Genomic DNA, 87,830 nt, shown 5'->3' with positions numbered 1-87,830 from the left:
CTCTATGATTCGTAGTAATTTTTTGATATCATTAGACATGAGCATATCGCCTCCCGTTTGGTTTTTTGTCGTAAATTAATCATATAGGAGAACGGTATGCTTTTTAATACCTAAAATTAAGAAAATTGAAAAAGGGCTGATGAATCAATTTTTTGATTCATCAGTCCTTTAAATTATAGAGCCTTAAAAAGAGGATAGCACTGACTAAACCGTAATTTAGTCGCTGCTATCCTCTTTTAAAGGTTAATTTAAGTTTTTCGGAATTAAACGCGCTCAACTTTACCTGATTTCAAAGCACGAGTTGAAACCCATACCTTCTTTGGTTTGCCATCTACTAAAATTCTTACTTTTTGTAGGTTAGCTTTCCAAGTACGTTTAGATGCGTTCATTGCGTGAGAACGTGTGTTACCAGTTCTTGCTTTACGCCCAGTGATATAACATTCTTTAGCCATGTTTCTTCCTCCTTTGCTTTGCGATTGGAGCGGTTTAAGGCGCTCATACTAGAATAATTTATCATAATACACAGGGGAATGCAAGCAATATTTTATCTTTGAAAGGAAAAAACAACGGAAAAAGTAGAAGCATTTTTTCAAAAAAAGAATAAAAAAGGATATACCTTTAAAAAACGTGATTGCTATGATAAAATATAGGGAAGAATATGGGCTATTTTGGTCTAAGGAGGATCGATTTAAATGGCAGTAAAAATTAAAACAGCTTCAGGAACAATTGAAATAAGTAATGATGTCATCGCTACGGTCGTAGGTGGCGCTACTACAGATATTTATGGCATAGTTGGGATGGCAAGTAAAAATCAAATAAAAGATAATTTAAATGAAATTTTGAAAAAAGAAAATTATGCACGAGGAGTCGTTGTGCGTCAAGAAGAGAATGGCGTAGCCGTCGATGTCTATACGATTATTAGTTACGGTACAAAAATCTCAGAAGTGTGTCGCAACGTTCAAGAAAAAGTGCGTTATAATTTAGAAACGATGTTAGGTGTTACGGCAAATTCTGTCAATGTCTTCGTACAAGATGTACGCGTTCTGCCAGACTAAAAAAGATCGTTGAATGAGAGAATACTAAGGAGGATTAAGTTTCGTGGATATAAAAAAAATCAATAGTCGGCAGTTTCAAGCAATGGTACAAGCTGGTGCGACACGTCTAGATCAAAATGCAGAGTATGTGAACTCACTCAATGTGTTTCCAGTGCCAGATGGAGATACGGGTACAAATATGAACTTATCAATGACAAGCGGTGCTAAAGCTGTGACGTCATCTACATCAGAACACGTAGGAGAGCTAGCTCAAGCATTATCTAAAGGGTTACTTATGGGAGCACGTGGAAACTCGGGCGTTATTTTATCACAATTATTCCGCGGTTTTGGAAAAGAGATTCAAGAGCAAGAAGAACTTGATGCCAAACATCTAGCGAAGGCTTTTGCTAATGGTGTTGAAACAGCTTATAAAGCAGTGATGAAGCCTGTAGAAGGAACTATTTTAACAGTGGCCCGTGAAAGTGCTCGTGCTGGAATGAAAAAAGCCGACACGACTGATAATTGTGTGGAAGTAATGGATGCTGTTGTGACAGGTGCTAAAAAATCATTAGCCAAAACACCAGATTTACTACCGGTTTTAAAAGAAGTCGGTGTCGTTGATAGTGGTGGCCAAGGTTTACTCTTCATTTACGAAGGCTTTTTAGAAGTGTTATCAGGAAAAGTATCAGAAACGCCAGTTTATCAACCGAGCTTAGCGGAGATGACTGAAATGGTCAATGCTGAGCATCATCGTAGCGTGGCGAGCCATGTGGCATCAGAAGATATTAAGTACGGTTACTGTACTGAAATCATGGTGAAAATCGGTGAAGGTGAAACTGTTGATAGTGAGTTTGACTATGATACGTTTAGAAACTATTTAAATGAATTAGGAGATTCATTGTTAGTTGTAGCTGATGATGAAGTCATTAAAGTTCATGTTCATACGGAGCATCCGGGTGAAGTCATGAATTATGGTCAAAAATTTGGCTCATTGATAAAAATTAAAGTCGATAACATGCGCTTGCAACATGATACACTCTTAGAAGCAGAAAAAGAAACACCTGTGAAAAAAGAACGTCGTCCGTACGGTGTGATTGCTATTGCGGCAGGTGAAGGCTTGCAAGAATTATTTAAGAGTTTAGGTGCTCATTATGTAATCAGTGGTGGACAAACAATGAATCCAAGTACGGAAGACATTGTAAAAGCGATTGAAGAAGTTCATGCTGAAAAAGTGATTATTTTACCAAACAATAAGAATATTTTCATGGCAGCTGATCAAGCAGCAGAAGTAAGCGAAGTTCCAGCAGTAGTTATACCTGCCAAAACGATTTCACAAGGAATGACTGCAATGCTTGGCTTTAATGATCAAGTTTCTTTAGAAGAAAATAAAGAAACGATGACAGACATGCTAGATGAAGTGAAAAGCGGTCAGTTAACTAATGCTGTTCGTGATACAACGATTGATGGCTTGGCGATTAAAAAAGATGACTTTATCGGTATGGTAGAAAATAAGATTGTCGTTTCTTTACCAGACCGTTTTGAAGCCGCTTTTGAAACAATTAAACAAATGCTAGATGACGAATCTGAGATTGTGACCATCATGATTGGCGAAGATGGCTCAAATGAAGAAGCAGAGCGTCTAGAAGAAGCTTTAACAGAATTAAATGACGATATTGAAGTGGAAATCCATGAAGGTGGACAACCCGTATATCCATATTTATTTTCAGTTGAATAAAAATTGATTACGATAAACAGGTCAGGACAGGGTCCTGGCCTATTTATTATTAGAAGTAAAAAGGAGGGAGTCGCTAATGGAATTACTTGATTCGGTATCAGTGTTAGATGGCGTAGGGCCTAAAATGAAGGAAAATCTTGAAACATTAGGCATCCAGACGATTGAAGATTTATTAACGTACTATCCCTTCCGTTATCAAGATTTTAATGTAAAAAGTATACGAGAGATACAAGACCAAGAACAAGTCGTGATAGAAGGGTTGGTCTTATCTGAGCCGGTCGTTTCTTATTATGGGTATCGTAAAAATCGTTTGAATTTTCGTATGATGCAAGAAAATGCGGCGATTTCAGTTACTTTTTTTAATCAGCCATACTTAGCTAAACAAGTGACGCAAGGAGAAGATTTAGCTGTTTTTGGGAAATGGGATGCCAAGCGTCAAGCATTGACAGGGATTAAAATAATTAAAAGAAGTAGTGAAGACGATTATGCCCCTGTTTATCATGTGAATAAACAAGTCAAACAGTCAGCATTAGTTAAATTTATCGAACAAGCCTTAGAGAAGTATGAAGGATTATTAGTCGAAACGTTGCCGGATAGTTTGCTAACACGTCATCAATTAATACCGCGTGCAGAAGCAATTAGACAAATTCATTTTCCGGAGAGCTTGGAATCTAATGATGCAGCGAGAAAACGTTTAGTCTACGAAGAGTTTTTTAGCTTTCAGTTTAAATTGGAAGGGTGGCGATTTAAAGAGAAGGCAGGCGATAAAAGCTTGCCTATCGAATACGATGTATCTCGATTGAAAGAATATATTGCTACGTTACCATTTGAATTAACGACAGCCCAAAAAAGAGTGACCAATGAGATTTGTCGTGATCTATTACTACCATTTAAAATGAACCGTCTGTTACAAGGGGATGTTGGAAGTGGGAAAACGGTCGTGGCAGCTATTGCGCTTTTTGCGACGTATACGGCAGGCTTTCAGGGAGCGCTCATGGTACCGACTGAAATACTAGCTGAACAGCATTTCCAAAGCTTAAATGAACTTTTCAGCCAGACAGACGTGCGACTCGGATTACTGACGGGTTCGACTAAGACTAAAAGGAAACAAGAAATTTTGGATGAGTTGGCTAATGGAGAACTTGACGTTATTATTGGAACTCATGCACTCATTCAAGAGAATGTGTTGTTTCAACGATTAGGTCTTGGGATTATTGACGAACAGCATCGTTTTGGGGTTAATCAACGTCAAGCGTTACTGAATAAAGGAGAGCATACGAACCAGCTCGTCATGACGGCGACACCTATTCCACGTACTTTGGCGATTACAGCTTTTGGTGAGCTGGATGTTTCGATTATAGATGAGTTACCCGCAGGACGTAAACCGATTACGACGAGATGGTTGAAGCCCGCACAATTACCAACAGCGTATGAGTGGCTGAGAACAGAGTTAGGGAAGAACCGTCAAGCCTATGTTATTTGTCCATTGATTGAAGAATCTGAGGCAATGGATCTTAAGAATGCGACGGAAATTTATGAAACGATAAAAAGGTATTATCAAAATGAGTATGAGGTCGGGTTGCTACATGGAAAGATGACGCCCGATGAAAAAGAACTAGTGATGAATGCGTTTAATGAGAATCAAGTCCAAGTGCTAGTTTCGACGACGGTCGTAGAAGTTGGCGTAAACGTCCCTAATGCAACAGTCATGATGATTATGGATGCGGAGCGTTTTGGTTTAGCACAGCTTCATCAATTGCGTGGCCGTGTTGGACGTGGCGATGCAGCGTCGTATTGTCTATTAGTCTCAAACCCTAAAAATGAAACAGGACAGGCACGTATGCAAATTATGACGGAAACAAATGACGGTTTTGTTTTAAGTCAAAAAGATTTAGAGATGAGAGGTCCGGGCGACTTTTTCGGTGTCAAGCAATCAGGTATGCCTATTTTTAAAATTGGAGACATTGTCAGTGACAGTGTTATAATGGAAGAAGCACGTTCTGATGCGCGTATGATTTGGCAAGAACCAGATTGGCAAGAAAAATCAGAATGGCAACGTTTATTGTCGTTACAAACGCAATTGACAGTCCAAAGTTAAAATTGAAATAAGGTCAGGAGTGAAGAGTCTATGAAAATAGCCGTTGATGCAATGGGAGGCGACCATGCCCCAAAAGCTATTGTTGAAGGCGTCATGCAAGCGCGTGATGAGTTTGAAGATGTAACCTTTCTTTTATATGGTGATGAAAAAGCCATACGCGAGCATTTAAAAGATGAGAGTCGTATTCAAATTGTCCATACATTAGAGAAAATAAAGAGTGAAGATGAACCGGTAAGAGCGATTAGACGAAAAAAAGAAGCGTCAATGGTGCTTGCAGCTAAAGCTGTAAAAGAAAAGGAAGCCGATGCAATGTTTTCGGCTGGGAATACTGGGGCATTACTAGCAGCAGGACTATTCATAGTAGGACGAATGCCATTTATCGAACGTCCTGGATTAATGGCGACGTTGCCAACATTTGATGAAGAGGCACTGGGCTTTGATTTTATTGATTTAGGAGCCAATGCGGATAATAAACCGGAACATTTAAATGACTTTGCAACGCTAGCGTCTCAATACGCTAAATCCGTTCGTCAAATTGAGTCCCCACGTGTGGGATTACTTAATAATGGGACTGAAGAAACGAAAGGAAATGAACTGACAAAAGCAGCTTTTGAATTGCTGAAAGAAAATCCATATATTCACTTTATCGGTAACGTGGAAGCGCGCGACTTGTTGCAAGGAGTTGCTGATGTTGTAGTCGCAGATGGCTACACCGGCAATGCCGTTTTGAAATCTATCGAAGGAACGGGTGTGGCTTTTACGAATGTGTTGAAATCTTCAATCATGGAGTCTGGATTAATGGGAAAATTAGGTGCTGTATTATTGAAAGACACGCTTAAAGGCTTGAAGACTAAAATGGATTACTCTACTTATGGTGGTGCCGTTTTAGCAGGCTTAAAAGCGCCCGTTGTTAAAACGCATGGTTCAACTGGCCCGGATGCTGTCTTTTATACTATCAGACAAATTCGTAAGATGTTGCAATCACATGTCATTGATGAATTAATGGCGGTTTCACAGACCACATCAGAAGAGTAGTTAAAAAGTATAGACAAATGAGAAAATAATAAGTAAAATAGTAGTGATCACGTAAAAACGAGCACTGGAGGTGACAAAACTTGTCAAGAGAAGAAGTTTTAGCAAAAGTAAAAGCGATTATTTTAAAGCATTTTGATATTGAAGAAGATCAGATTACAGAAAGTTTAAGTATCAAAGATGATTTAGAAGCTGATTCTATTAAAATTATGGAATTTGTTTTAGAGCTTGAAGATGAGTTTGGTACAGAAATATCTGATGAAGATGCCGAAAAAATAGAAACAGTTGGTGCGGCTGTTGATTATATTACGACACATTTATAAAAAATAACAGGTGATTGTGAGAATATGATAACAATTACCTGTGATTTTTTTTAATATTTAGCCCTATTTTACTGTTTTTTAAGAATTATCTGAGTGAATCCTATGAAAAGATTGAAAAAAGTGTGAGTTTTGAGTATAATCATTAAATATTAGGAAGATTATTAAAAGAAAAAAAGAATATTAGTTTCTCTTGAGTGGCGATTGGTACCAAACTATTCAACACAGAAAGAGTCAAAGAAGAAAGGGGTATCCAATTTGAGTACTGGGGACGTATTATTAGAGATACAAAATTTACATACAGCTTTCCGGATTAAAGACACCTTTTACGATGCCGTAGATGATGTATCTTTAACATTGGATGAAAATGAAATTTTAGCGATAGTTGGAGAGTCTGGTTGTGGCAAGAGTACACTAGCAACGACCATTATGGGACTCCATAATCCGATCAATACTAAAATCACAGGAGATGTCATTTATAAGAATTTGAATATATTAGAGTTTAACGAAACTTTATATAACCAAATTCGTGGAAATGATATTGGGATGGTTTTCCAAGATCCACTATCTGCTTTAAACCCATTAATGCGTATTGGGGACCAAATCGCAGAAGCACTTTATTATCATACTGATTTAACAAAAGAACAGCGACAAGCACGTGCGATTGAATTGCTTGGGCAAGTTGGGATTGTCAATCCTGAACGTGTTGCACAGCAATATCCACATGAACTATCCGGGGGGATGAGACAGCGTGTCGTTATCGCTATTGCGATATCTTGTAAGCCGCCAATTATTATTGCAGATGAGCCTACAACCGCTTTAGATGTAACGATTCAAGCACAAATCCTTGATTTATTAAAAGATTTACAAGAAGAAACCAAAGCAGGTATCATTTTAATCACGCATGACTTAGCTGTTGTTGCCGAAATGGCTGACCGCGTTGCCGTCATGTATGGTGGTCAAATTGTCGAACAAGCACCGGTTAAAGCACTTTTTGAAAATCCACGTCATCCTTACACCCGTTCATTATTGAATTCTATTCCTCAAGAAGATAATCCAGATGAAGAATTACACGTTATTGAAGGAATTGTTCCTTCATTAGCTAACATGCCTCGTACAGGGTGTCGTTTTGCTGCGCGTATTCCATGGATTCCTGAAGAAGCACATGAAGAAAATCCTGTCTTGCATGAAGTAGAACCAGAGCATTTTGTGCGTTGTACGTGTCATGAGCATTTTTACTTTAGAGACGAGGGAGGAGAAGCGTAATGAGTGAATTATTGACAATTAAAGATTTAAAAGTGCATTATCCAATTAGAAGCGGCTTCTTCAACCGCGTAACAGATTATGTATATGCTGTTGACGGTGTCGACTTTGTTATTGAACCGGGACAAACTTATGGTTTAATCGGTGAGTCAGGTTCAGGTAAATCAACGATTGGTAAATCGATTATTGGTTTAGAAAAAGTAACAAGCGGACAAATTATCTATAACGGCACAGACGTGACAACTAAACGAGCGCGTAAACAGTCTGGTTATAATAAAGACGTACAGATGATTTTCCAAGATTCTATGTCGAGTTTAAACCCGAAAAAACGCGTATTAGACATTATTGCAGAACCTATTCGTAACTTCGAACGTCTATCAGATGAAGAAGAAAAGAAAAAAGTTCGTAACTTGTTGGATATTGTTGGGATGCCAGCCGATGCGTTATATAAATATCCGCATGAGTTCTCAGGTGGACAGCGTCAACGTATTGGGGTCGCTCGTGCTGTTGCAACAAACCCAAAACTAATTATTGCCGATGAGCCGGTTTCAGCGTTAGACTTATCTGTTCAAGCGCAAGTATTAAACTTTATGAAACGTGTTCAAGAAGAGTTTGGTTTAAGCTATCTATTTATTGCTCATGACTTAGGGGTCGTGAAATATATGTGTGATAACTTAGCCATTATGAATAAAGGACGCTTTGTTGAAATTGGCACACGTGAAGATATTTATAACAACCCTCAACATATTTATACTCGTCGCTTGCTGTCTGCGATTCCTAAAATTGACGTCGACAATCGTGAACAACATAAGATTCAACGTCAAGCAGTTGAAGCAGAGTACAGCCAAGTACATTCAGAGTATTATGATGAAAATGGCCGTGTATATGATTTGAAGAAATTATCAGATACACACCATGTGGCCTTAAAAAGTCATGAAAGTGAGGGGAAATAAACGATGTGGAAAACAATATTAAGAAGGATTATTTTGATGATTCCACAAGTCATCATCTTGAGTGTGTTTATTTTCTTACTAGCTCAAGCGATGCCGGGAGATCCATTTACAGGATTAATTAACCCAAATATGGAAGCATCACAAATTGAAGCATTACGTGAAGCAGCAGGTTTAAATGATCCATGGTACGAACAGTACTTTAGATGGGTTGGAAACGCCGTTCAGGGTGATTTTGGTTCAAGTTATTTATATAAATTACCTGTCGCTGACTTAATCGGTGAACGAGCAATGAATACTATTTGGTTATCATTATTAACAGTTATTTTAACTTATATCATTGCTTTACCTTTAGGATTATTCTCAGGTCGTTATAAAGATTCTTGGTTTGATAAAATCGTCGTTGTATATAACTATGTTAGTTTCGCGGTACCATTGTTTATCTTTGCGTTAATCACGTTATTTATCTTTGGTTACCGTTTAGCGTGGTTCCCAACAACAGGTTCGGTATCACCAGGATTAGACCCGGGAACATTTAAGTACGGGTTAGATAAGTTTTATCATATTATCTTACCTGCGATTACCCAAGCGTTACTTGGAACAGCAGTGACGATTCAGTACTTACGAAGTGAAGTCATTGACTCACAGACGTTGGACTATGTTCGAACAGCCCGCTCAAAAGGGGTACCAACGAATAAAGTCTATACGCGTCATATTTTCCGTAACGCGTCATTACCGATTGCTTCTCAATTAGGTTATCAAATTACAGGACTAATCGGTGGATCATTAACAATTGAAATTATCTTTGCATATCCAGGTATGGGTAAATTGTTTATCGATGCTTTGACACAGCGTGACTATACTGTCATTACTGCCTTAATTTTGATTTTAGGAATTGCGACATTAGTGGGAACATTACTTTCAGACATTATTATGAGTATCGTTGATCCACGAATTAGAATTCAATAATTTCAAAATGAAAAGAAAGGAAGGTAGATAGAAATGGCAGAAGTAGCTAAAAAAGATGTGGCAATTCAAGAAAGTACGCCACCTATGGGATTAAAAATGATCGCACGCGAATTCACAAAAGATCGTTTGGCGATGTTTTCATTAGGTTTATTAATTGTAATTTTATTATCAGTATTTATTGGGTCAATGGTGATTGACCAAGATAAAGTGATGTTTGTTAGTATTTTTGATAAATATGCTGAGCCAGGTACTTATAGTGACACTAAAGATATGACGTTTTACTTAGGAGCTGACGAAGGAGGACGTGATGTTCTCGGACAACTCTTCATTGGTGCAAGAAACTCTATTTTAATCGGATTTTCGATTACAATTATTACGTCAATTATTGGGGTTGGTCTAGGGATTCTTTCAGGTTACTATGGTGGTATGGTTGATAACGTGCTAATGCGTATTGTTGACTTTATTATGATTTTACCGACTATGATGATTATTATTGTAGTGGTGACCATCATTCCACGCTATAATGTTTGGTCATTTATTGCGATTATGAGTGCCTTTTACTGGACTGGAAAAGCGCGACTTTTCCGTAGTAAAACACTTTCTGAAGGTCGTTTAGATTACGTTAGCGCATCTAAGACACTTGGAACAAGTGACTTCTTAGTCATGTTCCGTGAATTAATGCCTAACTTGAGTTCGTTGATTATCACTAACTTAACGATGAACTTCGCAGCTAATATTGGGATTGAAACAACGCTAACTTTCTTAGGATTTGGTCTACCAGCGAATGTCCCAAGTTTAGGAACATTGATTGGTTATGCGAAGAATGGTGATGTCTTATCGAACAAACTTTGGATTTGGTTGCCTGCATCTATCCTAATTTTAGTGATGATGTTAAGCATAAATTATGTTGGACAAGCATTTAAGCGTGCAGCTGATGCAAGACAACGTTTAGGTTAGAAAAACAAGGGGGAAACACACGCTATGAAAAAACGTAATATTATTGCAGTTGTAACGATGGCAACTGCAGCAACACTGACACTAGCAGCATGTGGTAATGGTGGCAAAAAAGATGACAATAAACAAGCATCAAACGACACAACGGCTATCGAATTTCCAATAGAAGCTTCCAATACTGCTGAAGCCATTGATGGTCAAACTTTAGAAGTAGCTGTTGTAACAGATACACAGTTTAAAGGCGTCTTTTTATGGGAATTATACGAAGACAATTTTGATGCCCAATTCATGAGCCCTTCTCACGGTAGCTTATTTGCAACTGACGAAGACTTTGTGATTAATGATGACGGTATTGCAAAACTAGACTTAGACGTCGATAACAAAAAAGCAACAATTACATTGCAAGAAGATGTAAAATGGTCAGATGGCGAACCAGTTAAAGCTGAAGATATGATTTATTCATATGAAATCATCGGTCATAAAGACTATACAGGTGTTCGTTATGATAGTAACTTCCGTAACATTGTTGGAATGGATGAATATCATGAAGGGACAGCAGATACTATCTCTGGTATCAAAGCAATTGATGATAAAACAATCGAAATCAATTACAAAGAGATGAACCCAGGTATGCAACAAGCTGGTGGTGGTATTTGGTCATACGCAGCACCAAAACATGTCCTAAAAGACATTGCTATCAAGGATTTAGAATCTTCTGATGCTGTTCGTAAAAATCCAGTAACATTTGGTCCATATGTAATGAATAAAATTACACCAGGTGAATCTGTTGAGTATGTGGCAAATGAGCATTACTACAAAGGTAAACCAAAAATGGACAAGTTAGTGTTACGTTCAACACCAACTGCGTCAATTGTGGAAGCTTTAAAAGCGAAACAATTTGATATGGTTCTATCAATGCCAACAGATATCTATGATACATATCAAGATGTCGAAGGTTATGAAATGCTAGGACGTCCTCAATTATCTTATACTTATGTAGGATTTAAATTAGGTAAATGGGATGCGGATAAAGATGAAGTAGTAACTGATCCAGAAGCTAAGATGGCGGACAAAAACTTACGTCAAGCGATGGGTTATGCAGTAAACAACGACCAAGTAGGACAAAAATTCTATCATGGTTTACGTTCTAACGCGACTTCTCTAATTCCACCTGTCTTTAAATCATTCCATAATGATAAAGTAGAAGGTTATACACAAGATAAAGAAAAAGCGAAAAAACTTTTAGCAGATGCTGGTTATAAAGATACTGATGGTGACGGTTTTGTAGAAGATAAAAACGGTGAGCCATTAGTTATCAAGTTTGCGTCTATGGCTGGTGGCGAAACAGCCCAACCATTAGCTGACTACTATGTGCAAGAGTGGAAAGATATCGGTTTAAATGTTGAATTATCAACAGGACGTTTAATTGACTTCCAAGCATTCTATGACAAGTTGAAAAATGATGATCCTGAAATTGACGTTTTCCAAGGCGCTTGGGGAACAGGTATGGATCCATCACCAACTGGCTTATACGGTCGTAATTCAGCCTTTAACTACTCTCGTTTCTCAGATGAGAAAAATGATGAGCTATTAGCGAAAATCGATTCAAATGAATCATTTGATGCTGACTACCGTAAGAAAGCATTTGATGAGTGGCAAGAATATGCTGCTGATCAAGCATTCGTTATTCCAACATTGTACCGTAATGAAGTGTTACCAGTTAGCACTCGTGTAACAGGATTAAATTGGGCAAGTAACAATTATAATCTATGGGACGAAATCGGTGTGACATCTGAAACAAGATAAGATTAAAAGAAGTTTCTCATTTAATGAGAAACTTCTTTTTTTGTTACAAACGCTTATAAATTAACTTTAAAGCCATTTAAATATAACAAAATAAAATATTTATTGAAAAAAGATTGCAATAAAATGAAATGTGTTATATCATATTGTTATCGAACTTTAATAATCTCATTATTTTTTAATTTAAGGGGGAAGCAATATGAAGAAGAAAAATGTTATCGGTCTATTAACGTTAACAACAGTCGCAGCATTGACGTTAGCGGCATGTGGTAATGGTGGTGGCGACAAAAAAGCAGATAGTAAAGATGCTAAGCAAACAGCTAAAAAAGATTCTAAAGCCACATTAGAGTTTCCTATCAAAGTCTCAAACACGAAAGAGGCTAAAGAGGGTGGCGAATTAGATGTCGCTGTTGTAACAGATACTCAATTTAAAGGTGTTTTCCTATGGGAGCTATATGAAGATGCCTATGATGCACGTTTTATGGGACCTTCACATGGTAGCTTGTTTACTACCGATGAAGACTTTGTTATTACAAACGATGGTATTGCAGCCTTAGACTTAGATGTTGATAATAAAAAAGCAACAATCACTATTCAAGAAGATGTGAAATGGTCAGACGGAGAACCATTAGTTGCAGATGATATCATGTATTCTTATGAAATTATCGGCCATAAAGACTATACAGGTGTTCGTTATGACAGTAACTTCCGTAACATTGTCGGAATGGAAGAATATCACGATGGTAGTGCTGATTCAATCTCTGGTATTAAAAAAGTGGACGATAAAACATTAACAATCGAATATAAAGAGATGAACCCAGGTATGCAACAAGCTGGTGGCGGTATTTGGTCATACGCAGCACCAAAACATGTTTTAAAAGATATTCCAGTGAAAGACTTAGAATCATCAGATGCTGTTCGTAAAAAACCAGTAACATTTGGTCCATACGTTATGAATAAGATTGTACCTGGTGAATCTGTTGAGTACGTACCAAATGAGCATTACTATAAAGGTAAACCAAAACTAAGCAAAATTACCTTTAAATCAACACCGACTTCATCTATTGTTGAAGCACTAAAAGCAAAACAATTTGATATCGCGATTTCAATGCCAACCGATATTTATCCAACTTATGAAAATGTTGATGGTTATGAAATGTTAGGTCGTCAAGAATTAGCTTATACTTATATCGGATTTAAGTTAGGTAAATGGGATGGAGACGCTGAAGAAGTTAAATACGATCCAGAATCAAAAATGGCAGATAAAAACCTTCGTCAAGCAATGGGATACGCAGTTAACAATGACCAAGTAGGTGAGAAATTCTACAATGGTTTACGTTCAAATGCGACAACATTAATTCCACCAGTCTTTGGTACTTTCCATAACGATAAACAAGAAGGATACACACAAGACAAAGAAAAAGCGAAAAAATTACTTGCAGATGCGGGTTATAAAGACACTGACGGTGACGGTTTCGTAGAAGATAAAAACGGTGAGCCATTAGTTATCAAGTTTGCCTCAATGTCGGGCGGTGAAACAGCTCAACCATTAGCTGACTACTACGTACAAGAGTGGAAAGATATTGGTTTGAATGTAGAATTAACAACTGGACGTCTAATCGATTTCCAAGCGTTCTATGATAAATTGAAGAACGATGACCCAGAAGTAGATGTTTACCAAGGCGCTTGGGGAACAGGTTCTGACCCTTCACCAACAGGATTATATGGACGTCATTCAGCATTTAACTACACTCGTTTTGCTGATGATGAAAATGACAAATTGCTAGATGCTATTGATTCAAATGACTCATTTGATGCGGACTTCCGTAAGAAAGCATTTGATGATTGGCAAGCATATGCGAAAGAGCAAGCCTTTGTTATTCCATCATTATACAGAAATGAGGTCTTACCAGTACACGAACGTGTAACAGGTCTGGACTGGTCTCATAATGCGAAAGAGTTCTGGTATGATATCGGAGTTTCTGAAGACAAACGCTAATTTTAAAAAAACTGAAAGTCTTTGACTTTCAGTTTTTTTGTTTTATATAGAATGTTGTTAATTTGTTGTAAAAAGAAGTATAATAAGGAAGATAGACATTATCATAGAGGAGAGATAGACATGTTGTCATCATTGAGTCAACAGATTGAAAAGAGGTATCAGATTGAATTTAAAAAGCCAGATTTATTAGAACAGGCGTTTACTCATTCATCTTACGTAAATGAGCATCGTCATTTAGGCTTACAAGATAATGAACGCCTAGAATTTTTGGGAGATGCAGCCTTAGATTTAGTGATTTCAGAATATTTATATCAACTATACCCTCAAATGCCGGAAGGAAAATTAACGAAAATGCGAGCGGCAATTGTTTGCGAAGATAGCTTAGCTAAGTTTGCTAAAGAATGTCAGTTTGATCAATTTATTAAGCTGGGTAAGGGCGAAGAAAATTCAAATGGTAGACAGCGTGCCTCGTTACTTTGTGATTTGTTTGAGGCCTTTCTAGGAGCTTTATACTTAGATCAAGGATTACCAGCATTAGAAAAATTTATTGGACAAGTTATTTTTCCAAAAATACAAGCAGGTATGTTCTTAGATGAAGTAGATCATAAGACGGCCTTACAAGAGATTTTACAAAAAAACGGAGACGTAAAAATCGAGTATCAATTAACAAAAGAAGAAGGTCCTGCTCATGCGCGTGAATTTTTTGTTAATGTTGTAGTGCGTGGGGAAGTCATCGGGACGGGTAGTGGTAAGTCCAAAAAGATTGCTGAGCAACAGGCGGCAGCACAAGCCATTCGTAAATTGACCCCTTCTAAATAAACGATGAGCATGTTTTGAGAAAGGAGTCTTTGACTCATGTATTTGAAGAAAATGGAAATAGCGGGATTTAAGTCCTTTGCAGAAAGAACCACCATCGAATTTGACCAAGGATTAACTGCCGTTGTCGGCCCTAATGGTAGTGGTAAAAGTAATATCACCGACGCGATTAGATGGGTATTAGGCGAACAGTCTGCCAAAAATCTTCGAGGGGGGAAAATGCCAGATGTGATATTTTCAGGTACGCAAAAACGTTCTCCTTTAAATATTGCGGAAGTCACATTAGTGCTAGATAACGAAAGTGGGTATTTACCCGTTGCTTATAGCGAAATTAGTGTCACGAGAAGACTAAGCCGTTCTGGTGAGAGTGATTTCTTTTTAAACAAGCAACGCTGTCGTTTGAAAGATATTGTAGAATTGTTTATGGATTCGGGATTAGGAAAAGAATCTTTTTCAATTATTTCGCAAGGAAAAGTTGAAAGTATATTTAATAGCAAACCTGAGGAACGACGAGGTATTTTTGAAGAAGCAGCTGGTGTACTTAAGTATAAACAGCGAAAACAACAAGCGGAAAAGAAACTATTAGCGACAGATGAAAATTTGAGTCGTGTGCGTGATATTATTTATGAATTAGAGGTTCAGTTAGAGCCTTTAAAAGCTGAACGTGAAAAAGCGAAACAATATCAGGAATGGCAAACAACGTTTAAACAGATGGATGTCGGCTTAATGGCATGGGATATCTCGGAAAATAAAGAACGGTGGGCATGTCTTTCTCGTGATAAAGAAAAAATCGACCGTGAACTTGAAGCGTTGAGACGAAAAATAGAAGAAGAAGAACAACGTATTGCCGTAGCAGAAAAAGAGCAACAGCAGTTAGATAAACAGTTAGAAGATAAGCAAGGGGCATTATTAATTGCCACGGAACACTTTGAGCAGGTAGAAGGTAAGCGTAATGTGTGGCTAGAACGGTCAAAAAATGCAACCCAAACAACAGAAGATAATCAAAGACAACGAACGGAAGCCTTGCGCTTATTAAACGATCATCGAGCGCAACAGTTAAATCTAGAAAAAGAGCAACAAGCACTTGAGCAACAATTAGATGGCATTAATCAAACTATTAAGCGATTGGAAAATCAGCAAGCAAATTTGGCGTTAGATAGTAAAGAACAAGTCGAAAAGATTCGTTCCGATTTATTAGAAAATATGCAGCAACAAGCGAATACCAATAACGACTTAAAGCATTTAGAGAAACAATATGAACAAGAAACTCGTCGAAATGAGCACGGCATTTCACGATTAACCGATATTGAACAGAAGAAATTAGAATTAGAAAATATGTTAGCGTCTGAGTTAAGACAGAAACAAGAAGCGGAAGCGAGTTTAATCACACAGCGTGAGACGTATCAAAAAGCCGTAGAGACACTAACTCAGCTGGAAGAAAAATACCGTTTGAGTGAGCAACGGATGTATGATGCGATGAAACAAGTCCAACAAGTACAAGCTCGCTATAAAAGTGTTTCTCAGTTACAAGATAACTATTCTGGCTTCTATCAAGGGGTTAAAGCGGTCTTAACGCAAAGAGAACGTTTGCCTGGTATTATAGGAGCATTGGCCGAGTTGATTTCAGTACCGCCAGCGTACACTTTAGGTATAGAAACAGCATTAGGAGCAGCTGCGCAGCACATTGTAGTGGAAGACGAAAGTAGTGCACGTAAGGCTATTACTTATTTGAAGAGCAAAAAGCAAGGGCGTGCGACATTCCTTCCTTTAACAGTCATTCAAGGTCGTACGTTATCAGATACTGTCTTAGCTCAATGTCGTTCACATGAAGGATTTATCGGATTGGCTGAAGCATTAGTATCTTATGAAGATGCTCGTTTAAAAGCAATTATTGCCAGTGTACTAGGTCGTACGATTATTGCCAAAGACCTATCATCTGCCAATGAATTAGCACGTATGTTAAACTTTAAGTACCGTATTGTATCATTAGAAGGAGATATTATTAATCCTGGAGGGTCGATGACAGGTGGTGCAACGAAGTATGGTAGCCAAGGAAGTTTACTGGGACTTGCTAATGAAGAGCAAACATTAAAAAGAAAACTACAAGAATTAAAAGAAGAACAAATTGCCAAAGAAACTAACGTAGCACAATTAAAAGAATCGTGGCTAACACATCAAAACGAGGTGCAAGTCTTAAAAGAAGTAGGAGAGAAACAACGCCTAATAGTCCAAAAACATGAGCATCAAGTCGCTCTTTACGAAGCAGAATTAGGACAGGTCAAACGAGAATATGAAGTGGCGCGTTATGATACACAGGAAATTAGCGACTTTTTGACGGAGTATGAACAAGAAAAACAACGATTACTTGAGCAAAAAGTAGCCGTTTCTGAAACGATTCGTTTGTTAGAAGAACAGCTTAAACAAGCCAATGAAGATGATGTCACGAAAGAAGAGCGTCGCTTACAATATCATCATGATTTAGCTGAAGCGAAACAAGAACGTGCTGTTTGTGAAGAAAAGCGGAGTTATTGTGAGAGTCAGATTGCTTTTTATGAGCAAGAGTGCAAGCGATTGGAAGGGACTATTTCCCAGTTAGATCAGTTATTAGATGGTTTGGTGTTAAGCCGCAGTGAACAAACAGCTTTAGAAGAGCAACTTCAACAAGAAATGCAACAATGGACAGAAGAAAAACAAGCGTTGCAATTGGCAATAACCGAGTTGCGTGAGCAGCGTGCCGTGTTAATGAAAAAGTTAAAAGCAGCTGATGAAACGCTAACGGTCGCTTATCATGACCGTGAACAATTATTAGAAAAAATCAGTGATTTAAATGTTCAATGTTCTAAGGCAGAAATTGCCATGGATAGTGGCTTGAACTATTTACAAACAGAGTATCAACTTACGTATGAAGCAGCTGTGGCAATGTATCCATTAAATGAAACAGAGATTGCTGATAAAAAGAGACAACGTCAAACATTAAAAGAACAAATTGGCGCGTTAGGAAGTGTCAATCTCAATGCGATTAGTCAATATGACCAAGTCGCTGAGCGTTACGAGTTTTTAACAACTCAACGCGATGATTTATTAGAGGCAAAAGAAACATTGTTAGAAACGATGGATGAGATGGATGTCAGTGTGAAAGAGCAATTTTCTAAAGTCTTTTATGAGATTCAAGGCCGTTTCCGAGTGGTGTTTCCACAGATGTTCGGTGGTGGTTATGCGGATTTACAGTTAACCAATCCAGATGATTTACTTACAACTGGGATTGAGATTGTCGCGCAACCTCCGGGTAAGAAATTGCAGAATCTAAGTCTTTTATCAGGTGGCGAACGAGCATTGACGGCAATTGCGTTACTGTTTGCGATTATTCAAGTACGTCCTGTACCATTTTGTGTGCTGGATGAGGTTGAAGCAGCCTTAGATGAAGCGAATGTCGCACGTTTTGGGCGATACTTAACTGAGTTTGAAAATGACACACAATTCATCGTTATTACGCACCGTAAAGGAACGATGGAAGCAGCAGATGTATTGTATGGTATTACTATGGAAGAATCAGGCGTTTCACAAGTGGTATCTGTTAAGATGACAGATGTCGATGAAACGCTCACAGCATAATATATAGAATAGGAAGGGTTATATGTCTATCAAATTAGTGGCGATCGATTTAGACGGCACATTATTAAACAATGAAAAGAAAATTTCAGCACGTAACAAAGAGATGATTCAAAAAGGAAAAGCAGCAGGCGTTAAAATGGTACTTTGCACGGGTCGACCTTTAAAATCAGTATTGCCGATGTTAGAAGAGTTAGGCTTGACAGATTCTGGTGACTACACGGTCACGTTAAATGGTGGATTAATACAAGAAAATCATACGGGCGAACGTTTATCAGAAACGCGCATGACACTTGAAAATATTCAAGAAATCTACGAGCTATCTCAAGAATTAGACTTATCAACAGATATTGTGTCAGGAGCGACGGTATATCGAGTGATGCCCAATGTTCCCACGCAGCAGTCAGTCTATGGTCGCTTAAATCGTATTTTAACGTTTGAAGAGCGTCACATTAGTCAGTTTGATGCTGAGACACCTTATCATAAAATGGTGATGACAAATGATGACCCTAACTATTTAACAGAGAAACAGCAAGCGATTCCCGAGCAGTTTCATCAAAAATATAATATTGTTCGCTCTGGTCAAAATTTATTTGAATTTGTTCCAAAAACAGTTAGTAAAGCAAACGGCTTAGAGGCACTGGGTAATATTCTAGGTATTGATGCGAGTGAAATGATGGCAATAGGCGATGAAGAGAATGATTATTCTATGATTGATTTTGTAGGAACTGGAGTTGCAATGGGGAATGCTACGCCAATTATTAAGGAAATAGCACAATATGAGACCAAAACAAATGAAGAAGATGGCGTTGCGCACGCGATTGAAACATGGGTCTTAAAGTAGGAGGATATTAACATGGGATTTTTTGATAAACTGAAACGTGCCTTCACGGGAGAAGAAAAAGTAGAAGCCACGCCAGAACAAGTCAAAATGGAAAAAGGACTGGAAAAGACGCGTAAGTCTTTTTCCGATGTCTTAAATGAGTTAATGGCAAGTTTCCGAACGGTTGATGAAGATTTCTTTGAAGAGTTAGAAGAAACACTCATCATGTCGGATGTTGGGTTTGAAACAGCCATGAAAATCACAGATGAATTGCGTCAAGAAGTCAAATTACGTAATGCGAAAGCACCTAAAGACTTGCAAAACGCGATTATTGAAAAATTAGTTCAAATTTATGAAGAAAATGACATGGATGAGCAAAACGATTTGAATTTAAATCCGGATGGCTTGACTGTGATGTTATTTGTAGGGGTCAATGGTGTCGGTAAAACAACGAGTATCGGCAAGTTGGCTAACCAATATCGTGAGCAAGGGAAAAAAGTAATTTTAGCAGCAGCCGATACATTTCGTGCGGGAGCGATTGACCAGTTAGTCGTTTGGGGCGAGCGTGCTCAAGTCGATGTAGTGCGAGGCTCTGCTGGAGGAGACCCGGCCTCAGTTGTCTATGATGCGTTGGTTAAAGCGAAAGAAGAAAATGCTGATATCTTGTTAGTTGATACAGCGGGACGTTTACAAAACAAAGTGAACTTGATGAATGAGTTAGCCAAGATGAAGCGAATTATTCAGCGTGAAATCCCCGAAGCGCCACATGAAACGTTACTCGTAGTAGATGCGACGACGGGACAAAATGCAATGGTTCAAGCAAAGCAATTTAAAGAGACGACCGATGTGACTGGATTAGTCTTAACTAAATTAGATGGTACGGCTAAAGGTGGAATGATTTTAGCGATTCGCAACGAGCTAAAACTACCGGTAAAATTAGTCGGACTAGGCGAAGGCATTGATGATTTACAAGTCTTTGATTCAAATGACTTTATGTATGGTCTATTTAAAGAATTATTAACGAAGGAAAAAGCTGATTAATATCAGCTTTTTTTGTTACAGACCAATTATAAGCAATTTCAATTCGTCAATGGTATAATGAAGGAATGAAAATGAACAAAAGGTGGTCTTAAAATGATCCATAATTTACAAACACTATTGAATCAAGACCCAATTCAAGGGCTTTTTAAACATGCTCGTTTTGGTATCGAAAAAGAAAGTCAGCGTGTGACGCTCGACGGAGAGCTAGCGACAACTGATCATCCTGCTTTGTTAGGAAATCGTCGCTTTCATCCAACGATTCAAACGGATTTTAGCGAAACACAAGTAGAAATTATCACGCCAGCGTTACCGTCTGCAGAAGAAGTATTAGCCTATTTAGGTGCGTTGCATGAAGTGACGTTACGCTCGATGAATAAAGATGAAATGTTATGGCCACTCAGTATGCCGCCAGCGTTACCAGAAAAAGAAGAAGATATTATCATTGCTAAATTAGATAAGTTTGAAGACGTCTTATATCGACGTTATTTAGCGAAGTCTTATGGTAAACGCAAGCAAATGGTAAGTGGAATTCATTTTAACTTTGAATATTCCCCTGAATTTATTTGTAGTCTGTTTCATGCTCAAACGACATTCGATTCGCTTGAACAGTTTAAAACGGACTTATACTTGAAAGCTTCTCGTCACTATATGCGTTATCGTTGGCTTATAACATATCTTTTTGGAGCCTCTCCTCAAGCAGAAGCGCGTTATTTTGATGAAAATATCGGCGAAGGACCGCAAGACTTAGTGCGCAGTATTCGCAATAGTGAATACGGCTATACCAACCATGACGATGTTTTTGTCTCATATCGCTCGATTGAGCAATATATTCACGATATAGAATGTTTAGTTGAACGTGGCATCCTATCTGAAGAAAAAGAGTTTTACGCAGCCGTTCGCTTACGTGGTGGGGAACATGTTTCGGATTTAAAGCATACGGGTATTCATTATATTGAATTACGAAATATTGATAATGATCCGTATTCACCGTATGGTATCGCTAAGGAAACGATTGAGTTTCTTCATCTATTTATGATGTATTTAGTCTGGATGAAGGAAGAGGATACAGATTATGATGAGTTATTAAAACGTGGCGAGCAGTATAATAATCAAGTTGCTTTAGAACACCCATTAAATCCTACTGCCATGAAAATGGAAGGGGAAGCACTATTAAGAGGAATGAGTGACATGGTGCAAGCGTGGGATGATAGTGAACGTTGGCAAGTCTTAATTAACGACCAACGCGAAAAATTAGCACAGCCAGAGTTGACGTTAAGTGGACGTATGGCAAAAGCTTACCAATCGGGTACGACCAACGCGACGTTAGCACGAGAGTTAGGAAGAGCATATTACGAAAAAGCACACGCTAAGCCTTATCAACTAGAAGGATTTCGTGATATGGAGTTATCCACACAATTACTCATGTTTGATGCGTTACAGCGTGGTTTTGGAGTGGAAGTCCTAGATAAACAAGACCAGTTTTTAAAATTAACGGATCGTCGACAGACACCGAAAAAAATTGAATACGTTAAAAATGCCAATATGACAAGCAAAGATAGTTATATCGTCCCTTTGATAATGGAAAATAAGACCGTGACGAAAAAATTATTAGCGCAAGAAGGATTCCGCGTGCCACAAGGAGCAGAGTATCAAGATATTGACACGGCTATGGCTGATTTTGCGCGATTTGACGGTCTGGGGATTGTGATTAAGCCGAAATCGACTAATTATGGTTTAGGTATCACGATTTTTAAAGAAGGAGCAACAAAAGCACACTTTAAAGAGGCACTAGCTATTGCCTTTAAAGAGGATAGTGCTGTACTAGTAGAAGAATTTTTACCTGGAACAGAATATCGTTTCTTTGTGATTGATAATCAAGTAAAAGCGATTATGTTACGTGTACCGGCTAATGTAACAGGGGACGGCGAGAAAACGATTGAAGCATTAGTTGCTGAAAAAAATCAAGACCCTCTTCGCGGTTCACATCATCGCTCGCCGTTAGAGTGGATTCAATTAGGCGACATTGAGAAACTTATGTTAGCAGAACAAGGTTATGAAATTTCTGATGTCTTACCAAAAGGGGAAGTTGTTTATTTACGGGAAAATTCAAATGTTAGTACCGGTGGCGACTCGATTGATATGACGGATGATTTTGATGAAAGCTATAAAACAATTGCGATTGAAGCAGTTGCAGCACTGGGAGCAAAAGTTTCTGGGATTGATTTAATTATTCCAGATAAGACGATTCCAGCTACAAGAGATAGCCGTCACTATGGTATTATTGAAGCGAACTTTAATCCCGCTATGCACATGCACGCCTTTCCATATAAAGGACAGGGACGTCGTTTAACCCAAGACGTGTTAGACTTACTATTTGAAAAATAAAACGATTGGGACTTTACAAGTATCATTGTAAAGTCCCAATCGTTATTTTTTAATGCGTCATTTCTAATAATTTATTTTTTAAATCATCTTCTAGCTGGCTAAGCTCGATTTCAGCTAGGCGACGTTTTTCTTTTCCTTCTTGTTGAATACGCATGGTTTCTTGTATGGTTTCAACAAGGTCGTTTTGTGTTTGTTGTAGAGTTTCAATATCCACTAAACCACGCTCATTTTCTTCCGCCGTTTCAATTGCTGAAATTTTTAACATTTCTGAGTTTTTCTTCAATAACTCGTTCGTTGTTTCTGAAACTTGGCGCTGTGCCGTTACCGCGTCTTTTTGACGCAAGAGTGTTAAGGCAATTGCCACTTGATTTTTCCACAAAGGAATGGCGGTGTTGATTGACGCTTGAATCTTTTCTGCTAAGGCTTGATTTGTATTTTGAATTAAGCGAATTTGCGGAGCCTGTTGTATCGTAATTTGGCGCGCTAATGTTAAATCATGCGTTCGTTTATCTAAACGGTCTAAAAATTGATTTAAATCATTAACGACTTGAACGTCCATTTGGTCACCAGTTTGTTCTGCCTTTTGCATGGCTTCTGGAATAATTTTCGTTTGTAGCTCCTCTTTTTTCAGTTCGCCAGCTGCAATATAGATATTCAACGCATCGAAATAATCTTTATTTTTATGATAAAGTTGTTCTAGCATGACGTTATCACTCAAGAGGCCATTTTTTTCACGATCCAGTTTGACCGCAATTTTATCAATTTGTGCCCCAATTTGCTGATATTTGGCTGTCATCTCATAGATAGATTCTTTCACTTTGCCAAACATGCGTTTGAAAACATTGCGTTCTTGCACTTGTAATTCTTGCGGACTTGCTTCATTTAAACGATACATTAATTCATTTAACGTATCACCGACAGGACCAATGTCTTGAGCTTGTACATGGTGAAGCATAGAATGAGAAAATTCACCTAGCTTTTGTTGAGCCGCTGCACCGTAACTTAAAACAGATTGTGAGTCTTGAACATCGATTTGTTCGGCTAATTGACGCGCTTGAGCTTGTCGCTCAGGGTCTAAGCGATCAAGTAGACGAGGAGCGGGTGCTTCATCATGTAAGGCCGCTTCTGATGTTTGTTTCGCTAACGTTCCTGCCGCATCTTGGGTATTAGCAAAAGGGTTACTTAATAAGTCATCCAGTGTATCATGAACAGGTTGTGTTTGTTTTAATTCATCCGTTGTGTGTTGATCCATCTGTGCCATCCTCTCCTTCATCGTTTGTCGTGTCAGGCTCTTCAAATGCCTGAGATGTAGATGCTTCTTCATGTTGACGTGCTAATTGTTGTTCAGCTAGACTGACTTCAACGTCCATCTCTGCTAAATCTTCGGCAACGAGTTGCTCAAAGTCTTTTACCACGAGAGATGAAACTTGTTCAATCACTTCGGCACTTTTTTGAAGCGCTTCGTAAGTGTTAGCAGTTTTAATATCATGATCATTAATCGTAATGTACTTCTCTGTCAAGTCTACCAAATTAGGTAAATGATTGTAAAGAAAGCCGTCAGCGCGATGCAGTTTTTGTGGCTCTTTAACGAGCTCTTTAAAAATACCTTGTGCTGCTTTTACTGCTTGTGTTTTTAAATTAATCGCTTTTAGTTTAGCAACTTGATTCATCTGTTGTTCAAGCGTTTCAATTTGTACGCGTGCTGTATTCATCGTTTCACGGAAAAACTTAATTTGCTGGTCGTCTAAGCCTGCTTCATGATAATGTTGAGTTAAATCTTGACGTAACGGAGGCATGTTCACTGAGACATCCGCTTGTTTTGCTTGCTGTCGTTTATCCCACCAACGTTTAATACCGTATATGATGAAGGCCAGTATTATGAGAGGGAAAAGACTATCTAAAAGTCCCGAACTCTCATCGACAATTGTCAAGGCACCTACTATGGCAAAAAAGTAGAGCAACCATTTCATCCATTTATTTTTTTTCATGTCTCTCACTCCTATTCAGTCATTTCTTGATTACACTTATTTTACCATAGAAAGAGATAACAAAACTATCCGTCTTGAGTTGGATTTCATCTCAGACTTACTGTGTTTGAATTATTTGCTAGAAAAAGGTATTATATGAGCAAACTATGAAATGGGTGGCGTCATCATGACAGAAAATTTTGAAGAAAAAACACTTTCCAGAGAAACCATCTTTAGTGGTAAAATAATAGATGTGGCTGTGGATAAAGTACGTTTACCAGACGGGTCGGTTGGCCAACGAGAATTAGTTTTTCATAATGGTGGAGTCGGCATTATAGCGATTACATCTGACAATCGTATATTACTTGTTAAACAGTATCGCAAACCGCTTGAACGAACGATTTTAGAAATTCCTGCGGGAAAACTCGACCGAGAAGGAGAGGAGCCGATTTTAACAGCGCATCGAGAGTTAGAAGAAGAGGTTGGCTATCGTTGTGAAAAAATGGAGCCGTACATGACCTTTTCTCTTTCACCTGGTTTTGCTAATGAAATGATGCATCTATTTATCGCAAAAGGGTTGTATCAAGTCCCAGATCCTTTGCCACGAGATGACGATGAGTGGTTGTCTATCCATCAACTGACATTAGATGAAGCCAAGCAGGCGATTGCTACGGGTGAGATTTGTGACAGTAAAACGATTATTGCTATCATGCAATGGGAAATAGAATCTATGGGAGGTTCAATGAATGGGGAATAAGGAACCCTTATTAACACGCAGTAAAATCAGAGAACTTCAAAAAGAAGAAGAGTCTCGTGTACGAAAACTGCAACAAGAATTTGAAGAAAAAGAAGCAGAAATCGCTAAAAAATTTAAAAAAGAAAAGAATAAAGAGCCCAAAATTACAATGTCGCGCTCAGAATATGCCAATCAAGTCAGAGAAAGAAGTCATTTCTTAACGAAGGCAATTTTAGTAGTCGGCCTCATGTTACTCGTGGTTTTCTTAGCCGTCTTTTTTTTATAGGAGGAAATAGGATGAAAATTGGAATAATCGGTGCGATGGCAGAAGAACTTATCGCTTTAAAAGCGGCGATGACCGCTTCAGAAACTGTAGAAGTTTTTGGGAATACATTTGTTTCTGGAAAAATCGGCGAACACGATGTGGTAGTCGTCCAATCAGGTATTGGTAAAGGTATGGCCGCCATGACAGCCACGTTATTAATTGACCGCTATCAAGTCGATATGCTCGTTAACACAGGTTCTGCTGGGGGGATAGGTGAAGGATTGAAAATTGGGGATGTCGTGGTTTCTACACGGTTAGCCTATTTTGATGTCGACGTGACAGCATTTGGCTATAAAAAAGGACAAATGGCTGGAATGCCTTTATACTATGAAGCAGATGAAACGGCGATGGAAACAATCACACGCGCGGCTGAAGTAACAGGGCTATCAGTGCGTCAAGGGGAGATAGTAACGGGTGATACATTCGTCCATAGCCAAGCGATGATTCAGCAAATTAAAGCGGATTTTCCTGACGCTTTGGTTAATGAGATGGAAGGCGCAGCGATTGCTCAGGTGGCTACACAAGCACAAGTTCCGTTTGTAGTGGTCAGAGCGGTTAGCGACGTCGCAGATGAGGAAGCAGCCCAAACATTTGATGAATTTATTATTACGGCAGGTAAGCGTTCGGCAGAAATGGTTTTAAATTGGTTAGCTCACGCATAATAAAAGGAGACGATCGAGATGAAGGCATTGTTAAATATTGATTACACATATGATTTTGTCGCAACAGATGGGAAATTGACGACTGGTTGTGATGGCCAAAAGTTAGAAAAAGATATTGTTGACATTACGGATACCTTTTTTAAACGTGGTGACTACGTGGTCTTTCCGATTGACGGACATGATGAAGATGACCAGTATCATCCTGAAAATCAGCTGTTTCCTCCTCATAATATTGTAGGAACAGCAGGAAGAGAGTTATATGGTGAGCTCGCTCAATGGTATGAAAAGCATCAACGTGCTTCTAATGTTTATTGGCTAGATAAACGGCACTATTCCGCATTTAGCGGTACCGATTTAGATGTGCGTTTGCGTGAAAGACAGATTCAAGAAGTTCATATTGTAGGTGTCTGTACAGATATTTGTGTCTTGCATACGGCTATCGATGCTTACAATTTAGGATATAAAATAGTGATTCATGAAAAAGGCGTCGCTAGTTTTGACCCTGTCGGTCATGAATGGGCCTTAAAGCATTTTAAAAATACATTAGGAGCTACGATTATTTAATAGAAAACGGATGACTGTTTAAAGGAATGGAAACGGTCATCCGTTTTTATCGTTTTTGTTTTTTTAGTCAAGGTTATTTGTTATGATTAAAAAAAGGAGGCGATATGTGTGACGGAAAAAGTACGAGATCCTTATTTTGATAATGCCAAATTACTCTTGATATTTTTAGTGATATTTGGGCATTTAATTCAACCATTTGTAGAAGACTATTCTCAAATCGAAGATTTATATTACTTGATATACACGTTTCACATGCCTGGCTTTATTTTAATTAGCGGTTATTTTTCTAAAAATATTCGTCGACCAGGTTATTTGAGAAAAACAGCGGAAACGATGTTAGTACCCTATGTAGTTTTTCAGTTTATCTACAGTCTTTTTTATTTTATGATTCAAAGTTCTGGCAAAGTATCGCTTCAATTTCTAAATCCTCATTGGTCACTGTGGTTTCTTTTAAGTATGTTTTTTTGGAATGTTGCGTTGTATCTATTTGACCGTTTTACGCCCTTAATGGGGATGACGATTGCCATTGTAATCGGATTATTAGCAGGCTATGCTCCAGGCATCGATCAGTTTTTGAGTTTATCACGGACGATGGTCTTTTTTCCCTTTTTTCTATTAGGTTTTTATTTACAGGCCTCTTTTTTTGAAAAAACAAAGAAACCAGCAATGAGAGTCGTAGGGATCATTCTTTTTGTCTTATTAGCCAAGCTAGTGACTTATGCAGAAGTTTGGAATAAGTATTGGTTTTTTGGGTCGAAGCCTTACGACCATTTTTTAGAAAATCCTGAAGTAGGTGGGATTGTCCGTTTATTCGTCTACTTGATTAGTTTTATTGCCATTTTTGCTTTTTTCACATTGGTTCCACGAAAAAAATATCGCTTTACCTATTTAGGCGAGAATACATTGTATGCTTATTTATTACATGGTTTCATTGTTAAAAGTCTTAGAAGTATGGATATGGGAGAATTAACATTAAAACCTTGGCTATTTTTCTTAATTGTCGCATTAAGTATTGTGATGACGGCTTTATTCACACGTCCTATTTTTAAGAAAAGTTTAGACCGAATGTTTAGTATGGTGAGTGATAATTTGATAAAATGGAAAAGCAAGGATAAAACACGAAAGAAGGAATAAAGTTGAAAAGAGTTTATTTAGACCACAGTGCGACCACGCCGGTTCATCCTTCTGTGATTGAAACAATGGTAAAGAGTTTAACGGAAGATTATGGCAACCCGTCTAGTATCCATGCTTTCGGACGTTCTGCTCATGCACGGTTAGAGAAATCGCGTGAACAAATCGCGCAACAAATCGGCGCTAAAGCGGATGAAATCTTTTTTACAAGTGGGGGTACGGAAAGTAATAACTGGGCGTTTTATCAATTGAAACACGCTTCAGTTTCACGTCCACATCTCATCACGACTAAAGTAGAGCACCCGTCAGTATTACATACGGCTGAGTTTTATGAACAAGCAGGTATAGAAGTGACCTATCTAGAGGTGGATCGTCATGGTAATATTTCTATAGAAGCATTAAAAAATGCTTTACGACCAGAAACAGTCTTGGTTTCGATAATGATGGTGAATAATGAGGTGGGCGTGCGTTATCCTATCCGCGAAATCGGTCAACTATTACATGATCATCCAGCAAAATTTCACACAGATGCTGTTCAAGCATTAGGTCATGAAGTAATAAATGTACAAGAACTGGGAGTAGACTTCTTAAGTGCCACAGCCCATAAATTAAATGGACCAAAAGGCGTTGGGCTTTTCTATGCTCGTACAGGGACGCCATTACACGCTATGTTGCATGGTGGTGAGCAAGAGCTAAAAAGACGACCAGGCACTGAGAATTTACCAGGAATTATGGGATTCACTCAAGCATTGACGCGTTTAAACCCGACTATTCAAATGGATAATCAGACACGTTATCAAAAATTCCAAGAGACAATCATCACAGCTCTATCCGAAGCGCGTGTTGCTTTTCACGTAAATGGAGCGAAAGCGCCGAAAAGTCCACATATTTTAAATCTTCATTTAGAAGGGATTCCAAGTCAGCAAATACTCATGCAATTAGATTTGCAAGGCTTTGCGATTTCAGTTGGCTCCGCTTGTACGGCGGGGAATATCGAACCCTCACACGTCTTAACTGCCATGTATGGCGAAGGACATCCGGCAATTAATGAGTCCGTGCGGATTAGTTTTGGTGAAGGCGTCACGGAAGAAGATGTCGAACACTTTGCAGCAGCCCTCGTGAAGATTTGTCGAAAACGCCAACAAATAGACTAGAGTTCTGATTGAAAATTGCTTATAATAAAGCTATCATAGAAAAAATGAGGTGATAATATGGCATTTGATAAAGTTTCAACAGTATTAGGATCAGATGTGAGCTATCAACTAAGTGAGCAAGCGAAAACTTATACATTTAAAGATTTAGGGTTTAGTGAGTCTAAACAAGGCAACTTGCAGTATAATCGACCATTAGATATGATGGCAAATAGTAAAGGTCCTCGTTTAAAGATAACTGTCGCAAAAGATTTAAAAACCTTTAAAATGAGTATCACGACAGCGAATGGCATGCGTCAATTAAATATTTTTGAAAACGACGACCAACTAGAATTACAACAAAACTTTCAATTCATTATGAATGAAATGATTAATCGTCATTGTTTTGAAGTCGTATCATAAATGATTGGTAGAAAAGAGAGTTCTTATGATAAGAATTCTCTTTTTTGTATTAAAAAGATGAAAAAACTTTGAAAAGAACGTATAATAAGAAGACTGAAAAATCCGACCTTCAAATCGTAGATGATTCAGAATCTAAAAAGAAATGATGGTGTAAACATGACAGACAATAGTCAAACACGTGTTGTCGTGGGAATGAGTGGTGGCGTAGACTCTTCTGTGACGGCGCTACTACTAAAAGAGCAAGGATATGATGTAGTAGGAATCTTCATGAAAAACTGGGATGATACCGATGAAAATGGTGTTTGTACGGCGACAGAAGATTATCGAGATGTCGAAAAAGTAGCGAATCAAATTGGGATTCCTTATTATTCTGTAAACTTCGAGAAAGAATACTGGGATCGCGTTTTTGAATACTTTTTAGCAGAATATCGCGCGGGACGTACGCCCAATCCAGATGTAATGTGTAATAAAGAGATAAAATTCAAAGCGTTCCTTGAGTATGCCATGGATTTAGGAGCCGATTATGTTGCTACAGGACATTATGCACGGGTTATACGAGATGAACATGGTGTGAGCCATATGTTACGTGGTGTGGATCACAATAAAGACCAAACGTATTTTTTAAGTCAGCTTTCTCAAGAACAACTTGCGAAGACGATGTTTCCTTTAGGCCATTTAGAGAAGCCAGAAGTTCGACGTTTAGCTGAAGAAGCTGGACTTGCCACAGCTAAGAAAAAAGACTCGACTGGTATTTGTTTTATCGGAGAAAAGAATTTTAAAGAATTTCTCAGTCAGTATTTACCGGCCAAACCTGGAAAAATGGTGACGGTGGATGGTGAAGTGAAAGGCGACCACGCCGGATTAATGTATTATACGATAGGGCAACGTCAAGGACTAGGTATTGGCGGAGGCGGCGCGTCAAATGAGCCGTGGTTCGTGATTGGCAAGCGTTTGGAAAAAAATGAGCTAATAGTCGGTCAAGGGTTTCATCATGACTGGCTTTATGCGACGCATTTAACTGCAAGCGACATTCACTTTACGGTTAATGACTGGCAAGCGAAGACATTTGAATGTACGGCTAAATTCCGTTATCGTCAAAAAGATACGGCTGTGAAAGTGGTGCTAGATGAAAATGATTCGACCAAAGCGACGGTCTATTTTAGTGAACCAGTGCGTGCTATTACACCGGGGCAAGCGGTTGTCTTTTACGATGGTGAAGAGTGTTTAGGTGGTGGACTGATAGACGCAGCCTATTATGAAGAAATCGAGCGACAATATATTTAAATCAAAAAGAGGTCTGTTCAAAAGCGAACAGACCTCTTTTTTATAAATCGGACGGAGGCGTAGACGGAATGTCAAAGGGAGAAAAAGTCTCCGTTTGATAGTGTGACGGCGAGACTCCGTAATGTTTTTTAAAAAGTTTACTAAAGTAAAAAGGGTCATCATATCCGACGCGTTTTGCGACTTCTTTAATTGTCAGTTGATTATTGTGTAATAAAAGAGCAGCACGGTTTAATCGGATTTGAATAAGATAGTTAATCGGCGAATCTTTCGTGACTTCTTTAAATACTTTTGAAAGGTAGTTAGGACTGATATACATTGTTTCAGCTAAAGAGTCCAGGGTAATATCCTGAGCATGATGGGTTTCTAGATAGTAAATAATATTGTTAACAATCCGTTCTTTATCTTGATAGGAGCGATCGGTTAAAGAGGTCATCATCTCTGTGTTCTCAATCACGTTACCTTGTCTTAACAGCATGACTAATAACTTCATAATAAGCGACTTAATCATTAATTCATAACCAAGTGCGCGTTCATTTTTTTCTGTTAAAATAGCTTGGCATAAATCAAGAAAGATAGCTTGTTCGTGTTTTAATTCAATAAAAGTCGTTTCAAAAGGGAGATAGTTTCGTTTTAACCCTTCAAAAGTTACGTTATTTAAACCAATGTGTAATTGGTGACTATAAGTATGTTCTTCTTGTATATGCTGATGTGGTGTGCCTGGATGGTAAAGCATGACACAGCCTTTAGTTGCATGATAGCGATGATGATGAACATGATAAGTTGCTTGGCCATCTAGGATGATACTTAATTCGACAAAATCATGTGCATGTTCTTTTCCTAAAGCTGTTCCTTCATCATAAGAGTCAAAGGCATATAAAATATCAGGATTGAAGGTCTTGGTATCGATTTGTATCAACGTTAAAGCCTCATTTCTTTCCAAATTGTCTTCTCTTTATAGTTTACCTTAAATTGCTAGAAAGAAAAGTGAAAGCTGTAAAAAACTTTACTCGTCATCATGCTGAAGAAAGTGAGCGAGATGACGAAGAAGCGAGTGATATAATCCATTCGATTAAGAAAGATAGTCTATTCAAATAATGCCAGCTATCATCTAAACTAAGACAAAGTGATAAAAGGAGGAAAAAAGATGAATAACTATCAGTGGATTTGGCAATACAGCAAAGACCGTAAGAAAACCATATTTTTAGGTATTATTTTATTAGTGACTAGTTCATTACTGATGATTGCCAACCCACTTATTATCGGGCAGTTGATTGATCGAGTTATAGGAGCAGGGGAAACTGAGAAACTAATACCACTATTAATGTGGATGATTGGCTTGACCGTCTTACGCACGGTATTTCGCTATGCGTATCAAATAACTTTTGAGACAATCGGTCAGCATACTGTTTTTGGCGTTCGTCAGCATTTGTTTCAAAAATTGCAATTATTAGATTTTGATTTTTTTAATCGAACGCGTGTGGGTGATATTATGGCCCGAATGACTGGGGATATCGAGGCCATCCGACATTTTGTTTGTTGGGTGACGTACAATATTGTCGAATCTGTCTTTTGGTTTATAATGGCTATCGTAGTAATGGCATGGATAAATCCAGTGTTAATGCTGTCTTTAGTCGCCGTTACCCCTGTGATCTATTATTTAACGCGTCAGATGTCAGCTGAAGCACATCCTGTTTTCTTAGAAATTCGTCAAAGTTTTTCGAAGTTAAATAGCTTAGTTGAAGAAAATATTAGTGGAAATCGTGTAGTCAAAGCGTTCTCGAGAGAAGACTTTGAGATTGAAAAATTTAACGAAGCAAATGAAGCCTTTAAACAAAAAAATTTAGCTTCAGCACGTGTTTCCATGAAATATTTGCCGTGGTTAGATGGGTTGGCAGGTAGCTTAACCTTAATTACATTGTTAGTAGGAGGCTTTCTCGTAATACGTGGTCAGATGACCGTCGGCGATTTAGTCGCATTTAATGGCTATTTATGGATGCTAAACATGCCCATGCGAATGAGTGGTTGGTTAATTAATGATACGCAACGCTTTAATGCTTCGTGTGTCAAAATTCGAGAAATGCTAGAAGTAAAACCATCGATTACAGCAGAAAAGCATATTGAGAAACACCCTCTTCAAGGTCATATTGTTTTTGAAGACGTTACTTTTCATTTTTCAGATGACCCAGATACCCCTATTCTTTCAAACGTATCGTTTGAAGCACTACCTGGGCAAACCATCGGTATTTTAGGTGAAACTGGCTCAGGAAAAACAACGCTAGTGAACTTAATTGCGCGTTTCTACGACCCTAGTCACGGTCGCGTATTGATTGACGGTAAAGATGCACGTGAATGGCCGGTACGTCAATTACGAGAAAATATCGCGATGGTTATGCAAGATGTCTTTTTATTTTCAAGTACGATTGAAGAAAATATTACTTACGGCGCTCCGGAACTATCTGATGAGAGAATTCGTCACGTTGCTGAAATTGCTGATGCGAATCACTTTATCGAGCAAATGCCAGAAGGGTATCGCACGATTGTAGGCGAAAGAGGAGTCGGGCTATCGGGTGGGCAAAAACAACGTCTGTCCTTAGCGCGTGCTTTGGCAAAAGACCCGGCTGTCTTGATTTTAGATGACACGACAAGTGCTGTTGATATGCAGACGGAGTCTAAAATTCAAGCAGAACTGACTAAGCTGACTAAACGCACGACAACGTTTGTCATTGCACATCGGATTTCGTCAGTCCGAGAGGCTGATACGATACTCGTATTAGAAAAAGGTCGCGTCGTCGAACAAGGGACACATCAGGCGTTAGTCGAGCGTGGCGGTCGCTACTTTGACATCTATCAAACGCAACTCGGTCAATCCAGTCAAGAAGGGGGGCAATTATAATGGCACGCAATACCTTTGATCAAGATGAAACATTACAAGAGGAGTTTAATTGGCATCATTACCAACGCTTAGGTAAATACATTGCTCCATATAAACGTCCCGTCACGAAAGCTTTACTTGTCATTATTTTTGCCAATATGTTGGCCATGTTAGGACCTTACTTTACAAAATTAGCCATTGACCGTTATCTACCTAACCAAGATGTTAAAGGACTTGTATTAATGAGTTTGCTTTTCTTATTATCATTAATCGGTATAGGCTGGAGCATGCGTTATCGTATTTATCATATTACAGAAATCGGTCAAAATATTTTAAAAGATATGCGATATGATATTTTTAGTCATTTACAAACATTACCCTTCTCTTATTTTGATAACCGACCGCACGGTAAAATCTTAATCCGTGTCGTAAATTACATCAATACTTTGAGTGATTTATTAAGTAACGGCTTGATTAACTTAATTTCAGATGTTTTCAGTCTCGTTCTGACTCTAGGTGTGATGTTGTGGCTCGATGTAAAACTAACACTCTATTCATTGCTACTATTACCTGTTTTACTGATTATCGTGTTATTAGTCAAGAAAGCACAACGAACCGCGTACCAAGAACTAAGTAATAAACAGTCAAATATGAATGCTTACATTCATGAGAGTATTTCAGGGATAAAAGTGACGCAATCTTTTACTCAAGAAGAAACGAGTTATCAAACATTTACTTCGATAAACGAAGACTACCGTAAAGCATATTTAAAAGCAGTCAGAGTTCAATTTTTACTATGGCCGGGTGTGCAAAACATTTCGGTGATGACGACTGCCTTAATCTATTTTATTGGGATAAGAAGTATAGGGGTAGATATGACAACGGGGACGTTGATTGCCTTTATCGGCTATATCAATAACTTTTGGAATCCGGTCATTAATATTGGGAATTTTTACAATTCATTGATTACAGCAACCGCCTATCTCGAGCGGATTTTTGAAACGTTAGATGTCGAGCCTGAGATTCAAGATGCTCCGCATGCGATTGAAATGCCAGAAATTCAAGGAAATGTAGTATTCGATGACGTAGTGTTTAGTTATGAAGATAATCAACCGATTCTGAATCATGTCTCACTAAATGTTGAAGCAGGACAGAGTGTGGCGCTTGTAGGACCGACAGGAGCAGGGAAAACAACGATTATCAATTTGTTGAGTCGTTTTTATGATATTGATTCTGGTCAAATCTTAATCGATGGCATTGATATTCGTGATGTCACATTAAAATCACTGCGACAACAAATGGGTGTTATGCTGCAGGATACATTTGTTTTTTCGGGTACGATTTTAGACAATATACAGTACGGAAATCCACAAGCAAGTCGAGAAGAAATCATTGCAGCAGCTAAAGTCGTCAGAGCGCATGATTTTATAAAAGAGCTAAAAGACGGTTATGACACAGTCGTAGAAGAGCGAGGTAGTACGTTGTCTGCAGGCCAACGCCAATTAATATCGTTTGCGAGAGCCCTTTTAGCGGATCCTAAAATTCTGATTTTAGATGAAGCTACATCAAGTATTGATACGAAGACGGAGCAATTGTTACAAGACGGTTTACAGAAACTATTGCATGGTCGCACGTCGTTTATTATTGCTCACCGATTATCCACGATAAAAAATTGTGATAAGATTTTTTATATCGATAAGGGCAATATTCAAGAGTCTGGAACACATGATACGTTGATGGCACAAAAAGGGCGCTATCATTATTTATATCAATCACAATATGACTTACTAAAAGTTTAATCAATTGTTATAGAATGAAAAAGAGGTCGTTTGCTTATCATAAGCAAACGACCTCTTTTGAGTCATTAGTTGACACGTAACTCAGTATCACCGGTAGTTAAAATATCTAGTACAGAGTTAAGTGAAATCTGCATGATTCTACGTACTGAAACATCAGTATAATGTGCAATGTGTGGCGTAAAGATGATTTTTTCATGTGACAATACACGCTCTAATAACGAATCATTTAACTCTTTTCCTTCAAAGTTTTTCGGAATAAAATTTGATTCGTTTTCATAGGTATCTAAAGCAGCTCCTGCCAGTAACCCAGTATCGAGGGCCTCGATTAACTCTTCTGTATCTACGACAGAGCCACGTGCAGCATTGATGAAATAAGCGGACGGCTTGAATTTTTTAAACATCTCTAGGTTAAATTGATGAAAATTATCTTTCGTTGCCGGAATATGTAAAGTGACGATATCAGACATTTCAACGACTTCTTCAATTGAATTTTTGTATGTGACAATTTCTTTGGCAGCTTCGCTTTCGAAAACATCAAATGCTACTATTTTAGCGCCTAGACCTTTAAATAGTTTGGCAGAGGTTAACCCGATTGAGCCTGTGCCAATCACTCCAACGGTCATTTCATTAATAACACCTGCACGAATTGAAGGTTGCCATCTAAAATCATGACCTTGAACTTTTTCTTCAATCAAGCGACTTTTACGGACTAAAGTTAATGCCGACATCAAGGCAAATTCCGCAATCGATTCAGGCGAGTAGCTTGGAACGTTACTAATAATAACACCTTGTTCTTTCGCTTCTTCTAAATCATAGTAATCTACACCGGCACTTCTTTGTGCGATTTGGTGAATACCGTATTCTTTAATAATCGGGTAGATGTCATTTGGTACAGGAGAATTTTGACTAGTTGAAATACCGTCAAATCCTTTTGCTAAAACTACATTTTCCAATGAAAGTTGTTCTTTAACTAATTTGACTTCAACATTATGGTCTTTCGCCCATTCCTTAGTTAAGTCAACTTCTTCTTCTCTAACATTAAATACAATGATTTTCTTCATATGATAATCTCCTTTTTCTATTTGTTTTCTCCAGCAAATGTAAAAATATCATCTTTGTATAAGTTCATTTTAATGAAAATTGTATGGGTAATAATCGCAATTCCTAGTGGGACAACAAGATATTGTACGACCAAAATAAGAATATTTACTAGTGGACTTTGATCCATAAATGAGTATGCATTAATGGGGCCTGCTAAACCAGTTAAACCAAAGCCAGCAGAAGCCGTTGTTCCTTGAATTTTAAATAAGTATGCAGCGATACCTGTTACAAAAGAATTAATCACGATGGGTAAAATCATAATAGGATTTCCTAAAAAATTAGGCATTAACATTTTAGGACCTGCAAAGAAGAGTGCAAAAGTCGTCCCTTTGCTATTGACTTTAGAAGAACCGTAAGCCAAGGTGAATAATGTTGCGACAATACCGACGTTTGCTGCTCCTGAAGCCAATCCTGCCAGAGAAATAGCGTAAGCGATGGCCACAGAAGAAAGAGGGGTAACGATAATAAGTGCAAAAGAAACAGCGATAAAAATCGTCATTAATAATGGCTGTAAGTTGGTAAAGTTTTCAATTAAATTACCAAGCCCTCTCGTAATATAACCGACATAAGGAAGAGTCAACATTCCGATAAATCCAGGAATCATCGCACCTACAATAGGCAACATGACAATCCCAAGATTGGCGATTCGGTTATTGTACCAAAGAATAAAAAGTGCTGAAATAGCAGCAATTAACATCACATTAATTAAGTCACCAGTGCCATATAGCCCCCACTGACCATCTGTTAATCGGATGGAGCCTCCTCCAATCAGCGTCGCTCCCATTAATGAAGCGGCTTCAATTCCAGTAAATTTAAATTGTAAGGCAGTAAACATCCCCACCAATACTGGAACTGTAAAAGAAATCATCGTCACATTTTGTTGTAACATTGCAAATAAAGGGTGGTATCCAGAAAGCGCTTTAAATATTTCTCCAAAAATAGCGTTAGGAATTAGTCCTACAACGATCCCCATTGCTGCGCCATTTAAAATTTTGTTTAAAAAATCTTTTACATTTATTCTCTCCATATTCATTCTCCTTTTTAATATATCTTTACTTCAACCTAATAACTCCTTTCTTAAATTGTGAAAAACTATTAGTCATTTTCTCCTTTCATAAGTTATGTGAATTGTATCACGTTTAAAAATCTAATCTATCATTATTTTTATTTTCTTAAACATTTTAATGAATTATATTCACTAATTTCTTAAAAAGATGGTTTTTTTATGGTTTTAATATAAATTTCGGATTTATTATTCTGTCCGTTTGTTGAATATATTTTCACAATAGAAGGTATTTACATCTCAATAAACTATCTGATTCTAATATTTTATAAGATATCATTTCACGGAGATGAAATATAAAAATTGATGATATTTAATGATAATAAAAATGCGGGGAAGGTAACTTTACATTAGAATTTGAAGAGAATTTACTCATAATTTAAAGAATTGACTAGTTTTTATAAAAAAAGAAGCCTTTCTAAAAAGGCTTCTCATCCAAAAATTATATATCGCAAGCGCCGTCCTCACAGCCAGGTGCTTGAGTATCACCCATCATCTGAAGTGGCGCAGCTTTTTTAGGTGTTGCGCCGACTTTTTCTAACACTTCTTCAAAAACAGCAATCGGTTGTGCACCACTAACGCCGTATTTTTCATCGATAACAAAAAATGGCACGCCTGTAATACCAATGGCTTTCGCTTGTGCTTGATCTTGACGAACCTCTGTTAAGAATTCATCTGATTGAAATACACGGCGCACGTCATCTGCATCTAAGCCAACTGACGTGCCTAAATTAACCAGCGTTTCTTCATCATTAAGATACGCCCCTTCACTAAAGTAAGCATGTAATGTTGCTTCGACAAAAGCATTTCCCACCCCTTTTGTTTTAGCGAATTGTGCCACACGATGGGCATTGACTGTATTCGTAATCTTAATTTTTTCAAAGTCATAGTGTAAGCCAGCTTGCTTCGCCATATCAATCACGCGAGCGTTATTTTGTTTAGCTTCCTCATAGGACATGCCATATTTATCTGCTAGCATTTGATTGGCATCTGAATAGAAATCGACAGAAGTCGTTGGGTCGAGTTCATAGCTGTGAAAAACTAATTCAACGTCTTCGTAATTTTCTAACGCTTTTTCAAGGTGACGTTTTCCAATGTAACAGAACGGACAAGCAAAGTCAGACCAAATATCAATTTTCATAAAATTTCCTACTCTCTTCATCATAATAAACTTATTTTAATTCAGTTTCACAAGCAATGTCAAAAAATCGGTTCGTCTATTTTTTAGAAAGATTCTAAACAAAAAGGCAGAATATGTTATTATCCTTTAGATTTCGCAAGTGATAACGATTTTATCATTTGAAATTCATTCTCAATTGGGCTAAAATATAGAGGTTAGGAACATAGTGAAAAAATATGAATATATTTGGAGGGAAACACGCATGGCGGTTTTAGAAATAAAAGATTTACACGTGTCGATTGAAGACAAGGAAATCTTAAAAGGTGTTAACTTAACAATGAATACAGGTGAGATTCATGCGATTATGGGACCAAATGGAACAGGGAAATCAACCTTGTCAGCAGCTATTATGGGACATCCTAATTACGAAGTAACAAAAGGAGAAGTCCTGTTAGATGGTGAAAATATATTAGAATTAGAAGTAGATGAACGAGCTCGTAAAGGTATCTTTTTAGCCATGCAATATCCAAGTGAGATTGCTGGAATTACTAATGCGGAATTCATGCGTGCGGCAATTAACGCAACACGTGAAGAAGACGATAAGATTTCGGTCATGGATTTTATCACAAAACTAGATGAAAAAATGGATTTGTTAGAAATGCCAGAAGAAATGGCAGAGCGCTACTTAAATGAAGGATTCTCAGGCGGAGAGAAAAAACGTAATGAGATTTTACAATTACTGATGATGGAACCGACCTTCGCGATTCTTGATGAAATTGACTCTGGACTTGATATTGACGCCTTGAAAGTAGTATCTAAAGGGGTTAATGAAATGCGTGGCGATGATTTTGGCGCGCTAATTATTACACACTATCAACGTTTGTTAAACTATATCACGCCTGATGTGGTTCATATTATGATGGACGGTCGCGTAGTTAAAACAGGTGGAGCTGATTTAGCGAAACGTTTAGAAGCAGAAGGCTACGCTGGCATTAGTGCTGAGCTAGGAATTGAATTATCAGAAGACTAGAAGGGAAGAATGTAGATGAAAGATGTGACGTGGACAGATTATACGGCACAGATTCAAGACTATTCCCTTTCACAAGGTGAACCGGAATGGTTATTAAATCGCCGTATACAAGCGTTAGAAAAAATCGAAACATTGGCTTTACCGATGATTGAACGCGTTAAAATTCATCGTTGGCCGTTAACAGAAGTGACGACTATGATAGACGATACAGTTTCAGGAGCGGTCTATGACTTTGAACAAGTCGAAAATAATCCCTTGATTGTGCAACACAGCACGCAAACATTAGTGGAACAAATGCCCGCTCATCTAATAGAAAAAGGTGTGATTTTGACTGATATTCAAACAGCAGTTCAAGAACACAGCGATTTGGTTGAAAAGGCGTTAATGCAGCAAGCAGTTCACTATGATGAAGACAGATTAACGGCGTTTCATATGGCGTTTATGAATAGTGGAATATTCTTATATGTTCCCAAAAACGTTGCGATTGAAGAACCTGTAGAAGCATTGTTTTATCAAGATAGCCATGCAAACACAAATTTTGTTAAGCATGTATTAATCGTAGCGGAAGAAAACAGTGAAGTGAGTTACTTAGAACGATTCCAAACAGTGGGAGAGGGCGCGGAAAAAGCGACAGCGAATATTGTCGTGGAAGTCATTGCCAAACAAGGAGCTAAAGTAAAATTTGCAGCGATTGACCAACTAGGTGAAAATGTCACAACGTATATTAATCGACGTGCTAATGTCGGTCGCGACGCCTCAGTGGATTGGGCTATCGGTATTATGAACGACGGCAATGTTGTTGCTGATTTCGACTCTGATTTAGTGGGAGAAGGCTCACATTCAGAAGTAAAAGCTGTGGCGATTAGTGCTGGGCGACAAACACAAGGGATTGACACACGGGTAACCAATAGCGGTCGTCATTCAGTCGGGCATATCTTGCAACACGGTGTCATACGTGAACGTGGTACTTTAACCTTTAACGGTATCGGTCATATTTTAAAAGGGGCAGTCGGAGCAGATGCTCAACAAGAAAGCCGAGTTTTAATGCTTTCTGACCAAGCAAGAGGTGACGCTAACCCTATTTTATTAATCGATGAAAATGAAGTCACCGCAGGTCATGCTGCAAGTGTTGGACGTGTCGACCCGGAAGAAATGTACTATCTCATGAGTCGTGGTTTGGAAAAGACGGAAGCAGAACGTTTGGTTATTCGTGGATTCTTAGGCTCTGTTTTAACAGCGATTCCAATTAAAGCCGTGCGTGATGAATTAGCAGAAGTGATTGAAAGGAAGTTAAGCTAAAATGATGCTAGGAGATAAACGACGTAACGATTTTCCCATATTACATCAAACTGTGAACGATGAGCCATTGGTGTATTTAGACAATGCTGCAACCACGCAAAAGCCTCGTCAAGTCTTAGAAGCGATGTCTTACTACGACAAACATGACCATGCAAACGTTCATCGTGGTGTTCACACATTAGGAGCACGTGCTACTGAGGCTTATGAAGCAGCGCGTGAGAATGTTCGTCAGTTTATCCATGCTCATTCGACGAAAGAAGTCTTGTTTACGAGAGGCACGACGACCAGTTTAAACTGGGTGGCACAAAGCTACGGTGATGTTGCGGTAGAGGCTGGTGACGATATTTTACTTAGCTATGCCGAACACCATGCCAATTTAGTTCCGTGGCAACAACTTGCTAAACGTAAACAAGCGAATCTCGTCTATATCGACTTGGATGAAGAAGGTCGATTAGATATGACGGACTTTCAAACCAAACTTTCATCTAAAACCAAAATCGTCGCATTGGCACATGTGACCAATGTTTTAGGAACGATTCAACCTATAAAAGAAATCGCCCGATTGACGCATGAAGTGGGGGGCGTTATCGTTGTAGACGGTGCGCAAAGTGTGCCGCATATGGTAGTGGATGTTCAAGATCTGGACGTAGATTTTTATGCTTTTAGTGGGCATAAAATGTATGGACCAACAGGAATTGGAGTCCTATACGGTAAAGAGAAGTGGCTAGAACAAATGTCGCCCGTAGAGTTTGGTGGCGAAATGATTGAGTTTGTCCATCTTTACGATAGTACTTGGGCGGACTTACCATGGAAATTTGAGGCAGGGACGCCCAATATGACAGGGGCGATTGGATTAAGTGCTGCAATTGATTATTTGACAACAATTGGAATGACGACGGTCATGCAGCATGAACAAGCCTTAATGGCCGACGTCTTACCTCGTTTACAAGCGATTGAAGGTGTAACTGTTTTCGGCCCGACATCACCATCGGAACATGCTGGAGTTATTGCCTTTAATATTGATGGCATTCATCCACATGATGTCGCAACCGCTATGGACATGCAAGGAGTTGCCGTACGAGCGGGTCATCATTGTGCGCAACCTCTAATGAAATGGCTTGATGTTCATGCCACAAATCGCGCGAGTTTAGGCCTATATACGACACAGGCTGATCTCGATCAATTTATTCAGGCAGTCATTGCCACAAAGGAGTTTTTCCAAAATGGGACTATCTAGACTAGACATGTTGTATCGTCAAGTGATTTTAGATCATTCCAACCATCCACGTCACTTCGGTTTAGAAGAAGACGGCGTTCATGAAGTGGAGTTACATAATCCGACATGTGGCGATATTATTAAATTACAACTAACGATTGAAGACCAATGCATTAAAGACGCTCGTTTTGAAAGTAGTGGCTGTTCTATCAGTACGGCAAGTGCCAGTATGATGACGGAAGCGATTATCGGAAAAACAGTAGAAGAAGCGTTAGCCCTTTCTGAAACATTCTCAGAAATGGTGCAAGGACAATCAATCGAAAATGAAAAAGCGTTAGGCGACTCGGCTTTATTAAAAGGAGTTGCGAAATTTCCAGCACGCATAAAATGTGCCACACTAGGATGGAAAGCACTAGAAAAAGGCATTACCGAGCAACAAGATACGACGGAAGTTCGTCAGTTGCACCAAGAAGAGGAGTGAAACCGAGATGAGTGAAACAGAAATTCCAGTAGTGGGTGATTATCAGTATGGTTTCCGTGACGATGTTGAGTCTGTTTATAGTACTGGAAAAGGACTGACGGAAGATATCGTACGCGAAATTTCACGCGTCAAAGAAGAGCCAGAATGGATGTTAGATTTTCGTTTGAAGTCACTGGCAACCTTTAACAAAATGCATATGCAAGAGTGGGGACCGGATTTATCTGATATTGATTTTGAAAACCTCACTTACTATAAAAAATCAAGTAATGAACCAGCTCGTGACTGGGAGGACGTACCTGAAAAAATCAAAGAAACATTTGAACGTTTAGGTATTCCAGAAGCAGAGCAAAAATATCTAGCCGGAGCTTCGGCTCAGTATGAGTCAGAAGTCGTTTATCATAATATGAAGGAAGAGTTTGAAAAGTTAGGAATTGTCTTTACAGACACGGACTCGGCATTGAAAGAGTATCCAGATTTGTTTAAACAGTATTTTTCAAAATTAGTTCCACCAACGGATAATAAACTAGCCGCTCTTAACTCAGCTGTTTGGTCAGGCGGAACGTTCATCTATGTGCCAAAAGGCGTCAGATGTGATGTCCCTCTACAAACGTACTTCCGTATTAATGATGAAAATATGGGACAGTTTGAACGAACATTGATTATTGTCGATGAAGGCGCAAGCGTGCATTATGTCGAAGGATGTACGGCACCAACTTATTCAACAAGTAGCTTGCATGCTGCGATTGTCGAAATCTTTACGTTAAAAGATGCCTATTGTCGCTACACAACTATTCAAAACTGGTCAGATAACGTGTATAACTTAGTCACTAAGCGTGCGCGTGCTGAACAAGGCGCAACAGTCGAATGGGTAGACGGTAACTTAGGAGCGAAAACGACGATGAAGTATCCAAGTGTCTATCTTGAAGGAGAAGGCGCACGTGGGACAATGCTAACAGTTGCCTTTGCGAATAAAGGACAAATTCAAGATACTGGGGCAAAAATGATTCATAACGCACCTAATACTTCAAGCTCGATTGTCTCTAAATCCATCGCAAAAGGCGGTGGGGAAGTGAACTATCGTGGACAAGTAACCTTTGGCAAGAAGAGTAAGGGCTCGATTTCTCATATCGAGTGTGACACGATTATTATGGATAATTTATCGAAGAGCGATACGATTCCATTTAATGAGATTCACAATAGCCAAGTGGCGTTAGAACACGAAGCGAAAGTGTCTAAAATCTCAGAAGAACAGCTCTACTACTTGATGAGCCGTGGTCTGTCAGAAGAAGAAGCTACTGAGATGATTGTCATGGGATTTGTTGAGCCCTTTACAAAAGAGCTACCGATGGAATACGCAGTAGAATTGAACCGCTTGATTTCGTATGAAATGGAAGGGTCAGTTGGGTAATTTGGTTCTTTGCCAAATAGGACTAATGAGCCAAAATTAAGTCGAAAGATGAATGGAACTTGTTCCATTCATCTTTTTTTATTTCACTTTAATGATCCAATTCATCATGATTACTTTTAATTTCATGTTCACAATTTAAATCCATAGGATGTAAGTTTTAAATTTTTATAAGAGTATTTTAGCTTAATTATCGTTTAGATAAGCTTACCTTATGGAATTGGTTTCAAGATAATATGTTTATAGTGGTAAAATTAAACATAAAATTAATTTTCAATTTTTCATAAGTATTACGAGATAAGCAATATTTTGTTGGGGATGTACTTCAAGAACTTCAGAAGTTAATTTTCGGAAAATTGAACGAGAACTAATGTTATATCGGAAAATAATTGATTAGTCCTTGACAAATGTATATAAATGAAGTAATTTATATGTAAGCGTTTTATGTTTATCGATAAACAAGAAATGGAGAATGGTCGTTTTATGAGTAAAACAGCAACAATTAAGGACATAGCAAAGGAAGTAGGTGTCAGTGAAACTACTATTTCTCGCTACTTAAATGGTAAATTTGAGTATATGTCAGAAAAAACGAGAAAAAAAATAGAAAAAGCGATTCGTGATTTGGATTATCGACCAAATCATTTGGCTCGTTCTTTAAAATCTCAAAAGAGTATGATGATTGGTGCGGTGATTGCTGATATATCCAACCCCTTTTCATCTGTAACGATAAAAGGATTAAGTGATCGTTGTGAAGAACTAGGCTATACTTTATTAATCGCGATATCTGATGATTCAGCAATAAAGGAGCAAAAACAAATTCAAAAGTTCGTTGATAACCGTGTAGATGGATTAATTGTAAATACATCTGGAAGTAATGAACCATTCTTAGTGGATTTAATGGAGACGAATCTTCCCATGGTCTTATTAGATAGAGGGATATCAGGTAATAAAATTGACACAGTAACGACTGATAACTACAGTGCCGTTCAACAAATGATGTCACATTTAAAAGAACAGCAGTATGCCTCCGTTGCTTTTTTTGTAGATAAATTATCAAATACTGTTCGGAAAGATCGCTTAAGAGGTTTTCAAGATGCGATTCGTGATAATTCTGAAACTTTTGATAGTCATGTTTACTCCATACCAAATTCTGATAGGGAATTAATTGCAGATTCTTTGAAAGACTTTAAAACATATCCTGGACCACGAGCTATTTTTTGCGCTAATGGTTTGGTAACATCTAATGTTTTAGAGGTGATAAGAGAGAACGATTATGATTTATATGAAGATTTTAGTATTTGTGGATTTGATGATATGGTTTGGTCAAAAGTTGTTCAACCTTCACTCACGACAATTAGTCAAGATTCATACACATTAGGTAAAGAGGCGATTAGTCAATTGGTTGAAAAAATTGAAAAGCCGGTTGATTCTCACATGCATGCGAAATTGACGTTATTCCCTGGTAAATTAAAAATTAGAGAGTCAACAACATATCAAAAAAAGAATTAATTTTCTTTTTTGATATGTTGTTTATCGATAAACATAAAAATGAAAAAGGGGTTTTAAAAAGTGGAAAATATGGTTGTAAATATGATTGTATATGATGACTTAATAAAAAAAGGTTGCCGACAATCAGATTTTATTCGTGATATAAAGGAGTTGGAGATTAACAAAATTGAAATTAGACGAGAGTATATTCGGTCCTCAGAAGAATTTGTAGAGCTTAATACAATTGGGAAAGCAAGTGGAATTGATTACTATTACTCTATTCCAGATGTGTTGTTTCAAGGAAAGCAAGTAAATCTTAGCTCATTAAAAAAGTATTTAATAGAGGCGCAATCTTTTGGATGCACTAAAGTCAAATTAACAGCGGGAAGTTTAGAAACTGTATCGGCGGAAGAAGTTTCTATGTTTAACGATTTACTGAAAACGCATTCAATAGAGATGTTAACGGTGGAAAATGATCAAGTATCTTCACGTTCGAGTTCTGCTCAAATACTCAAATTATTAATGAAAGCAACTGAAGCAGGGATGAAGTTAAAATACACTTATGATCCTGGTAATTATGTTTATGTAGAAGAAGAAGCTTTTACAAATTATGAGCAATTTATTCCTTATATTGGTTTTGTTCACTTAAAAGATGTTGTAAAGGCTAATAAAGAAACGGTTCCTGTTTTTGAAGGTGATTTACCTTGGAAAAAATATATGAAGAAAATGAGGAGGGATTTGTCTGATAAGATGGATTATTGTTTAGAATACTCGCTGAAAGAAGATGTGACTGAGCAATTAAAAAAAGAAGTAAGAAAATTCAAAGGAGAATAACAAAATGGAAATGACGATTGGTATTATTTTATTAATAACGTATTTTTGCTTAATTTATTTCGCTGCAAAAGGCGGAAACTTGATGATTGGCTTTTTCGTTATGGCAATCATTTGGGCGGGATTAAGTATCGTTGGTGGAGAATTGACATGGGCGGATGCAATGCTCAATGTTTTTCAAGGTGGACCTGAAAGTTGGGGAGCTACGGCAGTTATTGTTATTTTTGGGAGTTGGTTTGGTCGTATCTTGATTGAAACCGATATTGCTAATACATTGATTAAAAAGACAGTCGAGTTAGGTGGAGATGAACCATTAGTCACAACAATCTTATTATCAATTGTAACCGGTTTAATTTTCACATCAACTTTTGGAGCAGGAGCTGTTGTTGCGATAGGGGTTATTATCTTACCGATTTTAATGTCTCTTGGTGTTCCGAAGCCTTTAGCAGTGTCTAGCTATTTGATGAGTGTTGGTAGTGGGATGTATGTGAATATCGTTCTATTTAAACAAATGCAAGCTATTTTTACAGACGTTGCGTATGATTGGAACTATTTGCGTTTTGGTTTTGCTGCAATGGGCGTTCAGTTAGCGATTATTATTATCATGCTGATTACAAAATTACGTAAGAAAAAAACATACGCTTGGGCTGCGAAAGCCTCAAAAGTAGAAGAAAAACAAGAAGTACCTGGATTAGCTTTATTAACTCCGATTATTCCTGTGGTATTGGCCATTGCATTCAATTGGCAGCCAATCCCAGCATTTATAGTTGCTTCTCTTTATGCATTGTTTATCTGTGGAAAATTACCATCTTACAGTGTCGGCTCTCGTTTGATAACACGCACGTTTTATGATGGCGTAGTAGACGTGGCACCTTTACTTGGTTTCTTGTTTATCTTACCAATGTTCAATAAGGTTTCAGGAATTGCGGCACCATTTTTCCAATCTATTATTGGTGGTTTAATACCTAAGAGTGCGTTATTACTTTGTGTACTATTTATTATTGTAGCACCTTTAGGATTGTTTAGAGGACCTTTAACAGTCTTTGGTGCGGGTAGTGCAACAATTGGTATCTTGAGAGCAATCGGCTCTTTTAGTTCACCACTATTATTTGCTTTGATGTATATTCCAACAATCACGATGAACCTATCTGCATGTCCAACTCAATCATGGAACTTATGGGCATTGAATTATTCTAAAGTAAGTGTTAAAGAATTTATACTAACCGGTGTGCCGTGGGCGTGGGTTATTTGTATCATCAATACCGTGATTGCATATCTGATGTTGGGTTAATGGAAAGGAGAAACTAGTAAAATGACTTCTAGAAAAATAAGAGTAGGAATTGATGTTGGCGGTACACATACAAAAGCCGTTGCGATTGATAATGAAACGCATGAAATAGTAGGAATTGGATCAGTAAAAACAACACATGATACAAAAAATGGGGTGTCAGATGGTGTCGTTGCCTCGTTTGAAAAGTGCTTGCATGAAAACGGAATTGATCCAAACGAAGTAATTTTTATTGCGCATAGTACGACTCAAGCGACGAATGCACTATTAGAGGGAGACGTAGCTGAGACAGGAATTATTGGAATTGGTAAAGGTGGCTTAGAAGGTTTTTTAGCTAAAAAACAAAGTAATGTTGATGATATTGCTTTAGATGAAACAGGCAAACGAAAGATTAAGACTCACCACCGTTATATTAAATTAAAAGAGTTCAATGAACAGAGAGTAGAAGCGGAAATCGATAGTCTTATTAAAGAAGGAACAGAAGTCATCGTGGCTTCTAAAGCATTTGGTGTAGATGACTTGACAGAAGAAATAGTCGTTCAAAATGTTGGTAAAAAGAAAGGCATCGAAGTTTCAGTTGCCAGTGATATAAGTAAGATGTATGGGTTAACAAGAAGAACAAGAACAGCTGCGATAAACGCATCGATTTTACCTAAAATGTTTGAAACAGCAGATAGCACGGAAGACAGTGTTCATCAGGCCGGAATAAATGTCCCGTTAATGATTATGCGTGGAGATGGCGGGGTAATGGATATTGCTGAAATGCGTAAGCGACCTGTTTTAACGATGCTTTCAGGACCAGCTGCTTCAACAGTCGGAGCTTTAATGTATCTTAGAACATCAAATGCCATCTTTTTTGAAGTGGGTGGTACGAGTACGGATATAGGTGTGATTAAAAATGGTCGCCCAATGATTGACTACTCGGTTGTTGGTGGTCACAAAACATTAATTAGTTCTCTAGACGTTCATGTTTCAGGTGTTGCTGGAGGTAGTATGGTTCGTGCAAGTCAAAGTCAGGTAGTTGGAGTTGGGCCACGATCAGCACATATTGCGAAACTGCCTTATGCTGCTTTTACTGACCCAGCAGAAATAATTGAACCTAAGGTAGTCAGAATTCAACCTTTAAAAGATGACCCACAAGATTATGTCGCAATCGAATCGAAAAATGGTAAACGCATTGCTATTACGGTTACATGCGCTGCCAATGCTTTAAAAATGCTTGAACCAAGTGATTACTCTTATGGTAATTATGAAGCGTGTGTCAAGGCTATCACGCCGTTAGCAAAAGAATTAGGTAAAACAGTAGAAGAAGTAGCCACAGATATTTTAGATAAAGCATCAGACACTTGTATTAAAGTGATTAATCATTTAGCTGAAAAACACAAAGTTGAAAGAGATCAAATTTCTTTAGTCGGAGCTGGGGGTGGTGCCAGTGCATTGCTACCATTTACGGCTAAGAAAATGGGACTGACCTATAAAATTGCAGAAAATGCTGAGGTTATTTCTTCAATTGGTGTTGCACTGGCTATGGTCAGAGATGTGGTTGAAAGAGTGATTCCGAGTCCTACACCAGAAGATTTAATGGAAATCAGAACAGAAGCGACTGATTTAGCGATTAAATCAGGTGCTTCGCCAGACTCTATTGAGGTTCAAATTGAAATTGATTCGCAAACATCAAAAGTTAGTGCGATTGCTATGGGATCTACAGAAGTTCAAGCAACTGATTTACTTAAAAAGATTGATGTCGCAGAAGCCAAAGAATTGGCAGCTGAGTCTATGCAGACAAACTTGAAAGATGTCTATGAGATTGCTTCTAATGATTTCTTCTTTGTCATTGGAACTAAAAGAGGCGACAAGCAAGAAATTCGTGTCATTGATAAGAAAGGCTTTATCAAAGTTCAAAGGGCAGATGGAGACGCAGTTGTTTCAACCGTTAGTGGCGTGAGACGAGTAACGGATAATTACTGGGAAGAATTGGCTGTCTATAAGAGTGATATCAAATTAAATCCAGATATTTATCTTTGTATTGGTGGAAAAGTAATCGATTATCTGAGCTTATCGGATGCTAGTCAACTACATATGGTAATGGACACAGAATTAATGACACGAACAGGAGCCGAAGAAGTAATAGTTGTTGGAGCGAAAAATAATCTATGATCAAAGAAAAAGTCGAAAGCTTGATAGCCATGACCGACCGTCAGTTCGGTTATTATCAAGTCAAACTAGATCCTCTAAAAGATAAGATTCCTAAAGATGAAGTCACTTATTTGATTGATGAATCCATTACCTGTGGCAAAGAATTAGCGAAGGAGTTACGTCAGATGTATGGGGAAATCACAACACGAGAGCTCATAGAACGTTTGGACTTAAACTTGACGATAAAAGATACGAATACGACATTAGAGTATGTTTATTTTGGAACCTTTCAACCACCCAACCAAATAACTTTATATGAAAAAAATATTGAGCCAGGAGCAAACTTATTGCAGTCATTTGCTTTAAAAGAATTTGAACAGATAGAAACAGCTGACGTCGTATTAGCTCATGAACTATTTCATTATTTTGAAGAAAATAATCCTAAATTATTTATTAATCGCTATCAAATTGAATTGTGGAAAGTCTTAGGTTATACGCGACGCTCTGGTTTAATTGCAACTTCGGAAATCGCAGCAATGGCATTTGCGAAAGAATGGTTAAACTTGTCATTTAATGTCAATCTTTTAGACTATGTTTTATTACAGCCGTTTAATCCTGAATTAGCAGATAATATTTGGTCAGCAATGATGGGAGGAGTAGAAAATGAGAGCGAGTAAACCATTATTACAAATTGCTATTGACCGCTTAACAATCGCAGAAGCCGCTATAGTTGTAGAGAAAATTGGGCCTTCAGCAGATATTATTGAAATAGGGACTTCATTTTTTAAAGACTATGGTCAATTAGCATTAACAGAATTACGAGGAGTAACGACAGCTAAGTTGTTAGCTGATATTAAAACAGTGGATGAAGCCGCTTATGAATTTGAACGTATTTATCAAAATGGAGCTGATATTGCGACTGTTTTAGGGACGAGTAGTGTTGAAACTTTACAGATTTGTCAAAAAATGGCGCAAAAATATCAAAAAGCGTATATGATTGATACGCTGGGGATGACAGATTCTCATTTTGAGAGATTATCATTATTTGAAGACGCGATTATCAGTTTACATCTGTCGAAGGATTCAGAAGGCAGCGTAGTAGAGTATGTTCAAGAAGTTCGTCGAGACTATCAATTAGCACAAAAGATTGCGGTAGCAGGTGGCGTTACGCTAGCAGATATTCCAGCATTGAAAGCGGAAAATATTGATATTGTGATTGTTGGTAGTGAAATTGTTAAAGCAAAAAACATGAGAGAAACTGCCCAAAAATTTAAGGAGGCAATCAATGGAAACTAATTATTTAAATCAAGTGGCATCTGAGGTTAGCGATGTCTTGAGTAACGTGTCATATCAGAATGTCGAAACACTGGCCTCTTACTTTTTAAAGTCAAAACGCATTTTTATAGATGGCGAAGGACGTTCTGGATTTGTAGGGAAATGTTTTGCGATGAGACTGATGCATTTAGGGTTTGAAGTCTATGTGATGGGAGAAACTAACACACCTTCGTTCAGTGCAGGAGATGTCTATGTATCTATATCTGGATCTGGTAACACAGCACCAGTCTTACTAAACGCTGATAAAGCGAAAAAGAAAGCAGCTATTTTATTGAGTATTAATGGTAATTTGGACTCAAAATTAAGTGAAATGAGTGATTATTCAATTTTAGTACCGGCAACAACTAGACAGCAATTAGAAAATCGCCAATCGATTCAATTACTAGGTTCATTGTTCGACCAGTCTGTTCACTTATTACTAGATACGGTCTGTCTCATCATCAGTGAAAAAGAGAATATCTCAAATACTGAAGCGGTTCAGCGTCATATCTAAGAAAAGAGGGAAAGTCATGTCAAAAGTAATGTTAATAGGTGAACCAATGGTCATGTTTTATGCCGATGAATATGGTCCACTTTCCGAAGTGAATCATTTTAGTAAAGGTCTGGCTGGAGCTGAGGTTAATGTTGGTATAGGCTTATCAAGATTAGGACACAATGTTTCCTATTTAACAAAATTAAATCAAGATCCGATGGGACAGTATATTTATAATTATTTAGAAAAAGAAGAGTTAGCATCAGAATTAATCATACGCGATTCAGCGCTACCGGTAGGTGTCATGTATAAGAACAAAGTAAAAAAAGGCGATCCTGATACACTGTATTACCGTAAAGGGAGTGCGGCATCAACATTGAAGATTGAGGATGTAGAACAAATTGATTTTTCTTTATTTGATGTTCTGCATATGACTGGCATTCCGCCAGCACTGAGTCAATCTTTACGTGAAACAAGTTTTTATATGATTAAAGAAGCGAAGAAAAAGGGCTGTCTCATCACATTTGATCCCAACTTGCGTCCAAGCTTATGGGAAGATCAAGCCACAATGATTGAAACTGTCAATGAACTGGCCAGTATATCTGATGTATTCTTGCCAGGACTAGGCGAAGCGAGCTTATTGAGTGGTTTAGATGCTGTTGATGACATAACGGAATTTTATCTAGCTAAAGGAATAAAAACCGTTATCGTGAAAGACGGAGCGTCAGGTGCTCATTACCGAACGAAAGATAAAAAAGGACATGTGCCTGGTTTTCATGTGTCAGAGATAGTGGATACAGTCGGTGCCGGTGATGGCTTTGCTGTAGGAATTATTGATGGTCTCCTTAATGACTTTACTTTAGAACACTCTTTGACCAATGCGAACGCTATTGGGGCAATTCAAGTTCAAGATGCAAGTGATAATGAAGCATTGCCTACAAATGATGAACTTGCAGCTTTTATTAAAGAAAGCCAAACGTAATAGAAAGGATTTAATAAAATGGCACGAAAACTAAAAATATTAAGTCGTCTTCAAACTAATTATCTCTTTGCAGTCGTGAGAGGTAAGAGTGAGGAAGATGGATTAGAAATAGCGAATCACTGTGTATTGGGTGGGATAAAAAATATTGAAATTACATATTCGACACCTAATGCTAGTTTGGTAATTAAGGAATTAGCAGACACGTATAAAGATGTGAATGAGGTTGTCATTGGTGCAGGAACAGTAACGGATATAGCAATGGCAAGTCAAGCGATTCAAGCAGGGGCAGAATTTGTTGTCAGTCCTCATTTTGATCCTGAGATATCAAAAATTTGTCATCGCAATGCGATTCCATACTTACCTGGATGTGGGACAGTGACAGAAATTATTCAAGCGATGGAGACAGGCGTCGATGTGGTAAAATTATTCCCTGGCGGTTTGTTAGGACCTTCTTTCATAAAAGATGTTCATGGACCGTTTCCTTATGCGGAGATGATGCCATCAGGTGGTGTTGGTATTACTAACATCAGTGATTGGATACATTCAGGTGCGTGGGCTGTTGGTATAGGTAGCGCCTTATCAAAAAACATTGCACAAGAAGGATACACGAGTGTGCAAAAAGAAGCAGCTAAATTTGTAGAAGCAATGAATCAAGCAAAACAAACTAAATAGTTAATATCTAGCTATGGATAAACGATTATCGTTTATTCATAGTTTTTTTTGCGTAAAACAAACAAAAAAATATAAAACACAACTAAAAAGTAGAATATTTTACAGCAAACGTTTGCGTAAAATAAATAATAAAAGAAAGAATAAGAATGATAGGATAAGTTTATAGAATTAAAGGAGAGGATTAGATGAAAAAGAAATTATTAGCGATGTTATTAGTATCTACTACTGTGGTTAAAGTGGCATGCTCGAGTAATAATCAAGCAAAAGAAGAAGGGACAAGTAATCAAAATAATGAGGAGCTTGTACTAGCGATATCTAATGAGCCTGCAGATGGATTTGATCCTGTGAACGGCTGGGGGAAATATGGCGCCCCGTTATTTCAAAGCACTTTATTTCGATACGATCCTGACTTTAATCTAATTAATGATATAGGTGTCAACTATGAGATTAGTGAGGACTTGTTGAATTGGACGATTGAGATCAGAGAAGATGTGAGATATTCTGACGACACACCATTTAAAGTAGAGGATATTATTTATACGTTTGAAACCATTAAAGCTGCCAACTCAATCATTGATTTACAAAATGTTAAAGCAATTGAAAAACTAGATGAAACCCATGTTGTTTTTCAACTAAAAAAACCAGATACAACGTTTGCTCATATCTTAGCTACAACGGGCCTTTTTTCTGAAAAACATTATAGCGACACTTATAATCAACATCCTATAGGTACTGGACCTTACATTTTAGAACAATGGGATAAAGGTGAAAAAGTTATTTTAACTCCAAATCCTAACTATTACGGCGAGGAACCAGAAATTAAAAAGCTGACGTTCTTATTCTTAAATGAAGAAACAGCGATTGCTTCTGCAAAAAAAGAAGAAATAGATGTGTTAGCTGTAAGTGCTCAGAATGCCGATTTAGATATACCAGGAATGACCTTGCAAACGTTTGATAGTGTGGATAATCGAGGAATCGCATTACCTGTTATTAAAGAAACAACCCGAGATGGTAAAAAAGTAGGGAATGACGTTACGGCCAATCGCTCAATCAGGCAAGCAATGAACATAGTCATTGATCGTGACGAGATGGTAAGTGGTGTTCTCAATGGATTTGGTACACGAGCATTTTCGGTTGCGGATCAACTTCCTTGGTGGAATGAAAAAAGTGTGTTTGAAGACAATCAATTAGATAAAGCAAAAGCTATTTTAGAAAAAGATGGTTGGGAGTGGGATAAGGACGGTAAGTTGTTTAAAGGAGAAATTGAAGCAACCATTGACTTGCTGTATCCATCCGGCGACCCTGTTAGAGAAGCATTAGCGTTAACGTTTAAAACACAGGTTGCACCACTGGGAATAACAGTGAATACAATCGGTGAGAGCTGGGACTATTTAGAAAAAGAGTTTAATGCGAATCCAACACTGATGGGCTGGGGCAGTAATACCCCTATCGAAATGTATAATATTTATGATAGCTCGACTATTGGTAAGGGGATGTACAATATTAACTATTATCAAAATGATCAAGTAGAAAACTATTTTGATAAAGCCTTATCTTCTCGTGATCTAGATGAAGCTAATAAATATTGGAAATTAGCTCAATGGGATGGAGAACAAGGGTTTGCGACCGAAGAAGGGGATGTTCCTTGGATTTGGTTAGTGAATGTTCAACATTTATATTATATGAATGATCAACTTAATATCGGGGAACAAAAAATTCAACCTCATGGACATGGCTGGGCAATAACAGACTTCATTAATGAGTGGACGTTATCAAATGACTAGTTGGAAAAAGCAATGGCTAATAAAAAAACTAACCATGCTAGTGTTACTTTTGTTGGGAACGAGTTTTTTGACGCTGTTACTGATTGATTTGTCACCGATTGATCCTGTTGATAGTTATATACGCGGTAAAATGTTAGTCGTTAGTCACGAGCAAGCGGCGCTGATTAGTGAACGTTTTAATGCCAATCAACACTTTATAATGAAGTATCTGCTGTGGTTAAAAATGATTTTATCGGGTGATTTAGGTACATCGATTCTTTATCAGATACCTGTTTCTCAATTAATATTTGAACGTTTTCAAGCTTCCTTCTTGTTATTGTTTGGTAGTTGGTTTTTATCTGGTGTAGTAGGCTACATCGTTGGATTTTTAGCGGGCATTACTGAAAAGAGTTTATTTGATAAATTCTTTTCAGTGCTGAGCTATATAACCTTGTCCACGCCATCTTTTTGGATTGGGATGATATTAATTATGATTTTCTCGGTTTCACTGGGATGGTTTCCTACTAGTCTGGCGAGTCCGGCACAATCAATTGATGGAAGTGTGAGTTTAGGTGATCGTTTGCATCATGTTGCACTCCCGTTGCTGACATTAACGATTGTATCGAGTTCTAATATTATGCTGTTCACCCGTCAAAAAGTTATCGCAGAAAAGAAAAAAGACTATTATCAATTTTCGACTGTTAATACAAAGGAAACACTGTCAAATAAAATTAAACAGTTGCTTCCTAATACAATTTTACCAGCCATTGTTTTACAATTTGCTTCATTTGGAGAAGTGTTTGGTGGAAGCATGTTAGTTGAACAAGTTTTTTCTTATCCTGGATTAGGTAAACTAACGGTGGATGCGGGTGTGGGAGGAGATATACCACTCGTGTTGGGGATCGTTTTATTTATGACAGTCACGATATTTGTAGGCAATCAATTGGCTGACTATATTAGGTTAAAGCTAGATCCAAGGACGGTGAAATAAATTGTGTGAAACATATTTTCGTTATAGAAAACAGATTCATTATCTAGTTGTAACGCTACTGATGTTACTTTTTATGTGTGGGCTGTATTTTTATTCTAATAGTATTTCAGAGAGTCTTTTGGACGTCAATTTAAGTCAAAAAAATATAGCTCCCAACCGCCAATATTTATTTGGAACGGATTGGTTAGGCCGCAGTATGTTTTTACGAGTAATCAAAGGTTTAGGTTTAAGTTTAAAGATAGGACTAGTAGGTGCAGTTCTTGCAACAGGAATAGCCGTTTTGTTAAGTGCCTGTTCAGTTGTGAGTCAATCGTTTGATCGAGTCATTGTTTACATTCTGGATTTAACGATGAGTATTCCTCATATGTTGTTGTTAATTATTATTTCTTTCTTAGCTGGTGGGGATGTAAAAGGCGTCATCACAGCCTTAGCATTAACACATTGGCCCAGTATCACACGTTTGTTACGCAGTGAATTGATGCAAATTAAAAATTTAGAGTATATACAAATTTCAAAAAATTTAGGAAAAGGGTATCTCTGGCAAGTTGCTCATCATTACCTTCCGTTGATTATGCCTCAAGTATTATTAAGTATTTTATTAACGTTTCCTCATGTACTATTACATGAAGCATCGATGACGTTTTTAGGATTTGGTTTAGCGAGTAATACACCTGCTATCGGTACCATTCTAAGTGAGTCAATGGGACATTTATTAAACGGATCTTGGTGGCTAGCCTTTTATCCAGGGCTAACACTCGTTAGTTGTGTCATGATCATCAACTTAATAGGCAAACGTTTTAGTCGGATGCTTTTTGTTAAGAAGGAGGATTAATTAGTGAACAATGTGAAGAAAGAACGACTTAAAGTAGAAAATTTAACCATTAGGACATTTGAACAAGTCAACTTTTTTCATGAACATGAACGAAGTATTATTCAAAATAGTCGGTTTGTGATTAATCAAGGAGAAGTTGTTTCATTTGTGGGCTCTAGTGGTTCTGGAAAAAGTTTGGTAGCGGATTCAATAGTTGGCAATCAGGATAAAGGTATCGAGGTAACAGGGGACTTTTATTATGAGAAACTAAAAATGACACGTCAAGAAAGATATGATTTAACCGCATCAGATATTTGTTATATTCCACAATCCACTTTATGTTTGAATCCGTTACTCCCTTTAAAGAAACAGTGGCATTATTTTGCACAAGCATTAAATACACCAGTTAGTTCATTTGATAGGATGTTATCTCAAGTCGGTTTAGATGCTAAGATACAAGATTTCTATCCTCACCAGTTGTCGGGAGGAATGAAAAAGAAAATTCTTTTTTCTTTTTCTCTCTTGACCGCGAGTCAACTCATTATTTTAGATGAACCAACGCGTGGTTTAGATGGTAAAAGTACTGAGATGATAGTAAATAAAATAAAAGAGCAGTGTCAAAAAGGGACTTCTGTCTTAATGATTACACATGATCTTGAATTGGCCGCTGAAATATCTGACAGTATCTTAATGATTAATGAAAATAAAGAGATAGAACAATACAGTTTGGAAGAAATAAATCAGACAACTGATACGATTTTTAATGAAATGTGGCAAGCATTGCCTCAGCATGACTTTATAGGATCTGTGTAAAAGGAGAAAAATATGAATGATCGACTTATTATCCGAAATCTCTGCTTTTCTTATCCAGGAATGTCCGAGTTGTTTCATGATGTATCTTTAACATTATCCTCGGATAGAATATATGGATTAAGAGGGGCAAGTGGAAAAGGTAAAACAACGTTTGGCCAACTGTTAGCCAATCATGTAAAACCTACTTCAGGTGCGATTTATATTGAAAATGATGACAGTACGACTACTAAAAGGAATCCTGTCCAATTGGTTAGTCAAAATCCTGATGAATCAATAAATCCATCTTGGACGATGAAGAAAGTTTTAACTAAAGAAACCCAGGTGTCGGAAGAATTGATGAAAGAAATGAATATCGAAAAAGACTGGTTGTCGCGCTACTTGTATGAATTGTCTGGAGGAGAGCTACAACGAATTTGCTTAGCACGCGTCTTATCCGCCGAACCTAAGTTTTTAATTGCGGATGAAGTAACAGCGATGCTTGACCCGATTACCCAAGCTCGTATTTGGAAAAACTTATTGACCTGGGTAAAAAAAAAGAAAATAGGATTAGTTGTTATTAGTCATAATGATGCGTTACTTCAACAAGTTTGTGATGAGATTATTGATATAGAACACTTACAAGGAAAAAGGAGACGAGAAAATGTTATTTGAGGATATTGGGATAAGTAAAGTCGATTTAAACAGAGAAAAATTAAAAGGGTTTCCAGAAGTTATTTATGGTGAGCATAAAACTGCGGAGCAAATAGTAAAAATTGCGTTAAAGTTGATCGATTTTCATCAAAAAGTATTAATCACACGCATGGCTAAAAATAAATGGGATGAAATTAAAGAACACTTGCCACAAGAAGGAACGTATTATGAAGAAGCTCAAATCTACACGTTTGGAAAGTGTCGCCCATTAGAGAAAGGAAATATTGCGTTATTATGTGCAGGAACTGCCGACTTATATGCAGCTGAAGAAGCACGAGTTACTGCTGAATGGATGGGTTGCCAAGTGACACCAATTTATGATGTTGGTGTGGCGGGATTAGGTAGATTATTGTCATATACAGAAGAAATGAGAAAAGCGAGTGTGCTTGTGGTGGTTGCCGGTATGGAAGGGGCGCTTCCAAGTGTTGTATCAGGCTTAGTTGAAACGCCGGTGATTGCTGTGCCAACATCTGTTGGGTATGGCGCTAATTTGAATGGTGTAACGGCTATGTTAGCGATGTTAACGTCATGTTCTTCAGGAATCAGTGTTGTGAATATTGACAATGGTTTTGGTGCTGCTTACCAAGGTGCTTTAATCTTAAAATTATTAAATGAAGGGAAGTAATTAAAAATGAGCGTTTTATATATAGATAGTAAATATGGTATCTCTGGTGATATGACTTTAGCTTCGCTAATCGATTTAGGAGCAGATATTGATTTTATCTATTCAGAATTATCGAAGCTTCCCATAGCTAGTTTCAATTTAGCCGTTCGTAGTCATAATGAAAAAGGGATTCAATCGAAACAATTAGTTCTGACATTTAAGGATGAATTGGAAGAATACAAGCCACAAGAACAAGGACCAGATCCAGTAGGGCACTCGCACACGCATGAGCATCATGAGCATCATCATACTCACAGTCACCATCATGATTCACATGATAAAGAGCATCATCATACACATAGCCATCACAAAGCGTCTGATATTTTAGCGATGATTGCTCAAAGTGAATTACCTAAACGTGTTAAAGAAAGAAGTGGCGATATTTTCAAAGAAATCGCCAGAGCTGAAGCACAAATTCACGGCATGTCAATAGAGGATGTCCACTTTCATGAAGTAGGCGCAATGGATTCAATTATCGATATTATTGGTGTTTGCTTAGCGTTAGAATCTTTAGAGGTTGACGAGATTCTATGTAGTGAGATACCAACGGGAGACGGCATGTTGAAAATGGCTCATGGCTTATATCCTATTCCAGCCCCCGCGACATCAGAAATCTTAATTGGTGTCCCGCTATCAGGATTTTCTGCAAAAGGTGAGCTGACAACGCCTACGGGTGCAGCGTTTGCTAAAGTCTTAGTAGATAAATTTACGACGATTCCTCAATGTGAAATGATAAAAATTGGTTACGGAGCCGGAACAAGTACATTTGATCATCCTAATGTTTTACGAACCATACTGCTTAAAAAAAAAAGCTGATATACATGCTTGAATGTCAATTAGATGACATGACAGGGGAGCATTTAGGTCATGTGTTAGAACAGTTAGTAGCAAAAAAAGGTGTCCTGGATGTTTATTACACACCTGTACACATGAAAAAGAATCGACCGGCTGTCTTGTTGTCTACGTTAGTTACGGCTGATTCTGTTACAGAAATAGAAGATTATTTATTGCTTTTTACAAGTACATTTGGTATTAGAAAGCGTGAGGTCAACCGAACGATATTAGACAGAAAAATTATCACCTATCTGTCTCCTTTCGGGAAGATCGATATTAAAGTTGGTTTTAAGCAAGGTAAAATTATCAAGGCTGTACCAGAATATGAATGTGTGAAAAAGCAAGCTCTGGAGACAAATATTCCATTTCATCAGGTATATAGTACTGTCCAAACATATTGTCTCGATATCATAGCAGGAAAGGTGTCTATTGATCATGTTAACACTAAGTGAGAAACATAATGAACTTACAGAAACACTAAAAAGCTTAGAAAAGGTGAGTATTGCTTTTTCAGGAGGGATAGATAGTACGCTAACACTCAAATTAGCATTGGACACATTAGGTAAAGAGAATGTTTTAGCAGTGATTATAAATTCAGATTTGGTAGCCGATGATGAGTACTTACAGGCTAGGGTTTTGGCTGAAAACTTAGGTGCACAAAGTGTGACAGTTGCTATCTCAGAACTGGCAAATGAAGAAATTGCCGCAAATGGTCCAGATAGTTGGTATCATAGTAAAAAATTAATGTATCAATCGATAAAAAATGTGAGTCATGAACGAGGATTTTTAACTGTTTTAGATGGTATGATTATGGATGACCTGAGTGATTTTCGCCCTGGATTAAAAGCAAGAACCGAAGAAGAGATTCGTAGTCTCTTACAAGAACACAAATTTTATAAGTCAGACGTTCGAGAGTTGGCAAAACAGCTAGATTTACCAGTATGGAATAAAGCATCATCATGTAGTGTCGCTTCTCGTTTTCCTTATGGAACAAGACTAACTAAAGAAGATGTGGAAATGGTATTTAAAAGTGAAAAATATCTGAGAGAATTAGGACTATCACCTGTACGTGTTAGAGTTCACGGGAAACTTGCGAGAATTGAAATTTCAGAAAAAGATTTATTAAAAACATTGAAATTCAGAGATATAATAAATGGAAAATTAGAAAACATCGGTTTTCAATATGTAACGCTTGATTGTCGCAGTTATCAAACCGGCAGAATGAACGAAGTATTAACAGAAAAAGAAAAAGAACCTTTTGTCTAAAAAAATCACAAAAACAATAAGAGTGTCTGTCAAGTGACCAATTAATCACTTGGCAGACACTTTTTTTAAAAATAAAAACAGTTGATATAGAGCGATTTAAGAGATTATTAAGGTGACAAAAACACAAAACAAGATACATGAAATTTATATATATGCGTTTGTGAATATATCTTGATTTAAAAAAGATAATGGCTATTTTGAAAAAGAGTGTTGACGGAAAATAAATTCAGTGATAAGATTAAGCCAACTTAAGTACACACGAGTGTATGTAAGGTCGCGCAACTGTTTAAAGTGTGCGTGCTAACATGCCAAGGTTATTATTTACTTAATTGAGGTTAGTAATGAGTAGAAATGATAGTAAAGCTTAGGGGAGAAAATATGAGCAAGAAAAAAAGAGTAACACGCTCAGATGTAGCGAAACGAGCGGGTGTTAGTGAGACAATTGTTTCATATGTCGTTAATAATAATCGTTATGTTGATAAAGAAAAGAAAAAAAGAGTGTTAGCGGCAATCAAAGAATTAAATTATTTACCTAATTATGCAGCTAGGACGTTACAAGGTAAAAAAAGTAATCATATTGTTTTTATCGCTGACCGTATTGAAAATGAACATTTTAGTGGTTTGGTTAAAGAAATAGAGAAGCATGCCTATGAGCAGGGATATATGATTTCATTGTGTGCTAATCGTAATACACCTGATTTTGTTCAGCAAATTATTAGTAGGCAATATGATGGGATTATCATTAGTTCGATTAGTTTTAAAGAATCCTGTATTCAAGATTTTTTGGATGCTAATATTCCCGTTGTGTTATTGCACACACGAGAATATAAAAATATCTCAGGTGTTGGGTTAATTGGTACAGGTTTATATCATGGAACTAAAAATTCTGTGCGTTATTTAGTTGACCAAGGTCGCAAAGATATTATTTACATAGACCGTTATAGTAAACGAGGGAACTTTAGTAGTATCGAGGATTTACGTTATCGAGGTTTTGTCGAAGAAATGTCATCTTTGAATCAAAAAATAGATGAAACGAGTATTATTTCTGGCTGTCATACACAAGATGAAGTCGTACAAAAGATTCAAACGTATCTTGCAGAAGGCAATAGAGTTGATGCAATTTGTGCTAGGAATGATAACTTAGCTTGTATAAGCATGAAGGCTGTTCAAGAGATGGGGTTTGATGTGCCGAAAGATATCGCAATAATCGGCTTTGATAATTCGGCATTAAGTCAGTTTATCACGCCAACTTTAACAACTGTCGCGATGGAACAAAGTAAAATTGGTCAAGCCGCATTTGATATGTTGTATGGTATGATCGAAGAGGATGAAGAACCAGGTCGTGTGGAATTCGCGCCTCAATTGATTATACGAGAAAGCGTTTAGGGTAGATTATGAAAGACTAGTACAAGAAACTAGTCTTATCATTTTCCATACAATGAAAGCGTTTTAGAAGAAAAGGGGTTGATAGCAAGCGTACTTTCACCAATAAAATATTTTTTTTGAAAAAGATACACACGAGTGTACATGTGAAAATTAAGGAGGAAACAATAATGAAGAAAAAGATTTTCATGTTAATGGCTACAGCGTTGACGCTAACAATGGTAGGTTGCTCATCAAAAAAAGAAGAAGCAAAAGCTTCTAAAGATGAACCTGTGACAATTAAAATTGCTAACTATGCGTTATTAGAATCTGGGTATACCGAATATTGGGAAAGTATTGAGAAAAAATTTGAAGAAAAACATCCAGAATATAACATTGAGTGGGTAACAGCTCCATACGGTGAAATTACTAATCAAGTTATCAATATGGCAGGCGGTGGAGATCCTGTAGATATTGTTTTTGCGGAAGGTAGTTGGGTACCAACTTATGAAGATGCAGGATTAGCTACACCTATTACAGATATTTTATCAGATGAGTTTTTAGATGATTTTTATGATAACGCTTTAGAAGCGAATAAAATTGGTGATGACATTTATGCAGTACCACTATATATGTCACCGTACCTATTGTACTACAACAAAGATATCTTTGAAAAAGCAGGTTTAGATCCAGATAATCCCCCAACAACTTATGAGGAAATGTTAGAAGCAGCTGAAGTAATTTCTAAACTGAAAACAGATGATGGTAATAAAATATATCCATTTGGCCAAACAACTGCGTCTGTTCCAATTTCTGGTTCATCTCTAACAGCGATGGTATACAATTTTGGCGGCCATATTCTAAATGATGACGGCACATTAAATCAGGACACTAAAGAATTAAAAGAGACAATAAATATGCTGGAAGAATTAGATGAAAAAGGTTATAATCCGCAAAATGCGAAATTAAAAGACTTACGTAACTTGTTTGCTTTAGGACAGTTAGCTATGTATTACGACCAATCTTGGGGATTCAATGGTGTTCGAAGTATTAATGATAAAGCTGTTGATTTTACAGCCTCTGCAGCTCCTTTAAAAGGTGGGAGTGGTGAAGGAGAATCAATTATTCAAGAACAAGTTTTTATCCTAAAAGATAACGGTGACGAACGCAAAGAAGGCACGAGAGAATTTGTAGAATTTTTAATTTCAAAAGAAAACTTAGAAGATTATATGACGAATATCACGCCAGCTTTTCCTGTTAAAAAATCAATGGCTGATATGCCTGGAGTTGTAGAGAGTCCTATTCTTCAAGGTGCAGCTGACTCGTTAGAAACAGCAAAAGCAACACCACAAGTAGCAGGTATGGATGATTTGAATTTAGAACTATGTACATTGGTGCAAGCTGTGACTGTTAGCAATACGCCAATTGATAAAGCAGTCAACGACTACTTAAAAGTCAATAAAGAATTACTAGAACAATAATATCAACGCAGCAGTGAATGATTAGGAGGAGATTTATTGTTTAGTGTTTCAATCGTTATTGTCTTAAGAATTAAGTAGCAATTGATCTAGAGAAAGGAAAGGTTAACTATATGAATTTTTTAAAGCAAACATTTAAAGCTCCTCCTATGAGAAGAGAAACAGGAGACAAAGTGTTTTCATTTATTTTATTAATACCTACTATATTAATGACCGTTATATTTATTTTAGTTCCGGTAGTGGATTCGATTATTAAAAGTTTCATGGATTATCGAGCGAAACATATCATCTCTGGTCAAGCTCCTGAGTGGAATAATTTTGCTAACTATTTAAAGCTATTTGAAAATGACAAATTAATGCGTTCGATTATCATTACCTTCTTATTTGTGATATTTGTTGTTTTTTTACAGTTTGTTTTAGGAATGGCATTAGCACTTATATTAAACTCTAAAATAAAAGGGGCTCGCTTTTTAAGAAGTATCATGATGGTGCCATGGGTAGTGCCGACTGTTATTTCCGCTTTGATTTGGATGTGGATATTCCAACCTCAATATGGACTGATGAAATACGTCGTTAGTGTGCTGACTTTAGGAGCTGTTAATGATTTAGCTGTCCTAAATGATCCACAACTAGCACTCTTAGGTGTTAGTATCGCAGCTTTGTGGAAACAAATTCCGTTGACAACACTACTGTTATTGGCAGGTTTACAAAATGTTCCTGAAGAAATGCTGGAAGCAGCAACAGTAGATGGAGCTGGATCGGCGACGAAGTTTTTCAGAATCATTATTCCATCAATGAAAAGTGTTATTAACGTAACAATGTCAATGGCGATTATTGAAAACTTTAAACAGTTCCCTCTTGTTTGGACGATGACAGGCGGTGGTCCTAATAACTCAACTTCTACGTTAGCTGTGTTTAGTTATCGCGAAGCATTTGTCTCAAACAACTTAGGATCAGGAGCAGCTATTACCACCATCTGGATGCTTCTAATGGTTGTCGTAGTATTTGTATATAATCATTTAATGAAAATCGATGATTAGGAGAAGAAAACATGAAGAACAAAAAAAGATTAGGTCAAATTTTAAAATATGTGGTATTGATACTTATTTTAATGTTTTTATTATTACCAGTTTTTTGGGTATTACTTACATCGTTTAAAACAAATATGGAGTCGTACCAGTATCCTCCAACCTTTATACCTAAAAAGCCAACGCTTCAAGCATATAGTGATTTAATCACGAAACATAATGATTTCTTTGTCTACTATAAAAATAACTTTATTGTGTCAGGAGTCACAGCTGTTGTCACGACGTTTTTAGCGATATTTACTGGTTACGCATTATCCCGCTTTAAATTTAAATGGAATCGTTTAGTCATGATTGCTTTACTTTCTTCTCAAATGTTTCCGATAGTGAGTCGTATGATTTCGCTATACGGTTTGATGGGGAAAGTCCATTTATTAGATACAACTATTGGGTTGATTTTTGCTCTGATCGCTGCTATGTTGCCATTTTCTTCCATTTTAATGGCCAGCTTTTTTGATAGTATTCCTAAAGCAATCGAAGAGTCTGCTTACATTGATGGAGCAGGAAGAATGGGTATATTATTTAAAGTCGTCATGCCATTAGTGACCCCAGGAATGGTAGCCGTTGGTATTTATTCATTTTTAATGACATGGGATGATTATCTTCATGCCGCAACACTGATACAGACAGATTCATTAAGAACGCTATCAGCGGGAGTCTCTATGCGTTACTTAGGTGAGCTTTCATATGACTGGTCGTTAATTAATACGATTTCAATTGTTGGGATGTTACCTATGATTATATTATTCTTTTCATTTCAGAAGTACATGGTTAAAGGGTTAGTTGCGGGTGCTGTAAAAGGCTAGTGGCGACCTAATTTAAGAAAGAGGAGTAGATATTATGTTATCAACAAACTTAGAAATGATGCAAAAAGCTAGAAAAGAAGGGTATGCCATTCCAGCTATCAACACACAAGGTGGTAATTTTGACATCATTTGGGCTATCTGTAAAGCAGCGGAAGAAATGAACTCACCAATTATTTTGGCACACTATGTTTCAACGGGTGCTTTTTCTGGACATGATTGGTTTGTAGAGGTCGCTAGATGGTGCGCGAATAAAGTTTCGGTACCTGTTTCGATTCACTTAGATCACGGGGATAGCTTTGACAGATGTATGAAAGCATTGAAATTGGGCTTTACGTCTTTAATGATTGATGGTTCAGCCTTACCAATCGAAGAAAATGCAGCAATGACTCAAAAAGTAATCGATGTGGCCAATAGTTTTGAGGTGCCCGTTGAAGCAGAAATAGGCGAGTTACTACGCTTAGAGGCAGGGATTGTTCAAGAAAATAAAAACACAGCCAACCCAGAAGATGTGAAAAAATTCTTGTCGTTATGCCAACCAGATACGTTGGCGATTGGTATTGGAAACGCTCATGGATACTATCAAGGAGAACCAGATATTCGTTTAGATGTTTTAGAAGAGGTCGCGACATTTACTGATCTACCGTTTGTATTACATGGCTGTACAGGTATGTCAGAAGAGACAATCAAAGAAGCAATCAAGTTAGGTGTTTCCAAAATTAACTTTGGAACGGAGATTCGTTACAAATATGTTGAGCATTACCAAGAAGGTTTAGAAACATTAGATCACCAAGCTCACTCATGGAAATTATCACAATATGCATCGACGAAGTTAATGGACGATGTTAAACATATTATTGAATTGTCTGGTTCTGCTGGAAAAGCCTAAAAAAGGCGAATGAGAATGGAGTGAGCATGTTGAAGAAAAATATTTTGATAACTAATGGTCGTGTGTTAATCAATGATCGTCTAGAAAATGTCGATGTATTAGTTGAAGATGGAAAAATAACGCAAATCGCGTCAACAATCAATCGCTCAGATATCACACACTTAGATGCAGCTAATAAGTTAGTCGTTCCTGGTTTCATTGATATTCATACGCACGGCGCTGTAGGAGTTGATATGAACAACGCGAGCTTAGAAGAATTAGAGCGTGTTGGTGAGTTTTTTGCAAGTCAAGGAGTCACATCCTATTTACCAACGTTACTGACTGATAGTAAAGAAAGATTTATCGACTGCTTGAAGGGGTTTAAAGAAGCACGAGAAACTTTGACGAGTGGGGCTAAAATTATAGGCGTTCACTTAGAAGGTCCGTATTTAGTTCCAGAGTATAAAGGAGCAATGCCGGAAGAATATTTACAAACACCTTCGCTAACCGATATGGATGATTATCTCAACTATACCGAAGGCGGTGTAACTAGGATGACTGTATCAGCTGAAATACCAGGTATGCCCGAATTTATTCAAGCCGTTCATCAAAGAGGCGTCGAAGTTTCACTTGGACATACTGGAGCAGATTATGAAACTAGTTGGGAATGTATTAATCACGGAGCAACTAGCGCTACTCATACCTTTAATGCGATGAAATTATTACATCAACATCATCCAGCGATTACAACAGCAGTCTTGGAAAGTGATGTTTATGCAGAAGCTATTTGCGATGGCCTCCATTTACATCCAGCGATTGTTCGCCTCTTGTTAAAAACGAAAGGATATGACAAAACCGTCATCGTCACCGATTCAATGATGGCTGCCGGTTTACCGGATGGTTCCTATAAACTAGGAGTTCATGATATTATTGTGACCGAAGGCGATGCTCAGTTAGCAGATGGTACTAGTAGAGCTGGCAGTACCTTAACAATGAATCAAGCTTTAAAAAACTTAGTCGCCTTTACCTCAAAAGCTGCCCATGAAGTCATTCCACTCATTGCTGAAAACCCAGCGAAAGTTCTTGGAGTTGACGATGTAAAAGGAACGATTAAGATTGGTAAAGATGCTGACATCGTGCTATTGAACGATGAATTGGAAGTATGTACGACGCTAAGTTTAGGAAATATTGTGTTTCAAAAAAATATGTAACATGAAAATACCAAGGCAAAATATTTAGGAGGAAGTTAAAACATGTCAAGTCAAACATATAAAGAAATATTTTTACAAGGTGAATCATTTGCTAAAATCAATGAAGAATTACCAATTATTATAGAAGAGCTAGGAAAAGCTTTCCCAAATAAGGCAGATACCTATAAAAAAGTTATTTTTACAGGATGTGGAACATCGCTATATCTTGCACAAACAGCTGCACATATGTATATGAGTTATACAGGTCAGGAAGCAGTTGCTATCCCATGTTCTGAACTATATTTTTTTCCAGAATTAAACCTGGGCACTGAACCGGTATTAGTTGTACCTATTACACGAAAAAGTCATACAAGCGAAGTTAAAATGGCAATAAAACAAGCAAGAACTTATGAAAATGTCAAAACATTATCTATTACGTGTGATGAGAATAGTAAAGAATATAATGATTTTATGATCATAGCTTCTGAAACAAAAGAAGAAAGTGTCGTTATGACCCGTTCTTATACAAGTATGGTGTATTTGAGTCTCATTACTGCTTTATTTGTCGGTGAAAAACTTGAGGAACTAGATGTATTAAAAGACATTGAAAGCTTGACGAAAAATATGTTAGAAGAAATGGATGCTCTTTCTAAAAAAATAATAGCAGACAACCCTGAAATCGATTTATTTATCACGTTAGGTCAAGGTGAATTTTACGGTGTAGCTAACGAGTGTATGAATAAAATGAAAGAGATGGGCTTAGTGAATTCTGAAGCGTATCACAGCTTGGAATATCGTCATGGACCAATGAGTATTGCTGACAGTGAAACTCTTATTTTGACTTTATCTCATAGCTTATGTACAGAGTATGATCAAAAGCTTATCACGCAACTTGAAGGATATGGCTGTAAGACGGTTGCAGTTGGTAAGGGTGCTGAAAAGATGCAAGCTACCTATACGTTAGGTACTCCAGCTGAATTGAATGATGCACAGTTAAGTATTTTCTTAGGCATTATGGGTCAATTGCTAGGGATTTATATCGCAGAAAATAAAGGGATTGATCCAGATAAACCGCAAAACTTGACACAGGCAATCGTTTTATAAAAAACTGACTGTTGATATTCGATAGGCTGAGGACAATATCTAAAAAAAAAATGAAAATAAAAAATCGATCATAGGCTTTACCGTCATGATCGATTTTTGCTTGATAAAAATATAAATACGTATGTGAATTATCATAAAATAAGTTATAAGAGGCTATTTAATACGACAACTTTCTCTTAATATTAACATAGGAGGAACTTCTATCGTAACAGGAAGGTCATTACCTTGTTCGATGCGCTCGACTAATAAGCGAGCAGATAGTTTGCCAAGATGATGCATGGGAACTTTTACAGTCGACAACATAGGGGATGAGAATTGTGCCATTTCAATATCATCGATACTAATAATAGAAATATCCTCAGGAATCTTTAATCCTTGTTCACGAATCGCTTTGATGGCACCTAATGCGGTTAAATCATTGCCACAAAAGAGTGCACTGGGAGTGCCAACAGTTTCAAGATGAAGCTTTAAGGCTTCATAAGCCTTTTGAGAAGAAAAAGGTGTTTCAATGACATACTCTCTAAGGTTGGCTGAAATCTGGCGGTTGGCTGCCATCCAATCTTGATAAGCTTTGTATCTGACTTCGTTTTTAGTTTCTCCTAAATAATAAATTGTTTTTTCGTTAATTTTATCCAAATGATCTAAGGCAATAATGCTTGTTTCATAACCATTACATATGACTTGATCCATTGGTTCAGGAAGTTTATTCAAACCAGTATAAACAACATGTTTAAATTTATTTTTAATGATTTTAATTTGTTTAGCGTCAATTCTTCCTAATAAAATGATTCCATCAACCGTTTCACTTGCTAAGGAGGCTTCTAAAACAGAAGAGGCAGTATTGAAGGTTGATAATGATAACTTCATCAGATAACCGTGTTTGAGTAACTCCTCTTCAACTGCTCGGGAAATTTCTGAGAAGAAAGGATCTTCTTGCATATTTGAAGAACGGGAGCACACACATGCAATAGTTTTGGTGATCGTTTTGTGAGGTGTTGTCGAGCGTTTTAGAGCTTGAGCCGCACTATTAGGAATGTAATTGGTTTCTCTGACAATTTGCCAGATTTTTTCTTGAACTTCAGGACTAGCTACTTTTGAAGCGCCTCCATTTATAACTCTGGAGACAGTTGAAATAGAAACAGATGCACGCTCAGCGATATCTTTTAATGTAGTTTTCTTTTCCATTAGTATTCCCCTTTTTATTTATTATACAGTAAACAATGGTTTAAGCAAACGTTATCTATATCCATAGAAAACGTTTTCAACCTATCGATAATCTCTATATATAAGGTAACATAAACAAGCTATAGAGATGTTTAAAAGTAAAGCAAACGTTTGCCTATTTTTTTATATTTCTGAGTTTAAAATAAGGTAATCTAAACATAAGGAAAGTTTTTGAGTAACGGTGATAGGAAAGGATGAAAAACGTGAAGAAATCAAATATCTTAATAGTTCATGGTGGTGGCCCCACTGCTGTTATGAATGCTTCTTTATATGGGGTCATTGTTGAAGCGCAACAATATGATGAAATTGATAAAGTCTATGCCTCTCTGGGTGGGACAGATGGTATTTTGCAAGAAAATTTTGTTGATCTAAAGTTACAAGAATCTAGTGTCCTTGAAAAATTGTTAGAAACGCCTGGGACAGCTATTGGCACCTCTCGGTTTGAATTGACTGAAGCTGATTATCAAAGTATGCCCGCTATTTTTAAAAAGAACAAAATCAAATATGTGTTGTTTAATGGTGGAAATGGGACGATGGACACCTGTGGGAAAGTAAAGAAAGCATGTGAAGGAACAGATGTTATCGTAGTAGGGATACCCAAAACAATCGATAATGATTTAGCTTTAACTGATCACGCCCCAGGTTATGCAAGTGCAGCTAATTATATTGCAAAAACAACTGCAGAAATCGGGATGGATGTTAAATCATTACCGATTCATGTTTCGATCATTGAAGCAATGGGTAGAAATGCTGGCTGGATAACAGCAGCTTCAACTTTAGCAAGAAAACGTGAAGGGGACGCGCCTCACTTAATATATTTACCAGAAGTCACTTTCGATAAAAAGCGCTTTTTAAAAGAAGTGAAAGAACAATATGAACGCTACGGTGGAATTGTTGTCGTTGTAAGTGAAGGGCTAAAAGGAGAAGATGGTAAATCAATTGTTCCTCCATTATATGAATCTGGTCGCTCTTCTTATCCAGGCGATGTTGGAACATATTTGGCAGAACTCGTGATTCGTGAATTAGGCGTAAAAGCTCGAAGTGAAAAACCAGGTATTGCTGGCCGTGCTTCTATAACGATGCAGTCTGATGTCGATCGAGAAGAAGCGATTTTAGTAGGAAGAGAAGCAGTGAAGGTAGCTCTTCAAGGGATTAGTGGCGTCATGATTGGCATTGAGCGTAAACCGACAGATAAATATGAGATTGAGTTAGTTAATTTGCCAATTGAAAAAGTAATGTTACATGAAAAAACGCTGCCAAGCTCATTTTATAATGAGATGGGGAATGATGTGACTCAGGAATTTATTGATTGGGTAAAACCACTTGTTTCAAGTGAAATCTCAAATTTTGTAAATTTTAACGAAGGGAACGACAAGCAATGAAAAAAATCTATGTGAATCTAAAACGGTTTGATGTCCCAAAAGAATTAGGTGGCGTAAATAGTTTGAAGGGTGTTGAGAAATGGGGCAGTTTTATAGCGAGTGAAACTCAAACGATTATTGAAAAATACCATCAGTTAGCAGATTTTGCGATTTACTTCCCTGAAGCACATATTCTGCCTGCAATGTCAGTTATAACAGAAAATAGTTCTCTGAAAATTGGTTGTCAATCGGTTTATCGTGAGGATATTGGAAAAAATTTTGGAGCATTCACTAGTAATCGACCTGCTACTGCCATGAAAGCGATGGGGGTTACTAGCACAATTATCGGACATTGTGAGGAACGTAATGATAAAAGTGAACTGATTAAATTAGCAGGTAGTGAAGATATTAATTTAGTTAACAAAATTTTGAATAAAGAAATTAAAGCAGCCATCGATTCAGGAATGGAGGTTTTATATTGTATTGGTGAAAAAGCAGAGGAGCAAGATCGCTGGCAAGATGTGTTAGCAGAACAGTTAAAAATCGGATTGAAAGATGTCGATGTTTCTAAGGTGACCATTGCCTATGAACCAGTATGGGCTATTGGACCGGGCAAAACGCCCCCTGATAAAGATTATATTCAAAAAGTTGTGCGCTTTATTAAAGAAGTTACTGACGGATTAGCCGTTGTATACGGTGGAGGTTTGAAGGAAGATAACGCCAATATGCTTCAGTCAATTCCTGAAGTCGATGGTGGTTTAATCGCATTAACTCGTTTTTCAGGTGATATTGGTTTTTATCCAGAAGAGTTTGAAAATATCGTAAAACAATATTTATTATAAGGAGAGAATATAAATGAAATTAGCATTTGAATATGGACATGGTCAAATTGAAGCGGAATTACCTGATACAACGGATGTCTTTATCCCTGGGGAAACAGTAGCTGATCCACCGTGTTTGCCAGAGAATGAAATTGAAAGTGCCACATTAGAATCAATTAGAAACCCATTAGGGATGGATCCTATTTCTAAACTAGTTAAAGAAGGAAGTAAAGTTACTATTATTTTCCCGGACCGAGTTAAAGGTGGAGAACAATATAATTCACACCGAAAAGTCTCTATTAAATTAATTTTAAAAGAGTTGTATCAAGCGGGCGTTAAAAAAGAAGATATTTTATTAATTTGTTCTAATGGTTTGCACCGTAAAAATACGGAAAAAGAAATTTATAATGTACTTGGGCCTGAGATATTTCATGAGTTTTCTAGTAGTAATCAAATTATCAACCATGATAGTGAAGATTATGACAACTTAGTTGATTTAGGCAAAACTAGTAGTGGGGATCCTGTTATCATGAATAAATATGTTTATGATAGTGATTTAGCTATTTTGATCGGCCATACGCAAGGGAATCCCTATGGTGGCTACTCAGGAGGATACAAACATTGTTCAACAGGTATTACCCATTGGAAATCGATTGCCTCTCACCATGTCCCTAAAGTGATGCACCGTCCCGATTTTGTGCCAGTTAATAATAACTCATTGATGCGTCATAAATTTGATGAGATTGGCGAACACATGGAAGAGAAAATGGGTAAAAAATTCTTCTGTTGTGACGCTGTTTTAGATACAAAATCACGTCAAATTGAAATCAACAGTGGGACAGCCAACGCTGTTCAAGAAAAATCTTGGAAATTAGGTAACCAAAGAACGTATGTGCCTTTTGCTGAGAAAAAGTATGATGTTCTTGTTTTTGGAATGCCGCAATTTTTCCACTATGGTGATGGAATGGGGACCAATCCAATTATGATGATGCAGGCGTTATCTGCTCAAGTCATTCGTCATAAGCGTATTATGAGCGACAACTGTGTTATTATATGTGCAAGTATATGTAATGGGAACTTTAATGAAAACCTATGGCCATACACGAAAGAGATGTATGAAATGTTCCAAACAGAAAGCATGAACGTGCTACCAGACATGAATCGTTATGGTGAGTTATTTGCAACCAACGAAGAATACATTAGACGTTACCGTTATGGCAATGCCTTCCATCCATTCCATGGTTTTAGTATGATTTCCTGCGGTCATTTAGCAGAAAAACATACGTCTGCTATCTATATTGTAGGAGCTGAGGAACCTGGTTACGCACGTGGAATGGGATTGAAAACACGTGCAACATTTGAAGAAGCCCTAGAAGAGGCTAAAAAGAAATTTGTTGGAGAAAACCCTAATATTCTAGCACTGCCAAAAACTTACACCACAGCAGCTGTTCACTTGATGATGAAAGATGATTTACCACCTGCTGCGCTTAAATATAGTAAATAAACATAAGGCTGAGAAATTTCTCAGCCTTCTCTTTTTATGTGGTAACCATGATGAATGTCTTAAAGAAAAATCAGTATTATGTTTAAGATGGAGGTCAAGATGAGTCGATATATTATATATTTTTTAGTGATTATTTTAGCCAATACAGTGGGAGCTATTTCTGGTATGGGTGGCGGTGTGATTATTAAACCAGTATTTGATAGTATTGGTTTTCACACGTTAAGTGCGATCACTTTTTATTCGTCAGTTGCGGTTTTTACGATGTCGATTTCTTCGACGTTTAAGCAAATAAAAAATGGGATAAAGGTGAGGTGGTTTGAAGCCGGTTTTGTCTCTCTAGGATCTATTATGGGAGGCATTCTAGGTAATCGTCTTTTCGTTTATTTACAAGGCTTTTATAATTCGGACAAAGTGCAATTGATTCAAATTGTTTTAACAATTATTTCATTAATTTTAGTGTTGATATACACCTTATCTAGTAAAAAAATGTTGAATTTATCAGGTTGGTTGAGCTATTTGATGGTTGGTCTTTTTTTAGGTAGTTTCTCAACTTTCTTAGGCATAGGTGGTGGGCCAATTAATGTGTCATTACTTATATTTTGTTTTGGTCTTACCATGAAAGATGCGACGGTATATTCTATTATTACCATCTTCTTTTCTCAATTAGCAAAACTAGTTGAGATTGGGTTGAGTGAGGGATATCAAGCGTATGATTTAACATTTTTATGGGTCATTATTCCTGCGGCAATATTGGGTGGTTATATTGGTGGGGTTGTAAGTGGAAAAGTGTCAGATAAATACGTTGCAAAAATTTTTGTAGGAGTTGTGCTGTTAGTAATTTTTATCAATTTTTATAATGGAGTTGTCTTAATCAAATAGTTTCTAAGTGCGACGTGTTAAATTTGAGGGTCATAAGTTTGTTAATCATGGGTTTTATTAAGGACGATAGCAGATATGAAAAAAGAAGGTGGAAATATGCAAGAAGTATTAGATTTTTGGTTTAAAGAAATTACGCCGTCTGATTGGTTTAAAAAAGATGCGTCACTTGACGAAGAAATACGACAACGGTTTTTAAAAACATTAGAACAAGCGAAACAAGGGGAACTCTTTGAATGGCGAAATTCGATTGAAGGAAGATTAGCGGAAATTATTGTGCTCGATCAATTTTCTCGCAATATCTATCGAAATGATCACCGCGCGTTTGCACAAGATTCTCTTGCTTTAATCTTAGCTCAAGAAGCAGTTTATGGTGAGGAGCGTATGAAGTTAAGTGCAGCAGAACGTAGTTTTCTGTATATGCCATTTATGCATTCTGAATCGTTAAAAATTCATGAAACGGCGTTGAGGTTATTTAGTGAACCAGGTCTGGAAAAAAGGTTGAAATATGAAAACATGCACCTAGATATTTTAAAAAAATTCGGGAGATACCCACATCGAAATGCCTTATTAGGTAGAAAATCAACTGATGAAGAAATAATATTTTTACAAAGCGACAACGGTTTTTAGTCGTTGCGAAGTCATTTAACATGAGGCTATCTAGAGAGACATGAGAGACGGTTACGACTGTCTACAAGCTATAGAAATAATGTTAAAAATCCCAGTTATCAAACATTTATAGGCGCTTTTTTATGGTATTATGAGTCTATTATAAGAGAAAGTAGATAAAATGACTCATAAATGACAGGTCTTTTATCAATCAAACAGTCTAAAGGAGGAAATCTATGATTAATTATCAGGAAAATAAACACATTGAAAAAAATCAATTAGAGCATTTATATGCGAGTGTTGGTTGCCTAGCCTATACGACTGATTTGTCTCGGTTAGAGAGAGCTGTGAGTGCGTCATTATCTGTGATAACGGCTTGGGATGATAGTAACTTAATCGGCTTAGTGAGAGGTGTGGGAGATGGTGAAACGATTTTGTATGTACAAGATCTCCTTGTTCACCCAGATTTCCAAAATAGGGGGATTGGGACAGCTTTGCTAAGTAAATTATTAGAAAATTATCCGGAAGTTCGTCAAAAAGTCTTATTAACGGAAGAAGCTCCTGATGTGCGGAGTTTTTATGAGAAATTTAATTTTGTTTCATGTGATAAAGGTAATGCAGTGGCTTTTTACAAAGAATATTAAAACTAAATTTTAAAGTGTTCAAGTAATAGATAAGAGTGTTAGTTGCTAGTTATTGAAGAGTAAGGATATGTTTAAAAGCTAAAACAGAGAGTATGCATACGCTATTTATTAAAAAAGCTGACAGTCATCGACTAACGATGCCTGTCAGCTTTTTTAATAAGAGAAAATAATCGATTTTAAGTAGAATGTATCATTTAGTAAAAAATATTATTAAAGGAGTATTACCTTAGATATCAGATTGATAAATCTTAAGTGCGGTATATAAATTAAATTTATCATCTGTATTCGTAATATCGATATTTAAAATTTTTTCAATAGTAGCGATACGTGATCGTAAGGAGTTAACATGGAGAAACAGATGTTCACTTGTCTCTTTATAAGAGCAGTTTAGAGAAAAGAAAATAATGAGCGTATTGAGTAAATCTGTATGATTTTTTTGATCATAGGTTAACAGTGGTTGTATATAAGTGTCAATCATTTCTTTGCATAGAAAATCGTTTAGTTCACCTTTATTGTTAATAAATATATTTAAAATACCCAAGTCTTGGTATTTTTTGATGTCTTTTTTTGAATTTGTATTGAAAAGGAAGTATAGAGCATCTTTAGATTCATGCCAACTTTTATACGTGTCTTTTAGAGAATGTACTTTACTAACGCCAATTTTAAAATGATGAGGTATGAAATAATCGCTGACCAACTTATTTACATAGGTAACCATATGGTCCATTGGATTAAGACTGTCTTCTACTAAAAAAGCTAAAATAGTATCTTTAGTAAAAAAATGAATAGATTTGGCGTATAGATTATGGTCTTTGAAATAGGCGTAAAAATCGATAGCTCTGTGAATATCCGTAGTTTCTTCATGCATTGAATACGCACAGGTGATTAAATAAAACTGGGATTCTGGTTGACATTCAAGCATTGCAAGAAGATGGTGCTCTTTATTTTTTGAGAGTTTCCCAGCTACTAATTCTTGATAAGTAAGATTGTTAGCATAAAAAGATGATTTGATACTCTGACGTAAAAAAGAATTTCTTAGAGAATAAATAGAAATCACCGTATTCATTTTTTCAAGAACACGAGGTTCAAGCTGCTTAAGATAGTCAGGAGTTAGTATTAATAAATATTGCTGACTATTATTGACACTTAAAAAAGGGTAGACAAAGAGTTTGAGATGATCATTTGCTAGTTGCTTATTACTATGAATATAACCAAAAAAAGCCTCATCATTTGAAAATTTTCCTATCATTTGCTTATCAGATGGCTGGAAATCAGTTAAGTAGTCGTGCCACTCAATATTTTCTGAGTAATCAATGAAAGAACAATCATGATTTAAAATAGCCAAAGATAGGTCAGCTACGTAATAAATGTGATTACAAAGATTATTAGAATAATAATCATTGTTTATTGAATTAATAACGATTTGATAGAAATCATAGTTTTCTTTTAAGTATGTTAATTGACGCGTTGTAATAAGTTCTAAAACAGGTGTTTGAATATTCGTCCAGCTGTAGTGATCCTCACAGATAATTAGGGCGATATTATAATGGTCACAGGCTTCAAAAACTTCATCGCTGATATAGGGTTCAAATTTTCTTTTTGTAATAATGGCAGCTAACTTCTTCTCTGCCAGTTGTTGAATAAAAGAATCGCTGATAAATCCTTTCTTAAAATAATTACCGATGATTAATATTTCATATTCATTAAGCCAGGAGACAATGTCGCGAGTATCCATAATGGTAATGTTGTTGAATGGATTGTATAAGGAATATTGATTTGTCACAAGCTTGCTATTGATAAATAAAGGCAGGTTAGTTAGTGATTTCACAATGGTTTGGTTGTACATGTTAATCTCCTTTTGTATAAAAGTACTATGAAAGCGTTTTATAATAGTATGTTAACACTATTTATTTATTGATACAAGTTGGTTAAGATTTAAGTATCAAATAAATAAAGGAAGTGTTGAGCAATGAGACAAAATTTACGAGGTAAAGATTTTTTAGCGTTTAAAGATATGAATCGTGAGGAAATAGAATTCTTGACAGATTTAAGTCTAAGTTTAAAACAAAAATGGGTATCACGCGAACCACATGAATATTTTAAAGGGCAGGTTTGGGCGGCATTATTCGAAAAGAACAGCACGCGAACACGTAATGCATTTGAACGAGCAGCAGCTGACTTAGGTATCAAAGTTGTCTACTTACGTCCTGACGAAATGCAGATGACACGTGGCGAACCTTTAAAAGATACAGCCCGTATTTTGGATCGTTATTTTGATGGACTATTTATCCGTACTTTTGGTCATGAGATTGTCGAAGAATGTTCCGATTGGATGAGAGTACCAGTTATCAATGGGTTAACAGCTCTTGCACATCCAACACAAGGTATCGCAGATTTAATGACGATTAAAGAGAAAAAAGGACGATTAACTGATCTGAAAATATGTTATGTAGGTAATCTTTATAACGTTGCTTATACCACAATGATTTTTGCAGCAACATTTGGTATGGATTTGAGTATTGTTGTGCCAGAAGGCTTAAAAGCAGATCCTGAAATTTTAGCAGAAACAGAACGACGAGCTAAAATAAGCGGGGCCCATATTGAATTTACGCAAGATTTTGATAAAGGCCTGAAAGATGCGGATATCGTTTATGGCATGTCGCAGTATAGTATGGGACAAAGTGATGAGGAAGTTGCTGCGTTGAAGGCAGCCTTTAAACCATACTTAATTGACGCAGAGGCTATGAGTAAAGCTAAACCTGATGCTATTTTCATGCATTGTTTACCAGCTTATCGTGACTTAGAAGTGACAGATGAAGTAATGGAATCAGAACAATCTGTTATTTTTGATCAAGGTGAGAATAGAATGCATTCGATAAAAGCAATCATCGCAGCATACGCAAATTAACACGTTCCCTCACTTAGTTGTGAGGGTTCCCTATTATATAAAATGGAAGGTGATAGTCGATGGCATCAGAACCCGTTAAAGCTAAGAAATTTAAAATGCCCAATACATATGTCATTTTGTTTTTTATTCTCATTTTAGTCGCGATTTTAACATGGTTTATACCTAGTGGAAAATATTTAGTAGATGAAGCAGGTCGTACAATTTCAGGAACTTACAAGCCAGTTCCAGCTAATCCTCAAGGCATTTGGAATGTGATTATTGCACCAATCATCGGCATGGTTGGGAGTGATACCATTTCTGGAGCGATTACAATTTCTTTAAATGTCATGTTATTCGGTAGTTTCTTAGAATTAATGGATGAAACAGGCGCGATTAATGCAGGATTGAAGAAAATAGCAATGGCGAATAAAGATAATATTAACCTATTAATAACCATTCTCGTTTTTATTATGGGTGTGTTTGGAACCGTTCAAGGAGCATATGAAGAAGGATTCGTTTATGTGATGATGTTTATGCCGATAATGTTGTCATTAGGACTAGATAGTATTACAGTGTTAATGATTGTTATTTTTGGAACTCAAGCCGGTTGTATCTCATCTATAGTAAATCCATTCTCTACAGGAATTGCGGCTGGTATTGCTGGTGTTAGTCCAGGTGAAGGTATTATTTTAAGAGCTATCTTTTTTGTAGTATTACAAGCAACTGTTTCATATGTCATTTGTCTTTATGCAAAAAAAGTCAAAATGGATCCAAAAAATTCTTATCAGTATGCGCGACGGGAAGAAGAAATGGCGGAATTTGTTCAAGCAGATTCTGAAGAACAAGAATTAACAAAAAAACAACGTACAGCGTTTATACTATTTATTCTAACATTTGTAATCATGATTATTGCATTGGTTCCTTGGACATCACTTAATGAAAATTGGACATTTTTCATTACCTTCACTCAATGGATGGAAAATTTACCAGTGATTGGTAAACTAATTGGTTCTAATTTGGTACCATTTGGCGAGTGGTATTTCAATGAAATAAACGTTCTTTTGATTATCATGACATTTGTGACAGGTTATATATCGGGTTATAGTACAGATAAAATTATTGATATTTTTATTAAAGGCGCAGCGAGTTTAGTTTCGACAGCTTTTATTATTCCTTTAGCAAGAGGCATTCAAGTATTAATGACAGATGCTAATATTACCGATACGATTTTGCATTCTAGTGAAGGGTTCTTGTCTGGGTTTTCACCGATTGCTTATGTGTTATTAGCCTTGTGTATTTATATCATCTTTGCTTCATTCATTCCAAGTTCGACTGGATTAGCAGCAGCAACAATGGCGATTATGGCGCCGTTAGGTTTGTTTGCAGGCATAGGTGAAGCAACAACAATCATGATTTATAATGTGGCGTTAGGTTTAGTCAAAATGGTAATGCCGACATCGATTATCGTGATGACTACTACATCGTTAGTTAAAGTAGATTATGTTACGTGGTTAAAAGCATCTAAAAAACCATTAGTTGTTTTTTCAATTGTGAGTATTGGCTTTATATTATTAAGTATATGGATATAAAAATAAGAGAGGAAGATCAACATGTCAAAAAAAACTTATGTCAGTAATGCAACAAATCCTTTAGAAAAAGTCATCGTTTGTTCACCAAAATATTATGTGTTTAATGCCATTAATGAAATCACTAAAAGTTGGATGGAAAAAGGTGAAACTGAAGAAAATGACTTGATGGTGAAAGAATGGGAGACAATGATTCAAGCCTATAAAGATAATGGTGTCGAAGTCGTTGAAGTGGAAGCAAATCCGGAATATGAAGTCATGACGTTTGCACGTGACTTTGGTGCTATGGTAAAAGAAGGGGCAATTATTGGTAAGTTCCGTCATCCAGCTCGTCAAGTTGAAACGGAATTATATGAGGCTAAATTAAAAGAACTAGGTGTTCCAATTGTAGCACGTTGTAATGCGGGATGTTTTGAAGGTGGGGATTTCTTTATGATTGATGAACATACCTTAGCATTTGGTTTAGTTGACCGTACTGACCGTGCAGGAGTAGACAATTTAAGAGAACAACTTATGAAATTTGGTTACACGGTAGTTGGTGTACCCTTAGCTCCTGAATACTTACATCTAGATATGGCCTTTAATATTGTCGCAGATAAAGTGTGTATTGCCGCGACTGAAGTTTTACCATTCTGGTTTATCAATATGTTAAAACGACGTGATTTTACAATCATTGATGTGCCAAAAGAACTGATCTTTAAACATGGTTGTAATGTACAAGCACTAGGGAACAATAAAGTGTTAGGTATTAAGAACAACAGAACCGTGAATGAAGATATGCGTGCCGTTGGTTTAGAAGTCATTGAATTGCCATTGGAGCAAATCCTAAAAGGTGGTGGGGGCCCACACTGCATGACTTATCCTATTAGAAGAAGTTCGGTTCAATAAATATGACTAAACGATATAAAATCCTGATTGCAGACTATCCTGACTCAATGATGCCCTCACATGACTATGAGCAGGAGATATTAGTAAAAGGATTAAAAAATTGCGAGATTCAAATTCACGAATATTCGGATAAACACCTAGCAGCTTTTTACGAGGCGATTGTCGATGCGGATGCTTTATTGACAGGGTTTATCCCAATGAATGAAGAGGCGCTTAATCATGCACCTCAGTTGAAAATCATTTCAATGAACGCAACAGGTTACGACAATGTCGATTTAGAAGAAGCGAATCAACGTCAGATTGGCGTGTGCCCAGTTGGAGAATATTGCTCTGAAGATGTGGCAGAATTTACCATTGCGACAATGGCGATGCTGGTCAAAAATTTGAAAACGCATACGTATAATGTCGAACAGGATTATATTTGGGAGTATGCTTCTGCTGGTGAAAATCCGCGTATTGAAGAAATGACATTAGGCATTGTTGGTTTTGGAAAAATCGGCAAACAAGTGGGGAAAAGAGCAAAAGCATTAGGCATGCGGGTCATCGCTCATGATCCGTTTATCAATGATGAAATTTTTTCACAACAAGGAGTTAAACAAGTGTCTAAAGAAGAGCTTGTCATGACTTCTGATGTAATTTGTAACCATATGAACTTGAATGAAACGAATTACGATTATTTTGATTATTCATTATTTGCTCATGCTAAAAAGAATCCATATTTTATTAATATGGGGAGAGGCGCGAGTGTCGTGGAAGAAGATTTAGTGAAAGCTTTAGATGAAAAGTTACTCAAAGGAGCTGCGGTAGATGTTTTAAGTGATGAAACTCCCGATTTGAAACATCATCCTTTAGTGGGACGTTCTAATGTGATTGTTACTCCACACGCTGCTTTTTATACCACGACCTCAGTAGCTAAATTACAACGGGTATCATGTGAGAATATCGTTCATTTCCTAAGTGGAGAATACGATAAGGTAAACAAATTAGTCAATAAGCAAATTTTTGACTAATAATCAACCGTATTAACACATAAAAGTAAAGAGCTGATAGCGAAACAAAATGGTTTAAGGTGGATGATTATGAAAACAAAAGAAAAAGGAAGCAACTTCGCAATGAAGACGATCAATACGTTGGTCCTTCTTGTTTCGATTATGTTAATAATGGCCCTATTGTCATGGATTATACCGGCGGGTATGTTTGAAAGAGAACTAGTAAATGGGAGGACAATGATTGTAGCTGATTCCTTTCATTTTGTTGACAAATCTCCAATTGGACCATTTAAGTTTTTAAGATCTTTTTTCACAGCGTTTGCAGATGTTCAAGAGATTGTGTTCTTTATATTAATTGCGGGCGGATCTTTTACCATCATCAATGAGACAGGTATGTTAAAAGCTGGGATAAAGCGATTAGCAGATTTATTTGAAGGAAAAGAATATTTAACGATTCCTATTGTGATGTTGATTTTAAGTATTACAGGTTCCACTATTGGCTTAAACGAGGAAACCATTGTGTTACTGATTTTAGGAATGTCGCTTGCACGCCAACTAGGCTATGATGGTCTAGTTGGTATGGCGATGATCCAATTAGGGGCTGCTGCGGGTTTTAACGCGGGCGTCATGAATCCTTTCACAGTTGGGATATCACAAGAAATTGCTGAGTTACCTTTATTTTCAGGGGCATGGTTACGTTTGATTATCTTTTTTGTGTACTGGAGCGTTACCTCTTGGATGGTAGTGAGATATGCGAATCGAATAAAAAAAGAGCCAGAAAAAAGTTATATTTATGAGTTAGAGTTGAAAGAGAAAGAAGAACAAGGAAATGAAATTGAAGAAATTATTTTTACAAAACAACATGGTTATGTCACGTTAGTTTTTATAGCTAGTTTTGTCTTACTATCGGTTGGTGTTTTTAAATGGCAATGGTTTATTCCAGAGTTAGGTGCTGTTTTTCTAGGAATGGGAATCATTAGTGGCATGGTAGGGAGAATTCCTTTTGGGAAAATCGCTGATTTGTTTGTCGAGGGAGCAAAAGAAATGCTTTTTGCAGCGTTGACAATTGTCGTAGCTAGAGGTGTGTTAGTTGTCATGTCAGAAGGTATTATATTAGATACTATTATTTATCACTTAACAAGTATTATTACAATCTTGCCTGGTGCGCTAGCTGGAATTGGTATGTATTTCATTCAAATCATTATTAATTTCTTAATTCCTTCAGGAAGTGGCCAAGCAGCAGCGACAATGCCTATCATGGTGCCTTTAGCTGATGCTGCCGGTGTCACACGTCAAACAGCAGTTTTAGCGTATCAATTTGGAGCGGGATTAATGGATTCAGTAATTCCGACATCAGGTATTTTAATGGCACAATTATCAATATCTAAAATACCTTATCAAAAGTGGTTGAAATTTGTGATGCCAATCATTACCGTATGGATGATTTTAGGAGTAGTGTTCTTATTAATCGCTTATTTTATTGGCTATGGACCATTTTAAGAGACAAATAATAAGTAAAATGTACAGTGGAGGGAATTATGAGTAAAAAAGTAGTAGTAGCACTAGGTGGGAATGCTATTTTGACGGATGATCCGACTGCTCAGGGGCAAATGAAAGCATTGCGTCAAACGAGTAAACATCTAGTTGAACTAATTAAACAAGGGTTTCAATTAATTATCAGCCATGGAAATGGACCACAAGTTGGTAATTTGCTCTTGCAACAAGCTGCGAGTGACTCGACAGCAAACCCCGCTTTACCGTTAGATACCTGTGTAGCAATGACCCAGGGGAGCATTGGTTATTGGTTACAGAAAACATTGAGAGAAGCTTTGGTTGAGGCTGGATTGGAACAAGATGTTGTGTCGATAGTCACACAGGTTATTGTTAATCACGATGATCCGGCTTTTGAAAATCCAACTAAACCGATAGGCCCGTTCTTAACAGAAGAAGAGGCACAGAGAAAAGCTGCAACTAGTACAGAACGATATATCGAAGACGCTGGACGTGGTTATCGTAAAGTTGTGCCTTCACCTAAACCAATAAGTATTGTTGAGCATCAGGTAATCAAAAAACTTGTCTCTCAAGATGTTATTACGATTTCTTCAGGAGGTGGCGGTATTCCTGTTGTTCAGAAAGAGCAAAGATTGCAAGGCGTTGAAGCGGTGATTGATAAAGATTTTGCCTCTGCTAAATTAGCAGAATTAGTAGAAGCTGATTATCTATTAATCTTAACAGGTGTAGATCATGTCTTTATCAACTATAATCTTCCGAATGAAGAAAAGTTAGAAGAGGTGACAATTAGTCAATTAAAACAATGGATAAAGGAGGAGCAATTTGCTCCTGGGAGTATGTTGCCTAAAGTTGAAGCAACAATAGAATTTGTAGAAAAGAGCCCCGATAGTAAAGCAGTGATAACCTCCTTAGAAAATATTGCAGCTTTTTTTGATGGCGGTTCTGCAACTGTGATTCAGTATGACTAATAGTTATTAAAAAGAAGTGAGTCTTTTTTAGGGTTCTTTGTCAAATAGGACTGATGAGTTAAAATGAAGTCGAAAGATGAGTGGCATTTGTTCCATTCATCTTTTTTTGTTTCTCTTCAATGAGGTGATTAATCATGAATACTCCTAGTTTTATGTTTTCAAATGATTTAAATCCATAGTATACGCGTTTTAAAGTATTGATATGAGTATTTTTATTTTAGTTTTACTGATTCAATAAGATTGTATGAGGGAATAACGAACAAGTAATTACTCATAATAAAAGTTTTGCAACCTCAATCTAAAATCTACTCATTAGATATTTTTAAGTCATCAGATTTGGTGTAATTACTTAACGAAGATAGTTTGCATAGAAACTTTAATATCGTTTAACTTGCTAAAAAATTTAATAAATGTTATATTTTTAAAAAATAAACTACAGTGAGGGATTTTCTATTGTATAACTAAGCTAATTTTGTTGAAGCTGCATTCAGACTACTATTTAGGAGTAGTGTGCAGATTTTCAAGATTGGTGAAAGTTTACAATAGAGGGTCTTTTTGTGTCCCTTTTTACTTGTCCATCTTGAAAATAGGTAAGTTAATTGTCTAAAGACAAGATGGGGGGATTGGATGTCAACAATTGAGATTAAAAATTTAACATTTGGTTTTGATAATCAAATAACAAACTTATTTGAAAAGACTAATTTAGTTTTACAAACTGAATGGAAACTGGGGTTGATTGGCCGAAATGGTCGAGGTAAAACTACTTTATTGAATTTGTTGCAAGATAAGTATGCGTACAGCGGTGAAATAAAGCATACATTAAATTTTCAGTATTTTCCACAGACAGTAAGAGATAAGCGACAATCGGTTGAAGAGGTACTTCAAGAACTTTCAGAAGCTGATTTTTGGAAAATTGAACGAGAACTAACACTATTAAACTTAGATAAGACAGTACTTTTGCGGCCGTTTATTAGTTTATCTGGTGGTGAGCAAACAAAAGTGTTATTAGCTTTGCTATTTGCAGATAATCAGTCTTTTCCTTTAATAGATGAGCCTACAAATCATTTGGATTTGAAGTCAAGAAAACAAGTTGGCCAATATTTAAAAGACAAGCAACAAGGGTTTATTTTAGTAAGTCATGACCGTGCTTTTGTGGATGAGATTGTAGATCATGTATTATCTATCGAAAGAAATCAATTGATTTTATATCAAGGGAATTTTACTACTTACGAAGAACAAAAGAAATATCGAGATGAATTTGAAAAACAAAGTAATCATAAATTGTCGAAAGAAATAGATAGGCTTCAAAAAACATCACGAGAAAAAGCGAAGTGGTCACATCACAAAGAAAAAGAAAAGTATGGTGATTCGAGGAAAAAAGGAAGCGGTATTTCTGGCGATAAAGGGTTTATTGGTGCTCGAGCTGCTAGAACGATGAAACGCTCAAAAACAATTGAGGGACGTATGGAAAAACGATTAGTCGAAAAACGTGAGTTGCTTAAAAATATCGAATATGAAAACTCGTTGATGATGAATTATCAACCACGTCATCATCAACGAATCTTAACAGTCGATGAATTACAATTAGGTTATGATAAGGCGTTATTCATGCCGTTATCATTTGAGCTTAAAAGAGGGGATCGATTAGTAATTCAAGGTGGAAATGGTTCTGGTAAGACTTCAATACTACAACATATGTTTGGAGAGTTTAATGGTAACGCGACAGGTGCAATCACTAAACCTAGCGGACTAATAATTAGCTATGTGAGTCAAAATTATGAAGACAATGAGGGAAGTTTACACGACTTTGCCCAAGAGAATACTATATCTTATGAAAATTTTTTAAGTAATTTGGTAAGTTTAGGGATTGAACGTGACGCTCTTTTTAACCGGATTGAAAATATGAGTATGGGTCAGAGAAAAAGAGTTGAGATTGCAAAATCATTACTTATACCGGCAGATCTTTACGTCTGGGATGAACCTCTTAATTATTTAGATGTTTTTAATCGAGAACAATTAGAAGACTTGATTCAATCGGTAAAACCAACAATGTTGATAGTAGAACATGATGAGGATTTTATTAATAATGTTGCTACCGATGTGATAAGATTGAATGATAATCACCTTTAAAAGATTCTACTTATTTGAAGAATACTATTGAAAAGTGGACAAACGATGAAATACGCATAAGTATTTATGTATCTATTTGTTTCACTATGATGAAGAGACAGTAACCCCTATAGAAGGGATAGTAAGAGTGACGCATGATGAATATCAAATGGTCGAAGGAATAAATCAGCAACCTGTTAAGAAAGCTGATTTATACGACCAATATGCTGCAAATCCAGATTTATATCATAAAAATATAATCGAAGCAATAGAAGCAGATTCTGAGTATGATACCAGAACTGGTTATGAAGAATTAAAAAACTTGCTATAAAGACGACGTAACAAACATGTATCTTTTATGGCTCTTTGTCAAATAGGACTGATGAGTCAAAATGAAGTCGAAAGATGAGTGGAACTCGTTCCATTCATCTTTTTTATTTTACTTCAATAAGGCGATTCATCATGAATATTCTTAATTTCATGTTCT

The 87,830-nt window shown here is 37.0% G+C and carries 79 protein-coding genes; 70 read left to right on the top strand and 9 right to left on the bottom strand.

The window, feature by feature from the left end; all coding sequences use genetic code 11:
• Positions 1 to 263: 263 nt before the first annotated feature.
• A complete protein-coding gene (gene rpmB / locus CBF33_RS07780) occupies positions 264 to 452 on the bottom strand; it encodes a 50S ribosomal protein L28 (protein ID WP_023606101.1) in 189 nt (62 codons plus the stop codon).
• Positions 453 to 692: 240 nt separating this feature from the next.
• On the opposite strand from rpmB, the gene CBF33_RS07775 reads away from it, so the two are divergent.
• The 16 genes from CBF33_RS07775 (at position 693) to gshAB (ending at position 22,831) form a co-directional block, all read left to right on the top strand.
• On the top strand, positions 693 to 1,055 hold the full coding sequence (locus tag CBF33_RS07775; protein ID WP_023606102.1) for an Asp23/Gls24 family envelope stress response protein: 363 nt from the start codon (positions 693 to 695) through the stop codon (positions 1,053 to 1,055).
• Positions 1,056 to 1,098: 43 nt separating this feature from the next.
• A complete protein-coding gene (locus CBF33_RS07770; RefSeq protein ID WP_126763110.1) occupies positions 1,099 to 2,769 on the top strand; it encodes a DAK2 domain-containing protein in 1,671 nt (556 codons plus the stop codon).
• 76 nt (positions 2,770 to 2,845) lie between these two features.
• Positions 2,846 to 4,867 (top strand): ATP-dependent DNA helicase RecG, encoded by a 2,022-nt coding sequence (gene recG, locus CBF33_RS07765; protein WP_126763108.1) that lies wholly within the window; start codon positions 2,846 to 2,848, stop codon positions 4,865 to 4,867.
• A gap of 30 nt (positions 4,868 to 4,897) precedes the next feature.
• On the top strand, positions 4,898 to 5,902 hold the full coding sequence (gene plsX, locus CBF33_RS07760) for a phosphate acyltransferase PlsX (RefSeq protein ID WP_126763106.1): 1,005 nt from the start codon (positions 4,898 to 4,900) through the stop codon (positions 5,900 to 5,902).
• A gap of 80 nt (positions 5,903 to 5,982) precedes the next feature.
• A complete protein-coding gene (acpP, locus tag CBF33_RS07755; RefSeq protein ID WP_126763103.1) occupies positions 5,983 to 6,222 on the top strand; it encodes an acyl carrier protein in 240 nt (79 codons plus the stop codon).
• Positions 6,223 to 6,477: 255 nt separating this feature from the next.
• Positions 6,478 to 7,485, top strand: a complete 1,008-nt coding sequence (locus CBF33_RS07750; RefSeq protein ID WP_038100540.1) for an ABC transporter ATP-binding protein — start codon at positions 6,478 to 6,480, stop codon at positions 7,483 to 7,485.
• Entirely contained in the window at positions 7,485 to 8,435 is a 951-nt protein-coding gene (locus tag CBF33_RS07745; protein ID WP_126763100.1) for an ATP-binding cassette domain-containing protein, read from the top strand. Before CBF33_RS07750 ends, CBF33_RS07745 begins: the two co-directional genes overlap by 1 nt.
• A 3-nt stretch (positions 8,436 to 8,438) precedes the next feature.
• Entirely contained in the window at positions 8,439 to 9,401 is a 963-nt protein-coding gene (gene opp4B / locus CBF33_RS07740; RefSeq protein ID WP_126763098.1) for an oligopeptide ABC transporter permease, read from the top strand.
• A gap of 33 nt (positions 9,402 to 9,434) precedes the next feature.
• Positions 9,435 to 10,358 carry an ABC transporter permease gene (locus CBF33_RS07735; protein WP_023606110.1) on the top strand — a complete coding sequence of 308 codons (924 nt, stop codon included), beginning with the start codon at positions 9,435 to 9,437 and terminating at the stop codon, positions 10,356 to 10,358.
• 24 nt (positions 10,359 to 10,382) lie between these two features.
• Positions 10,383 to 12,161 (top strand): oligopeptide ABC transporter substrate-binding protein, encoded by a 1,779-nt coding sequence (locus tag CBF33_RS07730; protein WP_126763094.1) that lies wholly within the window; start codon positions 10,383 to 10,385, stop codon positions 12,159 to 12,161.
• Positions 12,162 to 12,357: 196 nt separating this feature from the next.
• Positions 12,358 to 14,157 carry an oligopeptide ABC transporter substrate-binding protein gene (locus tag CBF33_RS07725; protein WP_126763092.1) on the top strand — a complete coding sequence of 600 codons (1,800 nt, stop codon included), beginning with the start codon at positions 12,358 to 12,360 and terminating at the stop codon, positions 14,155 to 14,157.
• A gap of 120 nt (positions 14,158 to 14,277) precedes the next feature.
• Positions 14,278 to 14,976, top strand: a complete 699-nt coding sequence (gene rnc, locus CBF33_RS07720; RefSeq protein ID WP_126763090.1) for a ribonuclease III — start codon at positions 14,278 to 14,280, stop codon at positions 14,974 to 14,976.
• A gap of 36 nt (positions 14,977 to 15,012) precedes the next feature.
• Positions 15,013 to 18,585, top strand: a complete 3,573-nt coding sequence (smc, locus tag CBF33_RS07715; RefSeq protein WP_126763087.1) for a chromosome segregation protein SMC — start codon at positions 15,013 to 15,015, stop codon at positions 18,583 to 18,585.
• 22 nt (positions 18,586 to 18,607) lie between these two features.
• Entirely contained in the window at positions 18,608 to 19,426 is an 819-nt protein-coding gene (locus tag CBF33_RS07710) for a Cof-type HAD-IIB family hydrolase (protein ID WP_126763085.1), read from the top strand.
• A 12-nt stretch (positions 19,427 to 19,438) separates the two neighbouring features.
• The gene (gene ftsY, locus CBF33_RS07705) at positions 19,439 to 20,446 is read left to right on the top strand and encodes a signal recognition particle-docking protein FtsY (RefSeq protein WP_023606116.1); all 1,008 of its coding nucleotides are present in this window, start codon (positions 19,439 to 19,441) and stop codon (positions 20,444 to 20,446) included.
• 93 nt (positions 20,447 to 20,539) lie between these two features.
• Positions 20,540 to 22,831: a bifunctional glutamate--cysteine ligase GshA/glutathione synthetase GshB gene (gshAB, locus tag CBF33_RS07700; protein ID WP_126763083.1), complete on the top strand. Its 2,292-nt coding sequence runs from the start codon at positions 20,540 to 20,542 to the stop codon at positions 22,829 to 22,831.
• Positions 22,832 to 22,880: 49 nt separating this feature from the next.
• On the opposite strand, the gene CBF33_RS07695 is transcribed toward gshAB, so the two are convergent.
• Together CBF33_RS07695 and CBF33_RS07690 are read right to left on the bottom strand one after the other, a co-directional pair.
• Positions 22,881 to 24,083: a toxic anion resistance protein gene (locus CBF33_RS07695; protein WP_126763081.1), complete on the bottom strand. Its 1,203-nt coding sequence runs from the start codon at positions 24,081 to 24,083 to the stop codon at positions 22,881 to 22,883.
• On the bottom strand, positions 24,061 to 24,819 hold the full coding sequence (locus tag CBF33_RS07690) for a 5-bromo-4-chloroindolyl phosphate hydrolysis family protein (protein ID WP_126763079.1): 759 nt from the start codon (positions 24,817 to 24,819) through the stop codon (positions 24,061 to 24,063). Before CBF33_RS07690 ends, CBF33_RS07695 begins: the two co-directional genes overlap by 23 nt.
• Before the next feature lie 166 nt (positions 24,820 to 24,985).
• Here CBF33_RS07690 and CBF33_RS07685 point away from each other — a divergent pair, with 166 nt between their 5' ends.
• The 8 genes from CBF33_RS07685 to mnmA all read left to right on the top strand — a co-directional run bounded on the left by CBF33_RS07685 (position 24,986) and on the right by mnmA (position 31,053).
• Positions 24,986 to 25,555: an NUDIX hydrolase gene (locus CBF33_RS07685; RefSeq protein ID WP_023606120.1), complete on the top strand. Its 570-nt coding sequence runs from the start codon at positions 24,986 to 24,988 to the stop codon at positions 25,553 to 25,555.
• Positions 25,545 to 25,820: a cell wall synthase accessory phosphoprotein MacP gene (gene macP, locus CBF33_RS07680; protein WP_023606121.1), complete on the top strand. Its 276-nt coding sequence runs from the start codon at positions 25,545 to 25,547 to the stop codon at positions 25,818 to 25,820. The genes CBF33_RS07685 and macP overlap by 11 nt, the downstream gene beginning before the upstream one ends.
• Before the next feature lie 11 nt (positions 25,821 to 25,831).
• Positions 25,832 to 26,521, top strand: coding sequence for a 5'-methylthioadenosine/adenosylhomocysteine nucleosidase (locus CBF33_RS07675; RefSeq protein WP_126763077.1), 690 nt, complete (start codon positions 25,832 to 25,834; stop codon positions 26,519 to 26,521).
• Positions 26,522 to 26,539: 18 nt separating this feature from the next.
• The gene (locus CBF33_RS07670; protein ID WP_126763075.1) at positions 26,540 to 27,085 is read left to right on the top strand and encodes a cysteine hydrolase family protein; all 546 of its coding nucleotides are present in this window, start codon (positions 26,540 to 26,542) and stop codon (positions 27,083 to 27,085) included.
• Positions 27,086 to 27,193: 108 nt separating this feature from the next.
• Positions 27,194 to 28,219 carry an acyltransferase family protein gene (locus tag CBF33_RS07665; RefSeq protein WP_170167770.1) on the top strand — a complete coding sequence of 342 codons (1,026 nt, stop codon included), beginning with the start codon at positions 27,194 to 27,196 and terminating at the stop codon, positions 28,217 to 28,219.
• Positions 28,220 to 28,221: 2 nt separating this feature from the next.
• Positions 28,222 to 29,370, top strand: coding sequence for a cysteine desulfurase family protein (locus tag CBF33_RS07660; RefSeq protein WP_126763071.1), 1,149 nt, complete (start codon positions 28,222 to 28,224; stop codon positions 29,368 to 29,370).
• Positions 29,371 to 29,427: 57 nt separating this feature from the next.
• Positions 29,428 to 29,769 carry a cysteine desulfurase gene (locus CBF33_RS07655; protein ID WP_126763069.1) on the top strand — a complete coding sequence of 114 codons (342 nt, stop codon included), beginning with the start codon at positions 29,428 to 29,430 and terminating at the stop codon, positions 29,767 to 29,769.
• A 156-nt stretch (positions 29,770 to 29,925) separates the two neighbouring features.
• Entirely contained in the window at positions 29,926 to 31,053 is a 1,128-nt protein-coding gene (mnmA, locus tag CBF33_RS07650) for a tRNA 2-thiouridine(34) synthase MnmA (protein ID WP_126763066.1), read from the top strand.
• A 40-nt stretch (positions 31,054 to 31,093) separates the two neighbouring features.
• Here the strand turns inward: mnmA and CBF33_RS07645 are convergent, their stop codons facing one another.
• Positions 31,094 to 31,993, bottom strand: coding sequence for a helix-turn-helix transcriptional regulator (locus CBF33_RS07645; protein ID WP_126763063.1), 900 nt, complete (start codon positions 31,991 to 31,993; stop codon positions 31,094 to 31,096).
• A gap of 204 nt (positions 31,994 to 32,197) precedes the next feature.
• Between CBF33_RS07645 and CBF33_RS07640 the strand changes: the two genes are divergently transcribed.
• Together CBF33_RS07640 and CBF33_RS07635 are read left to right on the top strand one after the other, a co-directional pair.
• On the top strand, positions 32,198 to 33,946 hold the full coding sequence (locus CBF33_RS07640; RefSeq protein WP_126763061.1) for an ABC transporter ATP-binding protein: 1,749 nt from the start codon (positions 32,198 to 32,200) through the stop codon (positions 33,944 to 33,946).
• Complete coding sequence (locus CBF33_RS07635) at positions 33,946 to 35,724, top strand: ABC transporter ATP-binding protein (RefSeq protein ID WP_126763059.1); 1,779 nt, start codon at positions 33,946 to 33,948, stop codon at positions 35,722 to 35,724. The genes CBF33_RS07640 and CBF33_RS07635 overlap by 1 nt, the downstream gene beginning before the upstream one ends.
• Positions 35,725 to 35,789: 65 nt before the next feature.
• Here the strand turns inward: CBF33_RS07635 and CBF33_RS07630 are convergent, their stop codons facing one another.
• The 3 genes from CBF33_RS07630 to CBF33_RS07620 form a co-directional block, all read right to left on the bottom strand.
• The gene (locus CBF33_RS07630) at positions 35,790 to 36,785 is read right to left on the bottom strand and encodes a D-2-hydroxyacid dehydrogenase (protein WP_126763057.1); all 996 of its coding nucleotides are present in this window, start codon (positions 36,783 to 36,785) and stop codon (positions 35,790 to 35,792) included.
• A 17-nt stretch (positions 36,786 to 36,802) separates the two neighbouring features.
• Positions 36,803 to 37,852, bottom strand: a complete 1,050-nt coding sequence (locus tag CBF33_RS07625; protein WP_126763054.1) for a PTS sugar transporter subunit IIC — start codon at positions 37,850 to 37,852, stop codon at positions 36,803 to 36,805.
• A gap of 478 nt (positions 37,853 to 38,330) precedes the next feature.
• Positions 38,331 to 39,029, bottom strand: a complete 699-nt coding sequence (locus CBF33_RS07620; protein WP_126763052.1) for a DsbA family oxidoreductase — start codon at positions 39,027 to 39,029, stop codon at positions 38,331 to 38,333.
• 241 nt (positions 39,030 to 39,270) lie between these two features.
• Between CBF33_RS07620 and sufC the strand changes: the two genes are divergently transcribed.
• From sufC to CBF33_RS07470, 30 genes are all read left to right on the top strand, one after another.
• Complete coding sequence (gene sufC / locus CBF33_RS07615) at positions 39,271 to 40,038, top strand: Fe-S cluster assembly ATPase SufC (RefSeq protein ID WP_126763050.1); 768 nt, start codon at positions 39,271 to 39,273, stop codon at positions 40,036 to 40,038.
• A gap of 15 nt (positions 40,039 to 40,053) precedes the next feature.
• On the top strand, positions 40,054 to 41,337 hold the full coding sequence (gene sufD, locus CBF33_RS07610) for a Fe-S cluster assembly protein SufD (protein ID WP_126763048.1): 1,284 nt from the start codon (positions 40,054 to 40,056) through the stop codon (positions 41,335 to 41,337).
• 1 nt (position 41,338) lies between these two features.
• Positions 41,339 to 42,574 carry a cysteine desulfurase gene (locus CBF33_RS07605; protein ID WP_126763046.1) on the top strand — a complete coding sequence of 412 codons (1,236 nt, stop codon included), beginning with the start codon at positions 41,339 to 41,341 and terminating at the stop codon, positions 42,572 to 42,574.
• Entirely contained in the window at positions 42,561 to 43,034 is a 474-nt protein-coding gene (sufU, locus tag CBF33_RS07600; protein ID WP_126763044.1) for a Fe-S cluster assembly sulfur transfer protein SufU, read from the top strand. Before CBF33_RS07605 ends, sufU begins: the two co-directional genes overlap by 14 nt.
• A 7-nt stretch (positions 43,035 to 43,041) precedes the next feature.
• Positions 43,042 to 44,442, top strand: coding sequence for a Fe-S cluster assembly protein SufB (gene sufB / locus CBF33_RS07595; RefSeq protein WP_023606136.1), 1,401 nt, complete (start codon positions 43,042 to 43,044; stop codon positions 44,440 to 44,442).
• Between the two features lie 480 nt (positions 44,443 to 44,922).
• Positions 44,923 to 45,948, top strand: a complete 1,026-nt coding sequence (locus CBF33_RS07590) for a LacI family DNA-binding transcriptional regulator (protein ID WP_170167769.1) — start codon at positions 44,923 to 44,925, stop codon at positions 45,946 to 45,948.
• A 60-nt stretch (positions 45,949 to 46,008) separates the two neighbouring features.
• Positions 46,009 to 46,761 carry a sugar phosphate isomerase/epimerase family protein gene (locus CBF33_RS07585; RefSeq protein ID WP_126763040.1) on the top strand — a complete coding sequence of 251 codons (753 nt, stop codon included), beginning with the start codon at positions 46,009 to 46,011 and terminating at the stop codon, positions 46,759 to 46,761.
• 4 nt (positions 46,762 to 46,765) lie between these two features.
• Positions 46,766 to 48,049: a citrate transporter gene (locus CBF33_RS07580; protein WP_126763038.1), complete on the top strand. Its 1,284-nt coding sequence runs from the start codon at positions 46,766 to 46,768 to the stop codon at positions 48,047 to 48,049.
• 21 nt (positions 48,050 to 48,070) lie between these two features.
• Entirely contained in the window at positions 48,071 to 50,203 is a 2,133-nt protein-coding gene (locus CBF33_RS07575; RefSeq protein ID WP_126763036.1) for a hydantoinase/oxoprolinase family protein, read from the top strand.
• Entirely contained in the window at positions 50,200 to 50,859 is a 660-nt protein-coding gene (locus CBF33_RS07570) for a hypothetical protein (RefSeq protein ID WP_126763034.1), read from the top strand. Before CBF33_RS07575 ends, CBF33_RS07570 begins: the two co-directional genes overlap by 4 nt.
• Positions 50,846 to 51,478 carry an orotidine 5'-phosphate decarboxylase / HUMPS family protein gene (locus CBF33_RS07565; RefSeq protein WP_126763032.1) on the top strand — a complete coding sequence of 211 codons (633 nt, stop codon included), beginning with the start codon at positions 50,846 to 50,848 and terminating at the stop codon, positions 51,476 to 51,478. Before CBF33_RS07570 ends, CBF33_RS07565 begins: the two co-directional genes overlap by 14 nt.
• The gene (hxlB, locus tag CBF33_RS07560; protein WP_126763030.1) at positions 51,468 to 52,010 is read left to right on the top strand and encodes a 6-phospho-3-hexuloisomerase; all 543 of its coding nucleotides are present in this window, start codon (positions 51,468 to 51,470) and stop codon (positions 52,008 to 52,010) included. The genes CBF33_RS07565 and hxlB overlap by 11 nt, the downstream gene beginning before the upstream one ends.
• 16 nt (positions 52,011 to 52,026) lie before the next feature.
• Complete coding sequence (locus CBF33_RS07555) at positions 52,027 to 52,971, top strand: sugar kinase (RefSeq protein WP_126763028.1); 945 nt, start codon at positions 52,027 to 52,029, stop codon at positions 52,969 to 52,971.
• Positions 52,972 to 53,007: 36 nt separating this feature from the next.
• A complete protein-coding gene (locus CBF33_RS07550; protein WP_211329537.1) occupies positions 53,008 to 53,643 on the top strand; it encodes a bifunctional 2-keto-4-hydroxyglutarate aldolase/2-keto-3-deoxy-6-phosphogluconate aldolase in 636 nt (211 codons plus the stop codon).
• Between the two features lie 185 nt (positions 53,644 to 53,828).
• The gene (locus CBF33_RS07545; protein ID WP_126763023.1) at positions 53,829 to 55,427 is read left to right on the top strand and encodes an ABC transporter substrate-binding protein; all 1,599 of its coding nucleotides are present in this window, start codon (positions 53,829 to 53,831) and stop codon (positions 55,425 to 55,427) included.
• Positions 55,420 to 56,397 carry an ABC transporter permease gene (locus tag CBF33_RS07540; protein ID WP_170167768.1) on the top strand — a complete coding sequence of 326 codons (978 nt, stop codon included), beginning with the start codon at positions 55,420 to 55,422 and terminating at the stop codon, positions 56,395 to 56,397. Before CBF33_RS07545 ends, CBF33_RS07540 begins: the two co-directional genes overlap by 8 nt.
• A 1-nt stretch (position 56,398) precedes the next feature.
• Positions 56,399 to 57,229, top strand: a complete 831-nt coding sequence (locus CBF33_RS07535; RefSeq protein ID WP_126763019.1) for an ABC transporter permease — start codon at positions 56,399 to 56,401, stop codon at positions 57,227 to 57,229.
• 3 nt (positions 57,230 to 57,232) lie between these two features.
• Entirely contained in the window at positions 57,233 to 58,021 is a 789-nt protein-coding gene (locus tag CBF33_RS07530) for an ATP-binding cassette domain-containing protein (RefSeq protein WP_126763017.1), read from the top strand.
• 12 nt (positions 58,022 to 58,033) lie between these two features.
• Complete coding sequence (locus tag CBF33_RS07525; RefSeq protein ID WP_126763015.1) at positions 58,034 to 58,672, top strand: ATP-binding cassette domain-containing protein; 639 nt, start codon at positions 58,034 to 58,036, stop codon at positions 58,670 to 58,672.
• A complete protein-coding gene (larB, locus tag CBF33_RS07520; protein WP_126763012.1) occupies positions 58,662 to 59,336 on the top strand; it encodes a nickel pincer cofactor biosynthesis protein LarB in 675 nt (224 codons plus the stop codon). Before CBF33_RS07525 ends, larB begins: the two co-directional genes overlap by 11 nt.
• 6 nt (positions 59,337 to 59,342) lie before the next feature.
• Complete coding sequence (gene larC, locus CBF33_RS09680) at positions 59,343 to 60,191, top strand: nickel pincer cofactor biosynthesis protein LarC (RefSeq protein WP_126763010.1); 849 nt, start codon at positions 59,343 to 59,345, stop codon at positions 60,189 to 60,191.
• A 5-nt stretch (positions 60,192 to 60,196) separates the two neighbouring features.
• Positions 60,197 to 60,661 (top strand): nickel pincer cofactor biosynthesis protein LarC2, encoded by a 465-nt coding sequence (gene larC2, locus CBF33_RS09675; RefSeq protein WP_126763008.1) that lies wholly within the window; start codon positions 60,197 to 60,199, stop codon positions 60,659 to 60,661.
• On the top strand, positions 60,645 to 61,475 hold the full coding sequence (gene larE / locus CBF33_RS07505; protein ID WP_126763006.1) for an ATP-dependent sacrificial sulfur transferase LarE: 831 nt from the start codon (positions 60,645 to 60,647) through the stop codon (positions 61,473 to 61,475). Before larC2 ends, larE begins: the two co-directional genes overlap by 17 nt.
• A gap of 378 nt (positions 61,476 to 61,853) precedes the next feature.
• The gene (locus tag CBF33_RS07500; RefSeq protein WP_126763004.1) at positions 61,854 to 62,861 is read left to right on the top strand and encodes a LacI family DNA-binding transcriptional regulator; all 1,008 of its coding nucleotides are present in this window, start codon (positions 61,854 to 61,856) and stop codon (positions 62,859 to 62,861) included.
• 167 nt (positions 62,862 to 63,028) lie between these two features.
• Positions 63,029 to 64,318 (top strand): ABC transporter substrate-binding protein, encoded by a 1,290-nt coding sequence (locus CBF33_RS07495; RefSeq protein WP_126763002.1) that lies wholly within the window; start codon positions 63,029 to 63,031, stop codon positions 64,316 to 64,318.
• Between the two features lie 110 nt (positions 64,319 to 64,428).
• The gene (locus CBF33_RS07490) at positions 64,429 to 65,355 is read left to right on the top strand and encodes a carbohydrate ABC transporter permease (RefSeq protein ID WP_211329535.1); all 927 of its coding nucleotides are present in this window, start codon (positions 64,429 to 64,431) and stop codon (positions 65,353 to 65,355) included.
• Between the two features lie 11 nt (positions 65,356 to 65,366).
• Positions 65,367 to 66,206, top strand: a complete 840-nt coding sequence (locus CBF33_RS07485) for a carbohydrate ABC transporter permease (RefSeq protein WP_126763000.1) — start codon at positions 65,367 to 65,369, stop codon at positions 66,204 to 66,206.
• A gap of 34 nt (positions 66,207 to 66,240) precedes the next feature.
• On the top strand, positions 66,241 to 67,092 hold the full coding sequence (locus CBF33_RS07480) for a class II fructose-bisphosphate aldolase (RefSeq protein ID WP_126762998.1): 852 nt from the start codon (positions 66,241 to 66,243) through the stop codon (positions 67,090 to 67,092).
• A 29-nt stretch (positions 67,093 to 67,121) separates the two neighbouring features.
• Positions 67,122 to 68,282, top strand: coding sequence for an N-acetylglucosamine-6-phosphate deacetylase (nagA, locus tag CBF33_RS07475; RefSeq protein ID WP_211329534.1), 1,161 nt, complete (start codon positions 67,122 to 67,124; stop codon positions 68,280 to 68,282).
• 42 nt (positions 68,283 to 68,324) lie between these two features.
• A complete protein-coding gene (locus CBF33_RS07470; protein WP_126762994.1) occupies positions 68,325 to 69,365 on the top strand; it encodes an SIS domain-containing protein in 1,041 nt (346 codons plus the stop codon).
• A 153-nt stretch (positions 69,366 to 69,518) separates the two neighbouring features.
• On the opposite strand, the gene CBF33_RS07465 is transcribed toward CBF33_RS07470, so the two are convergent.
• On the bottom strand, positions 69,519 to 70,550 hold the full coding sequence (locus CBF33_RS07465) for a LacI family DNA-binding transcriptional regulator (protein WP_126762992.1): 1,032 nt from the start codon (positions 70,548 to 70,550) through the stop codon (positions 69,519 to 69,521).
• Positions 70,551 to 70,792: 242 nt separating this feature from the next.
• On the opposite strand from CBF33_RS07465, the gene CBF33_RS07460 reads away from it, so the two are divergent.
• The 6 genes from CBF33_RS07460 (at position 70,793) to CBF33_RS07435 (ending at position 76,404) form a co-directional block, all read left to right on the top strand.
• A complete protein-coding gene (locus CBF33_RS07460) occupies positions 70,793 to 71,971 on the top strand; it encodes a diphosphate--fructose-6-phosphate 1-phosphotransferase (protein WP_244919699.1) in 1,179 nt (392 codons plus the stop codon).
• On the top strand, positions 71,968 to 72,792 hold the full coding sequence (locus CBF33_RS07455; RefSeq protein ID WP_126762988.1) for a triose-phosphate isomerase family protein: 825 nt from the start codon (positions 71,968 to 71,970) through the stop codon (positions 72,790 to 72,792). Before CBF33_RS07460 ends, CBF33_RS07455 begins: the two co-directional genes overlap by 4 nt.
• A gap of 13 nt (positions 72,793 to 72,805) precedes the next feature.
• Positions 72,806 to 74,275, top strand: a complete 1,470-nt coding sequence (locus CBF33_RS07450; RefSeq protein ID WP_126762986.1) for a lactate racemase domain-containing protein — start codon at positions 72,806 to 72,808, stop codon at positions 74,273 to 74,275.
• Positions 74,276 to 74,374: 99 nt separating this feature from the next.
• Positions 74,375 to 75,154, top strand: coding sequence for a sulfite exporter TauE/SafE family protein (locus CBF33_RS07445; protein ID WP_126762984.1), 780 nt, complete (start codon positions 74,375 to 74,377; stop codon positions 75,152 to 75,154).
• Positions 75,155 to 75,229: 75 nt separating this feature from the next.
• Complete coding sequence (locus CBF33_RS07440) at positions 75,230 to 75,781, top strand: DUF924 family protein (protein ID WP_244919698.1); 552 nt, start codon at positions 75,230 to 75,232, stop codon at positions 75,779 to 75,781.
• 215 nt (positions 75,782 to 75,996) lie between these two features.
• Complete coding sequence (locus tag CBF33_RS07435; protein WP_126762982.1) at positions 75,997 to 76,404, top strand: GNAT family N-acetyltransferase; 408 nt, start codon at positions 75,997 to 75,999, stop codon at positions 76,402 to 76,404.
• A 226-nt stretch (positions 76,405 to 76,630) separates the two neighbouring features.
• On the opposite strand, the gene CBF33_RS07430 is transcribed toward CBF33_RS07435, so the two are convergent.
• Positions 76,631 to 78,250, bottom strand: coding sequence for a helix-turn-helix domain-containing protein (locus CBF33_RS07430; RefSeq protein ID WP_126762980.1), 1,620 nt, complete (start codon positions 78,248 to 78,250; stop codon positions 76,631 to 76,633).
• Positions 78,251 to 78,373: 123 nt separating this feature from the next.
• Here CBF33_RS07430 and argF point away from each other — a divergent pair, with 123 nt between their 5' ends.
• The 8 genes from argF to CBF33_RS07390 all read left to right on the top strand — a co-directional run bounded on the left by argF (position 78,374) and on the right by CBF33_RS07390 (position 87,674).
• Entirely contained in the window at positions 78,374 to 79,312 is a 939-nt protein-coding gene (argF, locus tag CBF33_RS07425; protein WP_126762978.1) for an ornithine carbamoyltransferase, read from the top strand.
• 59 nt (positions 79,313 to 79,371) lie between these two features.
• Positions 79,372 to 80,880: a YfcC family protein gene (locus CBF33_RS07420; RefSeq protein WP_126762976.1), complete on the top strand. Its 1,509-nt coding sequence runs from the start codon at positions 79,372 to 79,374 to the stop codon at positions 80,878 to 80,880.
• A gap of 21 nt (positions 80,881 to 80,901) precedes the next feature.
• A complete protein-coding gene (locus CBF33_RS07415; RefSeq protein WP_126762974.1) occupies positions 80,902 to 81,765 on the top strand; it encodes a dimethylarginine dimethylaminohydrolase family protein in 864 nt (287 codons plus the stop codon).
• Positions 81,766 to 81,767: 2 nt separating this feature from the next.
• A complete protein-coding gene (locus CBF33_RS07410; RefSeq protein ID WP_244919697.1) occupies positions 81,768 to 82,775 on the top strand; it encodes an NAD(P)-dependent oxidoreductase in 1,008 nt (335 codons plus the stop codon).
• 69 nt (positions 82,776 to 82,844) lie between these two features.
• A complete protein-coding gene (locus CBF33_RS07405) occupies positions 82,845 to 84,254 on the top strand; it encodes a YfcC family protein (RefSeq protein ID WP_126762971.1) in 1,410 nt (469 codons plus the stop codon).
• Positions 84,255 to 84,289: 35 nt separating this feature from the next.
• The gene (arcC, locus tag CBF33_RS07400) at positions 84,290 to 85,234 is read left to right on the top strand and encodes a carbamate kinase (protein ID WP_126763112.1); all 945 of its coding nucleotides are present in this window, start codon (positions 84,290 to 84,292) and stop codon (positions 85,232 to 85,234) included.
• Between the two features lie 627 nt (positions 85,235 to 85,861).
• Positions 85,862 to 87,364, top strand: coding sequence for a ribosomal protection-like ABC-F family protein (gene abc-f / locus CBF33_RS07395; protein ID WP_126762969.1), 1,503 nt, complete (start codon positions 85,862 to 85,864; stop codon positions 87,362 to 87,364).
• A gap of 127 nt (positions 87,365 to 87,491) precedes the next feature.
• A complete protein-coding gene (locus tag CBF33_RS07390; RefSeq protein ID WP_126762967.1) occupies positions 87,492 to 87,674 on the top strand; it encodes a hypothetical protein in 183 nt (60 codons plus the stop codon).
• The last annotated feature ends 156 nt before the right edge of the window (positions 87,675 to 87,830 follow it).

The sequence above is a fragment of the Vagococcus lutrae genome, assembly GCF_003987555.1.
Taxonomy (GTDB): domain Bacteria; phylum Bacillota; class Bacilli; order Lactobacillales; family Vagococcaceae; genus Vagococcus_A; species Vagococcus_A lutrae.
Note: the sequence above shows the minus strand (reverse complement) of the source record. Positions and strands in the feature narration are given on the sequence as shown.

Bases quoted from the DNA above. Each gene is read 5' to 3' on its own strand.
- CBF33_RS07775 (WP_023606102.1), top strand. From the start codon at position 693: ATGGCAGTAAAAATTAAAACAGCTTCAGGAACAATTGAAATAAGTAAT.
- CBF33_RS07545 (WP_126763023.1), top strand. From the start codon at position 53,829: ATGAAAAAGAAATTATTAGCGATGTTATTAGTATCTACTACTGTGGTT.
- hxlB (WP_126763030.1), top strand. From the start codon at position 51,468: ATGGAAACTAATTATTTAAATCAAGTGGCATCTGAGGTTAGCGATGTC.
- CBF33_RS07565 (WP_126763032.1), top strand. From the start codon at position 50,846: ATGAGAGCGAGTAAACCATTATTACAAATTGCTATTGACCGCTTAACA.
- larC2 (WP_126763008.1), top strand. From the start codon at position 60,197: ATGCTTGAATGTCAATTAGATGACATGACAGGGGAGCATTTAGGTCAT.
- CBF33_RS07465 (WP_126762992.1), bottom strand. From the start codon at position 70,550: ATGGAAAAGAAAACTACATTAAAAGATATCGCTGAGCGTGCATCTGTT.
- CBF33_RS07735 (WP_023606110.1), top strand. From the start codon at position 9,435: ATGGCAGAAGTAGCTAAAAAAGATGTGGCAATTCAAGAAAGTACGCCA.
- opp4B (WP_126763098.1), top strand. From the start codon at position 8,439: ATGTGGAAAACAATATTAAGAAGGATTATTTTGATGATTCCACAAGTC.
- CBF33_RS07670 (WP_126763075.1), top strand. From the start codon at position 26,540: ATGAAGGCATTGTTAAATATTGATTACACATATGATTTTGTCGCAACA.
- CBF33_RS07470 (WP_126762994.1), top strand. From the start codon at position 68,325: ATGTCAAGTCAAACATATAAAGAAATATTTTTACAAGGTGAATCATTT.
- CBF33_RS07495 (WP_126763002.1), top strand. From the start codon at position 63,029: ATGAAGAAAAAGATTTTCATGTTAATGGCTACAGCGTTGACGCTAACA.
- CBF33_RS07635 (WP_126763059.1), top strand. From the start codon at position 33,946: ATGGCACGCAATACCTTTGATCAAGATGAAACATTACAAGAGGAGTTT.
- CBF33_RS07620 (WP_126763052.1), bottom strand. From the start codon at position 39,029: ATGAAAATTGATATTTGGTCTGACTTTGCTTGTCCGTTCTGTTACATT.
- CBF33_RS07570 (WP_126763034.1), top strand. From the start codon at position 50,200: ATGATCAAAGAAAAAGTCGAAAGCTTGATAGCCATGACCGACCGTCAG.
- rnc (WP_126763090.1), top strand. From the start codon at position 14,278: ATGTTGTCATCATTGAGTCAACAGATTGAAAAGAGGTATCAGATTGAA.
- CBF33_RS07420 (WP_126762976.1), top strand. From the start codon at position 79,372: ATGGCATCAGAACCCGTTAAAGCTAAGAAATTTAAAATGCCCAATACA.
- larC (WP_126763010.1), top strand. From the start codon at position 59,343: ATGAGCGTTTTATATATAGATAGTAAATATGGTATCTCTGGTGATATG.
- CBF33_RS07445 (WP_126762984.1), top strand. From the start codon at position 74,375: ATGAGTCGATATATTATATATTTTTTAGTGATTATTTTAGCCAATACA.
- CBF33_RS07415 (WP_126762974.1), top strand. From the start codon at position 80,902: ATGTCAAAAAAAACTTATGTCAGTAATGCAACAAATCCTTTAGAAAAA.
- CBF33_RS07685 (WP_023606120.1), top strand. From the start codon at position 24,986: ATGACAGAAAATTTTGAAGAAAAAACACTTTCCAGAGAAACCATCTTT.
- sufB (WP_023606136.1), top strand. From the start codon at position 43,042: ATGAGTGAAACAGAAATTCCAGTAGTGGGTGATTATCAGTATGGTTTC.
- CBF33_RS07625 (WP_126763054.1), bottom strand. From the start codon at position 37,852: ATGGAGAGAATAAATGTAAAAGATTTTTTAAACAAAATTTTAAATGGC.
- CBF33_RS07580 (WP_126763038.1), top strand. From the start codon at position 46,766: ATGGAAATGACGATTGGTATTATTTTATTAATAACGTATTTTTGCTTA.
- rpmB (WP_023606101.1), bottom strand. From the start codon at position 452: ATGGCTAAAGAATGTTATATCACTGGGCGTAAAGCAAGAACTGGTAAC.
- recG (WP_126763108.1), top strand. From the start codon at position 2,846: ATGGAATTACTTGATTCGGTATCAGTGTTAGATGGCGTAGGGCCTAAA.
- CBF33_RS07590 (WP_170167769.1), top strand. From the start codon at position 44,923: ATGAGTAAAACAGCAACAATTAAGGACATAGCAAAGGAAGTAGGTGTC.
- macP (WP_023606121.1), top strand. From the start codon at position 25,545: ATGGGGAATAAGGAACCCTTATTAACACGCAGTAAAATCAGAGAACTT.
- CBF33_RS07480 (WP_126762998.1), top strand. From the start codon at position 66,241: ATGTTATCAACAAACTTAGAAATGATGCAAAAAGCTAGAAAAGAAGGG.
- CBF33_RS07430 (WP_126762980.1), bottom strand. From the start codon at position 78,250: ATGTACAACCAAACCATTGTGAAATCACTAACTAACCTGCCTTTATTT.
- CBF33_RS07695 (WP_126763081.1), bottom strand. From the start codon at position 24,083: ATGGATCAACACACAACGGATGAATTAAAACAAACACAACCTGTTCAT.
- CBF33_RS07730 (WP_126763094.1), top strand. From the start codon at position 10,383: ATGAAAAAACGTAATATTATTGCAGTTGTAACGATGGCAACTGCAGCA.
- smc (WP_126763087.1), top strand. From the start codon at position 15,013: ATGTATTTGAAGAAAATGGAAATAGCGGGATTTAAGTCCTTTGCAGAA.
- CBF33_RS07555 (WP_126763028.1), top strand. From the start codon at position 52,027: ATGTCAAAAGTAATGTTAATAGGTGAACCAATGGTCATGTTTTATGCC.
- CBF33_RS07525 (WP_126763015.1), top strand. From the start codon at position 58,034: ATGAATGATCGACTTATTATCCGAAATCTCTGCTTTTCTTATCCAGGA.
- CBF33_RS07455 (WP_126762988.1), top strand. From the start codon at position 71,968: ATGAAAAAAATCTATGTGAATCTAAAACGGTTTGATGTCCCAAAAGAA.
- CBF33_RS07630 (WP_126763057.1), bottom strand. From the start codon at position 36,785: ATGAAGAAAATCATTGTATTTAATGTTAGAGAAGAAGAAGTTGACTTA.
- larB (WP_126763012.1), top strand. From the start codon at position 58,662: ATGTTATTTGAGGATATTGGGATAAGTAAAGTCGATTTAAACAGAGAA.
- CBF33_RS07490 (WP_211329535.1), top strand. From the start codon at position 64,429: ATGAATTTTTTAAAGCAAACATTTAAAGCTCCTCCTATGAGAAGAGAA.
- abc-f (WP_126762969.1), top strand. From the start codon at position 85,862: ATGTCAACAATTGAGATTAAAAATTTAACATTTGGTTTTGATAATCAA.
- gshAB (WP_126763083.1), top strand. From the start codon at position 20,540: ATGATCCATAATTTACAAACACTATTGAATCAAGACCCAATTCAAGGG.
- ftsY (WP_023606116.1), top strand. From the start codon at position 19,439: ATGGGATTTTTTGATAAACTGAAACGTGCCTTCACGGGAGAAGAAAAA.
- CBF33_RS07440 (WP_244919698.1), top strand. From the start codon at position 75,230: ATGAAAAAAGAAGGTGGAAATATGCAAGAAGTATTAGATTTTTGGTTT.
- CBF33_RS07410 (WP_244919697.1), top strand. From the start codon at position 81,768: ATGACTAAACGATATAAAATCCTGATTGCAGACTATCCTGACTCAATG.
- CBF33_RS07575 (WP_126763036.1), top strand. From the start codon at position 48,071: ATGACTTCTAGAAAAATAAGAGTAGGAATTGATGTTGGCGGTACACAT.
- mnmA (WP_126763066.1), top strand. From the start codon at position 29,926: ATGACAGACAATAGTCAAACACGTGTTGTCGTGGGAATGAGTGGTGGC.
- CBF33_RS07710 (WP_126763085.1), top strand. From the start codon at position 18,608: ATGTCTATCAAATTAGTGGCGATCGATTTAGACGGCACATTATTAAAC.
- CBF33_RS07640 (WP_126763061.1), top strand. From the start codon at position 32,198: ATGAATAACTATCAGTGGATTTGGCAATACAGCAAAGACCGTAAGAAA.
- CBF33_RS07655 (WP_126763069.1), top strand. From the start codon at position 29,428: ATGGCATTTGATAAAGTTTCAACAGTATTAGGATCAGATGTGAGCTAT.
- CBF33_RS07435 (WP_126762982.1), top strand. From the start codon at position 75,997: ATGATTAATTATCAGGAAAATAAACACATTGAAAAAAATCAATTAGAG.
- plsX (WP_126763106.1), top strand. From the start codon at position 4,898: ATGAAAATAGCCGTTGATGCAATGGGAGGCGACCATGCCCCAAAAGCT.
- CBF33_RS07745 (WP_126763100.1), top strand. From the start codon at position 7,485: ATGAGTGAATTATTGACAATTAAAGATTTAAAAGTGCATTATCCAATT.
- CBF33_RS07405 (WP_126762971.1), top strand. From the start codon at position 82,845: ATGAAAACAAAAGAAAAAGGAAGCAACTTCGCAATGAAGACGATCAAT.
- CBF33_RS07605 (WP_126763046.1), top strand. From the start codon at position 41,339: ATGATGCTAGGAGATAAACGACGTAACGATTTTCCCATATTACATCAA.
- CBF33_RS07675 (WP_126763077.1), top strand. From the start codon at position 25,832: ATGAAAATTGGAATAATCGGTGCGATGGCAGAAGAACTTATCGCTTTA.
- sufU (WP_126763044.1), top strand. From the start codon at position 42,561: ATGGGACTATCTAGACTAGACATGTTGTATCGTCAAGTGATTTTAGAT.
- CBF33_RS07450 (WP_126762986.1), top strand. From the start codon at position 72,806: ATGAAATTAGCATTTGAATATGGACATGGTCAAATTGAAGCGGAATTA.
- CBF33_RS07500 (WP_126763004.1), top strand. From the start codon at position 61,854: ATGAGCAAGAAAAAAAGAGTAACACGCTCAGATGTAGCGAAACGAGCG.
- argF (WP_126762978.1), top strand. From the start codon at position 78,374: ATGAGACAAAATTTACGAGGTAAAGATTTTTTAGCGTTTAAAGATATG.
- sufD (WP_126763048.1), top strand. From the start codon at position 40,054: ATGAAAGATGTGACGTGGACAGATTATACGGCACAGATTCAAGACTAT.
- CBF33_RS07485 (WP_126763000.1), top strand. From the start codon at position 65,367: ATGAAGAACAAAAAAAGATTAGGTCAAATTTTAAAATATGTGGTATTG.
- CBF33_RS07690 (WP_126763079.1), bottom strand. From the start codon at position 24,819: ATGAAAAAAAATAAATGGATGAAATGGTTGCTCTACTTTTTTGCCATA.
- sufC (WP_126763050.1), top strand. From the start codon at position 39,271: ATGGCGGTTTTAGAAATAAAAGATTTACACGTGTCGATTGAAGACAAG.
- CBF33_RS07540 (WP_170167768.1), top strand. From the start codon at position 55,420: ATGACTAGTTGGAAAAAGCAATGGCTAATAAAAAAACTAACCATGCTA.
- CBF33_RS07725 (WP_126763092.1), top strand. From the start codon at position 12,358: ATGAAGAAGAAAAATGTTATCGGTCTATTAACGTTAACAACAGTCGCA.
- larE (WP_126763006.1), top strand. From the start codon at position 60,645: ATGTTAACACTAAGTGAGAAACATAATGAACTTACAGAAACACTAAAA.